The organism is Paenibacillus agaridevorans (genome assembly GCF_018604145.1).
GTDB lineage: Bacteria > Bacillota > Bacilli > Paenibacillales > Paenibacillaceae > Pristimantibacillus > Pristimantibacillus agaridevorans.
Genome location: NZ_CP075889.1, coordinates 2,456,859 through 2,572,201 on the forward strand (window position 1 = coordinate 2,456,859; position 115,343 = coordinate 2,572,201).

Here is a 115,343-nt window from a genome sequence, read left to right on the forward strand (position 1 = left end):
ACTAAAAGAATCTTCATGGAATAAAGAGCCACTATCGGCCACCTGATCCACGTTTTCCAATGGCGTAGTCACCCAATCGGTTTGACTATCCTCACTGAATACCTCAAAAAGCAATTCTCTCTGTTCCAAACTTTCGTCCAGCAGGGTCTTGACCTCTGCTATATAAGAACCGGGAGATAATGGTCTGCTTAGCTCGGCCCTATACTGAGCGACCGTGCCTGCATAGATTGGATCAACCGTTGAATGCCGTTCATACAAAAACATGCTGGAATCGTCCTGTCGTTTGACTCGCACCAATATCTCCGGTTCGGACAAGCTATCCCCTTCATTGACCAGCAAAACCGTCAGGTACGCCTCTCCATTTTCCACCATGTATGTGGCCGCGTGCGGGACAGCCTCGGGCTGCCTCGCTTGGTCCAGCTTGTAGTTAAGAACGACCTGTAACCCGACTTTTCTCCCCGCCGACTCCCGCGTTCTTTGATGCTCATCATAAACGCCGATTACGGATACGTATTGACCCGGCTTTACACTTTCCGGTATCTGCATTTCCATTGTAAAGCTTTGCGTCTCGCCAGCCTTAAGGGTAAAACTACGATCAGGTGTTGTGTACCATGCAGCCGAACCGGTATCGGGATCATCAGGCAGGGTGAAATCAAATTCTTTACCGCCGCCCAGCGCAGGCATAGCATCTGCCGCATAGAGCAAACCTGTTATTTCCCCATCAGTGGGATTCGTGACATGAACCGTGTACTGACGTTTGTCGCCGGGAACAATGTCCTCGACGTAAGCGCTGAGCTCAGGATTGATCCGGTCACTATTCCCGCTGATGAACAACTGCTGGTCTTCCACAGGTGTTGTAAATCCGGCAGCTATCAAAAAAACGATTACCGCCAACAGAAGACGAAACCAAATCATAGATGAACTCCTTTCCTTATATTCCGCTTACCCTCGCCCACATGAGCCTGCAAGCACGCGTCCCGGGTAGAGAGCCTAGCCGGGACAAGGCAGGGGCATATATCCCTTGCGCGCGGCTGCTTGCTCGCTGGCGAATGTTTCTTCGGCCGGATAGGTGTAACCGCATGAACTGCGATAATACACCTTCATGCTACCTTTCTTGGCCCCAATAATCGTTGGACGCTTCACAATGCGACTCCCGCCAAGGGCATAGCTGTTGTACATCTTCGTTCCCATCGGGATGCCTTGTACAAAAGCCAAAACGCCCACATCATCCACCGTATTACTCCAGTCCTCATCGGAAATCAGAGGCAAGGTGAACGTGTAGATCAGACCGTTTCGAGAGACAGTTTCGTTATACCGGTTGATCTGGTATGCCAGCTCGTCCTGTATGGCCCTCACAATCGTGCTTCGTCGCACCTGCTCGAACAACGCAGCATCCTGCAAAAGCGGAATTGTCGTTTGCAGCAAGATGTCCTGCCACAAGCCTTCATGCCAGCTTTGGCTGGCAGCATCGTAGGCCAGCACCTGCTGGTCGAGCGTAAAGGACAAACTGTTGCCAGCCGAATCGGAATAGGCATAGGGCTTCTTCGTTCCCCACGCCGGTTCCATGACGATTTTTCCATCAGTCCCCGTCCATTCTTGCTCGGAATAGACATAAAATCCGTCGTATCCGACAATCACGATAGCCGGAATGTAACGATGCAGGACTCCCTGCGTCACCGAATCATCCGCAATGCCAAAACCCGCGTCCAACGTCCGGTAGAAGGCTGCAATAGCTTCTTCCTTGTTCAGTACGATACGTTTAACCGAACCGTATTGCGCCTCCTGCTGCTGGCTCGCGTTTACAACGAGCATGCTTGCTGCATCGTCTACCGCCGCATCCAACGCAGCGTCATATTTCAGCTCCGTCAGCATTGTCCTCCGCAGCGTGTCCGTCTCGTATCGGTTGACCGTCGCGAAGGGCAGAAAAATCAACGCGCCGACGATAGCCCATTCAATCCATTTCATTGCGCACCACTCCCCCGTAAGGGATCACGATCTTTTCATTTGGGCTGATCGTGTTATTGAGAAAGTCAAAAAACAACGTGCCTGACGTCCGATTTGTATTGCGCACGATCACCGAGAAGCTGTCACCTGCGCGCATCCTGTAACGGCGGCTCGGGTCGTCCTTTGCTGCTTGATTGCCCGGAAACAGAACCACCAGGATCTGCGAATTGAAATACGCATCGTACTTTATCTCATAGCTGCCCTTAAAGGTTTCGGGCCGAGTCTGATCGTCATAAACCGGCACATACTTTTTACTGTCATGCTCCATTCGTACATCAAAGGTATTACCGGTTGCAGCGAGTGCGGCCAGAAAATCGTTGTACATCGTAGGCGTAATGCCGCCCTTATCCCGAACCGCATCGACGAAGGTTGTCGTCGCACGCAAGGCAACCAGTTCTGAAATATCGTCCTGCTGGTCAAAGGCAGCAGAGATCGGGTACAGGTAGAGCAGCAGTACAGCAATTAACACGGCGAAAATTTTGATAATACTGTTCATGGCAAGCTCCTTAACGTCAAGCGCTGCAAGTTGCCGTATGCATCCCGCTCATAGCTAGAAGAATAACACCCCTTCAAACGTATGCCTGCGGACGAGAGCTGCTCCCGATCCAGCGGCGGCGCGAAAGGAATACCGTCTACCACCATTTCCGCGTCTCCATCCTCTAAGCGAGCGATGGCTTGCAGCACTTCCGCTCCGGAGACCGTACCATCACCAGTGAGTTGTTCTTCGGTCTGCTGCAAATTGCGCTCCTGCGATTGACCGGTCACATAGGCGAGAGCATTAAGTGAAGCGCCGTTCTGAAACTGCATCAGACCGCTGCCTGCGGCCATGAGGAAAACGAGCAAGGCTACGCTCATCTCCAGCATTGTTCTTGGCGCATAGTCCATGCGATGCACCTCCTTCATGACGAAAGCGTCCAGCCTGGGCCGGACGCTTTCGCAACTTCATTTGGCCTTATTGTTGCCGGAAAACGATGCCGCGAATGGCATTGCTGCTGTCCAGCACCAGCATGCTGCGGACCTCCTTCATGACGAAAGCGTCCAGCCTGGGCCGGACGCTTTCGCAACTTCATTTGGCCTTATTGTTGCCGGAAAACGATGCCGCGAATGGCATTGCTGCTGTCCAGCACCAGCATGCTGCGGAACTTGCCGCTCGGATTGACATAGTTGATGTCTGCCTCATCCAGCGCTTGACTAAGTTGACCAGGTGCGATTCCGACGACCGTTCCATACGTGACGCTATCCAGCGGAACACCCGTATTAATGGTCTTGCCATACCATTGGCCGGCTGGATTTTTGCCGGTGACGATTTGAATACCGAATTGCTCCTCATCATGAAACTTACGCAGTGCATTGACGACTTGGCTACCTGAAAGTGTCGTATTGTCATACACCGTATACGCGGTCTGCGCCAGCTCCTGTGTCAGACTGCTATAACTGTTTTGCGCCGTCTTTGCAGAGTCCTGAGCGGAAATAAACAGTACGACTGACAACGTGATAAGTGCGATTGCAAGGAAAATACCAGCAGCCATTACGAGCGCCTTTTGTGCATTGGACATGTTCAATTCTCTCCTTTAATTTAGGGAATAAAAAAACGCTTTCCCATTGATAAGGGAAAACGTCTGTGCGGACTACTGGATACGATGAAGCTGATCATAGTAAGTGGTCATCTGGTGCAGGCTGACGATAACCAGGGGGATAACCAGATAGCCGAATATCAGCGTCATCAAGGGGGCAAACCCGATCCAGCGGCCCCAGCCTGCCTTTTGTTCAATCAACTGCTCATATTCCTGCTTGCGCTGCTCCCGCGCAAAAGCCTGCTCCGCTTCGAGATCGTCGAATGCCTGACGGATGGTCAAATGCTGCGATGCCATCTCCAGCTTTTCAACGATCCGAAGAAATGGAAGAAATGGCGCATCTTCTTTAAGTTGTGCAAGTGCCTGTTCTTCGCCCTGCTCATAATGAAGCAGGCAAGCTTGCAGCGGCTCCTTGAAGACATTCGCGAACTGTTCCATCCATAGCAGAAGCTGTTCAACCGACATTCGGTTCATCTCGGAGAGCATGGCAATAACAGCATGCAACTGATCCACCTCATGCTTCATCTCCATCTGCCGCATGCGACGATGGAACAGTCGTATGCCAACCGGCAATGCGTACCCGCCCCACCCCGAGGAGAAAGCCAGGAACGCTTCCCACCAAACCAGTAAAGGTTGGTTCAGCTTCTCCAGCTTGCCCAGAATTCGCCGCCCCGTAAGTCGAAGTTGATCCTCCTTGACCGCTACAGTCGGGTCTTTGCGCAGCAGGCTGATGATACTATTTTCGTTTCGCGGCCTCACCTCCTTTAATTGATCGAGTATTCTTCGATCCAGCGCGGCTGCTTCCCGCGCCTTCACTTCCTCCTCCGGCGATAACTGCCCGAACAGCGTTCCCGGCTTCACTGGCGCATACAGTACCTGGTGCCGCTCCGCTACATGCAGCGACACGAACAAGCCCAGTACCGCTAAAAATGCTGCAATCCCGGTGGCGATTCGCTGCACATAAAACCATTCAAGACGTAAGGGCGAAGCCGTATCCTTGAGCAGCCGGGTCATCCGCTGTGCCTCTCGCGAGCCGGGAATCGGACCTAACCGATGGGCCAGCCAGCGCACCCACGGCCAGCCATAGACCCGCTGCTCCCATCTTTTTCGGCTGGTGGGTCTTGCGGTCGCATCCAGCTCCGACAGGTTGCGCAGCAGCACGTAGCATAGCCACACGACGACAAGCAGACAGAGTTTAACCGCCCATCCGAATGCACTGGCGTAGAAGGTGTCCATTGCCGGAAAAAAGTGGCTGGCCCAGGCTTCAATCGGACGAGTAAACAACAGCGGCAACAGCGCAATAACAGTCAGCCCCTGTAATAAGTAACTAAGACGCTCGCGGCGCAGCAACTCCAGATTCAGTTCGACGGACAGCTTTTCCAGTCCCTTGAGGTAGACAGAGCCCGTTTCGGTTTGCTGGTCACCGTGTTCCTTGATGAGATAGGACAATCCAGCAAAGCCCTGCAAATAGCGATTCGGGGCAATCTCCACATATTGCGCCAGTTTCTCCTCAGCATCGCTGTCCGTCAGCATGTCGTACAACTCCTGCCCGTGCAGCGCCATTTCATATGGCGCACTGTCCGCCGATTCGTAGATAGCTTCCTCCACCATTCCGTGACGATGGTAGTGATGCCGTACATCGCCAAGAAAGAGACGGAGCTGACGCAACAGCCGCATTTCGAGCCGATGGACACCCATATCCGAGAGAATGCCGTGGCCGACCCAAAGACCAATGCCGAGCATGGCTAAGGTGAAGGGATCTCTCACTGCCCATACAAGCGGAATTGCAGCTATCAGCAAGACAAGCCACATGAGCAGCGCCGATTTCATCGTTTCCAACCGCAACTTCCATTCGTCCCCAAGTCGCAGGATGACCAGCCGCCTGCGAAGATGCTGCAAGTACGCACGTAAAACAGCAACTTGCTCGCAAACGCGGTATAGCTGCTGCATGAAGCTGTAAATCGCCTGCTTCCGAGGCGCTTGTCCCGGCTTGCGCAGTGCTTCATAGCGTCGAACTGCCGCCACCTCTGAATCACGCCGTGACAGCCACAGAAAAGCGGCGATAGTGACAAGGAATAACACCGTTGCAATCCCGAGTATGGGAGAAAGCCAGTCTCGAATCATGTCTCATCCCCCCAATGGGACGCCAGAAACGCATCAAACACAGCCTGATCGGGGCCGCTCAGGTATTCCGCAATCTCAAGGCGACTTTGCTCGGACAGTGGATGAACGGCAACGTAACGGCCGTCCCGGAACTCCACGAGATTTCGTGCGGCATACAGTGGGCGATCCGTCGTGCGGCGGAAATATTCGAGCGCCGTTTCCATAAAGGCCGCCACCCGTTCATCCTTTGTCATTTTCCCACGAAAGGCTTCGGGGTACGCTGTCTCCTCCGGCGCCGGTACGCATTCCGTAATGCGTTCGATATAGCGCCGTCCGTTCAAATCGCGGCGAAGGTGTATATCGAAGTTGACGACGCTGACGACTTGCTGTTCCGCCACACGCTCGTTCGTAAACACCTTTGTTTTTAATAAGGAATTGCGCAGGGACAGCACCAGGTCGCGGAAGGTTTTGGCGTGATGCGTGAACAAAGTGAATAATGACGCTACCTGTGCCATCTGAACCATCCAAGCTGCAACCGGATCGGTCGCCACCTCGCCCAAAATGTTGACGGAGCCGTCCGTCTTCTTCTGGATGTCCAGCCCCTGCTGACCGGAGATCGTCTCGGTTTCGCGCAAGCTGACGATGTTGCGTTCTGGATAAATTTTGCGCAGCTGAAGCTCAAAGCTCATTTCCTGTACCCGAATCGGCAACACTTCTGGAATATGATGGACCATCGCCATAAGCAGCGTTGTTTTGCCGCTGCCTTGCGCACCGGTAATGGCCGTGATCCGCGCACCCGACACCAAATAACGAATGAGACCAATCGGCAATTCCGCTCCGTCATCCTGAATCAACTGCTCCAACGTCGCGCTTTGCACATCAAATTTGCGCACAAAAAAAGCCCACGATTCACTAAATCGTGGGCGCAGCACGACGACGCGGGAGCCGTCCGCCATTTCGTTGACCTTAAACCCGTTCGCCTCAGACAACTGGCCGGGAAAATTGTGCTTGTAGATGATCTGACAAACTCGTCGCAGTTCCTGCTCGGAGCCGAAGGACAAGAAGCTCAGGTGAATAGACTTGCCTTTATAAAACAGCCATACACTATCATGCGAACGGGGCAGTGACTGAAATTGGTCATCCTCCTCCAGCGACCATTCTCCATCCCACATAAGCGGCGGCAAACCGGATACGCCTCCGGATACACCGTCCACACGCATGTCGCGCAACTCGTCCACAACGCTGAATCCTTTATATTGCTGATAAATCCGCTGGACGACAATCTGGAGCTTATCGTCCGTCGTCAAACGCGGCGCTTCATGGGCAAAGACACTACGAATATCCTCCGCCGTAATTCGATATGCTTTAAGCTGGCCTTCTTCATTTCGTCTTTCCTGATCCCAGTCATAGGTTTGAATGAGCCGATCGAGCGCATGAAGTCCGGCTTCCTTTTTATACATATGAAGCAGAATGTCAAACTGGTCTTGCTCGGAGAGAGACCCCTCCTGATGAAACGGCAGTAGGAGGTTCAAATGTGCATCGTCCAGTTCATATTGTTGCGTTAGCAGGTCGGCAATGATCTCCTTGACATATTCTTTGTCCCGTAGATCACCAGAAGTACAGCCCCGCAGCGCCTTTTTCAACTCCGCCCGTTTGCTTTTTCGACGGCGGTACTCTTCCTCTGACAATCCGAAGTCAGCCAAGCTGCTGCTGGTCAACTCGTGAAGCGCCGTTTTCACGAAAGTGGTCATTGCTTCTAACGTATATACCGACGTTTCGTCTGCCCGTTCGGGCAATCGTCGGCTCAGACGCAAGTAGAGGAAGAAGAGCGAAAGCAACAGGAGCGCAATCAGAATTAAAATATTGAGCATGGCCGTCATGGTGTGTCGTCCCCCTTTCCTCCGTAAAGGGACTGCCTTGCGCCCGCACTATCGATCACAGCCTGTGCCAATTGGCGCACTTGTTGCACAAAAAGATGATTTTCATGACCACTTGCTGCCTTCCAGTTGCGGAACCAAAAGGAATTCGATTCTCCGTGCTGTACCGCGTCCATCCAGCCCGTATTATGCGTCACAGAGTAAATAGAGGTTCCAATGTGGAATTGGCGCATGAGATTTTTAACGGTAAGCGTCGAGTAAGGATCGTATTGTCCACATACAAATAATGTTCTTCGGCTCTGCAACGTCGCTACTTCCGCCGATTGGAAAAATCGCTCTAACAGCAAACGGTTTTGCGGTAAGCAGACAACCCATACATCGGCTTGCTGCCGCACCAATTCGTACCAAGCCGATCCGTTGCCGCTCCCACCGTCCAGCAGCACCACATCGTAGGCACGGCGGGATACCTCCAGCAGCGGTGTGAGCCATTCCTTTGCCATTTCGATAAAGACATCGTCCGACTTGATGGAGCCGGGCAAAATATCCAGTCGATCGTGCAGCAACGGATGGGCATAGTCTCGCAGCATGATAGGCTCCAGCTTGCGGTTTTTCAGCAGACGGATGAGCGCATCAATTCCCGTATCCGGGGCATGAATGCCATTCCAAGCGGTAGGCCGGAAATAAGCCCGCTCGACAGCGGCATAGCTGTTTTGCAAATGTCCCAGCAGCAGCAGTCGCGCCGAATATTCCAGACCCATGCACGTTGCCGCAGCGAGCAGATTAGTTGTTGTCCCCGCCTGACCGGGAACGGGGCTCCAAAATACAACGGTAACTCCCATATGCATTCTCCTTTCTACCATACTCGCACTTTCTTCCGAGCTATCGACCAAGCCCGCCGCGCCGCCTTGCGGTCGCAATCTCCAAGTTGCTCAAGCATCATTAGCAGCGTATTGCGGTATGCTCCAGTCAGTCCTCGGAGGTCAATACGGCCGTGATGCTGGTTGTTCAAATCGGCGGCTACATCCCGCTCGTCCAAAGGAAAACGAAAAACGGTCTCCTCCCATTGGATATGCCGCATCCTCATTTCAGCTCGCCAAGCAGCCAGATGACCCGGTATGGCGGGGGCAAGCATTTCAAAAAACGTGACAGGCGATTCCGCATCCTGTAAGCCCAGTCGCAGCATCAGCTCCTCGTTTTTTTCCAGCGATAATCGCCTACCATCCCAACACCATACCCGCTTGTCACATTGGGACAAATTAAGACGGAACACAAATTCCGTATGGTCCGTATCCACCAGCATAATGTCGTATGATGGCAGCGTCCCTGCCTGGGCCAAGCCTCGCTCAAGCTGGTCGGGAGTGAGATAGCCGTAGGCCACATCCATACCTTCAAAGTCCAGAACGGCGCTAGTCGCATAAGCATGCGGCAAATAGCCCCGAATCGACTGCGCGATCGTGGAATCGACCAGCAGCACTTTATGTCCAAGCACTGTCAGCAAACGACCCAACACCAATAAGGCATGCGCCTTTTCCGAAATGCCCATAAAAACAATTTTTTTCATATTCGCACTCCTCATTGATTGAAGATGTCTTCCCACTTATCTCCGCTTTCCGGAGTAACTTCGGTTGCCGGGGGCGTCTCCGAAGGCAGCGATGGCGAATCGGAAGGAGAGAATGTCTGTTGGCTTCCCTCCGATGGTGAACCTGTTGTACCAGCAGAGTCGCCCGTTGTAGGTTGCGAACCACTCGTCGAAACCGATGATTCTTCCGGCTGTGGCGTACTAATTGGCTCCGTTCCGCTCATGGCATTGCCCAGCCGCGTCGTTGTCCGTTCGTTTTGCAACTGCTGCTGCACGGTTACGCTGCCGCTGGTAACACGGAGCTTGTCCGATTCGCTGACCGCTTTCAAATTGCCATCCAGCGTTTGACGCAATTTGCGAGCAAGCTCGATTTGTGCGGTTTCGAGCAGATTGGGATCGACCGTCATCAGGTCCAACACCTTCTGATTGGCGGGATAATTAACCACAGCAGCGTCCTGGAGGCCCGGCTCGATGTATGGGAGAGCATACAGCCGCGCTCCTTGCAAATAAGCATCAATAATAGCGCTGGACGTCTGGAGGATGTCCATCTCATTCAGTTCCAACCACACAACCGTCCCAGATAGCTCTTGTACCTTCTTTTTAGATAAGAGAACAAAGTCCTCTCCTGTTGGAAAGCCGATGCGAACGTCGATATATTGGTTAGGCCTCAGATTAGAGGGAAGCTGGATAACCTGAAATTCCTGCACTCGCAAATCCTTCGGAATGGGCTGTCCTTCGTACAATAGAGAAGATAACAACGGCGTTCCAGGCGCAAGCCCGATTTTCGAATTTTTGCCGACAATGCTCTCCCGGTCGGTAATGACGCCAGGTGGAACCAAACTGACCGGCATCGGAACGGACTCCAGGTCATCTGCTTTGATCGTAACACCCGCCGGTATCGTTTTTGCAGTCATCCACACATTTCGGCTATTTTGCTGTTCCTCATTTATCAACTGCTGAATCTGCCTCTCATACTCCTCTTTCATCTGTTGCTGCTTTTGCTGCTGGTCGGTGTGCTGCATCAGCATGTATAGGGCTGCTCCAATCAGTAGTGCTAAGCTGACAGTGATAGCTCCTATAACCAGCGCCTTACGGTGTCGATACGTCCATGACATTGTTCATGATCTCCTTTCATTTATATAGTGCTTCACTTAACGCGCTTCGCCTCGCGGACGCGGCTTCGATGGACCGTGCTCCGCTTGTCGTTGTGCCAGCTTTTCGGCTGCCCACGCCGGTGTATGCTCCGGCTTCAGAAAGCCCATCAGGTTTTCCCGGTTATAGCGGTATTCATCGCCGGAATAGAGTGTTTCCGCAAAGACAACACGCCCACGCGAATTCCCTGTGGCCCCGAAACCTCCCGTTACCCAAACAAGCTGGTTATCTGCTGTTCGAAACTCCGGCCGCAGCCATTCCGGGCGGATCACAACAATCCTGCCGCTGAGATCATCATCACTTTTAATCGGGATGCATTGAGCGGGTTGAACGGTAGGCATCGGCTCCGTAATCGCAGAGCGCTCGGTCTGGAGCTTCTCGATTTCCCACTGCAACAGCTTGGCAAATTCCTGCATGGCAACCAGATAATCCGCATATCCTTCTGCACCGTAATACTGATCGATACCGAACAAATTGTTCTGCGAACAGTAGCAAACCAGATAGGGCTTCTCAGTATTCGCCATGTCGATGCCTAAAATAACCTCGACCCTGCCAATGGGCAGTGCCTGATAAACCTTGTAATCATCAGCCATGCGTTTCTCCTGCTCCATCGTCAGCCCTCCCGATTTGATTTGCGCTCATGCTTCATTTGTTTGCCTTCGGCTTCTTGGGTCTGCTTGCGAAGCGCTTGTTTTTCCTGCTTGGATGGCCCGCTACGTACAAAGCTTGGCTTTTCTTTCATCATGCGTTCATACTGGCGCCGTTTGCCTCTCGTAAAGTCCATTGATTATCTCCTCCCCGAAAATGGGCATAAAAAAAAGCTCTCCGTCAGAGGAGAGGTCGCATGAACAGGGGCAGAAACGGATGAATTACCGCTCGTGCTCCCGTTGTCGTTTTCTATACCATCCTTCCAGCAATTGCACGATCAAGTCTTCTTTTTGCTTTTCGGAAAAATCTCGCGGAAAAAAGCGGTCGATCCGCTCACGCTGGATTTTCATCTGCTCTTTCTGGTTCGGCTTTTCCTCCGTAAGAATCGAAAAGATGACATCTACGTTAAGCCGTCCATCCTGACTCAGCTTTTTCATACGCTGCGCCTGTGCCAGCGAAGGTGTGCAATCCTCGGACTGCATGGTGTCGAACAAGGCTTGCTGTTCTTTCTCGGCCAAGTAAGATAGTTCAACGGCAGGATTAAAAGCAATCCGCTTGTCGTCTACCATTTCGAGAATGGGCGGAGTGAGTTCAGTTAGGCGAATAAAGCGCTGAATCTGATTTCGGCTCTCGCCTACTTGTTCACCTAAAATCTCAACCGAATATCTTCCCTTTAAATCCTGCCCAACTTGGGTAGGATTTTCTTTGCTTGGCCTGCCTGCTTGCCGTTTCATTGCTGCAAGTTTCAACTTATAGGCAAAGGCTTTTTCACTCGGAGAGATATATTCCCGTTGCAGGTTACTATCCACCATAATGATAGTTGCCTGATCGTCATCCAACTCGCGAACGAGACAAGGAATTGACTCCATACCAGCTAATTCGCTTGCCTTTTTGCGACGATGACCGGATACCATTTCGTAACCGCCGCCTGCCTTCGGACGAACCAAACCTGGTACAAGAACACCATACTGCTTAACGCTATCTGCCATTTCCAACATCGCCTCATCTGCTCTTACCTTAAAGGGATGGCCGGGAAAATCGCTAATGTCAGTCAATGGAATATCCATTACCTTTTCCCGCTGCGAATCGGTGCGACTTTCCTCTGTCGAGAACAAATCATCGACTTTGGTCAGCTTTATGCTGGCGAGTCGATCTTCTTTCGCTCCCAATATCCTGCACCTCCTTCGTTAATGAAGCGTAAGCTTTGGCGACTTGTCCGGTTGGGTCGTGGGCATAAATGCTTTTGCCTTTGGCGCTTGTTTCAGCCGCACGAATGGACAGGGGAATTTCAGTATGGAATACACACAGCTTGTCTCCGTAATCCCGGCGCAACACGAAAGAAATATCTTTGGCGAAATTGGTTCGGTTGTCTACCATCGTGAGCAGCACCCCATCCACAGCTAGCTTCGGATTAATTTGACGCCGGACGCGGGCAACCGTCTGCAAAAGCTGAGTCATTCCTTTAGCGGGCAGATAGTGTGCCTGTACCGGGATGATGACGCTATCCGCCGCTGCCAATGCGTTGATCGTCATCATACCCAAGCTTGGCATACAATCGATCAGCACGTAATCGTAATCTGCTTTTACGGAATCGATATACGAACGCATAATTGTTTCCCTGCTCATTGTATTCACGAGTGCCACTTCGACCGCCGATAATTCGATGTTTCCCGGCATTAGGTCGATACCTTCATAATGATGAAGAATGCCTTCCTTCGGTTCATATGGCTCCTCCGTCATGCCTTTCACCAACATCGTAGCCAGTGATACAGAAAGACTGTCCGGCTCGTGAAAGCCAAGAGAGTCCGTCAGGTTGCCTTGCGCATCTGCATCCAGCAACAAAACCTTCTTGCCTTCAGCCGCCAAGCCAATGCCAAGGTTAACTGCTGTTGTCGTTTTGCCCACGCCACCTTTCTGATTGGCGAGGGCGATTACTTTGGACATGTTAAAATCCCCTTTCTTACAAAAAAGCCGGTTACGCTGAATAATCAGGCAACCGGCTTTTTGAAATAATATCTATATAAAAAGAGAACGCCACAAAAAACATTCTCTTGAATATTCCTATTCAGAATTGTCACCGTCTCGTGAAGGTCATTTAACGTTACAAAGTGTTGAAATCGAACTTCTGCTGCTCACAACATTTCAATATTTATAATTCCAATTTGTTTTGGATGTATCAGCACAACAAAAATAATCTCGTCCGGCGGACAGTGGTTAACCGTCCTCATAGGCTAGCGCCTCTTCCAGGATTACTGCAAGCCGCCCCCATTGCGATAACTGTGGCTGGACGGATGTATCATTATCCCTCCGCATGGATTATCGCCTAAATGTTACCGTCATTTATTTTTGCATAGGTAGTGATCGCTAACATTCTATTGATGAAAGAATGATCGTGGCGTACCTGCAAAATGGCTTTCCCTATTGGGCATGCGGGGAACGTACCGGATGAGAAGATATGTTATTGTCAAAGAACGGTCGAGGGCGTGTCCCTCTACCATCCGTTTCATTTTTGAGGTCAAATCGGACCCTTCTTTCAAAAAAAATCGAAAATAAAAAAAACAGCACCAAACTCGAAATAGAGCTTGGTGCTGCGACAATTTATTAATGGGCAATTTAATTGTGTTGATGTTAGAACTAAATTAAGGTTAAGTCTACATTTTCAGCAGCTTTAGCTAAGGGTTAATGAGGGTTCACTTGCCATTGCAAGTGTTTGATGATCGTAGCCAAGAAAGCGAAAGACCACCTATCGAGGGTGGCCTTTCATGTAACAACTCATATGACTTAATGGGTTCGCTTTAAATTTTCAATATAATCCATAATTCGAGCATGTTTAACGAATGGCGGAATAATCGGCTTATCATCAGGAGTAATAGCGTAAGTAAGCCAGTCATCTTCTTCTAATTCCCATGCATTTTTTATTTTAATATGTTTTTTCAGGATATGATAGTCAAATAATAATTCTGGCCTCTGGTTCTTGGGATTAATATAAGCAGGAAGTATTATATATTTCCATGTTGACTCTACCTTTTTAAGGGCACTTTCGAAATTTCTAAGATTAAAATCATTGTCAACATCCATTGTACGAAACCTTGACAGAACAGTAATCAATCCCGCTTTTTGCGAATCAGATGAGTTCTCAAGATTTGCGGTTAATATCGCCTTATAAAAGAAGGGATTTTTATTATCAATTCCTTTTATTAATCCAACTCGTATTCTATCATTTTCATCAGCCTTGCCCACTAAGGTATGCCATTGTTTAAAAATCGAAATAGCTGCTTCTTTATTATTAAATGCTAAAGCTAATAAAGGAGGCTCATTATCAGGAGTCCAACCAAAGTAAATTCCTCTCCACTGCGCCCTGTTCCATAATGGTATATTAATTATTTTTGTAATTTCAATGTCTTTTTGACTTACTGATTCAGTATCAAGCTTCTCCTTATTATCCGACTTTCCACGTTTTATTTCTTGCTTATCTGTTTTGCCTACATCCAATTTATCTAACTGCAATCTAATTGTACTATCTCGTATTAACGGATAATTATTTTCCTCAGGATTTAGCCATTTATTTAAAGAGAGCCTATTCTTACCGAATAAATCAGCAATGATAAAAATACTGTTTGTAAAATTCAATGATCTATCGAAAGCTTGATCCTCAATGATCAGCTTTTCAAGTTGTTCTGTATTTCTAAACATTACTATTTGAGCAACAAATGCCGCAAAGAAATTAAGAATAAACTGTTTAGTTTGTTGCTGCGCTTCAAAAAATTCTTCCTCACCAAAATCGGAGCAAGTAATAGTGAATATAGGTTCAATATCACTGGGTTCATTTTTGAAGTCAAGATGATATTTTACCGTCTCAACATATTTCACTCTAATCGTTGCGCGGGGAATCGTACCTACCAATCCATCTAAAATAGCCGTTGCAAGGAAGCTTTCGATTGCAGCTAATATACTTTCGGCTAATTCGATACATGGAAATTTGGCATCTGATTCAATATTAATCAGACATCCCATTATTTTTGAAGAAAAGTACTGGATACCATCGATAAAAAGTATCGGATTATCCGGTATTTGCTCTTTTGCAGGTTGGTTATACCATTGCTGCATAAATTCTTCTATAGAGTTTTTATCATCGTTGTAAGATTTCTGAATCTCTTCATCTACATAACCTAGTGCATATTTCAATGCAATGGCAGCCATATGAAGACCTTCATGATCTAATACATCTGGTAATGATGCAAGTGAGTGGAGATCCTCTAAGGATGTTCTTAAAAGAAGCATTCCCAATATTGCATCGTATAAATTTATATCCTCGATTTCGTTTAGCCTCGTTGCATCGTAACCACTTGATATTAGGAGGCCTTTTACCAGTCGATCTAACTTATACCATTCTAGCGAATGAGGAATTCTCCCATGCCGAAGTTCAATCATCTTTAGTTCGGTAGAACAACCAACTAATAAGGGACTGACATTTCCAAACTTCATGTAATCAATAAAGGCGATATAGAAAGCATTAAGGTAATAACCGCGTCCCGCCCACAATAAGTCAGCTTTTTCACAAGCGTGAGCCATTAAAGTCATTGCCAATAGGTACTCATTTTTACTCTCATCTTTATATAACTTTTGGAGGGCACGACCAATATAACGTATAGCGCTATATGGTTTTGATTCAATTATTTGCTCTCCTCGTTTTAAGAGTAATTTTGCAGCAACTAATTCTTGTTTTCTGCTGCTTGAAGCTGAAATTATTGTATCAAATAAGGAATCATATTTGGGGCTATCCTTTAAATTTGGGCTAACATTCATAATCAATTCAGAAAGTGTATCAAGGCTAAAATCAAGTACCCCTTCACAATCATTAATGATCTGCGTTAGTTCATAAACTAACTCATCGACATTATCCCCCAGCATTAATTTTACAAAGACAAAGTTAGCCCTAGCTTCCAAAGCAGCATTAGGGCGTGTCTTATTGTCAATAAATTTTTTGTATTCTTCTATCAACGTTTTAGTGTGTGCTTCAAAATTACTTACTTCAAAGTTGCCTCCAGTAATAGTATATAGATTCATCCATAGATTTGTTAATCGTTCAAGTTCAAAGAAATTATTACCATTAAGAATAATACTTTCATAAATACAATACTTTTCATAGAACAGATCGAACTTTTCATACCACCAATACAAGGTCCATGCCCATTGATAAGCACATTCTTTTTGCTGAATGATCGTTCCGTATTTATCTGAAAGCGCAATAGCTCTCTCAAAACGTCCCTTTGTAATATCAAATGACAGTTCTAGTTCCCTACTTAACATTGCTGCTTGTGTTGCATTCTCTACAAGAGCAACACTGTTTATTCCTTCAACGATGTATTGACTTATCTCTCTTTCTATTTTCTCCAACTCTGACTGACGTTTATAATCTAATGGGCCTACTTTCCGTTCATCGGCAAATGAATCTGAAAGCCCAAAAGATTCAACCGCTATTTGTTCACGATGGTTTGAAAACAGTTTATCCAATAACCATGATCTATCAAGCACTCTAGTTTCAATCTTATATTGATTGGATAATTCGTCTTCTATAGCTGCTCGTTTTTTATCAGGAATGTATTGATTGCTTATAAAAAAGATTTTTTTGTATTCTCTTGACGTGGAAATGATATTCTTAACATCAGATTTGATTTTGGATCTCCAGTCTTTTTTTGCACTTATCGCAAATGCCCATCTTTCGGCGGATGCTTCTCTTCCTATTCCACTAAACCATAATAATGCTAAATCATCGGATATCGGATATGTTTCCGAATCAACCTTACTATCTCCTCCTCCGGTTGGTCCAGTCTGAGGTAGAAGGTTTGGACATATTTCATGTTCTGCCATGCGTCTGCAGAATACCTCAAAGTCCTTTTCTTGTCCTCTGCTTGTTAAGCTATCGAGATAAAAGTCAAATATTTCTCTATTTAAATTTGCTTTACGGATAATTGTAGAGTCGGAAAATTTTTCAGGTCTCTTAGCTTTTAAAAGCTCATATGGGGATATGGATTTTTTCATTACACCGCTCACCTCCAAAACATTTTCTTTTCGCTCGCACATTATTTCTTTATTTTGGACTTCATTGAAATTTAATCACTGGAAACTTTTCATCATAAGGGAATTCCGGATCAAAAACTTCATCTTGTCTTGCTTTAATAACTTATATTTCAGTAGAGAAGTAACCTAAATACACCTTACCATCAATTTTAACATGGCGAATCACAATTGGAAATATCAAACAAAAAGGAGGCTCAGAACCAAACTCGAAATAGAGCTTAGTGCTGCGACAATTAATTAAGGGACCATCTGTTAAGGATTATGTACGATGGCTTTACAATTCAGTCGGAATCTCGTCCAATCCCCCTATAATGCCTGTTTTTTGGTACGCGACTTTTCTGTTCAAACCCATGCTATGATAATATGAGAATTAATATGGAACAAGGAAGTGAACTATATGGCATTAACGGAAGATTTGATTTCTCTTTTTGAATTCAACCAGCAGAGGAATAAGTGGGATAATTGGCTTGACGATGAAGCAACCTGGAGGTTTATCAATGCGGTTGGTTCTGATCCTTCTTTTATAAACATTATGGACCCAGAACTGGCGGCTGACTTTTTGCCTACATTATTTAATAATTTTGAGTTTCCCTCAAAAGAAAGCATCAGGGCCCATGAGGCGAACAATTTTCTCCAGCTATTGAATAAAAATATGTTGATCAACTTGTCCGATTATTGGATCGTACTTCCTTTACTGAATGCGGAAGCTACGCAGAGCATCAAAATCAGTGATTATATTTCTATACTAGCAGGGGAACGAGAGAAAAAACTAGAGAAGTTAACCCAAATTATCGGTTTAGAACCGCATGAGGCAGAATCTCGATTTGTACATACGGAAAAATCGAGGTCGCCTAATTTTTTCAATGATCCCTTGCTTGTGATAAAAATTAATCATCAGCATAGAATTGTCCGCGAAAATGCAGTTGCGATTGCATATTATGCCGTCAACTTCATCAATGTCTTGTATTGGGGATATGTTACTCCAACCCATAGAGCAAAGAGTCATACACGCTTGCTCAGGGATAGGCGAGAGCACGTAAATCAGCATACCGTGATACAAAGCGTAAACAGTTCTAATTGGGGACATCAACCACTTAATTTTGAATATAACTGCAATTTTAATCTGGATTGGCTCAATGAAAAAGTTCACGGGAAGAGACTATCAGATTTAATGAATCTGATTAGTTTTAAATACGAACAAAACGGGTTATCTGATCGATTTTTGCGGGGAATCCGATTTTTTGCAAGAGGAATTAATGTTAAGAGCGGGAACCGCTTCTTCAATCCAGAGTCGGATGCAATACTGCTGTTGAATATAGCAAGTGAGTGCGTTCTTATAAAAAACCAGGAGGAAAGAAACAAATCACGGAAAATCAAGGGTAGGCTCTCTAAGTTGGGCAATATTGAGGAAGTAGGCATAGAATCTCGAAGGCTAATCATTGAGCGCATGAGCAATCTACGGGGGAGCTATGTGCACGAGGGTCTCTCTAATAGCAAAAATTCGTTCTTGGATGGCGAAGAGAACCTGACTAAGCTTGAGGTATATAAAAAAATTGTAGCGAGATTTCTCTGTAGCGCTTTCGAATTGACTGAAAACTGCCGCATACAAGCTGCTCTTGACGGTAAAGATGTCGAAGATATTTGGTTCGAATCATTTCAGGATTGAGAAATTTATTTCAGATCGCCCAATGAATTTTGCCAACTTATTTTGACTAAGTCATTCCGTTATAATCTAAATACTGAATCGAAACTGAAATTAGCGAAAGACATCGCTTGTAAAAATAATCATAGTGTCTATGATCCTCAATGTCTGTTTTTGTCGTTTCATGGTGTCGGATTCTAAAGTTATTCCCAATTTGTGTGAGTTCAAGAAACTCCTTCTCAAATAGTTCTTTATAATGGGCTTTTTGACCACTCATATGATTAATAATCCTGCTTGTAGATTTCTTCTTATCTAATGTAGGAGAATAATATGTTTTGAGCCTTTCAAAAGCATCCCACAGCTTTTCAACAGCAATTTTAAGGTTACCTTCGTCGTAATAAGTAGCTGCTTCTTGAAGTAACTCTTTGAGACCTGCTTCCTGAATTGGAACTAATGTATTAGCTTTTATTTGGGAATTAAATGTACTTTCAATTTTACCATTATTCAGCTTTAGGGCAATATCATTCAGTTTTAATATTGCATTAACTTGTGCCTCGAAATCAGTATTCTGGTTATACTTCTCAAAAAACTCTATTGCATCGATTACACAGTAGGGTGAAGTATGGCACAGAAAATCTTTTAGGCTATCTGTTTCCACATACTCTCTCTGTGTATTATAACATTTAGGTATGTAAAATTGCCGAATGTCATTGAACACCTCATCACTTGTCGTAACATTAAAATTCCAACCAGTTTCATCTGTTTTTTGAAAAACATCATTATGTCTTTCTAGAAATTGATACATTTGATTTCTTGTGCTTAGTTTGATCGAAAGTGACATTCTTTTTTCTTTAATTGCCTTTTGATTTCGTTGAGAAAAAGGGATAAATAGTTTGTTTTCTATCGAATCAAAAAATCTCCAACTATACAAATCACGATTGGATATTTTTTCTGCTGGATAAATTTCATATCCATCGTTTTGTAGCAATTTGTTAACCCCTTGATGAAACTCTTTCCAATATCCTTTTTCATCCCTTACTGTGGGGTGAAATATTTCACAGATAAATTTTAAATATATTTCATCACTTCCGTATTTTAATTGGAAGCGCTCGTCCTCAAATACCCAACAAAATGGATAATCATCATTATTTACTGTATGTTGCCAAATATCTTCCTCAGCATTGTGGTACCTTGTATCCAGACTTGGCATTCCCTTTAAATCATATATTCTCTGGAGAAACTCTCTTTCTTCTAACCGTCCAAAGTATTTATATTGCACTCTTCGCATTTCCCATAAATCAGGCACATCCATCCCGAATTTAAACAAATCGAAAATATCACGTTTGGTTATCTCACTTATGGAATTCATATATTTGAATGCTGCTCCTTTCTTACTCTTGTTGACAGAATAATCTAATCTTCATCATTTACAACTATTCGAGGGTTATATGAGCACAATTGCCAATTGTCATTTTCATATACGAAGAACAGTCCTGGAATATTGGCTATATTTGAAAATGGCAAATCATCTGTTGATTCAACTTTTTCATAGAAATAACCGTCACTTGAAGTAAGAAAATACTCCCCTTTGACCTCTCTAAGGTACAGTTTATCAGGAAGATTGTGTCTCTTCCATGTAAAATGAGGGAAAGATATTTTTTTAGGTGATTGTGATTTTGTAGTTTCTGAAAGTAACTCAATCCATACCTTCGAACTGTCCGAAAGAGCGTGATCCGATGTTGAAAAGTTCAATAGTGTTTGCTTAATTTCTGAAACACCCTTGTTTTTGAAAACATCAAAAGTGGACATCTCTAAAGCTGCGCTTCTCGAACGCACACCTGCCAAATATATGTTCGTGGCTATATTGTTAGGAAGGCCTAGTTCAACAAACATGGCAAGCGAAGCATACAACTGAACCATGTTCTCTTCTGTTTCATGATCAAATAATTGAGCAACAGCGTGTATAATCCACGGCAACGTAAAGCCATAGAAGTCTTTTGAAATTTCAGCCGAATCTTGTTCAATCGTAATTATTGTAGCGAGCGCATCTCCTCTTATCCAAGAGTGACGTATATTATCTAGAACCGCTTGCTCTGGTACAAAATTCATTAAATTATGTGCTTTTTGAATGCTCCAAATTTCCAGTTCACGAATAATATTATCTATTAATTCAATAACATCATGTTCGCCAACAGAAGATTGAATGAATGTCGTAGCAAGATTTCTAAAAAAATCAGTATCCTCTAACATAGCTTTAGACACTGACAACGGAACGCCAGAAGAAATTAATTTTTTTCTATCCGTCCTATTTGGTATTCTGCGCAGCAGGGCAGTGGTACGTGCTTTAAAAAGAGCTAGGTAAGATTCTTCGTTCTCGCTTTCTGCTTGAATAAGAGCCAGCGAGTTTCTAAAGACATCATCAATCCAGTTTATATGGGCATCATCTGTGCTAAAATCTTCATGCATTGCAAGAAGCTCATCATCTATGAAGTCAAAAATATAGTTTAACCACTTAGAAAAATCTTCACTAATATTCCCTTCAATAAAGTCATTTGCAATTGTTTCAACAAGCAATGTGAAATCCGTTCCCGTACGATTGGCATTCCTGCAAATAGCCATTAAAGCAGCGAGCAATCCACTTCGCACTTCTTCCATTTGCCGATTATCAAAATAATTTTGGGCAAGTCGTCTATCATTGTTAACTTGCCACTGTGCTTTTGTTGTATCAATCATATAGAGTATTTTTCCTTCGACATCGGAAAAAGCACGTCCTGCTCTTCCACAAATATTCCAAAAATCTCTATTGCTGATTACTTTGTCACTATAGTATGGAGTTGACACAATCACAGTTGAAATACCAACATTAACTCCTTGTCCGAGTGTTGAGGAAGCAATGATTATTCGTGGAGCTTTAGAACGCATGAGCCTTTCAATAGCAATGCGAACAAGTGTTGGCAATCGATTATTGTGACATATGACCCCTTTTCTTGCGGCTGTTAGAACAATATCGTTATTGCCCAGTTCTTCAAAACAGATACTTTCAAAGACTTTCCATAGGGAATCATCCCACAGAAAATCTTCTGGTCGCTCTCCTAGTGCTAGAAGTACGCTCCCAGCCAACCCATTAATTGAATTGGCTCTTGCGGAATATATCATAACTGTTCCGTTTTGCGCTAATCGAACTGCCGTGGAGGCTACTGCCTCGTTTTTATTATTTGGAAAATGATTCCTTCTAAGTCCAAATCCCAAAGGGCCTTTTTGGATAAAATTAGGGTTAAATGGCTCACCTTCACTTTTCCATTCCAACCTAACGCGCTTACCATCCCAAAGTAATAAGCCCAACCGCTCCAAAGCAGGCTTCCAATCTGACCTTGCTACCAAATCCGAGTCGCTTGTGATCCATTGAGCTAAATCATCTGCATTGGGCAATACAGCAGATAAAAGTAACATTCTTATTTGGTTTCTTGAGGCAAATTCCTTGATATGCGTAAGAAACATTTCGTTTTTGATATATCTTTCTTCTGCACCTAACAAGTGTCCTTCATCAACAACAATTAACTTGATTTCTTGTTCAAGTCCTGATCCACAACGAATAAGGGCTTTTGCCTTTTCAGGTGTGGCGATAATAACTTGTGATTTATTGATTAGTTCAAAGTCTGTAACATTTGCAGTTGAACCACCATATAACTGCGAAACCGTAATGCCTAGTGGTCCAAATGTTCTATTTAAACTTTGCTCAATTTCAAAAGCTAAGGAGCGGAATGGTGCGAGATACAAAACCTTTGATAATAGATGAGTAGATAAGGTTCTTAGGATAGCTATCTCTGCTACTCTTGTTTTTCCACCACTTGTACGTAGGTTAATAACTGCCCCACTATTATCACCAACAGCAAGCGGCAATGCCGCTGACTGAGATGGCCATATTTCTGTAACGGGAGATCTAAACCCGCTGAGTAAACGGATATATTTTTCAGTGATATACTTTGCTGGAAGAAACGGCGGCAAAATAGACCATAGGGATGAAGCTTGAAAAGTAGAAAAGATGATTCTTAACAATCGAATAATTAGCCAGTATAGTGTCAAAGCGCTTTCAGAAGAAATTGCCAATAGCTTTTCTAAAATATCTTTAATGAGTGTAAAATTCTCTTGATTGCCCGTCTGAATGAAATCCTCAACGATTAAAAAACAGCGCGCAATTTCGTGTGATATTACCCATTCATCAAAATCACGAAGATATAACTGTTCCGGCGCTTGCGTGAATAGAACATTACTTACAATTTGAAGCATAGATTCAAAGTCTTTCTTTATAAAATTAATGATTATTTGTCCGACAGTAAAATCGACATCAATATCATGGAGGACAATAAATGCGCGCGAATATTGCTTAGTTGCATATAACGACATCCCGGCAATCAAAAGATTATAGTTTTTCGTCTCAATTTCGTCAGAATTAAATTTAAATGCATCTGACAATATCTTTCCGGCCTTTTCTAGCACGACTAACCCTTCATGAGTCTCTGCATCTTCATTTTCTATCAATGAACAACCACAAGAAATCAAAGTATACGCAATATGTGTTGCTTTTTCTGTAAGTGCAGAATCAAAATTAGGGTAATTTTCAGGGAGTTCTCTAACTTCTTGTAAAATTCGTCGTGCATCAGCTTGAGCGACGAGGTTTTCTATTCTACTTTGTCCTAAACTGCGAAGCAAAGATATTGCATAATCTGTAGGGATACTCATATATTATTCTCCAATCGTGCAAATGCTTGTTGCACAATCGTCTCTGGCGATTCTAAATTTAGCGACATTATTAATAAATTATGAAGCTCACTCGAGGCATGGGTATTTACAATTCTTCTCGTATTGTGATTGCTCATCAGTAGACCAACATAATCTATTTGCAGTTGATTTGTTACAAATAATATAGCGCAATTCTGGACCCTTTTTGCCAACTCAGAATTACCCGCTTCAAACAAACGCTCAGCAACAAACATTAATGAAATAGGTAGCCCTGCTTTGTTTGAACGTACAAGCCCGTCAACTATATCTACCACTGCTTGCTTATCTGGAACTCCTCTGAACTTTGATTCCCCAACAATAATACGCACCGGATCAGAATCCAAATCAAAAAGCAAAACATCGTCGCCTTTCATTGATTGCTCTACATTTGGATTGTATCTTAATCTATAAATAGGGAGTTCAGCCTCAGTCGCCTCACACAAATACTCTGCCAGAAAAACTTCAGCAAAATTCCCTTTCTGGGTTGAAAGATTCCGTGGATGTGGAGCCAGAGGCATTGGTGCACCAATTATCCGTAAAGACTCAATTAAATCTCTACGGCGCTCCAGAGCCTCAGGACTAATGTGATGATTCTGTAATGCTAATGTCATGTAGTCAAGAAAAACATTATGGTGTCCATTTTCTATTAAGCATCTATGAGGAACACCGTTAGTAGCGTTTTCATCAGAACATGTGAGTGACATGGAAAATGGATGGTTTTCAGATGGATGATTATTTATGATTGGCATGACTCCCGTCAACTCCCTATCAGTGGTTCGTGATTAACCAATAGAATCCTCTTACTGTATGCCCTTCTCACGATAAACCTTCAATACTATAATCCAATTACAGATTCTAATATTCGGCAAAACTCGTGATTATTCCTTCTTTCACATCTACTTCGACAAAAAGAGCCGCTCTCAATGTCGGCATTCTCGGCATGCTTCTCAAGCATATGTAAACTGTTCAGTTGAGCATTCAGACGATTTCCATATACATTTGACTGATGAAATCCGATAAGCTACACTTTCATCATCAGCTTCGTATATCTCGAAAAAACAGGTGCGTATATCTCGTTTTTCGCTTATCTTTTCAGCGCCTGGTTCGTATATCTTAGCTGGGATAATTCAAGTTATGCGAAGACAAAGCGACAACAGCGAAGTGGGGAAAGCGGGAAAAGCCTTGCGGGGAAAGGGATTCGGGCATTTTAAAAGGGGCAAAAAAAGGTTCGCATAATATGGTGTTAGCTGAAGTCAATGTCTACTTGATTCACATTCAAGTCCCCTTCAGATTCACTTTTGAACTATAAAACCTATAACTACTGCTATTCCCATTAGCCCCATTAACACAAAAATTAATATAAAAACAATTCCCATTTGTTCGTTATTAATTGCTGCTCTATGTTCTTCACTTAAGTGGAAATTCTCCTGAATCCAGTTTTTATTATATTTAGAATTTGCTTTACTATAAGACCACTCCCATGATATTTCTCTATTAAGAGCAACAACCTCACCGATATCTGAATAATTCCAGTTATCAAAATAACCAACAAATAGTATTAAGATATCTTTAAACCTCGAAAAATCATCTAAAAGGAAAAGTTGGTATTGGTCTAGATTATTGTATCTCTTCAGACTCTTTTCAATTTGGCCGATCTGCTTGTCTTCATAAAAGATTAGTAAATGAACGAGACTTTTTTTAGTGACCTCATATATTTTTATGTTTTCATTCTTAAAATTGACTTCATAATAACTTAATGTAAATTCCTTTCTGATATGTTGAACTGCTCCAATGATGGAATCAGTTCTATCTTTCACAATACATGCTTCAGTTACTTTTTCACTCCAAAGCCATTTAAATGGAATGAAATTCTTAATTTCATTTAGTAGTTGAAAATGCGTACTATACAAAAGTTCACCATTTGAAGTCATTGTTGTAGAAGAGTACTTAGAGTTAAAAATTCATTTTCTTCAACTTCAATGACTTTACTTCTATTTGAACTTATCTGATTTAAGTTAATCATCATAGCTTCTACCTCTTATGTTTTGATCTCTGAATTACATTGATTTCAGCTAACGTTTCGTATATTCACGACGTCAGGCGAAGTCGGATGTGTCTGGCTGACCCCACTTCCCTGCCAATATCATCTGCCAGACCGAAGGCCGAATGGCTCGATGCGTGAATATGGTGTTATGTGATGCCTCCGCTTCTCCGAATTAACCAATCATGTTTTATCCCATATCAAATGTCTTCCAGCCATGTTCATTAATTATATCAACTAATTTTCTGAATTCTTTGTATGGATCTTTAAATAGCTTTTTCTTAAATTCAATCCTAATTGGTGGTTCTGAAAAAAATTCAATATACATCGGTTTAGTAAAAGCATCCCGTAATGCAATACAATTAGTTCTTTGTTCTAAATCTATTCTATCTTCTTCTGTAAGGTCATTTTCTTTCATCATAAATTTAGAAAAGTTTATTCTGTATTTATGAAAATCAATAAAATGAGTTTGTCCTTCATTATCTTGATAATTCAGTCCCGCATCTGTTATGGAAATGATCTGTTTAATGTCCAGACGATTCACCTCCGACAAAAATTTTGCATTTCAAAGTCTTTAGTATTCGGTGGTTTCACATAACGTTTCGTATATTCACGACGCTCGACGAATGTCGCATGTGTCCGGCTGCTTCAACTCCCCTGCCAATATCTCCTGCCGGACCGAGGGCGTCAGCCCGATGCGTGAATATGGTGATATACGATGTACCTAGGCTCAATGACTTCGCTAAATGTCTTTTTCGTTTTTTCTTTGTTCATCTCTCAACATCGCTTCTTTTACATAATCCTTTTTCGGTAGTTTACTATTAATTTCAAAAAGCAGTAATGCGATTATTATAAGTAAAAAAATAATTACGAATTCGATATTAAACACTCCTTTCATATTCAATTTAGTCTTTCATATTTGATTCTTCATATATATGGCACTAAAGTCGTAACGTTCCTTGTTTCTTGTTTCCATTAGTTTTAATCTATTTTTGATTTTTAGAAAAAGAGAAGCAAATGATAATTAATAGCTGAACTAAGTAAAAAACTACAAACTCATTTGGTTTTCTTCTTTCATCATTTAACGCCCTTCAGGTATGTCGTATAACGTTTCGTATATTCACGACGCTCGACAAAGTCGAATGTGTCCGGCTGCATCAGCTTCCCTACCAATTTCTTCTGCCGGATCGAGGGCGATTGCCCGATGCGTGAATATGGTGTTATAGGATGTCAGCGACTTCTTAGAAATCACTATCAAATGTTCTTAAATTAAATAATTTAGTCTTCGCCATTCCCTCGGTACATGTAACCATATCGCTGGATAAAAACAATCTTCAAATAAGTCATTCTTCTTAAAATCTTTAATATATCTCCTTACACTTTCATTCAGAATATTAATTTCTCCTTGAGTTACCATTTCCGCTTCAAATTGATCGTAAACTTCTTGTGTTGGATCAAAACTTTCATAATCGGGTCCCATTTCACTAAACCAACCGTTAAAGAAGATACTGGATGGTCCCCCGAGTCCATGAGGACAATTATAAAGCTTCTTATTATCTTCATTTGTATGACACCACCAAGTAACTCCATTAATTGCAACACCAATACTTGTAAGTTCATTTATCAAGTTTTCAATTTGATCAAAATGCGTAATAAGATCAATATAGCCGTACCCTACAGGCTGAGATTTATATTTCTCTAATATCTTTTCGATTTCATATTGATGATCACCACATTTTAAATAATCCAAGTATGTCATGCATAACACGCCCTTAAAAATATGGTTTAAAAGTTTAACGCTGATTTCCTATAACGTTTCGTGTATTCACGAACCTTCACTGGCTTAAGCAGCGAATCTGATCAAGCGAAGCGATCAGATGGCCGGGTCGAACACTAGCGATGCGTCAAACCTAACATGAATGTTCACAATAAAGTAGGAAAACAATCGAGACCTATTCAAAATTTGTCTTCCAAAACATAAAAAATTCTCCTAATGTAAGAGTGTGGTACACGTTATCCACCACTCTCACATAAGGAGAACACCCATGGATAACGTACCGAATTTATCGACCGTTTGTCAATGCCTAAATCAACTAGAACTCCAAAATTTCCGATCATTGTTGGGTGATCATAGGGCGAAAAAGCTATTCACTGGCAACGCCATTCAACTGCATGTGGCTGGGCAACTGCTCGGCGCCACGTCGTATGACATGATCACCGAGCAGCTGCAAGCCCATGAGCCCTTGCAAGCGATGACCGGTCTAACCTCCGTTAGTCCGTCAGGTTGTCTCGGAAAACGGCCGCGCTATGCACCGATACACTTCAAGCTTTGTTTGTGAGATTGGTTCTTGCGATTCAGCAACTCCATCCCGATCGACTAACTCAATTGCCTGGCGGGAAAAAGTTGCGCCTTCTGGACGCCACGGAGCTCACGTTCCCCTTGCAACGGGCCAGTTGGGCCACTTGTTCCAAAAGCAAGCACGGAGTTAAAATGCATACGCGCGTCGTGGTCGCGGATCCTGAAAAGCTAGTCTATCCCGATCGCATCATCGCTAGCACCATTGATGTGAACGAGACGGAATTGTCGCTTGAACTTGTGACCGACCCTGAGGCCATTCATGTCATGGATCGCGGGTTTCAAAAGCACGAGCATTTCGAACATTGGGACCAGCACAACATGAACTTCATCACACGGATTCGCGAGAATACGCAGTTCGAAGTGACAAGAGACTTCCGGGTTCCAAAGGCTGATCGAGGCTTCATCGTTTCGGATCGAAAGGTCATCCTCAACAAAAGCAGTCGTCGATTGCGACTTCTCATCTTTCGGGACGATGACGGGAAGGAGTATTACCTGATCACGAATTGCTTTGACGTTGCTGCAGCAGATATTGCTCAAATGTACAAGTACCGCTGGCTCATTGAACTGTTTTTCAAATGGATCAAACAGCATTTGCGGTTGGTGAAAGTGTTTAGCTACTCTCCACAAGGCATCTGGAATCAGTTGTACCTGGTGCTCATATCCTTTGCACTCTGTACATTCGTACTCCTTCAAACGGCAACGTCTAAATCGACATGGGAAATACTTAAATTGATACGCATCTATGCCTATCAACCATGGTCGGCGATGCAGAAGGCATTGGCGAGAAAACCGTCGCGTACTTCCAAAGGGCGACAACGCTCGCCGGACCCCTACGATATGCCGGTACAACGGAAAGTCATCGTTCGATAAGCCAGATTACATAGTTACCAGTAAAAGGTAACTATGTCACGATTTCAGGAGGCCTTCTCCTTTTTGATATAAAGGCCGAATTATGACTGTAAAATTATTCATTATTTCACTGATATATAGAGCTCTCAAAGGATTCAATTCTTTATGTTAGGTTGTTTGCATGGCTAGTGCGGGTCGAAGACTTAGCCTGTGCAAGGTTGTCCGGCTGATTCTACTTCCCTGCCAATTACCTCTAACCGGACTGAGGGGCGAATGCCCCGATGCGTGAATACGGTGTTATCCGATGCTTCCGGCATCTTCGTGTTACCCTCAAAATAGTATTGTCAATTCTTATTGATCTTGAACTTAAACCATATCGCCTTTGAACTTGATCTTAACCTATACCGCTCTTGATCTTGCTCTTAAATAAATTGTTCTTGAACTTGCTCTTAAACCGTTTCGCACTTGTCTTGACCTTTATCCAATTTGTACTTGACCTTCATCTTTCTCCTGTAAACACTTGAACTTCGATCTTGCAATATTCACTCTTGATCTCTGATCTTTAAAACCGTTCTTGTCTTGAACTAGGAAGTTTCGGATAACGTTTCGTATATTCACGACGCCCGGCGAATGCCGTGTGTGTCCACAGCAACTACTACCCTGAAACCTCTTCTGGGACCGTGGGCGTAAGCCCGATGCGCGAATATAGTGTTATCAGAAGTCATATGTCTACTTTGTCTAACCTAAACCATTATTCATATGTCAATTTCTTTTAGCAATGCACTCCCAGCATACTCTGCAGGTTTGTATTTAATATGAAATGCACTAACAGAAAACAACAATTTAATAGTTTTGGAATATTCCTTTCCAGATATATCTTTATACTGTAATATCAATGAGATCTCAGGTTGATACTCCAAGACCTTACCATTTGAACTATCACAAAGGCTTAATAATACTGATATTAAAGTTTGGAGACTTATTGGAACATCTAAATAGAGACATTCGTCATCATTCTTTCCTGTTCCCATAAAACCCAAGTATTCAGAAAGATCATTTTTTAAATTTATTCCTTGATCACCATTTTTTGATTTTATATTAAGCCATTTACTATCACTAACTTCTATCCTATATAGGTTATCATCATTATATTTATGTATAAGATCAATAAACTTGTTGATATCATATTGCCACTCAACAGTAAGATCTTTTGCTGTTTGTAAACCAATATTAATAATTCGTAATGTATATTTTTGTGTTGAATTTTTTGATCTAGCACTATCATTATTGTTATACCAGTTAATAGGTAGGTCCCCCTTGCCTTCTTCCTCCCAAAATAAATATATATATGATCTCTTAATTACAATCTCTGGTCTTAATGAGTTTCGTCTTTGAGCGCGCATTTCGAATAATGTTAGTAAAGCGATTAATGAGGAAAATAGTGCAGCTAAACTTGATGCTAAACTAATATAATCAATAGGTTTCATGTTCACTGGTCCTTTATAATATGATTTCTGATAACGTTTCGTATATTCACGACGCTCGACGAAGTCGAGTGTGTCCACAGCAGCTACTTCTCCGAAGCCACTTCTGGGACCGAGGGCGAAGCCCGATGCGTGAATATGATGTTATCTGATGGATACGCCTTCTTGATACACTTACAATACATCTCTTATAGGCATTTAATATTCTTTTAAGTTTTTATATTCTTTCATATTCATTTATTATATTTATTCTTTATTGCCAAGTTTTTTGAATATAGTTTATAATATCGAGCACTTTAATATTTATTTGATTTCTCATCAATGTAAATATCAAGAGCTTTTATTCCACGTAGAGCTAGTTTGATAAAAAGGATCAGACAAAAGATCCCCAGCCCAATCAAAATTAAATACAAGATGAGTAGAAATAATGGGAATGCAACAAAGCTCATGATTAATTTCCTCCTGTTTTTCATTCTTTTATTGCGGATCTTTCAGATAACGTTTCGTATGTTCACGACGCTCGACGAAGTCGAGTGTGTCTGGCTGATTCAACTGCCCTGCTAATTCCATCTGTCCGGACCGAGGGCGAATGCCCGATGCGTGAATATGGTGTTATGTGAAACCTGTGCAGATATTTAAAGGAGATCAATTTAATGAATCGATTAGCTACGTTATCAAGGCCAATTAAGAGGATATACAGATTAGTTCTTTCACAATTTAAAACAAAGTGGACGCTTAACGATTACCCCATTGAGTATAGGCAGCAAGAAATGCTAGATCTTTCTGATACGAATCTAACTATGTTTCCTTGGGAAGCTAGGATCATTAATTGGTATTGGATGAATGGTGATGGACATTCAAAAAAAGAGGCGTATATAAAACATAAAGAGAAATTTGATGTTTATAAATCAGAAGGTCATGAACTACCAAGACCAGGAACAAAAGTGAAAATTAAGTTTGCAAGTGTTGCCAGAATAGACAACTTTGATATAGAGGCGGTTCAATTCTTTAAAGATATCTTTGAGATGGATTACAATGGAATGTTTATCTCTGATGAATCATCGATGTATGATTTTTGCTGGACTGATGATTCAATATTGGATAAACAAGAAAGAATAAAAGAGATTTATAATATTGATATTAAAGAAATTGAAGGATTGAAAAATGTGGGAATTTTGGAGCGAATCAGGGAAGGCACAGGCATCACATAACACCATATTCCCGCATCGGGCATTCGCCCTCGGTCCCAGAAGCGGCTTCAATGCAGTGGTTGCTGTGGACACACCCGGCATTCGCCGGGCGTCGTGAATATACGAAACGTTATGTGAAGTACCTGACTTCCTGGAATATCAATCAAAAATCTTATTTAATTCTTTTACAAGTTCATTCAAATAGGTTTGATCTGATTTAATATTAAAAGTTAATTCATTGTCCTTATCATGTCTCTCTCTAAAAGTTCCCTTTACTTCTATATATCCTCTGGTTTTATACTCAATATTCAATTCTAATGTTCCTTCATAATTATTTAATTTAGCTAATCCCTTACATCTTTTATGTGCCTCTATTAATTCTATATAGAACAATCTAATATCTTCAATTGAAATCCAAAGAACACCTGAAACTGAATAATTACCACTTTTGATTTCAATTCCTGCAGCATCAATTGTCTCATAGAAGTTCTTCTTTTCTGTATTACTCATTTCAGAATAAAGTGTTAATGTTATCAGGCCCTCATCACTTTTAATGATTTGAATGGTTTTCATATTACTAACCTCTTTGTAAAGTAATTTATATGGATTTCAGGTATTTCACATAACGTTTCGTATATTCACGACGTCCGACGTAGTCGGATGTGTCCGGTTGATTCAACTTCACTGCCAAATTCATCTGTCCGGACCGAGGGCGTAGCCCGAAGCGTGAATATGGTGTTAGACGAGGTTAACGCTTCTTTGCGCTACTTACAAACGATTTGATCGCCCTTCAATATGCTTTTATTACGCCTTTAAATACGATTTGTTATTCCAGTTTTTTTATCGCCATTACTATGATTTTTAATTTTCTTAATCGCTTTTCTAGTTCACTTCTTTTTCCAATTGTGTTATCATACTTTGTAAAGAAGCCGAGTGCGGCTAACACTCGGCTTAACAATTGGCTTGGATGGTTATCCCTTCTGAGTTCAAAAGGACTAAAAACCCACCTCTGGCTCTAACCTTTGGGTGGGTTTTTACTTTCTCTTGTTGTTAGAGTTGATGTATGTTAAAAGTGCCAGAATAAACGATCCGAATAAAAACATGATCGTCATTGCATCCTTAACCTCCATGGCCTCACCTCCTTTCGAAGGGAAACCATGCCCACCCAAGATTCAATTGTCTTTCCTATTGTACCATCATCTACCAATAAGATGAAGAACAATTGTTCTATATTTCTTGAATCTTAAACCCGTTAATTTCGTCTAACGTTTCGTATATTCACGACGACCGGCGAATGCCGGGTGTGTCCACAGCAATTACATCTCCGAAGCTGCTTCTGGGACCGAGGGCGTAGCCCGATGTGTGAATATGGTGTTATCTGATGGATCCGACTTCTTCGACTTTACCTGCACCATAATGCTTTATAGTTTCCTTAAGTGTTTCGTTATTATTTCTATCCCAAATAAAACTTAATTCAAATGTTCCTTCTCTAAAAAATAGGGGAAATCTTCTCTTAAACCAATCCCGCATAGGAAGTTCCATGGCCTTATCAATATCTACCCAAAGAAGTTCTCCTTCTGGTGGGTTTTCTAGTAATTCTCCTTCAAAAGATGTTGCCAAATAATTAAAAACCATATATCTCAAGCCATCACTCGGTTCACAAAATTCATCTAGTCCTTTATAAATAATATCTTTAACAGTCAGTCCTGTTTCTTCTCGTACTTCTCTTATAGCTGCATCGACTATACTTTCAGGAAAATCCACTTTCCCACCAGGTGCAAGATATCCTGGAAACCCAAGCTTTTCAGGTCTGTTAATAAGAAGAACTCTTCCTCTGTCTTGAATCATACACATCGTGTAAATTTTGTATTTAACTGATTCTTTCAATTAAATCAACTCCGTGTCAGTTAATAGATTTCGAACGCTAACTCTTCGGATCTTTCAGATAACGTTTCGTATATTCACGACGCTCGATGAAATCGAGTGTGTCCACAGCAACTACTTCTCCGAATCTGCTTCTGGGACCGAGGGCGAATGCCCGATGCGTGAATATGGTGTTATGTGATGTTACTGTCTTCTTATGAACAACATACAAAAATGTTTGTTCTACTATCATGGTAAATTAACTGGTGATCCCGAATTATATTTAGTAATTACCCATTCGTTATTTAATTTCTCAAGTCTAATCTTATCCGTCTCAGTCATAGCACTTTCATATCCATATTCAACTTCCACAAAAACATATCGTTTATTTTTTCCAAGCCAAAGTATTGGTTTGTATTGAATGCCTTTAATATCACCATACCAATGTCGGTCATCTATTAAAGGTTGTACAATATATCCATGTTTTTCATTAAGATTTAAATCTGTCCTAAATTTTATATCAAAGTACTTATAGAGATTTGCATACTCTTTATTAATGAAATCCTTATAGAAACCATTTAAAGTATTTTCTACATTTTTCTTTTCCTTTAGGCATAGGAGAAAATATATAGTTGATAAGAGAACAAGTATTATTAATAATGTTATGATCGCTTTTTTCTTCATGTATTGCTCCTTAGCTCTATATTTTATTTAATACAGTAATTTCACATAACGTTTCGTATATTCACGACGCCCGGCGAATGCCGGGTGTGTCCACAGCATCCACTTCCCTGAAGTCACTTCTCGGACCGAGGGCGAATGCCCGATGCGTGAATGTGGTGTTATCCGATGCTGCCATGGCTTCCTGAAATACATTCAAAAATCTCATTCAGCTCTTAAATTTCTCTTGAACTGCCGGGCTCGCTTCGGATTCGAATATGCTTCGACAATACTCTTGTATGTATGACAAGCTTGCATATTATGTGCATACGCTCCGTTCACTAAAGGCAAACTTAGTTCACTTCTTTAAGATCCACAGATTCGGATAACGTTCTTGTATTCACAACGCCCCCACCTTAAGGTCTCAATGGGACCGGCCCCGATGCGGTTAGCTGGTGCGGGTGTGTCGAGCTGAATATGCTTCCCCGCTATTGAATTGCCTCTTCGATTCCACTTCAAACTTCTGCCGGACCGAAGACCGAATGACTCGAAGCGTGAATACGGTGTTATCAGATGATGCTGTCTTCTTCGATATTTCTTTCACTTTATTTTTCGCTGTTCTTTATAATAATCAATCCATTATGTTATCAAAATTATCGAACTAAAATTCGTCTAAAATCCAGCATGTTTTGAAATCAAGGAAATGTCATGAATCAAGCTCTCAAAGGAAGTTTTTTCCCAAAATCTTGAATGCATAATTCCATGAGCAACACTGTTACGATTATCACCCTTATCTATCGGCTGTGAGTGTTGATAATAGGTCTTCATTTTTTCTAACAATGAGACAAGTTCCGAATTTCGATCTTTGTTCTCATCAATAGCAAGCCTTATTAAAGCCATGCCTACTTTACGTTTTTTGGGGTTACCAAAATCATCGTAAATTTGAATGCCATATTCAGATGTTGTTGATCGAATAAGTTCTTCTAAATACGAAAATGCAAAAGGTGTTAATACAGAATAAGACTCAGGAAATGCATTATATATCTTTTGAACTACATCCCAATCAGGATGCCAATTCCATAAATGAGTGTGATTCATTATTTCTGTAAAATCATTATTAATATTAATTTTTAAAACCTCCAATGAAATAAGATTTTATATCTTGTAGGTCTTTAAATTTGTTTAGTGTTTTCAGCAGTTTCGGATAACATTTCGTATATTCACGACGTCCGACGTAGTCGGATGTGTCCACAGCAATAGCTTCCTGAAGTAGCTACTGGGACCAAGGGCGAATGTCCGATGCATGAATATGGTGTTATCGGATGTCCCCTCTTCTTGTGTTACTCAAAAATGATTTAATTGCTTTACTTTCAGATAATAATGGATTTATCTTTTGGAGTTCTTCAATAAAGCTGTTAGTTTTTCGAGTGACCTCAACTAATAATTCATTCAATGGAATACATGCAATTTTTTCTTTTTTAGATCTTTGAAAATATTCTTCTTCAAATGAAACATAACTATTGGGGCCACCATCTTCATGAAAAATCTCTGAAACAAATATTCTATCATTTACTCTTTTGTATTCAAGCCATACCCAGGGACTTTCAATGTACCGAATAGCCACATAATTTGTAACTTGTTCACCTAAAGACATACAGACTAAATTCATTTGATCGAAATGTGTAAGTAATAGTTCTGAAAAGATCTCTGGATGCTTCCCTATTGTCTCTTCTGTTGGATACGGAAGGTAATATTGACTTCCAAAAACAATATTAAACTCACCATAAATTTGATTATGCTCTTGTTCTAATTGAAGTAGATTTGCTGCCTTCAACTCTTCCTCATAATAGATCTTATAGATTATCTTCATAAAGTTCTCCAAATTTGATTTAGGGGGTTTCCGATAACGTTTCGTATATTCACGACGCCCGGCGAATGCCGGGTGTGTCCTCAGCAACCACTTCCTTGAAGCCGCTTCTGGGACCAAGGGCGACAGCCCGATGAGTGAATATGGTGTTATACGATGTACCTGGGCTTCATGACTTCGCTAAATGTCTTTTTCGTTTTTTCTTTGTTCATCTCTCAACATCGCTTCTTTTACATAATCCTTTTTCGGTAGTTTACTATTAATTTCAAAAAGCAGTAATGCGATTATTATAAGTAAAAAATAATTACGAATTCGATATTAAACACTCCTTTCAAATTCAATTTAGTCTTTCATATTTGATTCTTCATATAGATGGCACTAAATTCGTAACGTTCCTTGTTTCATGTTTCCATTAGTTTTAATCTTTTTTTGATTTTTAGAAAAAGAGCAGCAAATGATAATTAATAGCTGAACTAAGTAAAAAACTACAACTCATTTGATTTTCTTCTTTCATCATTTAACGCCCTTCAGGTATGTCGTATAACTTTTCGTATATTCACGACGCCCGGCGAATGCCGGGTGTGTCCACAGCAAACACTTCTCCGAAGTCGCTACTGGGACCGAGGGCGTAGCCCGATGCGCGAATATGGTGTTATAGGATGTCAGCGCCTTCTTCGATTTAACCCCTAAATGATTACTCTTCACGTAAATCAATTATCCAGGAATATTCTTTAGCAATTATGTTAGCTATTTTTACAATTTCATTTTCGGTTTCAAAGTCAAGTCGACTTGGCACATCTATTTCTATTAAATTAATATTCTCTACTCCATCAAGAGTATCAAAAGCGTAATTTCCATCGGAGTTCGCTTGAATTCCCGTAAGTCTAATCAACTCTCCACAAATTTCTTTATAAAATCTCAACTTCGTTTTGACTGCCCAAACTTCAAAGTCTCTATTACAAATCGTTCAAAATCAATTGCTTTTATAGAACTCTTGTACACCTCATCTGAATATATACTCAAATAGTCAAACAAAATAATCACCGTCGATTCGAGTTTATTGTCTCTAATAAATGATAAAATGTTTGTAATTTCACTTTAAGCGCTGATTTCCTATAACGTTTCGTATATTCACGACGCTCGACGAAGTCGAGTGTGTCCGGCTGCCCCAGCTTCCCTGCCAATTACTTCTGCCGGACCGAGGGGCGAACGCCCCGAAGAGTGAATATGGTGTTATGCGAAGTGATTGTCATCTATGACATGCCACTAAAAGTCTTATCAATTTGTTCTTTATCATAATTTAGTATCCATTGATTGAATTCACGGTATAAGTAAAAAATCGATTCTTTATTTGGCGATACTACGTCGAGACCGCGATTATCATAAATATGATAAACAATATTGCTTTTGGGCTCGATAAAGTAGACACGACCACTTATAAACATGCCATCTTCGTTAGAGAATCCACCTAGTACACCCAATATAGATTTATAATCTATGTCTTCTAATGTACATAGAACTCCATAACTCTTTGTGTAACCAAATAATTCATTGGTCTCTTCATCATATACTTCTTCTACTTTGAATTCCTCTACATCGCTTTTAGTACTTTCATAAAAAAATGTAGTGGAAAAATCCACTTCACCCTCTATGTATGCATCGAGGGGTTCAAGGGTTTCAAATGAAACATATAATACATACATTGAACTACTCTCTTTGAAAATTGCACTAAATAAAGATTGAGCCCGTTCTTTAACTATCTTAAAATATGTCTCATCATCTATCCAACTATACGGTAATCCTAATTCGAAATGAATACCAAACTTAGAGTTATAAAAAAGAGGAGGCTCAAATTGAATGTCGGACAAACACTCGTCAATATACTCTTGTATTGACATCTTTGAATTCACCCACTTAATTAAGTATTACAATCATTTCGCATAACGTTCTTGTATTCACGAACCCTCACTGGCTTAAGCTGCCGGCCGATCTGCGCAGCGATCGGTCCGCCGAGTCGGAGACTTAGCCAGTGCAGGGTTGTCCGCTGAATCCACATCTTTGAAAATACTCCACGTGGACCGAGGGCGAATGCCCGATGCGTGAATGCGGTGTTAAGCGAAGTTACCAACTTCTTTGTCTACTCTTTCAAATCACTTTTGCCTCTTTTTATTGCCCTCAGTTTGGTGATTATTTCATCGCCATACGGAGTTAGCGACCAATAAGTACCTGTATCTCTTAGGCTTCGCTGACGATTATTTTTAATTATTAAGGCAAGAGCTCTAAATTGAATAATTATGGTCTGAAAATCAGACTCGTCCACCCATATTTTTTCAATAGTTTTACCTTTCATTTTTTCGCCATTCATTATCTCATTCTTTTCAAGTTCCACAATGAAATCATTTATTGCGGATTCTAAACGTACTTCATTTGCCTCGTCAATCATAAACGGTGCCAATCGGAAGAAAATAACATTCCAATTGGTTTGTAAATAAGATGCTCATTTAACACGTTTATATGTTTTTGAATCTCTCGAAATGTAGTAATAATTAATTTTTACATTATCTTCACCTTGAGCCAACTCTTCAGAACCAATTGTAACTTTTGATTTATATTCTGCTAACTGATTCTCAAGCTCTTCTATGTGCCTACGCAACTTCAGTAGTTCTTTTGTCGAGCTTTCGTCTGGAACTTGATCCGCTCTAACCCAACCGACTGCCGGTGAAGTTTTGATTAGTCTGATCAAGCTCCTAGATACCATAGAGCCAAGGTCGGAAGGTGAATTCCACTACTTCACAAGCTTCTTTTCGGCCAACATTCTAAATTGCTCCAGTTTGACAATATTCTCTTGAGTTCTTTCCGTTCTATTGGCTGGTAATTCACCAGGACTTTTATGTAAGAAAGCAATAACTGGTTTTCCGCAACTAACAGCATAGTGATACTCCATTTCTGTATAACTTATCCCTTCGGGACCAATTGATCCATATCGCCCTCCGATAATAACCATGTAATAATCGCTATCTTCAATTACCTTTTTAATTAGACTCCACTGATCATCATTAGCTGCTGGGAAAAGCTCCATCCCTGAGGGGATACAGTCCAATTCTAGTAGCGCTTGCATGACTTCTTGCCTTTCCTCTATTAGATCTTGGTAAGTAGAACTTATGAATACTTGATATCGCTTCTCCATTTTATTCCTCCGGGTTAATGAATTGATTTTTGGTAATTTCGCTTAACGTTTTGTATGTTCACGACGCTCGACGAAGTCGAGTGTGTCTGGCTGATTCAACTTCCCTGCTAATTCCATCTGTCCGGACCGAGGGCGAATGCCCGATGCGGGAATATGGTGTTATGTGAAGTACCTGACTTCTTGGAATATCAATCAAAAATCTTATTTAATTCTTTTACAAGTTCATTCAAATAGGTTTGATCTGATTCAATATTAAAAGTTAATTCATTGTCCTTATCATGTCTCTCTCTAAAAGTTCCCTTTACTTCTATATATCCTCTGGTTTTATACTCAATATTCAATTCTAATGTTCCTTCATAATTATTTAATTTAGCTACTCCCTTACATCTTTTATGTGCCTCTATTAATTCTATATAGAACAATCTAATATCTTCAATTGAAATCCAAAGAACACCTGAAACTGAATAATTACCACTTTTGATTTCTATTCCTGCAGCATCAATTGTCTCATAGAAGTTCTTCTTTTCTGTATTACTCATTTCACAGTAAAGTGTTAATGTTATCAGGCCCTCATCACTTTTAATGATTTGAATGGTTTTCATATTACTAACCTCTTTGTAAAGTAATTTATATGGATTTCAGGTATTTCACATAACGTTTCGTATATTCACGACGCCCGGCGAATGCCGGGTGCGTCCACAGCAACCACTGCCTTGAAGCCGCTTCTGGGACCGAGGGCGAATGCCCGATGCGGGAATATGGTGTTATGTGATGCCTGTGCCTTCCCTGATTCGCTCCAAAATTCCCACAATTTTCAATCCTTCAATTTCTTTAATATCAATATTATAAATCTCTTTTATTCTTTCTTGTTTTTCCAATATTGAATCATCAGTCCAGCAAAAATCATACATCGATGATTCATCGGAGATAAACACTCCATTGTAATCCATCTCAAAGATATCTTTAAAGAATTGAACCGCCTCTATATCAAAGTTGTCTATTCTGGCAACACTTGCAAACTTAATTTTCACTTTTGTTCCTGGTCTTGGTAGTTCATGACCTTCTGATTTATAAACATCAAATTTCTCTTTAAGTTTTATATACGCCTCTTTTTTTGAATGTCCATCACCATTCATCCAATACCAATTAATGATCCTAGCTTCCCAAGGAAACATAGTTAGATTCGTATCAGAAAGATCTAGCATTTCTTGCTGCCTATACTCAATGGGGTAATCGTTAAGCGTCCACTTTGTTTTAAATTGTGAAAGAACTAATCTGTATATCCTCTTAATTGGCCTTGATAACGTAGCTAATCGATTCATTAAATTGATCTCCTTTAAATATCTGCACAGGTTTCACATAACATTTCTTGTGTTCACGACGCCTGACGAAGTCAGGTGTGTCCACAGCAACGCCTTCCTTGAAGCCGCTTCTGGGACCAAGGGCGAAAGCCCGATGCGTGAATATGGTGTTAGCTGATGCCCTCTCATCATTGAATATCCTTTCAAATATTAATTAATTATTATACTTCTTTCATTTATCGTTCTTTGTTTTAGAGTCTTTTTTTGATTCAATTCTTTTAATTAGTCTTTCAAACAATACTGCGAGAATTGACGCTAAAAAAACAATAATGATAGATTCCTTAATATTTTTTTGGTCATAATCTTTCCAATTAGTAATTAAGTTATACAAACCATATACTATGATTATGGGAGTTAAAACTCTAAATAATATTGTAAGAATTTTTGAAATTAAGTTATTGAATCTTTCGAATTTTTCTATTGTTTTTAATGTAATTAATAATGTGGGAATAAGAATTAATATTATTAAAATCATATTCCACCTTCCAATTCCTTTTTTTTAAGAGGGTTTCAGCTAACGTTTCGTATATTCGCAACGTCCGACGAAGTCGGATGTGTCCGGCTGATTCAACTTCCCTGCCAATATCTCCTGCCGGACCGAGGGCGTCAGCCCGATGCGTGAATATGGTGTTATATGTTGCCGGCGACTTCCTCGAAAAACTTACAAGCGAATTTCTAAATATCTTTTAAATTTCAGTTATGATTAAAGCTACTATTAAAAAGAAAAGTGAAAACAACATATATTTCAATATTCTAAACTTCATTTCTAATATATTTCTAATTCCTTCTGCTCTTGAATAATAAAATAAGTTCCCCATAAGTAAAGTGAACAATACTAGTACAGAAACCAACAGTCCTATATTTCTTTCTCTCATATTAAAGTACAGGTACATAATCAAAATTAGTGACAAGAAAAAGCCTGTAAAATAGTACTTTATTCTAGCTGCTAATTTGAATCTTTCCCTATTCTTGAATCCTTCTACAACACTCCATAAAGATAACAGAAAAATCCCACTAAGGATGATCCATACTATTATTATGTTTCAAGCACTCCTTCTTTAATTTTCATATTTTTTTGCCGGTTACATATAACGTTTCGTATATTCAGGACGCCCGGCGAATGCCGGGTGTGTCCACAGCAACCACTGCCTTGAAGCCGCTTCTGGGACCGAGGGCGAACGCCCGATGCGTGAATATGGTGTTATATGAAGTAACCAACTTCTCGAACATCTTTCACAATTGTATTCGTTCTTAAATATGCTTTATTAATATCTTTCCTTTTGTGTTTAGCGCTTGCTCTTCGGAAAGGTCAACAAGTATTCCTATAATATCTTTTCTAATGTTCTTTATGTTGCTTCCATAATTAAGAATTTCGATGCCTTTAATAGCAATTTTCGTTTTTTCATTTGATTGATATCTTAAAGTATCTCCGATCTTTAAAGAGACATCAGAATCATTGAGAATAAGTGTGAGAACGTAACCTCTACCAGTAATTTTGAATACCTCTTCGACCTTACATTCTAAAGAAGACAAACAACATCACCGCTCTTTTAGGTTTGAAATCTGGTTATTTCATATAACGTTTGTGTATTTACGAATCTTCACTGCCTTAAGAGACCAGGGAACGGACGCGACGCGGTTAGGCTGTGCAAGGTTGTCCGGTTGACTATGCTTCCCTGCTACTGATACAGCTACTTTGAATACCCTTCTTCCTACTTCCGCCGGACCAAGGAGCGATAGCGACGCAGCGTGAATACGATGTTATGAGATGTTGGGGGCTTCCAGAGGTTACTTATAAAATCCCTATATATCTTATTATTCTTTATCAATCTTTCAATCAGGCACTTCAATATATTCAGATACTCTTGATTTCAATATTTCTATTAACTCTTCATCCATAAATTTGTAGTCATCAGGTATATCCAGACATACTAATTGTTTATTCATTAATTTATTTAAAAATTTATCTTTGAGTCTTCTAACATGTTTTTTCTCCATTACAAATATAATTTCTGCCCAGCCAATTAATCCTTCGTTCACTTTTATTCTTGCATTTTCTTCTGTTCCAGCAGATCGGACATCATATTCGTCATAAATTTCAAAGATCTTTTCTGCAGTTAAACTACGCCATTTATTTCGGCTACAAATAAATAGTATTTTGATTTGTTGTCACCTGCTCTTATTGTTTTCTTTTTTTGATCTTTATAGTGTTACCCCGATTTCTCATAACGTTTCGTATATTCACGACGTCCGACGAAGTCGGATGTGTCCGGCTGATTCAGCGTCTCTGCCAATATCATCTGTCCGGACCGAGGGCCGAATGGCCCGAAGCGCGAATATGGTGTTAGCTGTAGTTGACAACTTCTTGAATCCACTTTCAAAAAATACTTGTTTTATATATTTATCTAATCCCAGTTGTAAATCACATAAACTGATTGGCACAATATAATGATCAAATAACTTATATTTATTGCGAACTTATATTTATATTTCCTTATATCAGTTATAAAATCATCTGTGTTTAATCCTTCACAATATAGCTTGTTTTTTGCATTCTTATAGGCTTTTAATAGCATTCTGAATTCAAGTATTCCCATTAGACCCCACAACAAAGTAAAGACTAATAGTAAGGCATTAGCAAGAGATAAAAGCATCCCCACTCCTAAATCTGTTATTTTTATAAATCTATAGGACAGGTGCACTCCAACAGTTATCATACAAAGAAGTATTCCTATCAAACTTAATATTGGTTGGGGATTTTTAATTTGTTTCTCCTACCTTTCGGTCAATTTCAGCTAACGTTTCGTATATTCACGACGCTCGACGAAGTCGAGTGTGTCAACAGCAACCGCTTCTTTGAAGCCGCTTCTGGGACCGAGGGCGAACGCCCGATGCGTGAATATGGTGTTATATGAAGTAACCAACTTCTCGAACATCTTTCACAATTATATTCGTTCTTAAATATGCTTTATTAATATCTTTCCTTTTGTGTTAAGCGCTTGCTCTTCGGAAAGGTCAACAAGTATTCCTATAATATCTTTTCTAATGTTCTTTATGTTGCTTCCATAATTAAGAATTTCGATGCCTTTAATAGCAATTTTCGTTTTTTCATTTGATTGATATCTTAAAGTATCTCCGATCTTTAAAGAGACATCAGAATCATTGAGAATAAGTGTGAGAACGTAACCTCTACCAGTAATTTTGAATACCTCTTCGACCTTACATTCTAAAGAAGACAAACAACATCACCGCTCTTTTAAGTTTGAAATCTGGTTATTTCATATAACTCCTTATTTCTGTATTACAATAAAATGCTGAATACAGTGGTGTTTGCGTATGGTGTGAATAAAACATCTGAAAGCCCATCATTATTTTTCCCATTACAAGTCCAAAGGGCTTTTAATTCGGCTGATGTTTTTCGTGCTGACATGCGTATATCGCTCCGTCGTTCTGCTGCTCTGATGTCCCAGAAGTTCCTGAATATACCGAAAATCGATGCCTCCCTCAAGCAGATGAGTAGCGAATGAATGCCGCAGAGAATGTATCCCTGCTTGTTTAACGATTCCTGAACTGGCTAAGGCTTGCTCGAAGATCTTCTGAGCGGTTCGTTCCGTTAACGGCTTGCCCGCGTATTGACCAGGGAATAACCATGGCTCTGTATCTCCATGCTGTATTAGGTAAGAATGGAGCACGGCAAGCGCGTGGTCCGACAATGAGGTCAGTCGATCTTTTCGCCCTTTCCCCTGTCGTACTCGCAAAGTCTTGCGTTCAACGTCAATGTCTTCATGTCTTAGTTTTACAACCTCGCTTACCCGCAGACCAGACGAATACGAAAGCATAAGCAGCGCCTTGTGTTTCTGATTCTCCAATGCTTCGAATAAACGTTTGACCTCTCCCAAGGACAACACTTGAGGAAGTCTCGCTTCTTTCTTCGGCCTTACATAAGAAGTATCATCCTGAATCGACATCACCCGCATTCGAAAAAATTTGATCGCACTGATCGCTTGATTGACATAGGAATGGGATCGTTCATTCTCCAGAAGTCGCAAGGAATAGGATTGAACGGCCTTTGTATCCCAATACTGCCGCCGGATTCCCGAAGGAAAAGATAATATCGTTCCATAAGTTTCAGATAAGCACGGATTGTCGTAGCCGAAAATCCCCTTATTCGCATCGCTTCCGTCATTTTCTGTCTGCTTTCGGGATCTCATATCTTTTGTATGCGTTTGTCTGTACGCTGATTGCATGAATCCAAATCATCATGATGAAACAAATAACATTCTTCCATTAAAGCCGAGTCAGCACGCAAATGTTCATAGCCGGCTATTTCAATGAGTTGCTCCAGCAGATGTAGCGTGTAAGGGAATTCCCATACCTTTAATTCCGGCTTCCATCTGCTCCCTTTCAGAGCTTTCATATACTTGACATAATCGGTATTAAATTCTTTCCAAGAAGCTCGGATCTTATATTCGTCTACTTTTACTAACGTTATTGTCATCAGAATTCCCCCCCATTATATCATCCATGCAAAATACTGGAAACAAAAAAGGAACCAAGTCCTAAGACTTTAGTTCCTCTGGTTCTTCCAGCGAAATTCAATTTATAGTTATATTCTAACTCATGTTGACTATCGGTTTAAATCCTTCTCCAAGTTTTGAGTCAAACCTCTTAACTGGCGTATCTCTTCGTCTACCTGCACAGCGGACTCGGTCTGAGACTGGCTGGCAGCTGTCAATTGTTCCAAAGCTAGCCAGTTATGATGAACGGCGGTCATGATGTCTTTCATACCATCTGTAATAACTGCAGAACCTTTAGACATGCCTACCATCTGCTCATTCATAAGCCTGACGAACCTGATTGTCTGAATGATAAGATTCTGCACATGCTCGAAGCGATCTTGGAATTGGGCAAGATGAAGCGTCGAATTTTTCACCAAATCGCGACCTTGCTCCATATTCCGATAGTTATCCACCGTTTCCCGATGTATATCCGCAATCATCAACTTCATCTCATCCGACACGGTGCGGCTTTGCTGCGCTAGCTTTCGGATTTCCGACGTAACAATGGCAAATCCCCGGCCTTGTTCCCCAGCGCGTGCTGCTTCAATTGAAGCATTAAGGGATAACAATGCGGTCTGATCGGCAATAGTCTCAATGGCCGCCAGACGCTCCTGAGCTTCGGAAGCGGATTTACGGGTTGTCGCCATCGATTCGCTTAATGCCTGAATCGCTTTTTCAATTTCTTGTTGCTTCAAACCAATCTCTTGTACAAGCAGATCGCTTTCCCCCATGATGTGTTCGGTTTGTTCCGCATTTTCCTTCAAGGAGCCAGATGCCTCCATCCCCTGATAAACGATTGATCCCATTTCGTTCAGCTTTATTTCCGCCATTCCGACAGAACGATGTTGCAAATCCAGCCGAGTAGTCACTTCGTCAAAGGACTTTCGCATCTCTGCATTGGCGGCAATATGCATTTGGGACTTTTCCGCAACGATGTCGGTTGATAGTTGAATGGATGTTGACAGTTCTCTGACCCTACTGATCAAGTCGACTAGCCGTTCCTCTTTGGCAGCCTTATCTTGTTCAAGCTTTTGCGTAATACGATGTTTCGATCGGATTTGAAGGATGGTTGCGCCGGATGTAAGCAGCAAGAACAGAGCATGAATGATCAACATAAGTACTGGATAAGAATTCGTACCGAAGATGATCTGGGGGAACCAAACAAATCCGACCAAGTGCTGAATCGCAAATAATACTGTCATTAACGTTATTAACATGACGTTCTCATAATAGGCTAATGCTGCTATGACCATAAAAATCGAGAAATGAAATTCGACGCCACCGCCGCTTCCGCTTATGATAGCAATGCTTGACAAGGTTAGCGTCAAAGTATTTAACCATGGTAACATTTGATGGTTTCTATTGGCAATAAACGTATAAATAGCTGCTGCGAGTGTAACAAAGGGTAATATTGCTAATAGAAGAATTGAACTGGATACCCATCCGGCTGTGGGTACATGACTTGCCATGTCTCCATGACCGTGGCCTTCCGATCCTCCGATTACATGAAAAACTTGCGCTAGTCCGTATATTAACGCCGATAAAGCTGCAGCTGCAGCGGCAAGCAGCAACATTAACCGATTTTTTTGATCGAACATGATTTTAATAACTTCCTCTCCGAAAATCCGATTGTTTTCGCATTGCAACAATACATTTTATACTTTAAAACTGAACATTTTCTGAAATCTTATCTACATAGTTACTTACCACAAAAAAACCTGCTTCCTTGGGTAATAAGGAAACAGGTTTGATCAACCACTCTTATTCTATTGCGATTAAAAAACTTTTGTCGTCCAGGACTCGCAGTTCCAAGTCTCAGTCACGACGTCGCGATAAAATTCCGGTTCGTGGGAAATAAGCAGAATGCTCCCCTTGTAAGCCTTGAGCGCGCGCTTAAGCTCATCCTTCGCGTCAACGTCCAAATGGTTTGTTGGCTCGTCGAGTACGAGCAAGTTGGATTCGCGGTTGATCAGCTTGCAGAGGCGAACCTTTGCTTTCTCGCCGCCGCTCAGAACCGTGATTTTGCTCTCGATATGCTTGGTGGTCAGGCCGCATTTTGCCAACGCCGCACGTACTTCGAATTGGGTGAAGGAAGGGAACTCGTTCCAGATCTCCTCGATACAAGTGTTGTAGTTCGCATCCTTGGCTTCCTGAACGAAATAGCCGATCTCCAAATTTTCGCCGAGCTGGACATGGCCGGAGACAGCTGGTATTTCGCCCAAAATGCTGCGCAGCAATGTCGTCTTGCCAATGCCGTTAGCGCCGACAAGCGCAATTTTCTGTCCGCGCTCCATGCGGAGGTCAAGCGGACGGGAAAGCGGCTCGGAGTAACCGATGACGAGATCTTTGGCTTCGAAGATAACGCGGCCTGCGGTTCTGCCTTCTTTAAAATTAAACGTCGGCTTCGGTTTCTCCTTGGCCAGCTCGATGACGTCCATCTTATCCAGCTTCTTCTGACGGGACATCGCCATATTCCGGGTAGCTACGCTCGCCTTGTTCCGCGCCACAAAGTCCTTCAGATCTGCAATTTCTTGCTGTTGGCGCTTAAAAGCGGATTCCAGCTGCTGCTTCCGCATCTCGTGCACTTCCATGAAGTGGTCATAGTCGCCGACATAACGGTTCAGCTGCTGATTCTCCATATGATAAATCAGGTTAATGACGCTGTTGAGGAATGGAATATCATGCGAGATCAAGATGAACGCATTCTCGTATTCCTGCAAATAACGCCTTAGCCACTCGATATGCACTTCGTCAAGATAGTTTGTAGGCTCATCGAGGAGCAAGATATCCGGTTTCTCGAGCAACAGCTTGGCCAGCAAAACCTTCGTCCGTTGACCGCCGCTCAGATCGTTAACGTCCTTGTCGAGACCGATATCCGTCAGCCCGAGTCCGCGAGCGGTCTCTTCGACCTTCGCGTCGATCATATAGAAGTCTTGATTCGTCAACGTATCTTGGATCGTCCCAACATCCTCCAATAACTTCTCGAGCTCCTCTGGCGATACGTCGCCCATTCGGCCGTACATGTCGTTCATCTCGTTTTCCATGTCGAACAAATATTGAAAGGCGCTCTTTAGAACGTCGCGAATCGTCATGCCTTTGGTTAATGCCGCATGCTGATCCAGATAGCCGACGCGCATACGCTTGGACCATTCCACCTTGCCGTCATCCGGCTGCAGCTTGCCAGTAATGATGTTCATAAAGGTCGACTTGCCTTCGCCGTTCGCGCCAATCAAGCCGATATGCTCGCCTTTCAACAGACGGAACGATACATCGTTAAAGATCGCACGGTCTCCGAAGCCGTGGCTGAGACGTTCTACATTTAATATGCTCATGAATGACACCTTTTCTGTAAGAATTTCATACTCCGCTATATTATAATCGTTATCGCCCCGTCAACTCAACACCAATCGGCAGAAAAGACAAAGAATCGCCCCATATCCCGTATATCATGAATGATATAAGGATATGGGGCGGTAAATTCTTTAGGTTAGACGGCTTCAGCTTGAGGCTCTTGCTCCGGCATTTTGTTGGAGGTGCGAAGCGGTATCTCCCTCAGGAAGAAGGAAAGAATCATCGCAACGACGACTAGCGAAGCTCCTGCCAGGAATACGACCGTCAGCGAATGGCTAAGCGCATCTCTCAGCATGTCGATCATTTGAGTAATCAATGGCTGAACGTCTGCAGGAAGCGTCTGCTGAAGTTGCTCCAACTTCGGTTGATCCAGCAACATCTCCGGATTCTGGAAGGCCGACAGCTCTTTGGCCAGCTCCGGGTCCAGTTCGTCGAAGTGAAAGCCCGTACTCGACGACGACGCTTCCTTCATGTTGCGTACAAGCGCCGACTGCATGATCGTTCCCATAATGGCAATACCGATTGTGCCGCCCAGGTTACGGAATAGCTGAGACGAGGATGTAGCGACACCGAGCTCAGTCGGCTTAACGGCATTTTGTACCGTTAGGGAGAAGACCGGCATGCCTACGCCTAGTCCGATACCGAATACGATCATCGCGATGACCGCAACCCATACGCTGTTCATGAATGCCATGATCAGCAATCCTGCAACCATAATCGGCATTCCGATTATGGCATAACGTTTGTATTTGCCCGTCTTCGTAATTTGACGTCCGATAATGGTACTCATAATGACCATCCCGATGGACATTGGCATTGTAACGTAACCCGAATAGGTTGGCGAAATGCCTTCTACCCCCTGCACGAAGAATGGCAAGTAGATCAGGGCACCCATCATGCCGGCGTTCATCAAGAAACCAATGACGTTAGAGATCGTTACGATATCATTTCGGAACAAGGACAACGGAAGTACAGGGCTTTTGGCATGGCGTTCGACCAAAATAAAGAGTATAAGCGAAATAATCGCTGCGCCGAACAGTCCGAGAATTTCGAAAGAAGCCCATTCGTATTTGCTGCCTGCCCAAGTAAAACCCAACAGCAAGGCAATGATGGTGATGCTGAGGAAAAACGAACCCGCATAGTCGATGCTCTCGGATGGTTTGCGTTCAACCTTGGGGAACAGGAACAGAATCATAAAGAAAGCAACGACGCCAAGAGGCAGGAAGATCCAGAACAGCCACTTCCACTCCATGTTGTCTACCAGCCATCCCCCGAGAGTTGGTCCGATGACGCTGGAAAATCCGAAAACGGCCATCATGACGCCGGTCCACTTGCCCCGCTCGCGCGGCGAAAACAGATCCCCGACTGCCGTAAAGACGGTAGCCATAATAATGCCGGCGCCAACACCCTGCACACCGCGGTAAATAATCAGTTGAAAGATATCCTTGGAGAAGCCCGTTAATAATGCGCCGATCATAAATATAACGATACCTGTCAAGATAAATGGTTTCCGGCCATAAATATCGGACAGCTTGCCGACAAGTACGGTCGCAAGCGTTGATGTTAACATATAGATCGTAATGACCCAGCTATAATACTCCATTCCGCTTAGTACGGCGATAATACGCGGCATAGCTGTGCTTACGATTGTCTGATTGATCGCCGAGAAGAACATAGCCGCAATAATCGCGAACATGATACTCATCTTGCGTTTATGTGTTAGATGTTCCATGTTGATTTCTCCCTCATTCTCTTCAAAAATAGGATGCCGGTTTTCTGTCTTAGTTGTATACCTTACATGCCTTTAGTTTGCCTCATTCGATAAAGTTTGAGCCGAAGCCACCAGCTTCTCCATAAGAACGGTCACTGTTTCAACTTCGGCCGAACTCAGACTCTCCATATATTTCGCCACGATCTCCTTCCGAAGTTCATGCGATTTCTTGATAATATCTTCACCCGCTTCCGTTAGACGAACCCTAATAACTCTCCGGTCCTTGGCATCGTTCTCCCGAGTGACATAACCCGATTTACCCAAACGATCAATCATCGCGGTCACTGCGCCAGGCTGTACGTCCAGTTTCTCCGCCAGCGCTGTCAGCCGGCAGCTCCCGCTCTCCCTGATAAAATGCAGCATGAACATTTGAGTGCTTGTCACTTGCACGTCCATCTGCTTCATCATCTCAGCGGAAAAAATTCGATTTAAGTAGATCAGGGATCGTTGGAATCTCATCACGAACGTTTCCATCTCATCACCTCGAATCATTTACTTCACCGCTATATATTTCAACTATTGAAATATTAACTTCTAAAATACTTTTTGTCAACGTCCTTTCTTTACCGCATCCGCAGGAGACAAAAAAGAAACCCAACCTCATTACTGAAGTTAGGTTTCTCTTCATTATTATTTTTCCAACAGCTTCGTCCAAAAACCTCCGCGAAAGTGACGAGGTTCATGCGAGATGACAAAGGCTTTGGGGGCCATTTGCTCGATCCGCTCTAACAGCTTTCTTTCATTGCTGCGCTTCACAAGCACTTGCATGATAAGTCGAGGACCTGAGCGACCTTCGCCTTGCCATGCGGTCACTCCGTAACCAAAGCTCCTCAGTTGATCCTGCAAACCTGTGTTCACGGTATCCGTAATAACTTGAATGACGGAATACCCAAGCGCCAACGCTTCCTCGATCCGGCTCCCCAGATAGACGCCGATTCCGAAGCCCAAGCAATACGCTGCTATGTACAGGGGGCTGGACAAATTGTTTAATACAATCTGCAAACCGACGATATAGACAAAAACTTCCACCATGGCTAATAGGGATGCCGCATTCCGTTTTCCTTTTATCACCAGAATTAGACGAAGAGTGAACAGTGTTACGTAACAAATATTGATTCCCATGATTAATGCAATGATCATTAGCGCGTTCATAGAGTTTCACGCTTAGTTGCGGCAAGCGATATAATCCGGACGTGGCTGTTGACCCGAGAAAGGATCGACCAGGCGATTGTTTATGCTGTTATAGACCATGAACACGTTGCTCCGGGGGTACGGGGAAATATTGCTGCTGGAGCCGTGCATCAGATTGCAATCGAATAACAGCACGGAGCCGGCTTTGCCGACCGGCATTTCGATGCCTCCCGCGTCAGCCATCTTCGTCAGACTATCGGGATCCGGCACGCCGTATTCCTGTTTGCGCAGTGATTCTTTGAAGTGGTTCTCGGGCGTCCGTCCCACGCAAGAAACGAATTGCTTATGCGAGCCGGGGATAACCATCAACGGTCCATTGAAGGGATGATTGTCGCTTAGCGCGACAGAGCAGCTCAGCGCCCGCATGGCGGGCATGCCGTCCTCGACATGCCACGTTTCGAAGTCGGAATGCCAATAAAATTCCTTGCCCGTGAAACCCGGCTTGAAGTTGATTCTTGATTGATGAATGTAAGTCTCCGAGCCGAGCAAGTAGTTCATGATCGCTTTGAGCCTCGGGTGCAGGGACAGGTCACGGAAGACGCCGTTATTCTCGTGAACGGAGAAGACGGAACGAACCTCTTTGCTTTGCGGCTCGCGAATGACATGAGCCTCATCGCGGTCGCTGTAGCTCTCCTGCAGCCTCGCTAGCTCCTTACGCCATGCTTCGACTTCATGCTCGGTGAAAAACTCTTCCAGGAACAGATAGCCGTTGTTCTCGTAGAAGGCCGATTGCTCCTTGGATAACGGACTAGCGTCAGACCACTTCGTATACACGACGGGATCGAGTCGCTCCGTGAGCTGTGGTTGATCGGCAATGCGGGAAGGGTAACGGTCGACATGAGGATTGGCAGTAGAATTGGACATAGAGAACATCTCCTTCTTGGGAATGAATATAGAATCACTTTTCTCTAAGGCAACTAAAGCAACGACACAAATTCACGGGGTTTCGACTGCTTCCGCTTCGAGCGGATAGACGCCATCTTTGTCGTGTACTTCGGCTCCAGTAAGCGGTGGATTGAATACACAAACCATGCGCAACTGCTTGCTGGCACGGAGCAGATGTTTTTCATGACCATCCAGCGCATACAAAACTCCTGGCGTAATGGGGTAGGTTTGGCCTCCGATTACTTCTATCTCTCCTTCGCCTTCGATGCAATAGACGGCTTCGACATGGTTCCTGTACCAGATCAGCGTCTCCGTTCCCGCTTTTATAATCGTATCGTGCATGGAGAAACCCATTCCGTCCTTCTTAAGCAGCAATCTTCTCGAATTCCAGGTTTCGGCATCAATATCGTCCTTCGTGTCCACAACGTCATTCAGTTGTTTGACGATCATAAGCATTGCCTCCAGTTCTTCATCATTTATCGGCGAATGCCGACCGGTTCCTTTTGTTCTGCAAAGTCAAATTCATACATTTCGCTCAACGATTCTTCGATTTTTGCAATACCTTCAGCGAGCAGCTCCTTTTCGATCGTCAAAGGAGGCATCAGCTTCGCTACTTCGTCACGTGAGCCAGAGGTTTCCATAATCACTCCCCGTTCGAACGCATTCCGGCATAATCGACCGGCATCATCCGGATTGTTGAAAACCAGCCCCTGGATCATTCCCTTCCCGCGCACTTCTATAATCTTGCCGACGTATCTGGCCGCAGCGCGCTCGAGGAACTTGCGAATCGAAAGGGAGTGTTCTTTGATCCGCTGCTCCAGCGTGCCATCCTCCCAGAAAGCAATCGCCTCCGTCGCTGCCACGAACCCGAGATTATTGCCACGGAACGTTCCGTTGTGCTCGCCAGGATTCCAGATGTCATACTCCGGCTTAATAAGCGTAAGCGCCATTGGCAGTCCGTATCCGCCAATAGACTTCGACAAGCAGACAATGTCTGGCCGTATCCCCGCTTCTTCGAAGCTGAAAAACGTGCCCGTGCGGCCGCAGCCCATCTGCACATCGTCAACAATAAGAAGCATCTCATGTTCGCGGCAAAGGCTCTCGAGTCTTTGAAGCCACTTTGCGCTGGCCTCGTTCAACCCGCCTTCACCCTGCATGGTCTCAACGATTACAGCCGCCGGTTTATCGACTCCGCTTCCCGAATCGTTAAGCATTTTCTCCATCAGAAGCGATGTATCGAATAGCGGCCCCATATACCCGTCATACGGGAGGAACGTCGTGCCCGAAAGACTAACTCCCGCTCCGCCCCTTTTATAGGCATTGCCTGTTGCAGCCAGCGATCCTAGCGACATCCCGTGAAATGCATTTGTAAAGGCAATGACATTCGTCCTTCCCGTAACCTTCCTGGCGATCTTAAGCGCGCTCTCGACGGAATTCGTTCCGGTAGGACCGGGGAACATGAGCTTGTACGACATTCCTCTGGGCTTCAAAATCTTATGCTGAAATGTCAGCAGAAAACGTTCTTTCGCTTCCGTTGCCATGTCAAGACTGTGCGTTATGCCGTCGTTCATCATATAGTCAACGATTCGTGATCGAATCTTTTCGTTGTTATGTCCATAGTTCAACGCGCCGGCGCCGGCGAAAAAATCAATGTATTCGCGCCCTTTCTTGTCCCAGAGCCTGGCTCCCTTCGCTTTGGCGAATACCGTATCAAAGCTTCTGCAGTAGCTGCGAACTTCCGATTCCAATTGTTTGAACACATCCTGATCTATTGAACCGATACGATTTGGTATGGCTGTCATCTATGAATCTCCTCCGTTCGTTGTGATTTGATGTTTAGCAACCCTTCTCGGTCGAACGGACCGATTCGGAACAGCAACTCGTCATCATGACCTTCCGGATTTGGGAATAGACCTGATTCATATTTGCTCGCCATCGTACTTTCCGCATTCAGCGACTGAGCCATCCCCAGGAATAAGCTTCTGGACGGAATGTTGTTCGGTCCAATGGTCGCCTCCAGATAACGAATGCCTTCATTTTCTTTTCTGTCTATCAATTCTCGCAATAATCGTCTTCCAACTCCTTGGCCTCGAAATCCGCCATCTACTGCGATCTGCCATACAAATAACGTTTGCTCATCCGCAGGCTTCCGGAACGCGGACACAAAGCCGACAATACGATCCTCGGACTGTGCGATACAGCAAGTGTCGCGGAACATATCGCATAACATCAAGTAGCTATAGGCAGAATTCAAGTCGAGGCCTCCCGAATCCCGGACTAGCCTCCATACTTCGCTCCCGTCCTTCGACTCGGGTCTGCGATACAGAATGGCAGGCGGTTCTCTTCTATTCATTTTAATCTCCTCCTTTACGATGACAATTTCTAATGCTGCTTTAACGGAACCGGCCAAGGAAGGTCTGAAGCCGCTCGCTTCGGGGACAATCGAATATCTCCTCCGGCGTTCCTTGTTCAACAATGAGTCCGTCAGCCCCGAAGACGACGCGGTCGGCCACCTCTCTGGCGAATTCCATCTCATGCGTTATGAGCATCATAGCCGTCTCCCGATCCTCCGCGATCTCCTTAATAACGTCTAGTACTTCGCCAACAAGCTCGGGATCCAAGGCCGAGGTAACCTCATCGAAGACGATGACTTTAGGCCGAAGGACTAACGCGCGCGCTATAGCGACACGCTGCTTTTGCCCGCCGGACAGCCTTGAAGGGTATTCGTCCAATTTGGCCGCGAGCCCCACCTTCCCCAGCATCTCGGCGGCGCGTTCCCGCGCTTCGTCCTTGGGTACCTTAAGAACGGAAATGAGTGCCAGCGTGACGTTGCGAAGCGCCGTAAGATGCGGGAACAGGTTGAAATGCTGGAACACCATGCCGATCTTTTCTCGCATCCGATGAAGATGTTTCTCGTTGGCGCGTACAAGCTGCCCCCGTTTGTCTTTCATTTGCCAGAGCGTCTCTCCTTCGATCGTAATCTTTCCGCTCGTAGGTTCTTCCAGCGTCATCAGCATGCGTCCAAGTGTAGTCTTGCCAGAGCCGCTTGGGCCGATAATGGCTAACTTTTCGCCCGCATGTAGCGAGAGATCAATGCCTTTGATTACCTTGAGATCTCCGAATGACTTCGTGACGCCTTCATACAGAATAATCGGCTGTTCCTGAGTTGCTGCGGCAGCCGTATCCTGCTTTGGCATATATAACGCATTCATCTTGCACTAACACCTCCTTTCACGGCTATCCAGCCGGTTTGTCGCGAAACCGCTTCTCCAGCCTGCTAACGCCAAGGGAAAGTAGCAGACTGACGACGATGAATATTAAGCCGGTTATGGTATAAGGCTCGAATGCGCGATAGGAGATGGAAGTCTCGTTCTTCGTTCGCATGAGCAGCTCGACGAATGTAATCGCCGACAAGATTGGCGTTTCCTTGAAGATGACAATCAGATAATTGCCCATTATGGGGATGACGGGCGGAATCGCCTGCGGCAGGATGACCGCGAACCACGTTCTGAATTTCGAGAGATTCAATGCCGTAGCAGCCTCCCATTGGCCTTTCGGCAGCGCGTCAATGCTTGATCGGAACACCTCCGAGAGGTAACAGGCGTAATGCAAACCCAGACCGATCACCCCGGTCGCGAACGCTGACATGGCAAGCGGTGTCAGCATCGGCAAGCTGTAGTACAGGAAGAACAGCTGTACGAGCAGCGGCGTGCTTCGAATGAAGTCGACGACTCCCGTCGTCGCCCTCTTCACGAATTTGTTAGGGGATCTGGACGCCATGGCGAGGAGTATCCCGAGAAGAACCGCCATGATGAACCCGCCAAATGCGGCGGCTAATGTTGCCGGCAACGCTCGCAACAGCTTCGGCAGCAATTCATAAACATATTCCCATTCCCACATATTACATCGTCACCTCCAGCCAGCCAGCTTGCGTTCAAGCAGCCGAACCGACCAAGACACGCAAGAGGACATCAGATAATAAATAAGGAGAAGCAATCCGAATATGATCGGGGTATGGGGATAATAATTGTTTCTCAAAATCATGGCTTCGTAAGTCAAATCGGCCATTGTAATACAATAGACAAGAGAAGTCGACTTCAGCATCTCGATAGACAGATTCCCCATTGGAGGAAGCATCCGCACAAAAGCTTGAGGAAGCACGACACGGATAAATGTAGTGTACGGACGCAAATTAAGCGCGATGGATGCTTCATATTGTCCCTTTGGAACTGCAAGTACGGAGCTTCTGACTATCTCTCCTCCGTAAGCGCCGATGTTAAGTCCAATCGCAAGCACGGCAGACCATGTCTTGCTGAGCTCCAGTCCGGCGACCGGAAGCGCGAAGTATACCCAGAACAGCAGGACAAGCAGCGACGAAGCTCGAAACAGCTCAATATAACAGCCCGAGATCCAACGAATTGGAGTAAGGGCAGACAATCGCCCCATGCCCGATAATGCGGATAAGGAAAATGCCAGAAGTCCTGCAAGAACCGTTATTCTCAAAGTGACGACTGCTCCGTCCATCAAAAAGGGCAGCCACTGTCCGATGGGAACATTCATGAGTTAAGCTTGCGGAGAGCAAAGCTGCGGCGCTGTAACGTCTCCTGGCAACTCCTGTTCGGTAAATCCGAATTGCTGCAAAATTTGCAACAGCTCTCCATTCTCTTTCATAGAGTCAAGCTCCGTGTTAAACGCTTCTTGCAAGGAAACATCATCCAATCGGAATGCGGATGCCCCGTAGCCCCTCACGCTGTTGCCGTCAACCGTCGGTTGTTCGAAATCCATGACTCGCTCCAGGCCCTCGTCTCCCGCTTGATCCAATCTGGACTGCAGCGCGGGTCCCGTCATTGTCATGGCATCGGCACGACCGGATTGCAACGCGCTTATTGCTGCATTCTGATCCGGCACGATTACCATCTGCGCCTCCGTTACGCCGCTTGCCTCGAGATATCCAATCTCGACCGCTCCCGACATGACTGCTACTTTGGCATCCTTGTTCTCTGCAATTGCTTTGTAGCTTGTTAAATTCAGCGGGTTGCCGGCTTTGACCGCCAGACCTTCCCCGATACTGTATTCCGGATTGGCGAACAATACCGCTTCGCAACGTTCCGGGTTAATGAACATGCCCGCGGCGATCATATCGAATCGTTTAGCCTGCAGACCGGCAATCAAGCCTGAAAATTCCGTCAATTCAGCCCTCATCTCTTCAATGCCAAGCCGCTTCAAAATCGTTCGCGCAATTTCGACCGCTTCTCCCGTCAGCTCGCCGTTTTCATCTTTGAAAGCGTACGGGTTCTCTCCTGCGAATCCAATCGTTATGTACCCTTGTTCCTTGACTTTCTCCAAGGTGCTTGCCGCATTTCCGTTACCTGATTGACCTCCATCGTTTTTGCCACTGTTCCCGTTTTCGGAACATGCGGTTAAGAGCACCATTGTCGCCAGGATCAGCATCATCCACTTTTTACGCACGTTGCGTTCCACCAGCCTTTCGCTACGTTTTTTTCGAACACTTAAAAGGCTAACATGAATCCGGCTGGAGGTCATTTCCATTAATTCGGCATATCCTCTCCTATTTAAAGCTCTCCTAGGTTGAGCGTCGCTGACCCCATGTGTCCTCCCAATTGCTCCCATATCCTGCCCGATCATCCTTAATTCGAACGTTTACTGACATCTTCATCTATGTTATATAATATAAGCTTATAATCAGAGGAACTGATTTTCAGATTATAAATAATCATTTTTGTTTATAAATTTAAAATTGACGATGGCCCATAAAATTCCTGGAAAAAGGATCGGTCTTTGTCGATATCTATTTCAAACGGAAGTCAAGTTGCGACAAACATTTCGCCTGCGATCTGTTAGCATAGTTGATATGTCGCCTGAGTCGCCTAATCATTACAGAGGAGAGTTGCAAATGAAGTTAATTATGAATCAACATTTCCAAAATGAAACGATCGCTTTCGACGGATTTTCGTTTAGTAATTGCACGTTTTCCAATTGTGTTATTCTTATCACGACGCTGGATTTTCACTTCGAATCTTGTTCTTTCTTCGGCTCTACCCTGCATGTGAATCCGGATTTGCCCATATTCGACGTATCCCACCGATTATCTCAATCGGATTACGACTCCGAGACGCGCTGCTATCGGGATGATTATAAATATCCAAGAACGAAGGTAGCCCTTCCTTCAGCAACGACTTCATCCGTGTAAGCATACAAAAGAACCTCCGTTCCCGGCATCTGGCGACAGATAAGGGAATCGGAGGTTCTTTAATTATGGATATGATGCGATTGTTCATCTCATTAACGGGCTTTCACGATGATCTTGCGAATGCTTTCGCTGGACAGATGATACTTCCGTTCCAGCTCCGCGACGGTTGCGCCGTTGACATAACATTGCACGATCTCCTTATTGCGTTCCGCAAGCAGCTTGCGGGTGCCGCTAACCTCTCCCCAGCTCGCGCGCTGATTCGCCGGCTTCGGGATATAGATGAGGTCGCCCTGAATATATTTTTGGAGCTCTAATAATAGGCTAGGGGGAAGCACGTCTCTTCCATTTTTGTAGTTCACGTTCAAAATCCTCCTCGAACTGGTCTATACGATTGTAATGCGCCGCTTGGGACGCAGATGGCTGAGCGGCAATACTTGTTTGATTCATGATGCGGAAATCAATCATTGTAATCATCCTCCCTTTCTTCGAATTTGGGTTTTTGCTGATTCCGTTAAAAGGAACCGCCTTTCCATTATAAAGAAAAACATTCCATCGCACAATGCGAATCGTTTCCAGAAATTAAGAAGAGGCCTTGGCGGCCTCTTCTGTATCGATGATTCTCTCCGATTACTCGGAGATCACCTCTACGTTGTGATTCAATTGGATCATCTCCTTTCGCGCGTATTTCGTCGGCCCCGACACCCTTATTATAATTCCAAAGAATGGGCATAGGGTAGCGAAAGAACTTTTTATAAAGAAACTTTACCAGATTACCCCTTAGCGCCAACAGCTCTTAGCCAGGCATCCGCGATTAACCCATGCCCTGCCGGCGAAGGATGTACGCCATCTCCTGCCCAATACGAGGCGCCCGTGGACATGCTGGCTGCAGCAAATAACCCGTCCAGCGGGACGTATAACGTCTTGAATTCCTCCGCCAAGGAACGGACAGCCGTAATCTTTGGATCGAGATCCTCTCTCCAGCCCCTACGGTCCTCCGGCACCGGCAATACAAACGGTTCAATTAGAATAAGCGAAGCATCCAATGATTCCTTTGTGTTTATAATGAGACGGCGGTACCCTTCGTAATAGCTCTCTGCGGATGTCGGATTGTTGCTGTCATACTTGCGCCATGTATCGTTGATTCCGATGTAGATGGAAACCATGGTTGGCTTTAAATCCAGACAATCCTCCTGCCAACGCCCTTCCAGATCAACGACGCGATTGCCGCTAATGCCGCGATTCAAGAACGTAACATTCTTTTCCGGATATTTAAATCCGAATTCCGACGCGATCAGATTGGCATATCCAGTTCCCAGACTGCTCCCTACTTCACGATTTCTGCCGCAATCCGTAATGCTGTCCCCCTGGAACAACACGACGGCTTTATTGCCGATAACTGTCATCCTAACTCCCCCAGTCCAATTGATGAATTCATGACAAGCAAATTGTCAAATCCAACAAAATTGTACGCCTGGGGAAGTTCGTTGTCAATGATTGACAACAGTCACGCGCCTAAGGCGCTTTAGCCATTCCGGTAAAGCCACGCCCGCGAGGACGATGGCGACTCCGATCCACTGCAAGAAGCTGACTTCTTCGTGCAAAACAACCGCCGACAACATAACGGCAACCGGAAGCTCCGCTGCGCCGAGAATCCCGGCCAAGCCTTCGCCGATATGAGGAATGCCGTAAGCGAACAACAGCGGCGGAATGAATGCCCCGAAAGCGCCAAGGCGCAACCCGAACAACAGCAATGGGCTTAATAAATCGCCATTCCACAGAAATTGCGGCGGGAACAGCACAAATACTAGCAGCATGGCTCCAAGCATCATCCATTTGCTGCGATCTGCAGGCTCTGCATCCGGCACTGCTTTTCCATTAAACAACATAAAGAGCGTATAACTGACGGCAGCCATCAGTCCCAGAACGATACCGCCAAGATGAAAGGCTCCAGCGCCAGGCTCGGCCAGACCGGCCGCAAGCAACGTACCGCCAAGCAGAATCGCCAAGGTCAAATAAACTTTGCGCTCCGGCAGTTTGCGAATGCGTACCGCTTGAATAAGCACGCCCATCCAGGTGAATTGAAACAGCAGCAGGATTGCGACGGAAGCCGGAATATACCGCAACGATTCATAATATAACAAGCCCGTTATAGCCGTAGGCAATCCCGCAAGCATCAGCAGCAGTTTTTGTTTGAGCGTTAAAACAGCTTTGGTCCGCATGTTTGTTTGAGGCCCGTTTGCTTGATGGCTTGCCATGTTCGTTTGCCGTTTAACGGCTTGCTTCTTTCGCATGTGCAGCCCAGCCGACAACGCCCATGTAAGCAGAAAGCCGATCATCATTTGACTGCCAACAACCTCTCCCAGCGTATAACCATGGCCATAAGCCAGGACAACGAATGTGGACAAAATGCCGTAGCTGGCCGCACCGAGAAACACGGCTACCATATGTTTCATGTTTGTTCCCTCACTTCTCTCCTATTTAATCGACAGAGCGGCAATATGACGCGCGATAATATTCACTTGTCCCGATCGTACTGTAGGACAACACGCAAAAAAGCTACGCGCAACGACCGCTGCGCGAACATCGTTTACGCAGCTGTGTCGTTATTCGTAGCAAGGAAGTTAGGCTTCCCGTAGAACCCCCGCCCTGTGTCTCAACCGTTATGCGGAGTTATACGAATGAATCATTGCACTCTCACGTTAGCCCATCAGCCGAAGCCGATGACCAAAGCCATTGTCGCATTTTCATGCTTGTCCTGTCAATAGCAGCAGGTTTTAGTCCATCTGGTGGATACGGATCAGATTCGTCGCGCCTGCCTTGCCGCTTGGCACGCCGGCCGAGATAACAACGAAGTCGCCGGATTGCAGAAGCTGCGTGCGAGCCGCTCCTCGGATGGAAGCCTTAAACAGCTCGTCCGTCGAAGGCATCGATTCGCCTTTTACTGGGATAACGCCGCGAACAAGCGTCATCCTTTTCAATACATGATCATGCGCCGTAATGGCGATAATAGGCGATTCGGGACGATACTTGGAGACCATGCGCGCCGTAAATCCGCTCTCGGTCGGCGTTAAAATCGCTTTGGCGTTTAGTTGCAGAGACGAGCTGACGACCGCTTGGCTGATGACTTCGGTTATAGATCCGGTAGGCGTCTTTATCCTTGACTTGAATTGCTCCGCGTAATCGATGGTCGATTCCGCGCGTTCCGCGATCATCGCCATCATGCGTACCGATTCCAGCGGGTATTTGCCGGCGGCGGACTCCCCGGATAACATGATCGCGTCCGCTCCCTGTAGAACCGCGTTCGCCACGTCGCTCACTTCCGCGCGCGTCGGTCGAGGATTTACTTGCATGGAATCCAGCATTTGCGTAGCCACGATGACTGGCTTGCCAGCCAAGTTGCACTTCTCGATCATCGTCTTCTGAATCATCGGCACGTCTTCCGCCGGGATTTCGACGCCAAGGTCGCCGCGCGCGACCATAATGCCGTCCGACACTTCGATGATCGCGTCCAAATTATCGACGCCTTCCTCGTTTTCGATTTTCGAAATAATCTGGATGTGGGCCGCTCCGGCATCCTCCAAAAGCTGACGAACTTGCAGCACATCCTCGGCCTTGCGAACGAACGACATCGCGATCATGTCGATGCCTTGCTCGATGCCGAACGCGATATGCCTGATGTCGCGATCCGTCACGCCGGGAAGCGTCGTGCTGATGCCAGGCAGGTTAACGCCTTTGCGGGGCTTAAGCGGACCGCCGTTCATGACGGTACATACGATTTCTGTACCTTTAACTTCTTGAACGATCAGCTCGATTAATCCATCATCGATCAGAATGCGATTGCCGGTCTGGATGACGCTCGGCATATCCGGATAATTGACGGCAACGCGCGCTCCATTACCCGTAATAGGTTCGCTTGTTAGTGTAAGCGTATCTCCCGCTTTCAGCTCGTAGCCGCCCTCTTCCAGCGTACCGATACGAATTTCCGGTCCTTTGATATCCATCATAATAGCCACGATGGCGGATGCTTCGGATGCCGCTTCACGGATCAGTTCAATTCGGCTGCTATGGTCATCCAGCTCCCCGTGGGCCATGTTAAGCCTCGCTACGGTCATGCCGGACTTCATCATTTCCTTCAGGATCGATATGGAGTTGCTGGACGGACCCATCGTGCATACAATCTTCGTCTGACTCATCTTATTCATCCCTCCGTTATTCACTTTCATTATTGTAGAGGATGTAGCGGACATCGTACATGAATTATAGTATGATTAATGGATTATAGTACGACGAGGTGTGTCATGATTGAGATAATCGACTACGAACTGAACAAAGGGCTTGGCTGGTACACCGAAAGCGACGGATCCGATGGTTTCGCCAGATTGGCGGTTATCACATATGGAAAGTGTCTCTATTGGGTGGACGGCGAGAAGTATATGGCGCAGCGCGGCGATTTTGTCTGGCTTCCCCCAGGGGTAACGTTCTACGGCAAAAGCGTTCCGACGGTGTTCCACGAAAAGCTTGTCTTCACTCTCGCCCTTGCGGCCAAGGAAAGCGGCAGCTCGCTGCCCCTTTTCCAAACGAGGCAGGTTGTAGCTGCTCAGGCCGGCTGCTACGAGCTCTGCGTGGAGCGGCTCCGTGCCTCATGCGCCGAGTGGGAGGATGACTTTCCTTACGCGCGGGTGCGGATGACCGCTGCCGTGATCGAAACGCTCGCTTTATGGTGCAGGGAATTGGATCGCGGCAAGGAATCCGACCTCTCCTTGCAGCATGCCGATAAGATGAAATCGTACATCCAGGATCATTACCGCGAACGAATCACAAAGGAGACGCTCGGCGACGTGATAGACCGAAGTTCCAATCATGCCGCCTCCCTCTTCCGCCGAGTGACGGGACAGACGATCAGCGATTATGTCCACGGAGTTCGGATGAGAACCGCTGCTTATATGCTCCGGGAATCGTTGCTTACAATCGCCGAAATAAGCGACTATCTGGGTTACGCCGATGTCTCCTACTTCCAGCGCATTTTCAAAAGAACCTGGGGCTGTCCTCCATCGCAGTATTTCTCTGAGCGGCGAGTACAGGTATAATAGAGATTCATATTAATATGGTTAGGGAGAGATGATTAATGACGTTAAACATAAATATTGATCGTGACAGCTTTCGCGACGGCATTGTTCGCTCCGTCTGTCCCTTCGACTGCCCGGATACATGCGGCTTGCATATTACGATTGAGAACGGCGAGGTCAAGAAAGTAACCGGGGATCCTCTTCACCCCGTCACGAAAGGCGCCATCTGCAACAAGGTCCGGCAGCTGCCTGATCGCGTCCACCACCCGGATCGCCTGCTGCACCCCATGCGGCGTGTAGGTCCCAAGGGCACGTTGGACTTTGAGCCGATCACCTGGGAGGAAGCCTATGACGAGATTATCGGCCGAATGCAGCTATTGATTCGCGACTTCGGCGCTCAGTCTATCCTGCCTTATAGCTTCTATGGCAATATGGGCGTACTGAACGCGGAGGGAATGGATCGCCGTTTCTTCCACCGGCTTGGCGCCACAAAACTGGACCGTACCATCTGCAACGTTGCGGGAGCAACCGGCTACAAATACACAATGGGGGGCTCCGTCGGCATCGATCCGGAAGCAACCGTTCATACGAAGCTGTTCCTCCTCTGGGGCTGCAATCTGGTATCAACCAATATGCATCAGACGATGCTTGCCACGGAAGCGCGCAAGCATGGCGCAATCATCGTGCATATCGACGTCCATCGCAATCGGACTTCGACCTGGGCCGACGAATTTGTCCATCTCCGTCCCGGTACCGATGGCGCGCTTGCCATGGGTTTGATGCATATTCTTATCCGTGACGAATTGGTGGACGAGAGCTTCCTTCAAGAGTTTACCATTGGTTACGGGGAGCTTAAGCAAGAAGCGCAGATATACACGCCTCAGTATGTTTCCGAGATTACTGGCGTCCCACCCGAGCGGATTGAGTGGCTGGCCCGAATGTACGGGACGACGACCCCGTCGTTTATCCGGATCGGCAACGGGCTCCAGCATCATGACAACGGCGGCATGATCGTGCGCGCAATCTCCTGTCTTCCTGCCTTGACCGGACAGTGGAAACATCCGGGGGGCGGCGCGATGAAAGGGAACGGCTGGTATTCGAGGATCAACAACGATCGTCTGGAACGGCCCGACTTGTTGCCTGATCCCGATGTCCGCACGGTAAATATGAACCAGCTTGGCGATGTCCTGACAAGGCTAGAGCCGCCTGTTCGCATGTTGTTCGTCTATAACAGCAATCCTGCAATCGTCGCCCCGGATCAATCCAAGGTTAGGGAAGGACTGCTTCGCGAGGATTTATTTACGATTACACATGATTTGTTTTTGACCGACACGTGCAAATACGCGGATCTCGTCCTTCCGGCTACCTCGCATCTGGAGAACTTGGATTTGTACACCTCTTACTGGCATCTCTATCTGCAAATTGGCGAGCCTGTTCTTGCCCCTTCCGGGTTAAGCAAATCGAATTTCACCTTGTTCAAGGAGCTGGCGCTTCGCATGGGCTTCGAGCGGGAACTGTTTGATCTGACAGAAGAAGAGATGATTGCGGAGGCGTTAGACGCGGAGTTGAATCCGCTGCTGGAAGGAATCACGGTGGAGGCTTTGAGGGAACATGGATGGATGAAGGCTGGCGGCGGACGCGAGCTCCCCTTGCAAGAGCGCATCCCGACGCCGTCAGGGAAAATCGAGCTCTATTCTGACGCGATGCTTAAGAACGGTTTGACTCCCGTTCCAACCTATACCCCCATTCTCGAGGAGACGGACTTTCCGTTCTTGCTGATAACGGGTCCGAATCACAGCTATATCAATTCTACATTCGGCAATCAATCCAAGCTTCAGAAGCTGGAGAAAGCCCCTTTCCTTAATATGAACGAGCAAGATGCGGGATCACTCGGCTTGCTGGACGGCGACCATGTGTTGGTACGCAACCATAGAGGCGAAGCCAAGCTAACTCTGAGGATTGGACAAGATGTGCTGCCTGGCGTTCTGGTCACGCAAGGCCTATGGTGGGATGACGCTGAGAAGGGCCTCAGCTCGGTAAACGCTCTTACGCCGCAGCGTCTGGCTGATATGGGCGGCGGAGCTACGTTTTTCTCCAATCGGGTGGAAGTATTGAAGATCTAATAGCTTTGCAATGGACAAATAAAAAGCTGTACAACAGATTTCCATCGAAATCTTGCCGTACAGCCTCTTCTTATTCACAGCTAATCGCTACGAACGAAATTCCGGGACCAGGTATGGCGGAGTTTCGCCTTTCAAAGCCGCAACCAAATTTTCCGCAGCTGCTCGAGCCATGACGATTCGGGTCTTTGTCGTTGCCGAGCCAAGATGCGGCAGAACGAGAACATTCGATAGTCTCAACAGCGGATGTCCGCCATCGAGAGGCTCCTGCTTAAACACGTCTAGTCCAGCTCCGCGGATCTTGCCCTTCTCGAGCGCTTCATACAATGCGTCTTCATCGACAGTCGCACCCCTGGATACATTAATGAAAATCGCCGATGATTTCATGCGCGAGAATTGCTCTTGACCCATCATATCCCTGGTCTCTTCTGTTAACGGCGCCAGCATGACGACAAAGTCGGAGGTGGAGAGAAGCGTATTCAGATCGACATATGCGGCTTCGTAACGTTCTTCCGCTTCCGGCTTGCGAGTCCGATTATAATACTGCACATTCATGTCAAAGCCGAACCGGGCGCGTTTCGCCACGGCCTCGCCGATCCGTCCCATGCCAATGATGCCTATTGTCGCATGGTGTACGTCGACACCGAACAGATTCTCGCCGTCTCCGCGCTTCCAGTTGCCATCGCGAACGTAACGATCCAGCTCCGCCACTCGCCTCGCCGATCCAAGCATTAACGCAAATGCCAGATCCGCTACCGTATCGTCAAGCACGTAAGGAGTATGCGTGCCAATTACTCCCCGTTGCTGCATCGCCTCGATATCAAAATGATTGTAGCCAACCGAAATAGAACTGACAACCTTAAGCTTAGGCGCGGCATTTAATAGCTCCTCGTCGATTCGGCGTCCGGATGTAATAAAGCCGTCCGCGTTCGAAAGACGTTGCTGAAGCGCGTCTCTTGTGATGGTATCCCCTTCTGTCCACATATCCAGCTCGCAGTGCTGCGATAACCATTGCACGACTTCAGGAGCCAGCTGCCGATCTACAAATACTTGAGGTTTCATTCCTTCTCCACTCCCCTATACAAGTTAACATTCATTAACGATTGCAGAACAGTTTAGCTTAGAAAAGATACTTGGTTGAAACTTCCCTCAATAGAACGATGTCGATTAGGACAGGCTAGAAATGTCCCATTGTGAAATCAATGAACATTATGGATGGAGGTCACCTTGACATGAGTCGTCATCGACATCAATCAGTGACAAGCAGGAACTATGCATATGCAGTCAACTCCAAACATGCAGAGAACCAAACTGTTGCATCCGTTTCAAAGAATCGCAATCAGAAGGGACATACGCCGAACAGCCCATCTACAGGCTAACGGCGAACAGATGGAGGCTGCCGGTTGGAACGTCCCCCGTTCTTGGGCAGCCTTCGTTTTTCACCCCCTCATTTCTATTTAGTCTCCAGCAGCTTGACCAGCGCTTCGCTGGCCACCTCAGGTCCACCGTTAATCCGCTTTAGCGCAAACAAACTGCGCTTGTCCCCTTGTCGGATCACGCTAATGCCAGGTGTTGTCGATAATGTGGAGCGATAGCCCTTATCCATCAAAATTTGTTCGGACAGATGCGAGTAATAGCCGAACGGATAAGTAAATATGTTAACCTCATGATTCGGAATTTCCTCTTCGATAAGGCTGGCCAAATACGAGACATCTTTGGCAAAGGCTTCGCTATAGGCGCCATTGCTCTCGCCCTCCATCTGGAGCACGCCGCTGCGTACGGATGGATCATCCGGCGTTGATTCATGAAGATCGAAGCTATGATTTTGAATATCGATTACCCCGGACTCCTGCATTTCCCTGGCTTGTTCCCAAGTGAAGTGTGGGTAAAATTGTTTGCCTGGGATCCGGTGCTCGTTACGTCCCACCGACCAGCCGATAATGGAGATCGTGGCATTCATGCCCAGCTCCTTGAGAACAGGATAGGCGTATTCGTAATTGCTAAGATATCCGTCATCGAACGTAATGGCTACAGGATTGTCAGGTAGCGTTTTCTTTCCGTCCACGTAGTCGATTAAGTCCTGTATCAGCACCGTGTTGTAGCCTGCAGCTTTTACCGCTTCCATGTCGCTTCGGAACTTCGCAGGCGACGTAATCAACGAATTCGGCTCGTATGGGTCGTCGTCGATATGATGATAGATGAGAATCGGTATGGCTACAGATTGTCCGTTCAAGCTAGGGGGACGAGTAAAAGCTTCCTCTGCCCTCTCACGAACATTATCCTTTGTCGTATAGTGGCCGAAGTTCGCGGGAACGTACACGTCCGGGTCCTCAAAAATATAACCCAGCATCATGGCGCCTAACGTATTCCTGTAATGCATCGTATCGTAGAAGTAGCGCGGATCGCCGCTGACGCCCGAATAACCGCTAAAGTCCCAGAAATCGGTGACTTCCGCGATCTTGGTCCAATACGTCTTGAGCGCCTCCATATCATAGCTTAACAGCTCCTGATCCGCCGTCGCGCCTGTTATAAGCCTAAAGGTGGCTCCGTGCTCCTCCGTATAAGCCTTCATTCTTTTTAACGATTCGACGTTTTTGTCCAGCGCCACTGCATCCAGCTTGCCGAAAGGCGCAAACGCCGCGGCGTTTGCGGTCATATACGTCTCGAGATTGTCGACGGGCTCCGCGTCTCGTTTTATTTTGTTATAGACGCCCGTCTCGGGAATGAACTGCGAGTACTGGAACGGATCGACCGACCGCTGAGCATACCCCTCCAGCTTTGAATAGCCGTACGTAGGATTGAGCTTCAAGTAGTCCCAGTAAAACTTAAACTTGGACTCGCCTGACACCTTCGCATGCAGCGATTGCTTGAAGTCCGTCGGCGTTTCGTTAAAGTGGCTGATCTCCTGCAAGCTCATGTGGAGCACGATATTTTTGGGCTTGTACTCGTCGATTAGATAATAGAGCGTCTTCTCGTAATCGTTGAAGTCGCCGCCGTACATCAACATGCTGTAAAAGCTGGCCCCGTTGCCGTAATAGTCGTTCAGGAGCTCCGGAGAGATCGAGCTGGATTTGGACCCTCCGATAATATAAGAATCGTAGCGGTCGTGATATTGATCCAGATAGCCGATCTTGGCGACCCTGGGATTATTGACCATGTTGTAGGAGTGCCAGCCCAGCACCTTGTCCCCGAACACGCCGAACGGATCCACGATCATGTTGAACCCTCCGAGTGCAGCAGCCGCAAGCAGCAGCGACGCAAGGAACGCAGTTATCCATCTGCGGAACGTCATGAGGAACACCCCTCTTCTAAAATTGGAAATATAAGAAATTAGATACCGACGTCATCTGCGCCAGCGAAATGCCAAGCATGAACGCGGCTGCGACGGCATGCCTGATCTTCGGTTTGAAGTCGTCCGTCAACTGCTTCGAATTCGGAGCAAAAAACGTGATCGCCATTCCGATAAACAGCAGCGCGAGAATATAGGCATTATTGGCCGCGTAGATGACGAGCTGGTCGGCGAAGCCGCTAAAGCCAAGGCCTGAATAATCTTTGAGGCTGAACATTTTGCGGAAGACCGCCGTCGCTTCCTTCATATCGTCGGATACGAACAGGATGCGCGTGCCGACAACGCCCGCGAACGTAAGCGCCCACGCCAGGAAAAAGGGCAGCTGCCACTTGTTCCGATACATCATGTGGGACATGCAGACGAACACTCCGTTGACGAGACCCCAGATAATAAACTGCCAGCCTGCTCCGTGCCAAAAACCCGAAACAAAAAACGTCATCATGACGGAGAAGTAGAAGTTAAAGCTGCCGCTTCCCTTTCGGTAGAAGCTTCTGAATATGTAATCGGACAAAAACTTCGACAAGGTCATATGCCATCGCTGCCAATATTCGCGGAAATTCCTTGATTTATAGGGCGAATTAAAGTTATGGGGCAGACGGATATTGAACATAAAAGCAAGTCCCAGCGCCATGTCAGCATAACCGGAAAGATCGAAATAATAGGAGATGGTATAGCCAAAGGACGCTCCCCATGCCGCAAACGTATCTCCTGCTCCGACATCTCCAAAAAATGTTGCAGCATAACTCGTAAGCGGATCGGCCAACATAATTTTTTTGGCGCAGCCCATGGCGAACAGAAAAATGCCGAGCATCATATTTGCCTTGTTGAATCGCAGGAATCCCTTTTCCTTGTATTGCGGAATTATATCTTCGTGATGGACGATCGGTCCAACGATCAGCTGCGGGAAAAAGGTTATGAACAACAGGAAGTCGATAACAGGCGTTTCCTTCGTTCTCTCTTTGTAACAGTCGACCAGGTACGCGATAAATTGGAACGTATAGAACGAGATTCCAAGCGGCAGCACAATCTCCAGCAGCGGGAAAGAACCGCCGCTTAGCAGGTTTAAATTCTCGATGGCGAAGTTCGCATACTTGTAGTATCCCAGGAAAGCGACGTTTAGCACAAGACCCGCCGTGAGCAGCAATCTTTTTGTCCACCTTGCGTTTGCTTTGGCCGCTCTCACGATCAAGCTGCCGATCATGAAATTCAGCATTATATCCGCGATGAACAGGAGGACGAAGGTGCCGCTTCCTTTTGCATAAAAAGCCAACGAAGCCAGCACAAGCCACAGCTTGGCCACATTCTTCCAGCCCAGGCTCGCCAAAACGCGATAGACGAGGAACGTAACCGGTAGAAAGATGAAGATGAACGTATAGGTAGAGAATATCACGCAAAACCCTTCTTTCGCCGCGTGTTATTGGATAAATGGATTGCCTCTATAATGGTTTGATCATTCTCACGTGGGGGATGTTCTCCTCCATAAATAGATCCGAATCGATTGTATATCCTGATTTCTCATAAAAATCCGCTGCTTGCGTCTGTGAATGAAGCTTGGCCTTCGTCAACCCCTGTTCACGCGCGATCGCTTCCAGCTCTTTCATAATGGCTGCGCCAATTCCGGCTTTACGGAACTTCTCCCTTACGCAGATCCGCTCCAGCTTGGCCACTCTGTCCAGACTTCGAACACGCCCCGTACCGGCCGGCTCTCCGTCGTATCGAACGAGCACATGGCTCGACTCTCCTTCATATTCGTCGATTTCCGCTTCAAGGGGAACGCCTTGTTCTTTGACAAAAACCTCCGTCCGGATGGCAAATGCCTGCTCAAGCTGTTCCTTATGTACCGCTCTCTCGGTTGTTATCATAACAGCGACTCCTTTCGTGATACCTTTATCATTATATAAGGTTTATCGACAATTGCCAAAAGTAAAGTGTCGAATGACGGAGCTCGTTAAATGCATATTAGACTTTACATTGAAGAAATAATCGAAAAGGCATATAATTACATGTAAATTTACGGTATATGGAGGAGTAATCGTAGCATGCGCAATTTGATCGCATTAATTAAGAAAGGCAACACCTCGTCAGGCATCGCGGCTCTTGGCAATACGGGCCTCGCGGTGATCAAGGCCATCGCCGCGTCCATCAGCGGCAGCGGCACCATGTTCGCTTCCGCCATGCATTCGATCGCGGATGCGGTTAACCAGGGCTTCGTCTTTGCCGGCAGCGTCCTGGCGGAGAAGAAACCGACAAAGCGGTTTCCCACGGGATTCGGTCGCGTTGTCAATCTCTTCTGCATGGTTGCCGTCATCGTGGTTACGATTATGGCGTACGAAACCTTTCACAAAGGCGTTAAGCTGCTAGAGCACCCGGAGGAATCCACCAACTTCTGGCTTAATTTCATTGTCTTGCTGATCGCAATCGGCATTGACGGAGCCATATTGATCAAAGCAATGAAAGAAATCGTCAAAGAAACCCGCTCCGGAGCGAAAGGCTTTGGCATTATCTCTTCCGCTGTCCGCAATGCGGGAAGAGCTGCTCCTCCCACCCGCCTTGTATTCTATGAGGATGTCGTCGCTACGCTTGGACAGGCGCTCGCTCTCATAGCGGTTATTCTTGCCGAATTTACGGACTTCAAGCTGCTGGACGGTATCGCCACCATTCTGATCTCGTTCCTGATGATCGGCGTCGCCTTTAAGGTTGGTTACGACAATATGGTCGGCTTAATCGGGGTTGCAGCTCCCAAGGACGTGGAAGATCGAATCAGCCGCAATATTTTGTCTCAAACGGACGTGACGGATATCGGCAGAATGCGGATCGTTCAGGAAGGCCGCGCTTATCATGTGGAAGCCTATATCGAGTTAAGCAAAGGTTTAAGTCTCGCACAAGCGACCACAATCAAACACAAGGTCATCGACAACCTGCTTCGTGATCCTGATATTTCGGATGTTACGATCGGAATCATGGACGACGATGGCGTCATTAGTTGGACGCGGCCCGCAACTGTTGTAGAATAGTAAACAATAAGTCTGCCGCCGAACGAGACGAACGCAGGAAGCTCGTGTTCGTCGAAGTCCAATCATAAGCGAAGCCGACATCCCTCTGCGACGGGTGTCGGCTTTTCGTTTGAGGAGTTGTCTACAGAAGTGAATGCTCGTTGGTTCTCTTTTTTTCGCTTGTGCAGTCTCGCGATTGCCGCAGGTATTGCGGCAGGCACCGCCTCCGCACTCTTTCTCCTCATGCTGGAGGAAGCGACTGCGCAGCAGTTCGCCAATCCTTGGTTATTGTGGCTCCTGCCTGCAGGCGGGGCGCTGGTCAGCATCCTCTATATTAAGGTCGGAGGGCAATCGATCAGAGGCAACAACCTCTTGTTCGAACAAGTACATGCGGGCAACGGCGAGGTTCCGTTCCGAATGGCGCCGCTAGTGCTGTTAGGCACGGTTGTAACCCATCTGTTTGGCGGTTCCGCCGGACGCGAAGGAACGGCCGTTCAGATGGGCGGAAGTCTTGCCGGAGCCATCGGCAAGCGGCTTTCGCTTCCCGTAGAGGATAGACGATTGCTGCTCATTTGCGGGATTAGCGCCGGCTTTGGCTCCGTGTTCGGCACTCCGCTCGCCGGTACTGTCTTCAGTATCGAAGTAGCTGCGCCGCAACGCATGCGGTTCCGAGCCTTGATTCCCGCTTTGCTTGCCGGATTTACAGGTCATTATGTTACGCTTGCCTGGGGAGCGCATCATAGCCATTACAAGATTGGCCCGCTGCCCGAGCTCGATTGGCTCGTAACGGCGCAGGTGGCGGCGGCCGCGATTCTGTTCGGTATCGCCGCCAGGCTGTTCATACGGCTTACTTCGTCGCTGAAAGGGCTGTTTGCCCGGTATGTTCCTCATCCCGCGGTTCGCCCTATTGTCGGCGGTCTTATTATTATTGCACTTGTATATAGTCTAGGAACGCGCGACTACTTAGGTTTGGGACTTCCGTTGTTAGCGGATTCGTTTGATGGAACGGCAGCCCCTCAAGACTTTGCTTGGAAGATTCTTTTTACATCTCTTACATTAGGAGCCGGCTTCTTTGGAGGCGAGGTCACGCCTCTCTTTGTCATTGGCGGCACGCTCGGCAGCGCATTGGCGCCGCTGTTATCGCTGCCCTCGCCGTTCCTGGCCGCATTGGGTCTTATCGCAGTCTTTGGAGCCGCATCAAGAGCTCCCCTCGCTTGTTTGTTGCTTGGAGTGGAGCTGTTTGGTCCATCAGGCATTGCCTACTTCGCCATGGCATGCGGGATCAGCTACTATGCCGCCTATGGACGAGGCATCTACGAATCCCATATCCGTCACTACGTCCCGAAGCGTTGACGGTACCCGCACTTCCGGCAAAGCTCTTCGACGGCTTCCCTGCGCGAGAAGCCGTCGTACAGCTTGACAGCCCGCTCTCCCTCCACAATATCCGCGAACGGACTATTGTGAATATTGCCCAGGTTAATGACTCCCTCCCCATCGAGGCAGCACGGAATGACCGTTCCGTCGATCAGCACGCCAGCCTGATTGCGAAGCGCATGACAGAAACCTTTGCCGTCATCCTCCGGCTCCTTCAGATCAGGCCACTTGAATTCCGGATCCTGATTAAGGTAGATCCTATCCTGGATCTTTACCCCCGTACCCGGCTTAAATTTCTCTTCAATGTGATAGTCGAGACCGTACGCTTCTTCGATCATGGAGAGCAGCTCTCTGTTTTTGTCCCGCTGCTGGTTAACTTCGTTATCCATATCCAGATTCCATAGCCTGTACGATACGATGAGATCGCTCTGGGCTGTCGCCTCGCGTACGAAGTCCAAGATGGCCGCCAGATAGCCGGCTTTATCCTTGGAGCCCGCATGACCATCGAAGCTGTGAAGCGAGAAATTCATTTGTCGGAGGGCGGGTTTGCCCAGCAGCTTGGAACGATTTTTGGAAATCAGCGTCCCGTTCGTCGTAATATTGACCTTGAAGCCCTTCTCGTGGCTAATATCCAGCAGCTCGTCCAGCTTGGGATGCAGCAGCGGCTCCCCTTTGACATGGAAGTAAATATAGTCGGTATAGGGTTTTATTTGATCCAGCGTTTTAATAAAATCCTCCACCGAAATAAACCCTTTCGCCCGCTGCGTAGGCGGACAGAAGTGGCAGGATAAATTACATATACTCGTTGTTTCGATATAGAACTTCTTGAATCGTTTCATGAACTGAGCCCCATCTATTTAGAATTAGAAACCTTCCGGCAGAAATCGTTCCCTAACTTCCTTGGTTGGCAGCAAACATTGTTCCGACTTGCCGAACCAGCGGTATCTGTTGCGTGCGATAAACCGATAGACGGCATCCCGGATTGGCGCGGGTATGACGATCAGCGCGTAAGCAAGCGAACGCCAGCCGCCAAGTCCCTTCCATACCCGGAGAGCCGCTCCCGACCGGTTGTAGTAACGGCCGTTAACGGCAAGGATGAAAGAATCGAAATCATCCGTGTCCCCGCCATCATTCATTGCCTTAAGAATCGACCGGCCAGCGGGAGATTGCAACGCAGCGAATCGGAAGCGGGCGCGGGAATCGCGCTTTACCAAATAACGAACAATATCTTGACACAGGTAGCAGTGACCGTCAATCAAGATGACAGGCTGTTCGATCCGCCGCTCCTTATTATTTTGTTCATCATTCTCCAATTCTCTCGCCTACTTTCCTCCAACAGCTTCCCTCATCCTATCATAGATTCGCCATTCTTGCACTTGACCTTGCCGGGCATCCTGTACTATAATCAAACGAACCGAATATGGCAAAGGGATTCTAGGGTTCCGCGGCGCTCGCGCCGGACTGGTCCGAGGGAATCCGCGCGATAGCCGTTCTATTGCGAATGACACGGAGGGACAAAAGCCCGGGAGATATCGATACGATATTTCTCGGGCTTTTTTTGTTGTGATGCCCGTCACGGATTGTTTGCGCCCGCAAATGCCATGCTAGGTTTAACAAAAGCGGAGAGGAGCAGATCTACATGTCTTCATCTAACAACAAATATTGGTTTATCGTCGTCATCGCTGCTTGTTTCGAGGTTATTTGGGTCATCGGCTTAAAACACGCGGACAGCGTATGGGAGTGGATTGTAACCGGGGTGGCTATCGTAGTCAGCTTTGGCTTGCTCATTTACTCCTCCAGGATTTTGCCGACAAGCACCGTCTATGCGGTCTTCGTGGGATTAGGAACAGCCGGCAGCGTCATCGCGGAAATGACCGTATTCGGCGTGCCGTTTAATTGGGGCAAGATCGCCTTTATTGCCTTGTTGTTAACCGGCGTAATCGGACTCAAGCTGGTTACGCATGAACCCGAAGGAGGAACATCGTCATGAGCTGGTTGTTCGTCATTTTAGCGGGAATGCTTGAAGTCATCGGAGTCGTTGGCATCTCGGAGCTGAACAAGCGTGTATCTGCCCGAAGTATCCTCATGATGGGAGGAGGCTTCCTAGCGAGCTTCATATTTATGTCGCTTGCCATGAAGGACCTGCCCATGGGCACGGTATATGCGGTTTGGACCGGCATCGGAACGGTGGGAAGCGCGTTAGTCGGCATTCTGTTCTACAAGGAGCCCCGAACGCCGCTCAGGCTCTTTTTTATGGCCCTCGTGCTTGCCAGCGTAATCGGACTCAAATTAATCGGCTAGGCTGTTCTTGAACAGACAACACCCCTTTCTAATGAGTAAGCCTCGGAGAAAGGGGTGTTATCTGTTTCCTTATTGAGCTGTTAGAAATCGTTTTTTGGCTTGCGCGGCTGCGACTTCGCCTTGTTCTGAACCGGAGGAAGATGTCTCATGCTGCGAAGCATCGGCCCTTTGCAGATGGGACATTGCTGCTCTGTCGCTGCCGCGAATTCATCGCGTACCCACGCTTTGCATTCGGTGTTTTTACATTTCCATATTTTAGTAGGTTTTAAGTTCGGTTTGGTACCGTCGCTTGTTGTCGTCACGTGAGTATCTAGTTCCTTTCTTTCGCCAAAAAATGCATGATGCTGTGATTGATTAAGATAAGTATACTGGAATGACGCACACAGGCTTGGAGGCCTTCGTGGAATGTCCCGTCCAAGTAAGCGTTCCTTGCTCCTTGTCCACCAGATAGGTGACGAGATTATTGCCGTCGCGGTTGGCCGCGATCAAATAATTGCCGTTCGGAGTTAAAGCAAAATGACGCGGATGGCCGCCTTCCGTCGAGATATGCTGAACAACTTTCAGCTCGCCGCTGCCTTCCTGTACTTGGTAGACGACGATACTGTCATGGCCGCGGTTTGAGCCATACACATACCTGCCATCGCTCGAAATCGTAATTTCCGCGCAGCCGTTCTCTCCGTCAAACTCTTTAGGCAATGTGCTGATTGTCTGAATCTCGTTTAACACGCCGTTCTCCGCGTCATATCGAAATGCCGTTACCGTTGAATCCAGTTCATTAATGACATAGGCGAATTCGCCGCCGGGATGGAACACGAAGTGCCGTGGACCTCCCCCGGTACGAATGACCGTTTCATTGTGGTAGATCAACTTGCCTTGCTCGTCATCCAGGCGATAAGCAACAATGCGATCGAGCCCCAGATCCTGCACGAACAGGTAACGTCCATCGGGACTATAGAAGCTGGAATGCGGGTGAGGCTTGTCCTGCGGATCTACGCCCGTGCTCGCTCCGGCGTGCTGGGCAGTGTCCAAAACAGCGCCGATCGTTCCGCCTTCTCCGATTGCGGACAATCCAATCATGCCGCCGTGATAGCTGGTTACAGTCAGAAAGCGGCTATCGCGGTCACGCTGAATATGACATGTCGTATTGGCTGCCATCTCGGCGCGATTAAGCTCCGTAAGCTCGCCCGTTTCCTTATCGATAGCAAACGAGACGCCAATCCCGACTTTATTGCCCGATTCCTTCGTAATGTCCGCTATCGCATAGAGACGGACGCGAGCGGCATCCACGTTTAAAAAGGTCGGATTGCGCAGACCCGCGTATTCGTGCTTCAGCGTCAAGCTGCCGCTCTTTTCGTCCAGCGTATATACTTTGACGCCGTTATCCTCCTGGTTAGCGTAAGAACCGACAAAAACGTACAATGGGCTCTCTTGCGTAGACATGTCCGTATCCTCTCCCTGCTGCCGTGATCTATTTTGTGCAAGCGGCCCCGGTTCCATACCGCAGGCTTGATTGCTCCTTCAGGACTTCTCCGCCCAAGCTTTTTTTAGCGTCTCCAGGAAAACTTCCGGCGGCTGGGCGCCGGACACCGCATATTTGCGATCGATGACAAAAAATGGCACGCCGCGAATGCCAAGCCGGCTGCCTTCCTGCTCTTGCGCCCGGACGGAATCCGCATAGCTGTCGGATTGAAGCACTGCCAGCGCCGCGTCCTTGTCAAGTCCGACCTCGTCTGCAAGCGCAGCGAGCTGTTCTGGATTATCGATGTTCAAGTTGTCCGTAAAATAAGCTTTAAGCAGGCGCTCGGACATGGCAGCTCCCTTGCCTTGCTCCTCGGCGTAATGCGCCAGCCTGTGCGCGTTAAACGTATTAAGCGACAAAGCGCCATCCAGGCGGAACGTCAGTCCGACGGCTGCCGCTTGTTGAACGACGCCATCGCCAGTCGACTTCGCTTGTTCCAGGCTCATCCCGTATTTGCGCGACAGCATTTCATGGGTAGTCATGCCGAGGGAAGAATCCGTACTTGGATCCAGCTCGAAGCTTCGCAGCTCTGTTACGACGCTGTCCTTATGCTCGAAGCTGGCAAGCGCGCTTTCGAACTTTCTTTTGCCAATATAGCAGAACGGACATACATAATCCGACCATATTTCGACCTTCATCTTGCACCTCCCCGTTATGTACCGATCTATTATAGCATGTCTTCACAAAAAAAAGCATGTCGATGGAAGCAGCAACATGCTGCTCCACGATCATGCTTTATCTATTAGACAGCAAAGATGTGACGGCCGATCTTGCCAATCTGCTTGCGGGACCAGATCCAGGATGATGTTGCCGTATCCGGGTTAAAATAATACAAAGCTCCGCCAGACGGATCGTAGCCGCGTACGGCGTCCAGCGCCGCCTTATATGCTGTCGTATCCGGCTTCATGTAATATTGACCGTCGTCCACTGCGGTAAATGCGCTAGGCTGCTCGATTACGTCTTTTACCGAATCCGGGAAGCTGGCATGAGCCAATCGGTTCATGACGACCGCTCCGACTGCTACCTGTCCCACGTACGGTTCTCCTCTCGCTTCGCCGTATATAATACGCGCAAGCATGTCAAGTTCGTGTCTGTTGACCGATACCTTCTTAAGCATCTCCCATGTCGCAGGTCCAGCGATTCCGTCCGCTTTCAAACCGTAATCCCTCTGGAACAGCAGCACGGAATGGCGGGTAACGCCGCCGTAGTAAGATGTGAGTCCTTCATTGAAGTAACCTAACGTCTTGAGTCTATATTGGAGATCCGGCACATCCGCGCCAGTGGATCCATATTGTAATGTGGCCGGTGCCGCCGCCGAAGCCGGCTGCAACACAGTCCCTAACGTCAATGCAAGCAGGACGGCGACCATGGCGCCGATTCTAAGTTTGTTTATCATCTTGGCATCATGCCTCCTCTTCCGATTATCGCCGGCCAATGCTGGCAAGCGACTCGTAAGAGTGTAACATAGCCCCGGCTGGAATGTAACCGATCTGCAGAAATTACATATAATTGCTATTTTCAATAAATACTCGTCCATGTAAGTCTCCGAGCCTGTTGTCCCCGGCTGTTGCCGTTGTTACAATAAGAACATAGAGTCGGGATATAAGCCGACCAGGCTGTGGTACAGGAGGCGTTAGTGCATGAACCTGCTTAAGCAGAAGGACCGTGAGGAGCTTGATGCCAAGCTTCCATCTATGCCTTGGTATATCGAACAATTTATCGCTTATAAGCTTCCCGATTTGTCCCCATCCTCTCTCCTCGAGTATGTTAGGGATTACGAAACATTTATGAAGTGGCTGATGGCGGAAGGATTGACGGAGGCATCTTCTTACCGCGAGGTCAAGCTGACTGAGCTGGAGGTGCTTAAGATGGAGAGCATCGACAACTACCGAATGTTTCTTTCGACGCACAAGCCGGAGCGCAATAATCGAACGACGATCTCGCGCAAGCTCTCGTCCCTTCGTTCTCTCTTTCATTATTTAAGCCAAATTGCGGAGGATGACGACTTCTATCCCTTGTTAAAGCGTAATGTTATGGCCAAAGTTACGATCAAACGGACGCATAAGCCCAAGGACACGGCGGCCAAGCTGGAGGGCAAGCTGCTTCAAGAGGAAGAGATATCGGAATTTATGGCTTACGTTAAGGTCCATTACGGCACGGACGTAGCTGACAATAAACAAGCCTCCCATTCGTTTCAGCTAAATAGCGTTCGCGATGCTTGCATCATTAGTTTTATCCTTCATTCCGGACTGCGCGTATCCGAGGTCGTCAACTTGAACGTGGACGATATCGACTTAAAAAAGAAGCTTTGTTATGTTTTTCGCAAGGGCAAGAACGACGATACCTTTAAGACGCCCGTATACTTCCGTCAGGAAGCCGTCGAAGACCTGACTGCGTATATGGCCATTAGGGAAACCAGATACAAGTCGCCGCGCAAGGAGAAAGCGCTGTTCCTCGCCATCGCTAACGGCAAAAATGAAGGCTCCCGCATGACGAAACGCGCGATTCAGGCCATGGTGATCAAGTATGCCAAGCGATTCGGCAAGCCCTATCTCTCCGTACATAAACTCAGACATTCGTTCGCGACGGACTATTATTTGCAAAACGATATCTACAAGACGCAGGAGCAGCTCGGACATGCTTCTCCCGAGACGACGCAAATCTATGCGCATCTGACGGATAAAACAATGGCGGAAGCCATCGACAGAAGACAAAAAGAGGGCAAGCCGGATTGACGCCTCCCAGCGTCTCCCGCTTGCCCTTTATGTTGGATCTCCCTTTTTATCCGCTGACGGCTTTAATGTCCGGCTGCGAACTATAGCTCCATATCGACAGGCGTAATGCCTTCTTCAACGGCGAATTCGAAATCCTCGATGTCGTATACCTGTACCGGCACTTCCGCATCGATAAGCTTATCTTGAAATTCGAATTGATCGGACAACAGCGGAACGTTAAGCTTGAGGCTGGAAAGCAGCAATTCCGTCTCGACGGGGTCGAAAATCTCCCCATATTGCGCGTTGTCCACGGCATTGACGATTGTAAATTGGATACTGTCGTTCAGCAGCAACGGAGCGCTTTCTCTCCACGGCACCTGCAAAGCCTTCTCGATCTTCTTCCGATTCAGGGAATCCTCGAAGAATGCAATAAGTTCATTAATTTTGGCTTTGACGTGCGCATCATCATCCGGGTCATCCATGACGGGCTCCTGGCTATCTCTCATATCGTAAAGCTCCGCAATCGATGTATATGGAATGACATAATCAACGGGACGACTCGGGACGAGCAGATGGCCATACGTAGCTACCATTACTGCTTCTATTACAAACCGTCGTTGCATGGCTTCTCCCCCTGTAAGATCTTGTTGGTGGTTTACTTGAGCGTTTCCTCCTATTATACAATATTCCGTAGGCTGTACAAGACAGACATTCGCCAAATTTGCCATTGCCGAAGCTTCGGGAGTAATATAGAGGAATATGTTCATCATTCAGGAGGATCGGCATCATGTCATTGGAATCAGCCATAATAATCGGAGCGGGGCCTTGCGGACTGGCGGCTGCCATCGAGCTGCAGCAAGCAGGCCTGAACCCGCTTGTCATTGAAAAACGTAATATCGCATACTCCATCTCCCAATACCCTACGTACATGAATTTCTTCAGCACGGCGGACAGGCTGGAGATCGGCAATATTCCGTTTACGTCCGCCAACGAGAAACCATCGCGGATCGAAGCTCTGCACTACTATCGAACTGCCGCACAGCGTCATGGGCTGCGTATCCGGCCTTACGAAACGATCACTTCCATCGAACGCAGGGAAGACGGCAGCTTCGTACTGGGAGGACATGACCGCCACGGTGATGCATTGTCCTACGAAAGCAAAAACGTCATCATTGCGACCGGCTACTTCGATCATCCCAATATGATAGGCATTCCCGGCGAGACATCGGAAAAAGTGAGCCATTTTTTCCGCGAAGCGCATCCCTATATCGGCATGGAGGTTGCGATCATCGGCGGACGCAACTCTGCCATCGATGCCGCGCTTGAACTGGAGCGGGTCGGTGCCAGAGTCACGATCGTGTACCGCGGCGAGGACTATTCTCGAAGCATCAAGCCCTGGGTACGGCCTACCATCGAGAACAAAGTAAACAATGGCGCCATTGTTATGAAATTTAATTCTCGAGTCGTCGAGATTACTCCACGAGCGGTTATCATCGAATCTCCCGAAGGCGTAACGGAGCTTCCTAACGATTTCGTGCTTGCTCTCACAGGCTTCCATCCGGACCGTCAATTTCTGACCGCTTCAGGAGTAACGATGGAAGACGAAAGTTACCCGACGTTTAACGAAGACACAATGGAGAGCAATGTACCTGGAATCTACCTTGCCGGTGTAGTGGCCTCCAGACATGAGGCGAACGAAATTTTTATCGAATCGGGACGTTTCCACGGACAAAAGATCGTTGAGGATATAAGAAGCAAATTATAAGCTGGCTTATAGTGGATATTCACTCACTTATAATCACTGCTTTGCTGCCAAAGTTGCAAAAGGACCTCGCATTCCACCATAGCGTGGAGTGCAAGGTCCTTTTCATTGAGCACCTTTAATCCCGGGATTTTCTTCGTCTGTTTCCCGAAGCACGTTCGGCGGAAATTTGTTCCTCCACCCAACGACGATGCCCTTCGAGCTGTTCCTCGCCTGGTTGAGTTTCTCCATATCTCACTGATGCATAACCTCGGACAAACTCCTCGCCTCCCGGCCTTTCGCCGTCGCCGCCTCTCCACTGCGCCAAGTCCTGCGCAACCTCTTGCGGCGTGAGATAAGGCTGCGGCTCGTAGCCTTGGCGCATACTCCCTCGCAGCCATCTTCGATACAACCAACGCATCCGCTCTTTCCCCTCCGAAATCTCATCCCAGCCAGGCTCGGAATCGCCTTTCGCGCCACGGCGAGACTTCAGCTTGTCGGCCATCCGGTCTCTCCATTTGGTTAATGACATTAAGCTTTCGATCTCATCCGTATAGGCTCCTTCGTCTTGGCTTATAGAAGACTGTCTCTGAAGCAGCCTGTCAAGCCAATTCCTGCCTATAACAGCTAACCGCTTAACCAGCCAATATAACAAGAATAGAGCTGCGGCTATGATCAAAATCGTGACGACAATCTTGACGATTTGCTCCAGCCATACCAGCCATTGAGCGGGCTCGCCTCCCTCCATCGGCGGCATCTCAGGCTGTTGCTGCGGCGGCTGATCCGGAGGGGCCTGCGGCGGCTCCTCTCCGTTGCCCAGCCTGGCAAACAAGCTTCTTAGCCCTGCCAATACAGTGTCCTCAATCCATTGCTGGATTTGCCGAAAAGCCGCAAGCACAAGCATAAAAACGGATAAGGCTACTAGCAGCCACCTATTGCGCCGACGCGCCTCGACCAGCGTCTTGGACTTGGAACCGTCCACGGACTCCTTCGACAGATGACGGTCATTCAGGATGTACAACCCCAAAAGGACAGCTATGATGCCGCATAACGCCAAGACGATTCGCAGATCCGCCAGTTCATGAAGGAACCAATACGAGAAAGGGATACACAATATATAAGCCAGTAATCCGACGCCCATCTTCACCGTATGGAACGACTCCGCCCAGCCCTTTCGGATCATGGCGGCTCCTTGCTCAGCCATGCCGATGCCGCAAACGATGGCCGCGATCCATAACTTGTAATCGCTAAAGCCCCCGCCAAGTCCGCCAATTACAAGGCCCGTACTAGCGGCTAAAACAAGCGAGATTAACCAACGCGACGCAATACGCATGACGGGACGGCGATCCGCAATCGCAGCAGCGACAACGTATACAGCGAGCAACAACAGGCACCAAAGGATGATGAACTCTGTAGGGATGAGATACAGCCCAGCCGTCAGCCAGATCGGCATAAAAAACAATAGCTCGGCCAGCCCCTTGGCTACTTTATTAAGAAGGAATTTTGATGATCGCCATTCGTTCATGCGCCAGCCCTTCCTTCCTGCAACGAGTCGCCATCTGCCAACGCCTTGGCGGATGGCAAAGTCCATACGGAGACGGCATGTCCAAGTCCGCGCAGACGTTCCGACTCACGCTCCAGCTCGTCATTCCAATAGGCGGATATAATTAGAAGGTCGAGGCCATTATAGCCGACTCCCGTTTCCTGCGCGAGCAGCGTACGGAAGGGCTCTGTCCGCTCCAGCTTCAGCCTTGCCATCGTATCCAGCAGAATGTTCATCTGCTCATGCCCGCTTCTGGGGAGTACGCGAACGGAGTCTATCTCGCCCTCCTTGGCCATATTCGCCGCGAAACCGACTTCCATGCCTTCATTAATTACCGCCAGCGCCGCTCCTGCCGCCCATTCGATGCCCTGCTCGATTAGGGCCTCGTTCGTCACCGTCCGCCACATGGATTCTCCGTCTTCCACATTCACGTAGATCATCAGCGTCCGGCTCGCCGTGTAGGCATATTGATGGACTTGCAGACTGCCCGAGCGGGCCGTTGCCTTCCAGTTGACCTGACGATAGGAATCGCCGGGCTGGTAGGCCCGGGCTCCCGCTACGACAAATGGATCAGGGACGATATATCGTCTAACCTCCGTCTCGCCTTGCCAGCTATGATGCGGCAGCTCATGCACGGGAACGTCAGCGGCTTTGGGATATACGAGAAGCTCCCCTTGCAATTGGATCTGCTGGGAGACGCCAATGCTCCCGAACAGATCTCCGCCAGTCATCGTAATCGAACTGAGGGTATATACACCTCTGCGGACAGGCGTCAAGCGATGCGTGCGCTTCAGCTTCGTATAGGGCGCAAGACTGAAGAAGCTGCGATGATTCTGGTAATGCTGGCCGCTGCTGACGGCGAAGTTGTCTCCGCCCCGGAACTTCAGATGAGCCGACAATTGCGATTCCGCCCTCAGCCATGGGACGGGGAGCCACTTCTCATTCGACAATTCCTCGATCAGCTCGATCTCGTCGCCGCGCACGCATGTGTTCTTCTGGAACCGTCTTGTATACTTCAAGTTTCTAAGCGAATAACGGCGGAATAACACGCCCTGCACGTATATAATAAGAGCGGCAGTCAACAGGAACCAGAAAAAAATCATGCCGTTAACCTGCGGTCAGCCCGGCTTCCGCCGGCACTTCCGTTCCCTTGATGATATCTTCGATAATCCGCTCGGCTTCTCCTTGAGCCCCTCTTGCCATTCCGCGCAGCGATAATCGATGGCACATCACCGGCTTAGCCATTGCTTTTACATCATCAGGCGCGACGAAGTCCCTGCCTTTGAGAACGGCATGCACCTGAGCAGCGCGCAGAAGCGCTTGACTGCCGCGCGGACTGACTCCGATCGCCACATCCTCCCGTCCCCGTGTACGCTCAACCAGCTGCAGCAAGTATCGGAGCACGTCATCGTGAATCGGAACTGTCGCATATGCGCGCTGTGCCGCTTCAATCTCGGCTGAGCCTGCAATGGCTTCCAATCGGGCAAGCGGATCCTCCGACTTGAATCGCTTAAGCAACGCCATGCCTTCGTCCTGACTCGGATAGCCCATCCTCACCTTGAACAAGAAGCGGTCGAGCTGCGCCTCGGGCAGCGGGAACGTGCCTTGATGCTCGACGGGATTCTGCGTTGCGATGACCATAAACGGACGATCAAGCGTCTTCGTCTCTCCGTCAATGCTCACCTGCCTCTCTTCCATACATTCCAACAAGCTGGACTGCGTGCGCGGCGTTGCGCGGTTAATCTCGTCCGCCAGCAGCAAATTCGTAAAAAGCGGGCCGGCTCGGAAGACGAAGTCGTTCCGCTTCTGATCATAGAAGTGAATGCCGCTGAGATCGGATGGCAGCAAATCCGGCGTAAATTGTATCCGTTTGAAGTCGAGCGACAACGATTTTGCGAACGACTTGGCCAGCATGGTTTTGCCGGTGCCCGGCACGTCCTCCAGCAGTACATGACCGGAGGTGATCAATCCGATCAGCAGCAGATCAATCACATCCTCCTTGCCTACGATTACCTTCCCGATATTCGTCTTCACATCTTGCGTCAGCGTCCTGATGAAATCATATGACATCCATTCCACAGTCCCTTCTTGTTATTGACCTTGCCCTGCCCGCTCCTGCTGAAGCTTGCGGAGATCGCTCCAACGGATCATAATAACCCCTTCGTCCTTCAGATGCCGCTTGATCTCCTCATCCCGGAAAATATCGTACTCCATCACCCGCTTCGCAGGCTCCAGATGGAAGACGTTCAATTCTTCGTTAGCAACGGAAGGATGGATGATCAGCTCGGTTACGCCCGGCTGCAATCCCGACAATAATGCTTTCATGGACGACTTGAAGCCGTCGTAGGTTTCATTCTCCTCCAGGCGGAAAGGCAGTCCAACCAAATAATCGAGAATGACCACGCCTTTGGAATCCGCGAGCGCGGCTACTTGCCTGGCCTGTTCCTCCACATGCGGCGGAGCGACTTGTCCAGGCTCCGTCGTCACAAATCTCGGGAGGCGGAACGGCAGGCCGTACGCCGCGCATACGTCCAGCACTTGCGACATAAAGTGTTTGCCTGTCTGCAGGCCGTACAGACTGCCCATGTGATTGTCCGCATGGGAAGGCTGCATGCCCAGAGCTATCGCGCGTTCGACTTGATTGATCAACTCGATTTTTACTTGCTCGCCATCGGCATGCTCCTCGAACGACTTGGAATCGGCATGGAAATATCCTTCCTTCGTTACGAGCGAGGATACATCCGCATTAGTCGTAACAGGTCCCCACTTATAAGGCCCCCACTCGCTAGTGAAGGTAAAGTGGATGCCAACATCCAGATGCGGACGTTCGGCACTCCATAACGCAGCCTCTCGCGCCCAGGCGCACGGGGTCATCAATGTAGCCGAACTGATATCGCCCGATTCCAACAAAGCCTGAGCCGCTATGTTCACAGAATGGTTTAGACCGTAATCGTCTGCATTTACTAACAGCAATCGGTCAGATTCCTTATATCCTAACGCTTGTGCAAGACTCATTCCTAATTCCTCCTAAGTAGTGTGAGTTCAAAAATCAAGAGGGTTAAACGCAAGCCATTCGCAACCAAAAGCGCAGTTGTCCACTATGTCCGCCAATACTTCCGGACCGTCCAGACCATCGCGGTAACGAACGGCGAAGTGAAGCGCTACGTCGAGCAAACGCAGCTTCATTAGCGTCGGAAGCAGATTCCTCTCTTCGGAGCTAAGAGGGACCGCGGTCTGGAAGGCCCGCGCGGCGAGCTCCAACCGTTCCTTGCTTCCTATCGCCAACTCCGGCTTCAGCAGATCAACTAGAAGGACAGCAAGCTCCATGGCACGGCAATCCATCGTGACGAATTCGAAGTCGAGAATGCCTGAGATGGCGTCCCCGATGCTCAGTGCGTTTCCGAAGCAAATGTCGCCATGAATCCATTGCTGCGGCAATTGGGCCACGTTTTTGCAAGCTTGAAGCACGCGTTCTCGTTCATTTTGCAAATACTCCAGCTTCGGGATCCGTTCGGCAATGCCGGCATCGCTGTCAGCAAGTCCGAGGAGCGAAGCCTTGTCCATGGAGGCATATGTCTCTGCCAAATCATAATAGGGGCTGTACCCGGAAGCTGCTTTGAATTTAATGCCGCTAAGGATTCGGCTCAGCTCGCCGCATGCCGCTCCAAGCGCCTTCACGTGGGCACTCTTCTCTGGCGAGGGACGTTCTCCTTCTATGTAGGTGAACAGGCAAGCAAGCTTGCCGTCCGGTAGTTCCGTTATTGTACTTCCATCCAGATTGTAGACAGGACTCGGGATCCGGAACGTTAAATACTTGTTCGAAAGCGCCTTCAACATGTCATGCTCCAGACGAACGGTATCGGCGTCGCCATGGTTGTTATAGAGCCTGAGCACGTATTTGTCCTTGCCGCAGCTGATGATTCGTGTCGTATTGTTCATGCCGCTGACTGCGGCAGCTTCCGTGCGAAATGGACCTTGCCAGCCATATCGCGACGCTGCGTCTGCCGCTTGTTGTTCAATGTCGGACACCATGCTTCTCCTCTCCGCTCGGGTAACGTTATGCTCCGCCGCGAAGCTTGTCCAGCCGCTTGCCCAGCTGCTCTTGCCAGCTGGCAGCCAGCTCTTTCACGCTCAGCAGCTTCAGGATAGCGGACTCGTTATCCTTTTGATGATACATGATGAAATTCGCCTCCATGACGGTAATTCCGGCAGGATGGCGCTCTGCGATCCTAAGCTTCTCTCCGGCAGCCAAATATCCTTCCTTCAGCACTCGGAAATAAAAGCCGGAGTACCCCGTCTGCTGTACTCGTACAGGCAGCTCCTGTAGCTCATTGCGAAGTCCCAGCTTGTAACAAGGCTGCCTCGGCTGGCTAACCTGCAGCAGAACTTCGCCTGCCGCTACGATATCGCCAATGCAGAGCTCCTGTTCCGTCCAGGGTTCGATCGTCAGATTTTCTCCGAAGGCTCCTGGCAGAAATGGCCGTCCGAATTCGGACTCCCAGTAAGGATATCGGGCCGCGCTATATACGCATATCGCTTTGTCCGGTCCTCCATGGTTGATCAAGTCGCCTTGACCATCCCCCTCCAGGCCATTTGCACCTGCAAATACCGCATCCGTTGTTGATGTCTTGAAGATGCCGCTGAGCACCTCCTTGGCGCCATGGGCAATAAGGACGGGTTTCCCGACCTGCAGCGATAAGATGGCAGGCGTGACCGCCGTATGTACCATGCAACTGCCCCTCCTCGTAACTGTTCTATCCTTCTTATTATACGCCCAGGAGGGAGATCATGGCAAAAACTCGTTTATTTCCCGACCAAACCTGCCACCTTTCATAACTTCTCCCTTTTCGACACATACTCCTCCCATTATTGGACGGCGCTGTCGAAACAATCTTCATTCTGTAAAAACTTGCGCTTCCCCGGGAAATGATTATTATAAACAGACCTTCATTTCCCAACCTTCCCCTTCCATTTCCCGTTTCTCTCTTCCCTGTCATAATTGTCTGAACATTCTCAAGATTCTTATGTCGACGTGATCATAATCCCGGCTAACCGTCTCAATGGCTTGACGGCTGCTTAACCGCGATTAGGCCGGCTCCCCGCAGTCCCGGCAAGCATAACGATTGCAGCAACGATACCTCCGAACGAATGAACGATACCCGCTGTCATAATAGCGCTGAATACAAGCCAGACCAACGCCACCAGGCGGATGGCTTGCCCCCAATTCCCCAAATGCCAAGGAGGCGGCGGATCGCTGGTTCCATGTCGCGATTTAAATGCCTCTTTCGTCATCCGGCGCTTGGCCGCCCCAGCCTTTCGATCCGCTTGCCATCTGAGGCCGATCGGGATTGCGGCTGCTAGATGCAATAAGACAATCGAAGCCGAGACAAGGGCAATAAAGCTCTCGTTCGCTTGCCATACAACTGTACTGACAAGCAGCAAGATGGTCGCCGTTGCGGCAAACCAAATCGCGTTCAGTGGAGCGTTTCGTCGATAGGAGAACATCGACAGCCTGCTGCTGAACGGAATCGCTCCATCCCTCGCCAAGCTAAACGCGACTCTGGAGCAAGACGTCATTGTTTGCAGACCGCTCTGCCACAAAGAGAGGAGAATTAGCGCCGGGAGCAGGTAAGAGCCTCCCCAGGCAGCGGCGGCATATTCCGTAAAACTCGTAAGTCCCGTCGTTTGAAGTACACCGTAAGCTTCCCCAAGCACCCCGCTTCCAGGCAGGGTGATAAGCGTCATAAGCAGCAAAACGATCAACAAGCCTATATAGGTGTAGGAGCTGGACAAAAAAATTCCCCACGGGACGCGTATACGCGGCTCCACGATCTCCTCTGCTCCATGCCCGGCCCCATCCATGCCCGTAAACAAGGCAGACAGCAACAACAAACCGATGACGAACGGCAGCAGCCCGACAGGATCCGTTAAACCGCTATCCAGTCCTTGATACAAAACAACGGGAGAATAATCCCCTGGCCAGAACAACCATGTGAGCCCGGCAAGCGCCAACAACATGATGATTAATTGAAGCCATGTGCCCCCTGCTTCTATTTTCTCCGAGAATCCGGATGTATATTGCCCTATTAACGCTTGAGTCAAAACAGCTGTTGCGGCAACGATAAACAACGAAATCGCCGAGCTTTCATACCCCAATCGCGAGGCCAGCAGACCATCAGCCAAATATGCAAAGCCTCCTATAAACAGTGCAAGCTTGACCATATTTCCCGCAAGCTGAAGCCAACCCGCCCTCATCCCCCACTTGCGTCCTCCGAGCTGATAAGCGGCATGGTAGACGCCTCCCGCAGTCGGAACTCCGGAAGCCAGCTCGGCGATTGCCGCGCTGACGCAGAGTGATAACAGCGCGACCAGCGGCAAGCCGAACCCAATGACAGACGGGCCGCCGGATGCGAGAGCCGGACCAAATAATAAGGCGGCGCCGCCGACCATGCCTATAGCATTAAACGACTTCGCGGCGGCGGACAGGCCTCCCCCCTTACGGGGCAGAACCTGCGGCAGACCGAACCGCTGGAGCTCGCTTTTATCCTGTGCGGCTTGCATGTCCTTGCCATATGGAATCAAACTTTGGTATGTGCCGGCACGCAAGCCTCGCTGAGCCTTCCGGGCGACCAGTACACTGAACAAGCACGGAATGGCGGCAAGCAGCACGCCTAATATTGCAACGACCATCGTATCGCCTCCTACGATAATGTATGATCGCGCTTCATACTGCATGACCCTTATTGCCGGCAAATACCGCCAAGCACGCCAAGAAGCGCCCCGCCAACAGGCAGGACGCTTTAATAATTACGATATTTTATTTATGGAATCTACTATAAGTCGTTTCTAACCTTCCAGCATTGGAGCTAGCGGTCCATCCTCCGCAATGATAGCTTGCAACTCGTAAACCGGGATAGGGAAATAAATAAAGCCGTATACGTAAGCAGCCAATTCATACAATTGGAAGTAGATCACAAGCGAACGGTCGGCAACGTAGAACGATTGCTCCGGCGAGATTGCCTTGAAAGGCTCTAGCGTTTCGATTCCCCTTGCCTTGATTCCAGCCGCCACAATCTTGCTGATTACTCCAACATAATCGCTTCCGGGCTTAAAGAGCTGTTCAAGCTCATAAGTATGGCCCGTCGAAGATCGGAACGTCAGGGAGACCTGAAGCGTCATGCCATGAGCTCCTCCCGTGTAGGCATAGTTGATCAACGACAAGCTGAATACGTCCTTTTCGTTCGTCTTGAGCTCAAAGTAGCCGATCATCTCCGCTTTGGGATCTTCCAAGCTTCCCTGCTCGTGAACAAGCTGGCGGACATGGGCCATAATCGTTTCGTTCATAAGCAAGTCGGCGCCTGGATGAGAGCTCCCCGATACTTGCGGTATTTTAATGCTGGCCTTCGGAAATGTAGCTACTATCGTCCGCACGACGAGCGGATTGGGAGTAGGCATAGAAGAACACACCTTCCTGTCTTGAAAGATGCTCTATTCTATGCTCCGTTCTGCCTATTCCATTCGAGATCCATCCAAAAATGCAATTTTCCCGAATAAGTTAATCCAACTGTCGTTTCTCACGTTCGGTCAACCTGCGGCCGTACACATCCAGCACCAGCTGCCCTCCGTTAAGGCCGAGAATCCGGTCCGCGTACCTTTCCGCCCAGTCGCCTTGATGCAGGACGGCTATGACGATAATGCCTTCATCCTTGCATAGCGCTTTCAACTCGCCAAGCACGGCATCCGCCGCATGCGGATCAAGTCCGGATACCGGCTCGTCCGCCACGATGACTTTAGCACCGTGCACAAGCGCCCTGGCAATCGCCATTCGCTGACGTTCGCCGCCGCTGAGATGCTTCGCTTTCATATGGGCCTTGTCGATCAAACCGCGCTTCTCGATCATGTCCATGGCGCCCATGTAATCGTCATTGCGCATCATGCCTGTCCATCGTCTCCACGCTGGCGTCTGACTGACGGAACCGATAATGACGTTTTTGAGACCTGTTTTGTCCGGATTCAAGTAAGGCTTCTCTTCCAGATAGGCTACCTGGCGTTTGACCTTCATCTTGGCAGACCAGCCGCCCCCGAGCACGTCCTTGCCGTCGAACTGATAACTTCCGCTCGACCATGCTTCCTGCAAGGCAAGACATTTCAGCAGCATCGACTTGCCGCTGCCGCTGCTTCCTTTCACCGCGATAAAATCCCCTTCGTAAGCATCGAAGCTGATGTCGCTGAGTACTTTCGGTCCTCCGGGAATACGTTTCGTCAATCCTTTTATCCGTAGCATCTTCCGCTCCCTTTCTGTCGTTGCAAAAGCTTCTATAAATCTAGTTTACGTGAAATAAAAAACACTTTCCACCCGAACAAATGTTTGGTATAATAAAAATAGGAACAAACGTTCTAAAACTTCATAAACCCTATAAGGAGGCTAGATCACCATGAAGACCAACTGTGAGAATTTCCGCTATGTCGAGAAAGCACGTCCACACCGAGATTTGACTTTCAAGTTTTACAATGACGGGAAACTTGTTATCATCGATAACAACACGGAGGAGGTGATACGCCCCAAGGATTTAAGGGGAGATAGCCGTGACTTCTACGTTCGCAAGCGCATCGCATTCATTAAAAATGTCGTGGCTGCTTCGCAATTGAAATACGCTTAATTCCGACTGGATTTATTATATAGGAATAAGGGGCTGTTCAAGTCAATGCGACTTTGACAGCCCCTTTGTTGTAGCGCTTAAGCAACATGGCGATCTGGCGATTCCCGTTATGGGAATGGCTTCCCTTGGCTAACTCTGCTGCTTGTTTATGCCATTTAAGCTTGGCGGGCGTTTAGCCCCCTTCTCCGCTTTGACCGTCACTTCCGGTTCGTTGATGCTGGATTCGTTGTAAAGGTTGTTCTTTTTGTTGCTTTTGTTATGCGGCATGTCCTCACCTCCACTACCATTATGCGAAGGTGAGGGCCAATCTATGTAGCTCCTCTGGATTGACTCTGCAATGGCTTTACGGTAGATTGATCATACACGGCTATACCCTTGCCAAAGGAGACTGCACATATGAAACAACAGATCCTGTTCGATCTCGACGACACGCTTATCTATTGCAACAAATACTTTTTCTTCGTAGTGGACCAATTCGTTGACTCCATGACCACCTGGTTTCAAGGGTACGAGGTCGTAACAGCTGACTCCGTAAGGGAGATGCAGCACGAAATCGATGTTGCTCTTATTGGGAACAGCGGCTTCAAGAGCGAACATTTCCCACAATCCTTTATAGATACCTACGCGTATTACAGCGATCTGACCGGACGCAAGCGCTCAGCCGTGGAAGTCGATTTCCTGTGGAAGCTGGGTCTTGGCGTCTACGAACATCAGACAGAGCCTTATCCCCATATGGAGCAGACGCTTGACGCGCTGGCCGCGGCGGGACATGAGCTTCATCTCTATACAGGCGGAGAGCTGCTTATCCAACGCCGCAAGATCGAGCAGATGAATCTGGAGCGTTACTTCGGCTCGCGCATCTACATTCGCCAACTGAAAAACAACGATGCCTTGGAGCAAATCCTGAAGAACAGCGATTTTGATCGGAAACACACCTGGATGATCGGCAACTCCATCCGTACGGATGTCGTACCGGCGTTAACAGCCGGCATCCACGCCATTCATATGCGGACATTGGAGGAATGGCAGTACAACGTCATTGGCATTAACGTGCAGCCTAAGGGCGCGTTCCTGACGCTGGATCATCTGCAAGATGTTCCTCCGGCGATTCACCGCTTTATTGGCAAATAATAAATAAAGGTACACAAACTAATTCTCAACAGCCAGCTCGCCGTTTGCGGCGTTTCGAACGACAATGCGGCCTTCGATGCTGCTGCCGTCATCCAGGACCAGCTTCAGTTTGGCAGTCTTGCCTTTCTCCGCAAGCGCCTTGACCTGCGCCTCCGTCAAGTTTCGGCCGAAGCTTTCCTTCCAGATGACGAACTTGCAGCCGCTGCGATAATTGGAGCAGCCATAGCCTTTGCGTCCCATAAAGAGGCGCCCGCCGCAGCCCGGTCTTGGACACGCCGCTATAGTCCGGGGCTCTCCGTCCTGGACCTGCTCCGAAGATATCCTCGTTGTTTTTGAGGCGCCGGTCTCGCTTCTCCCTGCGGCTCCAGCTCTCCCTCTTGTAGATGAGCGTGGTCCACGAGCCGCCCCTTTTCCTCTGCCGCGGTCCGCCGACTGCTCAGATCCAAATGCCGCTACATCCGCACGCGACTGCAGTCTGACCTTCTCCACAATCATAGTGGCGAACTTCTTCACGTTGTCCATGAACTGCAGATTGGATGCTCCTCCGCGCGCAATTTCGGTCAGTCGTTTCTCCCACATCCCCGTCATTTCGGGTGAAGTAAGCAGCTCTACGCCAGCCGCACGGATGAGCTCGATGGCCGTCCTTCCCTTCTGCGTGACCAAAATCCTTTTGCCTTGCATCTCGATGTAACCCACATTTTTAAGCCGTTCTATCGTGGCCGCGCGCGTCGCAGGCGTTCCGAGCCCGGAATCCTTCATGGCATCTCGAACTTCCTCATCCTCGATCTGCTTGCCTGCGCTTTCCATCGCTTTAAGCAGCGTTCCTTCTGTATAAGCTTTGGGAGGCTGAGTGTCCTTCTCCTTCATCGCCGCATTCCGGCACAACACGGGACGATCGCGCTCAAGATGAAAGGGCTCGTTCACTTCGTCTTCTTGCTCGGCTTCCTCTTCTTTGCCCTTCTTCGTGCTTTTCTCATTGCCTTTGCTTTGGTCCGCATAAATCGCCTTCCAGCCCAAACTGAGCAATTCCTTTACGTTCGTTTTGAAGTTTTCTCCCTCTACCTCCGTCACAACGGTATGCGTTTTATATTCCGCTGCCGGATAGAAGTGGGACAGGAATCTTCGGACGATCAGATCGTACAACTTCTGCTCATCGGGGGACAATCCTCCGGCTTTGCGATTGGTGGGCAAAATCGCATGGTGATCCTCGACCTTGGCGGGATTGCATACGAACTTATTCCCCTTATGAACCAGGGAACGGTTCGCGCCTTCGGCCCATTCGTTATAAGTCGTCCCTTTTAACGATTGCAAGGTTTTATGCATCTCAGGGATGTTCTGTTCCGTCACATAGTTGGAGTTGGTTCTCGGATAAGAAATGACCTTGTGCTTCTCGTACAAGGATTGGGCAGTGTCTAACGTCTTTTTGGCCGAGAAGCCGTACTTGCCGTTCGCTTCCCTCTGCAGCAAGGTCAGGTCATACAGCTTGAACGGGTATTCCTTGACATCCTTGATCTCGTAAGATGCAATCCTCCCCGATTTGCCCTTTACCTTGGCCGCAATCGCCTCCGCTTTTTCCTTCTCCGTCATCCGTTCGCCTTGCCACATCCCCCGATACGTCGTATCGTCCTGGATGAAGGTCGCCTCCACCTCAAAATATTTCAGGGACGTGAACGCCTCGATCGTTTTCTGCCGATCGTAAATTAGGGCCAGCACGGGAGTCTGCACGCGTCCTACGGAAAGCAGGACGTTATGCTTCGTCGTAAACGCGCGCGAGCCGTTCATGCCGATCAGCCAGTCCGCTTCGCTGCGCGCGGTGGCGGCCTTGGTCAGATTGTCATACTCGCTGCCTTCCTTTAGCTCCGCGAATCCTTTGCGAATTGTCTCCGGCGTCAAATCGGAGATCCAGAGCCGCTTAACGGGCTGCTTCAGCTTCAAGTGACGTTGAATAAGCGAGAAGATGTATTGCCCTTCCCGCCCTGCATCGCAGCCATTTACAAGCGATCCGCATTTCTTGGCCAGCTCGCCGATGACTTTAAGCTGGTCGATCGTTTTGCGATTGGGCACTAGCTTGAATTGATCAGGAATAATGGGCAAATGCTGAATATTCCACTTCTTGTATTTCTCATCATAAGCGTCGGGCTCAGCGAGTCCGATTAAATGACCGATCGCCCATGTAATGATATACTGTTCGCCTTCGATATAAGTTCGATGATTTTTCGCCTTCGGTTCAATAGCGGAAGCGATGTTGCGTCCCATATCCGGCTTTTCTGCAATGACCAGCGTCTTCATCATGAGCTCCGCTCCCTCTCTTGCTTCATTCCAGGCTGCTAGGATCCATCCAATGACATTTCAATGTCACGCATGATCAAGCTGACGCCTTTCGACCAGTTTGGATCCTCCGCGTATTCTCTGTTAATCCAGACAATAGGATCCACATCCGACGGCCTGTCCTTGCTGAGACGATTAATCGTCCGAGCGGCTATAGCCGATGATTGTTCGATATTCGTATTAAACTCTTCCCAGCTGTGGAAGACGTTAAATGGATTATTCGCAATTTGTTTGGCCTTCTTGTGAGTGACTGGCACGAACCCCTGCTCTTGCCCTGTAATCGCGAACAGCAATGCAGGATGAATGTCGAATTGCTCCGCGGTGTTTAGAATCGCATCCAGATAGTGCTTTTCCGCCAATAACGAATTCCGTTCACTTAAATAAGCCATTAACCGTTCCCGATCGACTTCAGCATACCGCAATCCGGCAGGCAATTCGTTAAGAGCGGTCGGTGGAGCCTCGACATGCTGCTGCTGGGGCACCGGTATAACGACGGAAGGACGCCCTCCTTGCAGGATGGGGGTTGCTGACTGCCACGTATATAAGGTAATAGATGCAACGATTAGCAGACATAGAAGGCCATACGTTAGCACTCGCCGACGCATGCGTTTGTTATGACTGTCTGGCATTGCAACCGCGTTAATCGGAGACTCGCTTGACCAATCCCTTATTCCGAACTCCCCAGTACTTAATTCTGCAGTTGATTGCAGTTTGCGCTCCTGCTCCCGGACCCACTGATCAAGAGGCCGGCGTATCGCTTCATCATTGTGATCAAGCTCCATACATAGTTGGAAAATATCATCGCTGCGGACAGATCGGTTCTCCTCTAATACGATCGTTCGGATCAGTTGGCTTGTTAATGCATGTTTAACAGCCCCGTCGAAATCGGGAAGCTGTCTGTAAATGATTCGCGACACCGCATCGGCAACGATCTCGGCGCGCTTGCGGCTTGGCATCCCGGCGTATTTGTTCAATACGTAATTTCGTATCTGGCGTACGTCCCGAGGTGTAAGCACATAAGCTTGATCGGCTGTCATCCGCAGTTCCCCTCCTACGAATCTATTACACCGATTCTACCATAACTTCCCTGCTTACGGCGAAGTTAGATTGGCGATTTCGCTTTGAACCGCTTCGCTGGCAATAAAAGCGGCAATTTGCTCCTTCTCCCCCACTGTGAAGCCGTATTCGCAGTCGCAATCCTCATCTTGCGGCAGCATTTGTACGACGGTCCCGTCATGCGTGCAGATGACCCATATCGTAAAGGCGATCATATCGCTTGGGACCGGTGTCTCTTCCTCAAGCCCAGGCTGCAAGTAAATATCGACCCATTGTTCATCCCTGCGCTCGATACGGAATTCGAAGGAGCTGAATTTGAGCTCGGCGACCGTATCCAATCCGTATTTGATCATCGTTCATTCCTCGCTTTCTATACGATAATACCATAAAAGCAAGAAAAAGCGCCCGAGGGCGCTTTTACCTTCTCTTGACTCTTCCATGTCCTATGGAAGACGTTCCTCGGCTGCGTTAAGGCAGCATTGAGGAACCCATCAAATATTTATCAACTTCGCGAGCTACCTCGCGACCTTCGTTAATCGCCCATACGACAAGGCTTTGTCCGCGGCGCATATCGCCTGCAGCGAATACTTTATCAACGTTGGTGCTGTATTCGCCGTATTTCGCTTTGACGTTGGAACGGCGATCTTGCTCTAGACCGAGCTGGTCGATCAGCGTCGACTCCGGTCCTTCGAAGCCTACCGCGATGAAAACCAGATCTGCCGGCCATACTTTTTCCGTACCCGGGATGTCCTTGTAGATTCTGCGCCCCGTCTCATCGACCGTACGTTCGATTTGAACGGTGTGCAGTTCCTTTAAATTGCCGTTCTCGTCGCCTACGAACTTCTTCGTAAGTACGGAGAAAGCACGGGGATCATCGCCGTACAACGCTTTGGCTTCTTCTTGTGCGTAATCCAGCGTATACACATTCGGGAATTGCGGCCAAGGATTTTTGATCGGATCGCGCGTAAGCGGCGCCTTGCCGACCGTGCCAAATTGCGTAATCGACTTGCAGCCATGGCGCAATGCCGTTGCGACACAGTCTGTTCCTGTATCGCCGCCGCCGATCACGATCACGTTTTTGTCCTTGGCGGAGAGGTATTTGCCATCCTCCAGATTGGAATCCAGATAACTTTTGATCGTACCGTTCAAGTAATCCATCGCCATATGAACGCCGATTAGATCGCGGCCTTCGATCTCTACGTCGCGCGCCTTCGTAGCGCCTCCGCATAGAACGACCGCGTCGAATTGCGCAAGAAGCTCGCTTGCTGCAATATCCTTGCCGATCTCGGTATTCGTCACGAACTCGATGCCTTCTTCGATCATCAGATCAACACGTCTTTGTACGACATGTTTTTCCAGCTTCATTGTCGGGATGCCGTAAGTGAGCAAGCCGCCGATACGGTCAGCGCGCTCGTACACCGTTACTGTATGCCCGGCTTTGTTGAGCTGTGCCGCCGCAGCCATCCCGGCAGGACCGGATCCCACGACGGCAACTCGTTTGCCTGTACGCATTTTGGGCGGTTGCGGAACAACCCAACCTTCTTCGAAACCACGATCGATGATCGCTTGCTCGATCGTCTTGATTGTAACGGCATCGCCGATCAGGCCTACCGTGCAAGAACCTTCGCATGGAGCAGGACAAACCCGGCCGGTAAATTCCGGGAAATTATTTGTTTTGTGCAGGCGTTCCAGCGCTTCGCGCCATAACCCTCTATAGATCAAGTTATTCCATTCTGGTATGAGATTGTTGACCGGACAGCCGGAGACGGATCCAGACAGCTCTATGCCCGTATGGCAGTAAGGAGTGCCGCAGTCCATGCAGCGCGCGCCTTGCGTGCGAAGCTGCTCGTCTGACAGATGCTTGTGGAACTCGTTCCAATCTTTAATGCGCTCAATCGGGTCGCGATCGGCTGGCAGTTCGCGCTGATATTCCATAAATCCCGTTGGTGTAGACATGATCGCTATTCCTCCATCCGTATTCCCGTTTGCTGCATCTCCTGCTCTCTCTAAAAATATATCGGGAATCCATTCATTTTTCAACCGTTTCAACCCGTTGTAAATTTCGGTAACTATAATATAATATCCTAGCATTCCGGTGACGGGATGGTTAATGGATTATCCGTACAATCATTTGCACTAATTGACAAATCGTTCGTCAAATCATGTCTACACCGCAGGAAGCAGTCAAATTCATCTATAGTCGCTCATGGGTTACGAAAGTGAAGGCGTAGGCATTGCGTTCATCCGGCTCCTTGCGATCGCCGACGATACGCCGCCATTCCTTTGGATTGAATTCGGGGAAAGCTGCGTCTCCACCTATGATCTCTGTCTCAACTTCCGTCAGCAATATTTTGTTTGCGTAAGGAAGGAACTGCGCGTAAATGTCGGAGCCTCCGATAATCATCAGCTCTTCGTCCTCCGGGATCAATCGAAGCGCTTCTTCAACGGAATGAACAATCTCGCTGCCCGGAAGCTCGAGGTCTGTCTGACGGGTCAATACAATATTGCGTCGATTGGGAAGCGGCTTGCCGCCTAGCGATTCGAATGTTTTGCGTCCCATCAATACGGTCTTTCCCAAAGTGTTCGCTTTGAAAAAAGCCATCTCCGCCGGAAGTTTCCATGGCATGGCATTGCCCTTGCCGATTGTACGATTGCGGTCCATCGCCGCGATTAATGTTATGGTCAATGTTCTAACCTCTCTTCCGGGGCATCAGACCGCTACCGGCGCTTTGATCGCCGGATGCGGATCATAACCTTCCAACAACAAGTCCGAAAGCTCGAACTGGAATACAGAACGCTTGTCCGGATTTATGCGCAAGACCGGCAACGCTTTTGGCTCGCGGCTCAACTGAGCTTCGATTTGCTCCAAATGATTGCTATAAATATGTGCGTCTCCCAGCGTATGGACAAAGTCACCGACTTCCAAGCCGCATTCGTGCGCCACTAGATGCGTCAGGAGCGCGTAGCTTGCTATGTTAAACGGGATGCCCAAAAAGATGTCGCCGCTGCGCTGATACAGCTGACAGGACAGCTTGCCTTCCGCCACGTAGAATTGGAACATCGTGTGGCACGGCGGCAAAGCCATGGTCGGCACATCCTCCGGATTCCAGGCCGATACGATTAATCTCCGCGAATCCGGATTGCTCTTGATCGTGCGGATGACATCGCCAAGCTGATCGATCGTCTCCCCCCGCGCGGTCTTCCATGCCCGCCATTGTTTCCCGTAGACATCCCCTAGCTCGCCATAACGCTCGGCAAACGACTCGTCTTCCAGAATTTTGGACTTGAAGGCAGCCATCTCCAGCTTGTACGCCTCCGCGAACGTTTCATCCCGTTGGGAGCGCAGGCCGAAGTTGGTCATATCTGGACCCGAATATTCGCTGCTTTCCACCCAACGCTTAAACGCCCATTCATTCCATATATTGTTGTTGTTTTGCAACAAATATCGGATGTTTGTATCGCCTCGCATGAACCAGAACAGCTCGCTCGCAATCATTTTAAAGGATACGCGTTTTGTTGTTAGTAATGGAAAACCTTCCGACAGCGGGAATCTCATCTGATAGCCGAACGTCGAAATCGTGCCCGTACCCGTTCGGTCTTCCTTGCGGACGCCATTGCCCAGCACGTCTCGCAGCAACTGCAAATATTGGTTTTCGCTGCTCATAACCCTATCGCTCCTTGCTTATTTATCCCAGTATTATATCACGCCTTTGACGTTCTGTCGCTCTTGCGAGCCTTCCGAAGCTCATGTCTCGCCGGAGCGCTGGCATGAAGCTGACGTTCCAATTCCGACTCCGGGAACACTTTGGATATCTCGGCAGGCTTGCCGTTCTCATCGAGTGCCACGAAGGTAAAGAAAGCAGTAACTGTCGTTTTGCGTGAGCCTGTGTACAAATTTTCGGAGTTCACGGACACATAAATTTCCATGGAGCTGCGTCTGGTCCACGTCACGAATGCTTCCACTTCAATAACCTCGCCTACATGGATAGGAGCGAGAAAATCAAGGCTGTCTGTCGACGCAGTCACAACCCGCATGCGAGCGTGCCTCATGGCGGATATGGCCGCAACTTTGTCCATGTATTCCATAAGCTTGCCGCCGAACATTGTATCATGATGATTGGTATCCAGGGGGAAGATGAGCTGTGTCATCAACGTTCTGGAGTCTTTGGACGGTTTGGCTGGAAGCTGAACCTTTTCGTTGCTTTCAGACATCATGTTATCCATCTCCTTACGATCATTAACGTCATTAACGAAAAGATTGTCAATGAGCAAAAGAGGCCGCGCCGCATCCGATGCGGCGAGACCTCTTGTCGATTATGGGATAATACTCAATTATTTGATGAAAGTGTGGATCGGATGTCCGAGCGCAACCTCGGCAGCGTCCAGCACGATCTCTCCCAGCGTTGGGTGAGCGTGAATCGTCAGAGCGATATCTTCAAGCGTAGCGCCCATCTCGATAGCGAGAGCAAGCTCGGCGATCATGTTGGATGCTTCCAGACCGATGATTTGCGCGCCAAGTACAAGACCGGAGTCAGCGTCGGATACCAGTTTCACGAAACCTTCGTTGGCGTTAAGCGACATGGCGCGGCCGTTGATCGCGAACGGGAATTTGCCCACTTTTACATTATGGCCTTGCTCCTTCGCTTCCTTCTCGCTCAGGCCGACGCTTGCGCATTCGGGATCGGAGAAGCAAACGGCAGGCACGCATTTATAGTCGACAACGCTTGGCTGACCAGCAATCGCTTCTGCGGCAATGCGACCTTCGTACATCGCTTTGTGCGCAAGAGCAGGACCTGCAATAATGTCGCCGATAGCGAAGATATGCGGGATGCTCGTGCGGCATTGCTGGTCGACTTCGACCAGACCGCGGTCCGTCATTTTGACGCCGATCAGGTCCAGACCAAGCTCGCCGTCCGTATTAGGACGACGGCCGACCGTTACGAGCAAGTACTCAGCCGTTACTTTCTCTTCTTTGTCGCCTACCGTGTAAGTGACCGTAACGTCTTTGTCCGTTTGCTCCGCGCTTTTCGCTTGCGCGCCGGTAACGATATCGACATTCGTGCCTTTCAGCTTCTTCGCGACGATCGAGGACATGTCTTTGTCGAAGCCAGGCAGGATGGAATCGGAACCTTCGATTACCGTTACTTTCGTGCCGAACTTGGAGTACATTTGGCCAAGCTCGATGCCGATGTAGCCGCCGCCGATCACGACAAGGCTCTTCGGAACTTCAGGCAGGCTCAGCGCGCCTGTCGAAGAAACGATGCGGCCGCCGTAAGGGAATGCTTTCAGCTCGATCGGACGGGAACCCGTAGCGATAATGCAGTTCTTGAAACGGTAGCGCGGCGCTTCTTGATCGTTGAAGACGCGTGCTTCGTTCTCGTTGATGAACATGACTTCGCCATGGAAATATTGGATTTTGTTCGCCTTCAGCAGGGAAGCAACGCCGCCCGTAAGCTTCTTGACGATGCCGTTTTTAAACTCTTGCACTTTGTCAAAATTAACCTTCGCTTCGCCCACTTCAATGCCGAATGCGGAAGCGTGGCTGATGGACTCGTATTGATGAGCTGCGCTGATCAGAGCTTTGGAAGGGATACAGCCAACGTTAAGACAAACGCCGCCGACATGTTCCTTCTCTACGACCAATACGTTTTGGCCGAGCTGAGCCGCGCGGATGGCGGCTACGTAACCGCCGGGGCCTGCGCCGATGACTAGAGTGTCAATATCCAGGGAAGCATCTCCAACTACCATATGTTAAACCTCCATAATGAACAGTTCAGGCTGCGCCAGAAGCTGTTTAATGTAGTTCATAAAGTTCTGAGCCGTTGCGCCGTCGATGAGACGATGGTCGAAGCTGAGAGACAGAGCCATTACAGGAGCGGCAACGATCTCGCCGTTGCGAACAACCGGCTTTTCCGAAATCCGGCCGGTACCTAGAATCGCGACTTCAGGGAAGTTGATGACCGGCGTAAAGAACATGCCGCCAGCGGAACCGATATTCGAGATCGAGATCGTGCTGCCTCTCAGTTCATTCGCCGTCAGTTTGCCGTCGCGGCCGCGAGCTGCAAGGTCGCGGATGGAATCGGCAACCATAAACAGGTTTTTGCGATCTGCGTCTTCGATAACCGGAACGATCAAGCCGTTGTCCGTATCCGTTGCGATACCGATATTGTAATACTTGCGATAGACGATCTCTTGATTTGCTTCGTCCAGCGTCGAGTTCATGATCGGGAACTGGCGGCAAGCGGCCACGAGCGCCTTAACGATGAACGGCAAGTAAGTCAGCTTGGAGCCTTTTTTCTCTGCGTATGGCTTGTATTTCGCGCGAAGGGCAACCAGCTCGGTAACGTCCACTTCGTCCATAATGGTCACATGCGGAGCCGTATATACCGATTTGACCATCGCGTTTGCGATTGCTTTGCGGATACCCTTAAACGGTACGCGCTCTTCTGGACGGTATGCTGTTCCGGAAGCTGCCGGAGCCGCGGATTTCGTTTCGCTTGCAGCTGGAGCCTCTTGTGCCGCGCTGGCTGCAGGAGCTTCAGTCGAAGCTGCAGGAGCGCCGCCAAAGCCGTTTACGTCTTCGCGAGTTATGCGGCCGTTTTTGCCCGTGCCGGACACTTGCGCTAAATCTACGCCCTTTTCGCGAGCGAACTTTCGCACGCTTGGCGTTGCAAGCACTTGAGAGTTTGCCTGTTTCGCTTCGGATTGAGCCGGAGCGGATGGTGCTGCAGCTGCCTCGGGAGCAGGAGCCGCTTCTTCCTTTTTCTCTTCGGATGGTGCTGGCTGCGCGCTCTCCGGAATGTCGCCTTCCGCGTCGATTACCGCGACAAGCTCTCCGACATGGCATACCTGACCGTCTTTAACCAATACTTCTAGCACCGTGCCATTAACAGGACAAGGGACTTCTACGATTGCCTTGTCATTCTGTACTTCCATAATAATATCATCGTCCGTTACTTTAGCGCCCGGCTTGATGAGCACTTTGACGATTTCGCCTTCATGCAGGCCTTCGCCTAGCTCGGGGAATCGATATTCGAATTTAGCCACCAATGACAACCTCCTTTAAGTGGTTGTTCAAAAAGTCCGATTCCCATTACGAAGTATGCCAAGAAGCATAGTCGACATCGAATATTGAATGCAGGCGAAACTTCCGGTGCTCACATAGCTCTGCTATGCTCCGCTCCTCATTATCTACCTGCCTTCAATCTTCTCGGTACTGATAACCGAACTTTTTGAACTCGATCTTTAAAAACTTCTTAATAACCGTATTCCAATCGGAATGAAACATTAAATTTAGAAATTAATGACTTTCTGTGCAGCGGCGACGATACGAGCCGGAGTAGGCAGCCAAGTGTCTTCGATCTGAGCGAACGGATATACCGTGTCAGGGCCGGCTACGCGAAGCACCGGAGCCTCCAGATGCAGAATCGCTTTTTCGTTAATTTGGGCAATAACCTCAGCCGCTACGCCGGAAGTTTTCTGAGCTTCTTGCACGACGATCGCACGGTTCGTCTTTTGTATAGAAGCGACAAGGGTGTCGATATCGAGCGGCACCAGGGAACGAAGGTCGATGACTTCGGCTTTGATGCCTTGTTTCTCAAGCTCGTCTGCTGCTTTAACCGCAGTATGCACCATCATGCCATATGCAATGATCGTCACGTCGCTGCCTTCGCGAACAACGTTCGCTTTGCCGATCTCGATCGTGTACTCGCCTTCCGGAACGTCAGCTTTAAACGCGCGGTACAAATTCAGATGCTCCATAAAGAAAACCGGATCGTTATCGCGGATCGCGGAGATCATGAGACCTTTTGCATCGTATGGATTGGACGGAATAACAACCTTGATGCCCGGCGTTTGAACAGCCAGACCTTCCAGGGAATCCGTATGCAGCTCGGCTGCCTTAACGCCGCCGCCGAAAGGCGTGCGGAATACGATCGGCGAGTTATAGCGGCCGCCGGAGCGGTAACGCATGCGGGCAGCTTGAATGAACATTTGATCAAGTGCTTCGTAGATGAAACCAACGAATTGGATCTCGGCGATGGGACGGAAGCCTTGAAGCCCCATGCCGACAGCCATGCCCGCAATCGCGGATTCCGCAAGCGGAGTATCGAACACGCGGTCTTCCCCGAATTCTTCCTGCAAACCTTCCGTTACGCGGAATACACCGCCGACCTTACCTGCGTCCTCGCCAAAGATCAGCACGTTCTCATCCCGTTTCAATTCTACGCGCATCGCATCGCGAATCGCTTCAAGCATATTCATTTGTGCCATGTTGGTTTACTCCTCCCCTATTATTGGAAATCCGCTTTTTGTTCTTCCAGGTACTTAGGCGTTGTTTCGAACATCGTATCGATCAGGCCGGCGACTGTCATTTTTTCCACGGCTTCGGCTTTTTTGATGTTTTCGTTTACGGTCGCTTTCGCTTCTTCTTTAACACGGTTCGTATCTTCCTCGGACCACAGTCCTTTTTTCTCGAGATACTTGCCGAATCGGATCAACGGATCCTTTAACGACCATTCTGCTTCTTCGTCCTTCGTCCGGTACTTCGTTGTATCGTCAGCCATGGAGTGCGGACGGAAACGGTACGTCAGAAGTTCGATCAGCGTAGCGCCTTCGCCATTGCGGCCGCGCTCTGCCGCGTCACGCACGGCTTTGATGACGGCCAGAACGTCCATGCCGTCCACTTGCACGCCTTTGATGCCGGCGGCAACCGCTTTGTGAGCGACGGACAATGCAGCCGTCTGCTTCGAATACGGAGTCGTGATGGCGTAACCGTTGTTCTGAACCACGTAGATCGCAGGCAGCTTGTATACGCCGGCGAAGTTAAGACCTTCGTAGAAATCGCCTTCGGAGGATCCGCCGTCACCCGTGTACGTAATGGCAACGCGTTTTTCGCCTTTTTTCTTAAATGCCATGGCAACGCCAGTCGCGTGCAGGACTTGCGCGCCGATGATGATTTGCGGCATCAGAACGTGTACGTCCTCCGGAATTTGACCTCCGGCTTGATGGCCGCGCGAGTATAGGAATGCCTGGTACATTGGAAGACCGTGCCACACAAGCTGTGGCATGTCGCGGTAGCCCGGGCAGATAAAATCGTCTTTGTTAAGGGCGTATTCGCTGCCGATCATGGAAGCTTCCTGGCCGGATACGGGCGCGTAGAAGCCGAGACGTCCTTGACGGCCGAGGTTAACGGCACGCTCGTCCCATGTGCGGGTAAATACCATGCGGTACATAACTTCTTTCAGTTGCTCGTCAGTTAATTCCGGCAGCAGGTCCGGATTTACCACTTCTCCATCGAGCGACAATACGGACATTGGTGTAACCGGTTCCGTCTGAACTTCGTATGGCAGTTTGCTCATTTTGAACGCTCACCTCAATCAAAATATTTGAAAAACGGGTATCTCTGTTATAGAATTATTATAAACCTGTTTAACAAAAATGGTCAAAGCAAAAAACAAAAAAACCGTTGTTTTTTCGCTGATTCAGGCTGTTCTGTTAAGAAATTGTATATGCTACAGAATCCAATTCCCACTATAACAGCATAATACAACTGTTTCCCTTCGGACGTATGTTGCACTTTACCTTACTATTGTTTGCCCACATCTGCCGTATTCCATTCCAAATATAAAGGAGATTTCTCGCATGACGGACGATCGTTATTTAAAGAGAACCATACTGAAGGAAACCGTACCCAGCCGCTATCTTGCGGAGGGAGAACGCCAATTGCGCATTTTCCTTCCTCCAGGATATAACGAGCTGTTAAGTTATCCTGTCGTATATTGTCAGGATGGCGAAGATTTTTTTAATTTCGGCAGAGTTGCTACATCCGCAACAAAGCTCATCCTCGATGAAGGTCTGGAACCTTTCATCATCGTCGGCGTCGATGTCGACAAGAAACACCGCACCGACGAATACGCCGCCGATGGCAGCCGTCATGGAGCATATCTTCGCTTCTTTGCAGAGGAGCTGCTGCCGTTCGTAGAGGAACGGTATCCCGTTCGCAAAGAGCCGGAGGAACGACTGCTCGCAGGAGATTCATTAGGCGGTACGGTTTCGCTTCACTTGGCGCTTGAATATCCCCAGCTGTTTACGAGAGTCATAACCATGTCCGGCGCCTTCTTTGCCAGCTCGCATGCGGTCATAGATCGAAACTACGATCTGGAATGGCTGGACATCTATATGATCGTCGGGCTTCAGGAAACGGAATACGAAACGACGGACCGCGGCGTACACGATTTTCTCGCGCTCAACCGTAATGCCAAAGCTCTGCTGGAGCACAAAGGCGCCCGCATCTTCTACGAAGAGAAGGACGGTAAACATCAATGGGGCTTCTGGCAGAAGGAGATTCCGGCTGCTCTCGCTTATTTCATCGATGTGGAATAATACCTCTCAAATCGAACAAAAAGACTGCATGCAGGAAAAGCCCGACATGCAGTCTTTTTTTGTTGTTTAGGGGATTATGAATGAAGGCGGCTTCCTTCTTGAAATCTAAAGAATGGATTTTTGCTTCCTCACAGGTTCTTCTCCGCCCGGATCCGGCCCAACAACGCCTTGCAACCCGCTTCCACCAGCTCATAAACTTCTTCGAAATTGCCAGTATAATAAGGGTCTGGCACATCCGAGATGCCGTGACCAGGCAGCAATTCCATGAATGTAAAGACGGCTGGGTCCCCTTCCGCTCCATTGCGGCCGGAAGCGGCTTGGAAGACAGCCTTGGCGTCTTTCAAGTTTTTGGCGTCCATACAGACGATATAGTCGAACCCCTTATAATCGCCGCCATTTACTTGTCTTGCAGTCATGCCTTCATACGTAATACCGTGATGATCCAGCAGCTTGCGCGTGCCTTCATGCGGCGGATGGCCGAGATGCCAGTCGCCCGTTCCCGCCGAATCGACCTTGATAGCCTCCTCCAACCCCTCCTGCTTCACCAGATGACGCATAACGGCCTCCGCCATCGGCGAACGGCAAATATTGCCGAGACATACGAACAGTACATTGCTAGTTGCGCTCATGACTTATCCAACTCTTTCTTTTTCATTTTAATTTTCCGTTCCGCCGCAACCGCAGACGCAGCGAATGCGCCCCTTAGCGATCGGCGAGGCAGCCGCCACTTGTAATAGACGGACATCATGCGGAACATAATGATGATACCGAACAACACCAGCAGTTCAATCGACGATTTGGCCCATCCGAGTCCAATGCATAGTCCGCCAAGCATCGCCCACACCGCGTAGATTTCGTCCTTGAGCACGAGCGGCTTGCGTCCCGCAAGCACGTCGCGGATAATTCCCCCGCCAATTCCCGTCAACATGGCTGCCACAAGCACTGCGCTTATAGGATGCCCCATTTGGGTGGCATATAAGGCGCCTTGAATGGCGAACGCCGATAACCCGATGGCATCAAAGAAGGCCTCGCTCCTTCTCCATCGCAAGATCCAACGCACGGGCAGAACAAAGGCAATTGTCATGGCGATAAGCGCCACCTTGAACAGATATCCCTGACTCCACAGCATCGTGACCGGCATGCCGATAAGCAGGTTTCGAATAACACCCCCGCCGAATGCCGTAACGAGCCCAAGCACGTATACGCCCAAAATGTCGTATTCTTCCTCCATCGCGACAACCGCTCCGCTGACCGCGAACGCAATCGTGCCGATCAAGCTGAAGACGTTAAAAATATCCATACCCACCGCCCCGATCAATGTAGCGAATGATCGCCTTATGTCCTTTCCCATTTTAGCGCCGCCCCGCAACTTCCGCAACGACAATTTTCGTCCAGATTTGCATTGCCCAATATACGCTGCTGGCGCTATACTGTACACAGCTTTAACCTGCATGGAAAGGATGTTGAATGGCATGCTCGACAGCTATACAATCGTCATTACCTCGGGAGGATCTTTAGGAGACTGGGCAATCCCCTATGTGCGAGAGGGCAAGGTGCTCATCGGCGCGGACAGCGGAGCACTATTCCTGATCGAACAAGGTTATCATCCTGATATCGCGATCGGCGACTTCGATTCTGTGACGGCTGAAGAGCTGGAACGGATTAAGGACAACAGCGGCAAGACGATTCAGTGCGATCCCATCGACAAAAACTTTACCGACACCGAGATGGCCTTCCGTCTTGCGCTGGACATGAAGCCAACAAATATTGTGCTGCTGGGCGCGCTCGGCACACGTTTCGATCACTCTCTGGCGAACGTTCATCTGCTTGCGCTCGCGGACGAGAATGGCGTCGCCGCCTCCATCGCGGATGCGACGAATCGGATCAGCTTGATCTCGCAAGATGCATACGTGGATCGACTGGAGCATCCGCAAGTGTCTCTGCTTCCGTTGTCGCATGCCGTGACCGGCATTACGCTGGAGGGGTTCCAGTATCCGCTTGGCGACGCCACGCTTACAATCGGACAATCATTGGGAATTAGCAACGTCCTCCTTCAAGAAAGAGGCATGATCCGCCTCAAGCAAGGGCGTCTTCTCGTTATCCAAAGCCGGGACTAGGATCGTTCGTCCGGTTTGATGATGATTTCGACGCCTTCTGCATGCTTGCGGTTCATCAGATGGCGGGCCTTGCGGTTCTCCTTCGACTCGAATACGATATCGAGGTCATACGATTCGCCAGGGTACAGCTTCTCCTTGGCGATATACGGCTTCACTCGCTTGTGATTGAATTTCAGCTTCTGCCCCTGTACTTGAACGATTAAATTGCCGCGTTCATCCGTCTCCTTAAATACGACTCCGGCGCGCTTTAGCGGGTAGATCCATACGACGTCGCCTTTGGCGTAAGCTCGCGTTTTGCCCCCTGGAGAATCAGCAGGTAAATCAGCCTTGCCGGTCGTTTCGCGGCTTTCCTGCCTGGCGCCATCATTGTCCGTAATCTGGCTGTTGATATCGCCGTTGTTCGCCGCAGGAATTTCCAAGTACGTTTCGCTCCCTCCTTTAAAACTGAGCAATTCCTCCGCCCTGGCCATAACGGTCTCGGGAATTCCAAATCGTCTCGCGATCGCGAAAGCATGACTGTCGCCCGCTTCCCCAATCTCCAAACGATAGAGCGGCCTGAGCGTATCGGGATCGAACGCCATTCTCCCGTTCTGACAGCCTTCGGTACGAGATGCGAACGTCTTGATTTCGTTAAAATGGGTCGTTGCGGCCAGCTTGGCGCCTTGGCGCTTCAACTGCTCCAGAACGGCGATCGACAACGCGATCCCTTCGGAGGGGTCCGTTCCGGCTGCAAGTTCGTCAAGCAAAAGCAGGGACTTGCCCGCAGCCAAGCGGAGCATATCTTTTAAGACGGATATATGAGACGAGAATGTGCTGAGCGACTGCTCAAGACTTTGCCCATCGCCGACATCCGCTTCGACGTGCGCATACATGCCCAGCACGCTTTCCGGCGCCGCCGGCACAAGCAATCCGCATTGGTTCATGATGACCAGCAGTCCCATCGTCTTTAACGTGACCGTCTTGCCGCCGGTATTGGGTCCCGTGATCATAAGCTGATTCCACTTCAGTCCCAGCTCGACGTTTAGAGGCACGCAGCTTTCTCCAAGGAGAGGATGCCTTGCTTCTACAAGCGACACGATCGGTTTCTCGGACAAACCGACGCGAACGCCGCCGCAGCTTCTTGCATACTTTCCTCTCGCAATGATGAAGTCGAATATCGCCATCGCCTGCACGTTCGTTTTCAACTCGGAGGAATATTTTTCAGCTTCGTCCGACAAACGCGACAACACGATCGTTCGTTCTCTCTCTTCGGCCGCTTTCCATTGATGCAGCTCCAGCTGCATCTCCGCCACTTCCACGGGTTCGATAAACAAAGTCTGACCGCTGGCCGATTCGTCCAGTACAGTACCGGGCACATTTTTGCGGAGCTCCCGCTTGACAGACAACACAAATCTTCCGCTTCTTTTGCTAATGACGGCTTCTTGCAGACTGCTCTTGTATTTCCCCATCGCTCCAGCCATACGTTTCCCGATTTGATCCTCCACGATATGGGTCTGACGCCGAATATAACTTAAATCAGGACTTGCCTCATCTGTCAGCATCCCGAATCGAATACATGTGTTCAACTGCTCGCGCAGATCAGGGCAGTCGTTCATGGAGTCCGCATATCCGGCTATCGTTGGGGCTTGCTGTCGCTTGGCGTTCATATACCTTTTCATTTGGTACACAGACGACAACCATACGCCAAGCTGCTCCAGCTCCTGCTCGTTATATATTCTGCCCTTGCCTAAAAGAGAAAGGAAAGGATCAATGCCTTCCATGGCTGACAACGGGATGCTGGCACCTCCCGCAAGCAGATTTGCAGCCTCCTCCGTCTCGCGGAGCCATGCGGCTACACGAGTGTAGTCTCCGCTTGGCCGCATGGCTTCCGCCAATTGGAGTCCCGCCGGGGAAAGAGTAAAATGCGCCACTTGTTCTTTCACTTTATGAAATTCCAGTTTTCTTAACGTTTGTTCGTTCACTTATCAACAGCTCCTTTTTTGAGAAAAAAAATAGACAGGAACAGAACGCGGGCGCGTTCCGTTCCTGTCCAGTTAAGGGCATGGCAGTCCAAACTTCTGCATGCTTACGTTCCGTTCTCCCTGGAGGCCGACGAAAAGGGTAACGGAAAATAGACGCAAAAAAACCGTGCTGCAAAGAGCACGGTGATCAGACTGTCAGCCCGAAGGTAAACAGACGGAAATCCACATGTTCCCAACTCTAGGATTCGAATTACAAAATACACCCTGCGTAAGCCGTTCTGCGAACAGACCTATAGCGGGAGAACTTCATAATTCCAATATGATCCTTTTTTAAGAGTTAAGAACACCGACAGTCATTAAAATTTCCCCTTCCGAATACCAAAAACTATCCCCATCATACAAAATGAAGTCGCCTTCGTCAAGCGTTAATGGTTCCGTTAAACTTCGAAGCTCTTTTCAGTCAGGAACGGGATACCTCGATTTGCATGCCTGTATGCGCAAAAGTCATTCCTGCCGGAAGTTCATCCCCTCTCGCGACATCGATGTCGTGAGACATATGCGTCAGAATGGTCCTTCCAGGCTTCCACTTCGGCGCCAGTCCGATCGCCTCCTCGACATCATAAACGGATCGTGTCTCCATGGGATATGGCTCTCGGAAGAAGCTTGTTCCCAGAATAATCAGATCCGCCATTGCCATCGGCTTCTGCTGTTCCTCCGTCAGTTCAATCGCATCCGGGCAATAGATCCAGCGATACCCCGTATGAGCGTGTTGGAACGAAAAAGCATAAGCGTATCCGTTCTTTCCATGATTGACCCTCCAGCTGCTAGCCTTCCAAGCCCCGATCATCATCGAAGCGTCGAACGGCTTGAACTCGATTCGGCTGGCGATCCACGGGAATCTCTGAAGAATTTCCTCAATAACCTCGGTCGGGGCGTGAGCCGCTCCTGTCTTCCCCGTCCAGCGGCAAACATCATACCACTCGGGTAGGCCGCCAATATGATCGTAATGGGCATGCGTAATAAGCATACGGTCTATATCCCGCAGATGGGCCGCTTCCATTTGCCGGCCGAAGTCCGGGCCGCAATCGATCCAGGTTGTTCCTGCATCGGCATCCTCCCATTGCAAGGATGGCCGCAAGCGCAGGTTTTCGCCTGTCCCTCTCGCTTCCATGCACACCTCGCATTCGCAATAGATGCGAGGCACTCCCTGAGAATCTCCCGTCCCCCGAAAGATCAATGTACTCATAGAGCGAGTAGACGTACTTCTTCCCGGGATCTCAGCTGCTGGATCATGTCCAGCCATGCTTGAGGCTTATTCGGCAGCGCGGAATAATAAGTCGTCAGGAACTCTACGACGAGCGCGGCAGGAATGGCATCAAGCTCCTCGCTGCGGGGTAGAAAACAGAGATCCAGCTCGGACACCGCTTCACCCGTATGCTCCCAGGAAGGATGAACGTAAGTCAGGTCCAGACGCCGGTATCCGATATGCGACAATACCTCACGACGCACAATGGGATTCATTGGAGATACGCCGCCGAATTCATGGGAGACCGCCCGATAGGGATCGTATACCTCCGCAAACATGCCGATAGGCTCCGTACCTGATTGCTCCGCAAGCCGCTTCAAATCCTTCTCCCTGTTCGTAAGCAGGAATCGGCCGATTCCGAGTGCAGGCTTGCCAATGATGGTGAAATCCGTCATCGCTACGCGCATGTCCGGATAATAGCGATATTCGGTCGCGCCTACCACAGCTTCCTCCTTGAGCGCAACATAAACATGGATGCCGGGATCTTGCAGCGGCTCAGCCCAAAGATCATAAGCCAACACTTCCTCAGGCGGGAATATCGTGCCAAGCAGCTCATGGAGGGAGCGGAAATACGGATCTTGAATAGATTGGATACGATGATAAGTCAACATGGATATTCCTCCTGCGTGTCATATATGTAATGAAGTAGTTAACTTTTGAACGGATTACGCCATTCCATCAGAACGGCATAGTTAAGCGACTGCTCATCCTCCAGATAGCCGTCCGCGATGCCCACCGGCATGCGGCCGCAGCGCAGCAGGAACGAAATGACGGGATCGTTCCACTCGCCGGACAACACTTTGGCTACGTATTGTTCGGGAGTCGCCGTGCCGACTCGTTCTCCGTACCCCGGCATGCGACCTCCTCCAAGCAGTCTGTCCAGTCCAAGATGGACGACTGTCTCGTACAAGGTTTGCATCATCCACTTGCCCAGACCCGATTGACGGTAAGTAGGAACGACTCCGATATCAACCACATACAACGTTTGGCCTCGCGGGTTATGATTCCGGATATAACCGTCACCGGTTACCGCCGACCAGCTGTGATCATGGCCGTAATCCGCCATATCGACGATGAGTCCGGTCATGGAGCCTACAATAACGCCATCGATCTCGGCGCATATTGCGCCCTCGGGAAATGTCTCTACATGGCAAGCAAGCTGCTCCTCGTTCCATAGCAGATCTTCCGGGAAAGGCGGCGGGAAACAAGCCTTCTGAACATCGATCAGACCAGCGAAGTCGTCTCTGCCGTAATTACGGATGACAGCTTTGACGAGCCGGCCTTCCGATCGAACATACAGCTCCTTCCTCATCGCGGGCTCCAGTCCGTATACAGATCGACTCTACGGTCTCTCCATGTCATGACCGATCCATCCTTCCTAACCTGCTCCAGCAAGGTTAGATCCAGATCGCCAACGACGAGCATATCATCGTTCACGACTCCTTCCGCGATAATGCCGCCTGGCGGGAACGGAATATCGTTCGGCGCTATAATGGCGGCCTGTCCGAAGTTGGCGCGCATAAAGTCAACGGTACGGAGCGAGCCGACCGTTCCTGTCGTCACGACGTAGACCTGATTTTCGATTGTTCTGGCATGACAGCAGTATCTTACCCGGTAGAACCCATGCCTGTCATCCGTGCAGGAAGGACAGAAAATGACATCCGCGCCCTTGGCTCTAGCCATTCGAACAATTTCCGGAAACTCGATATCGTAGCAGGTTAACATCGCGATCGTACCGAATTCCGTCTGGAACACCTCGACGCCTTCGCCCTTGGACATATCCCACTCCGTCACTTCAGTTGGCGTGAGGTGGATTTTGTCCTGGGTATCGATCTTCCCGTCCGGATGGAACAGGAAGGCTCGATTACGGCGTTTGCCGCCCTCAGTAGCGACTACATGCGTTCCGCCTATGATATACATGCCGTATTCGGCAGCAAGCGACCGGAACAACTCCACATAAGCATCCGTAAAGGTTGGCAGGAGCTCGATCGGAAGTGCTTGGCCCTGCTCATCTCCGATCGACAGCAATTGAGTTGTCATAAACTCCGGGAATAACAAGAACTGAACTCCGTACTCCGACGCGTTGCGTACGTAATGAGTTACTTGAGCACGGAATTGCTCGAAGCCGTTAATATCCGTCAGCCGATATTGCACGGCAGCCGTACGAAATTTCATGATGCACCTCCGGTATTAGTTCGTGTTCGACCTCTATTAAGATTTCCGCTGCTTGAATTGCAGGGTGATCGTCGTGCCGAGATTCGGCAGGCTGAATACGTCGATCTTGCCTTCGTGCATATCGACGATCCGTTTCGCGATGGACAATCCTAATCCTACGCCTCCCGTCGTGCGGCTTCTTGCGCTGTCCACACGGTAGAATCGCTCAAAGAGATGCGGGATTTCATTTTCCGGAATGCCCATGCCTTTATCTTTCACTTCAATTTTGACGATGTTTTTGGATTGGGAAACAGAGATGTCGATCGGCTCCTTGGAGTATTTGATCGCATTGTCCAATAGGGTAACGAGCAGCTGACGAATTTTATCTTTGTCGCCAGACATTCGAATGACTCGGGAGAACGTCTTGACCCGAATCTGCCGCTGGAACGTCGTTTGCAGCATCGTGGACAGCTCGTCTACGACCTGCACCACGTCGAACATCTCCAGCGTGAGCCAATCCTCCTGCTCCGCTTCTGCCAGCATCAGCATCGACTTGGTCAAATTCTGCAGTCTCGTCGCTTCCTTCGCGATCGCATCGATCGCTTCGTCCCGCACGCTTTCGTCATCGCGGCCCCAGCGCTTGAGCAGACCCGCGTAGCTGCTGATGACCGTTAGCGGCGTCTTGAGCTCATGCGAAGCGTCGGCGACGAATTGCTTCTGCCGCTCGAAGGTCCGGTCCAGCCGTTCGATCATCTGATTGAATGCCCGCACGAGCTGTTGCAGCTCCGCGGAGTCTTCGCGGCCCGTGACATCGATCTGTCGCAGCTTGCCGCTGCGATCGATTTCCCGCATCGTATTGACCATCTGCTGGATGGGTGCGGTTAACCTTGAAGTGAACCAATAGGTTCCGAATATCGCAAACAGGATCGCTCCGGCGCTCGTGACGCTTAACGCTCCAACAAGCACTTGCAGATAATTGTCGAGCTCATCCAAAATCCGGTTGATCTCCAACATCCCGATAACCTGGCCATCAGAATATAGCGGGACACGCATGTAGATAATACGTTCCCCGCTCTTGGTCAACATGCCGGTATGATGATAAGGTTCGAACGTAGCGGGCAGCTCCAGCAAACTGGCGTTAGTACCCGTAATATTCAGCACCCTGTTATTCGGACCGATGATCCTGATCATCTCGTTCGCGTTATGATATTCCTTGAGCAGATCCGGAGAGGAGAGTCCGCGCCCGCTCTGAATGCGAG

General features: G+C 47.7%; 113 protein-coding genes and 1 riboswitch (2 of these 114 cut by a window edge). Of the genes, 16 read left to right on the top strand and 97 right to left on the bottom strand.

The annotated features are described in order from the left end of the window. The 15 genes from KJW29_RS10090 to KJW29_RS10160 form a co-directional block, all read right to left on the bottom strand. Nucleotides 1-915, bottom strand: partial view of a COG1470 family protein gene (locus KJW29_RS10090; protein ID WP_214629695.1) — the 5' portion only. 90 nt of this gene lie to the left of the window's left edge; 915 of the gene's 1,005 nt are visible here — the first part of the coding sequence; it begins with the start codon at nucleotides 913-915; its stop codon lies beyond the left edge, outside the window. Between the two features lie 75 nt (nucleotides 916-990). Beyond that, the gene (locus tag KJW29_RS10095; RefSeq protein ID WP_214629696.1) at nucleotides 991-1,965 is read right to left on the bottom strand and encodes a hypothetical protein; all 975 of its coding nucleotides are present in this window, start codon (nucleotides 1,963-1,965) and stop codon (nucleotides 991-993) included. After that, nucleotides 1,952-2,500 (bottom strand): hypothetical protein, encoded by a 549-nt coding sequence (locus tag KJW29_RS10100; RefSeq protein WP_214629697.1) that lies wholly within the window; start codon nucleotides 2,498-2,500, stop codon nucleotides 1,952-1,954. The genes KJW29_RS10095 and KJW29_RS10100 overlap by 14 nt, the downstream gene beginning before the upstream one ends. Beyond that, nucleotides 2,497-2,889, bottom strand: coding sequence for a hypothetical protein (locus tag KJW29_RS10105; RefSeq protein ID WP_214629698.1), 393 nt, complete (start codon nucleotides 2,887-2,889; stop codon nucleotides 2,497-2,499). Before KJW29_RS10105 ends, KJW29_RS10100 begins: the two co-directional genes overlap by 4 nt. 191 nt (nucleotides 2,890-3,080) lie before the next feature. After that, entirely contained in the window at nucleotides 3,081-3,560 is a 480-nt protein-coding gene (locus KJW29_RS10110; RefSeq protein WP_214629699.1) for an ABC transporter permease, read from the bottom strand. A gap of 72 nt (nucleotides 3,561-3,632) precedes the next feature. After that, a complete protein-coding gene (locus tag KJW29_RS10115; RefSeq protein ID WP_214629700.1) occupies nucleotides 3,633-5,702 on the bottom strand; it encodes a hypothetical protein in 2,070 nt (689 codons plus the stop codon). After that, nucleotides 5,699-7,561: a Flp pilus assembly complex ATPase component TadA gene (locus KJW29_RS10120; protein ID WP_214629701.1), complete on the bottom strand. Its 1,863-nt coding sequence runs from the start codon at nucleotides 7,559-7,561 to the stop codon at nucleotides 5,699-5,701. The genes KJW29_RS10115 and KJW29_RS10120 overlap by 4 nt, the downstream gene beginning before the upstream one ends. Next, nucleotides 7,558-8,397, bottom strand: coding sequence for a hypothetical protein (locus tag KJW29_RS10125; RefSeq protein WP_214629702.1), 840 nt, complete (start codon nucleotides 8,395-8,397; stop codon nucleotides 7,558-7,560). The genes KJW29_RS10120 and KJW29_RS10125 overlap by 4 nt, the downstream gene beginning before the upstream one ends. A gap of 14 nt (nucleotides 8,398-8,411) precedes the next feature. After that, nucleotides 8,412-9,119 (bottom strand): hypothetical protein, encoded by a 708-nt coding sequence (locus KJW29_RS10130; protein ID WP_214629703.1) that lies wholly within the window; start codon nucleotides 9,117-9,119, stop codon nucleotides 8,412-8,414. Between the two features lie 11 nt (nucleotides 9,120-9,130). Further along, nucleotides 9,131-10,252 carry an SAF domain-containing protein gene (locus KJW29_RS10135; RefSeq protein ID WP_214629704.1) on the bottom strand — a complete coding sequence of 374 codons (1,122 nt, stop codon included), beginning with the start codon at nucleotides 10,250-10,252 and terminating at the stop codon, nucleotides 9,131-9,133. Between the two features lie 36 nt (nucleotides 10,253-10,288). Then, nucleotides 10,289-10,900 (bottom strand): hypothetical protein, encoded by a 612-nt coding sequence (locus KJW29_RS10140; RefSeq protein ID WP_214629705.1) that lies wholly within the window; start codon nucleotides 10,898-10,900, stop codon nucleotides 10,289-10,291. 2 nt (nucleotides 10,901-10,902) lie between these two features. Then, nucleotides 10,903-11,073, bottom strand: a complete 171-nt coding sequence (locus KJW29_RS10145; RefSeq protein ID WP_214629706.1) for a hypothetical protein — start codon at nucleotides 11,071-11,073, stop codon at nucleotides 10,903-10,905. Nucleotides 11,074-11,158: 85 nt separating this feature from the next. Then, on the bottom strand, nucleotides 11,159-12,106 hold the full coding sequence (locus tag KJW29_RS10150) for a ParB/RepB/Spo0J family partition protein (protein ID WP_214629707.1): 948 nt from the start codon (nucleotides 12,104-12,106) through the stop codon (nucleotides 11,159-11,161). Next, on the bottom strand, nucleotides 12,054-12,881 hold the full coding sequence (locus tag KJW29_RS10155) for a ParA family protein (protein ID WP_214629708.1): 828 nt from the start codon (nucleotides 12,879-12,881) through the stop codon (nucleotides 12,054-12,056). Before KJW29_RS10155 ends, KJW29_RS10150 begins: the two co-directional genes overlap by 53 nt. An 837-nt stretch (nucleotides 12,882-13,718) precedes the next feature. Then, a complete protein-coding gene (locus tag KJW29_RS10160) occupies nucleotides 13,719-16,979 on the bottom strand; it encodes a hypothetical protein (protein ID WP_214629709.1) in 3,261 nt (1,086 codons plus the stop codon). 436 nt (nucleotides 16,980-17,415) lie between these two features. Here KJW29_RS10160 and KJW29_RS10165 point away from each other — a divergent pair, with 436 nt between their 5' ends. Then, nucleotides 17,416-18,684: a HEPN domain-containing protein gene (locus tag KJW29_RS10165; protein WP_214629710.1), complete on the top strand. Its 1,269-nt coding sequence runs from the start codon at nucleotides 17,416-17,418 to the stop codon at nucleotides 18,682-18,684. Nucleotides 18,685-18,730: 46 nt separating this feature from the next. Here the strand turns inward: KJW29_RS10165 and KJW29_RS10170 are convergent, their stop codons facing one another. The 6 genes from KJW29_RS10170 to KJW29_RS10195 form a co-directional block, all read right to left on the bottom strand. Then, complete coding sequence (locus KJW29_RS10170) at nucleotides 18,731-20,029, bottom strand: AbiJ-related protein (RefSeq protein WP_214629711.1); 1,299 nt, start codon at nucleotides 20,027-20,029, stop codon at nucleotides 18,731-18,733. A 44-nt stretch (nucleotides 20,030-20,073) separates the two neighbouring features. Next, nucleotides 20,074-23,400 carry a DEAD/DEAH box helicase gene (locus tag KJW29_RS10175; RefSeq protein WP_214629712.1) on the bottom strand — a complete coding sequence of 1,109 codons (3,327 nt, stop codon included), beginning with the start codon at nucleotides 23,398-23,400 and terminating at the stop codon, nucleotides 20,074-20,076. Next, nucleotides 23,397-24,188: a Hachiman antiphage defense system protein HamA gene (locus KJW29_RS10180; protein WP_214629713.1), complete on the bottom strand. Its 792-nt coding sequence runs from the start codon at nucleotides 24,186-24,188 to the stop codon at nucleotides 23,397-23,399. The genes KJW29_RS10175 and KJW29_RS10180 overlap by 4 nt, the downstream gene beginning before the upstream one ends. Before the next feature lie 543 nt (nucleotides 24,189-24,731). After that, entirely contained in the window at nucleotides 24,732-25,256 is a 525-nt protein-coding gene (locus KJW29_RS10185; RefSeq protein WP_214629714.1) for a hypothetical protein, read from the bottom strand. Nucleotides 25,257-25,670: 414 nt separating this feature from the next. Beyond that, on the bottom strand, nucleotides 25,671-26,024 hold the full coding sequence (locus KJW29_RS10190) for a hypothetical protein (RefSeq protein ID WP_214629715.1): 354 nt from the start codon (nucleotides 26,022-26,024) through the stop codon (nucleotides 25,671-25,673). 720 nt (nucleotides 26,025-26,744) lie between these two features. Next, the gene (locus KJW29_RS10195; protein WP_214629716.1) at nucleotides 26,745-27,239 is read right to left on the bottom strand and encodes a hypothetical protein; all 495 of its coding nucleotides are present in this window, start codon (nucleotides 27,237-27,239) and stop codon (nucleotides 26,745-26,747) included. A gap of 525 nt (nucleotides 27,240-27,764) precedes the next feature. Between KJW29_RS10195 and KJW29_RS10200 the strand changes: the two genes are divergently transcribed. Continuing rightward, a complete protein-coding gene (locus KJW29_RS10200) occupies nucleotides 27,765-28,709 on the top strand; it encodes an IS4 family transposase (protein WP_214629717.1) in 945 nt (314 codons plus the stop codon). A gap of 734 nt (nucleotides 28,710-29,443) precedes the next feature. Here the strand turns inward: KJW29_RS10200 and KJW29_RS10205 are convergent. After that, entirely contained in the window at nucleotides 29,444-30,175 is a 732-nt protein-coding gene (locus tag KJW29_RS10205; RefSeq protein ID WP_214629718.1) for a COG1361 family protein, read from the bottom strand. Nucleotides 30,176-30,825: 650 nt separating this feature from the next. Here KJW29_RS10205 and KJW29_RS10210 point away from each other — a divergent pair. Next, nucleotides 30,826-31,383 (top strand): hypothetical protein, encoded by a 558-nt coding sequence (locus KJW29_RS10210; RefSeq protein WP_214629719.1) that lies wholly within the window; start codon nucleotides 30,826-30,828, stop codon nucleotides 31,381-31,383. Nucleotides 31,384-31,521: 138 nt separating this feature from the next. Here the strand turns inward: KJW29_RS10210 and KJW29_RS10215 are convergent, their stop codons facing one another. The 31 genes from KJW29_RS10215 to ehuB all read right to left on the bottom strand — a co-directional run bounded on the left by KJW29_RS10215 (nucleotide 31,522) and on the right by ehuB (nucleotide 57,511). Beyond that, nucleotides 31,522-31,935 (bottom strand): WapI family immunity protein, encoded by a 414-nt coding sequence (locus KJW29_RS10215; protein ID WP_214629720.1) that lies wholly within the window; start codon nucleotides 31,933-31,935, stop codon nucleotides 31,522-31,524. Nucleotides 31,936-32,396: 461 nt separating this feature from the next. Next, nucleotides 32,397-32,492 carry a competence inhibitor ComI gene (gene comI, locus KJW29_RS36080; RefSeq protein WP_246608680.1) on the bottom strand — a complete coding sequence of 32 codons (96 nt, stop codon included), beginning with the start codon at nucleotides 32,490-32,492 and terminating at the stop codon, nucleotides 32,397-32,399. A gap of 244 nt (nucleotides 32,493-32,736) precedes the next feature. Continuing rightward, complete coding sequence (locus tag KJW29_RS10220; protein WP_214631077.1) at nucleotides 32,737-33,216, bottom strand: 8-oxo-dGTP diphosphatase; 480 nt, start codon at nucleotides 33,214-33,216, stop codon at nucleotides 32,737-32,739. 258 nt (nucleotides 33,217-33,474) lie between these two features. Then, on the bottom strand, nucleotides 33,475-33,909 hold the full coding sequence (locus KJW29_RS10225; protein WP_214629721.1) for a hypothetical protein: 435 nt from the start codon (nucleotides 33,907-33,909) through the stop codon (nucleotides 33,475-33,477). A gap of 648 nt (nucleotides 33,910-34,557) precedes the next feature. Then, nucleotides 34,558-35,028, bottom strand: a complete 471-nt coding sequence (locus KJW29_RS10230) for a hypothetical protein (protein ID WP_214629722.1) — start codon at nucleotides 35,026-35,028, stop codon at nucleotides 34,558-34,560. 172 nt (nucleotides 35,029-35,200) lie between these two features. Beyond that, nucleotides 35,201-35,755, bottom strand: a complete 555-nt coding sequence (locus tag KJW29_RS10235; protein ID WP_214629723.1) for a hypothetical protein — start codon at nucleotides 35,753-35,755, stop codon at nucleotides 35,201-35,203. Nucleotides 35,756-36,446: 691 nt separating this feature from the next. Next, entirely contained in the window at nucleotides 36,447-36,674 is a 228-nt protein-coding gene (locus tag KJW29_RS10240; protein ID WP_214629724.1) for a hypothetical protein, read from the bottom strand. A gap of 331 nt (nucleotides 36,675-37,005) precedes the next feature. After that, a complete protein-coding gene (locus tag KJW29_RS10245) occupies nucleotides 37,006-37,650 on the bottom strand; it encodes a DUF3885 domain-containing protein (protein WP_214629725.1) in 645 nt (214 codons plus the stop codon). A 239-nt stretch (nucleotides 37,651-37,889) separates the two neighbouring features. Further along, nucleotides 37,890-38,195, bottom strand: a complete 306-nt coding sequence (locus KJW29_RS10250) for a hypothetical protein (protein ID WP_214629726.1) — start codon at nucleotides 38,193-38,195, stop codon at nucleotides 37,890-37,892. 54 nt (nucleotides 38,196-38,249) lie between these two features. Further along, nucleotides 38,250-38,495: a hypothetical protein gene (locus tag KJW29_RS10255; protein WP_214629727.1), complete on the bottom strand. Its 246-nt coding sequence runs from the start codon at nucleotides 38,493-38,495 to the stop codon at nucleotides 38,250-38,252. Between the two features lie 42 nt (nucleotides 38,496-38,537). After that, nucleotides 38,538-38,939, bottom strand: coding sequence for a DUF4062 domain-containing protein (locus KJW29_RS10260; protein ID WP_214629728.1), 402 nt, complete (start codon nucleotides 38,937-38,939; stop codon nucleotides 38,538-38,540). Nucleotides 38,940-39,127: 188 nt separating this feature from the next. Beyond that, nucleotides 39,128-39,541, bottom strand: a complete 414-nt coding sequence (locus KJW29_RS10265) for a WapI family immunity protein (RefSeq protein WP_214629729.1) — start codon at nucleotides 39,539-39,541, stop codon at nucleotides 39,128-39,130. A 162-nt stretch (nucleotides 39,542-39,703) separates the two neighbouring features. Then, entirely contained in the window at nucleotides 39,704-40,261 is a 558-nt protein-coding gene (locus KJW29_RS10270; RefSeq protein WP_214629730.1) for a hypothetical protein, read from the bottom strand. 1,290 nt (nucleotides 40,262-41,551) lie between these two features. Beyond that, nucleotides 41,552-41,833 carry a hypothetical protein gene (locus KJW29_RS10275; RefSeq protein ID WP_214628993.1) on the bottom strand — a complete coding sequence of 94 codons (282 nt, stop codon included), beginning with the start codon at nucleotides 41,831-41,833 and terminating at the stop codon, nucleotides 41,552-41,554. Nucleotides 41,834-42,133: 300 nt separating this feature from the next. Then, on the bottom strand, nucleotides 42,134-42,463 hold the full coding sequence (locus tag KJW29_RS10280; RefSeq protein ID WP_214631078.1) for a low molecular weight protein tyrosine phosphatase family protein: 330 nt from the start codon (nucleotides 42,461-42,463) through the stop codon (nucleotides 42,134-42,136). Between the two features lie 794 nt (nucleotides 42,464-43,257). Continuing rightward, a complete protein-coding gene (locus tag KJW29_RS10285) occupies nucleotides 43,258-43,539 on the bottom strand; it encodes a hypothetical protein (RefSeq protein ID WP_214628993.1) in 282 nt (93 codons plus the stop codon). 141 nt (nucleotides 43,540-43,680) lie between these two features. Beyond that, nucleotides 43,681-44,511: a tyrosine-type recombinase/integrase gene (locus KJW29_RS10290; protein ID WP_246608681.1), complete on the bottom strand. Its 831-nt coding sequence runs from the start codon at nucleotides 44,509-44,511 to the stop codon at nucleotides 43,681-43,683. Then, the gene (locus KJW29_RS10295; RefSeq protein WP_214629731.1) at nucleotides 44,508-44,798 is read right to left on the bottom strand and encodes a hypothetical protein; all 291 of its coding nucleotides are present in this window, start codon (nucleotides 44,796-44,798) and stop codon (nucleotides 44,508-44,510) included. Before KJW29_RS10295 ends, KJW29_RS10290 begins: the two co-directional genes overlap by 4 nt. A gap of 129 nt (nucleotides 44,799-44,927) precedes the next feature. Then, a complete protein-coding gene (locus KJW29_RS10300; protein WP_214629732.1) occupies nucleotides 44,928-46,457 on the bottom strand; it encodes a methyl-accepting chemotaxis protein in 1,530 nt (509 codons plus the stop codon). A 177-nt stretch (nucleotides 46,458-46,634) separates the two neighbouring features. Beyond that, nucleotides 46,635-48,191, bottom strand: coding sequence for an ABC-F family ATP-binding cassette domain-containing protein (locus KJW29_RS10305; RefSeq protein WP_108992915.1), 1,557 nt, complete (start codon nucleotides 48,189-48,191; stop codon nucleotides 46,635-46,637). Between the two features lie 155 nt (nucleotides 48,192-48,346). Continuing rightward, entirely contained in the window at nucleotides 48,347-49,942 is a 1,596-nt protein-coding gene (locus KJW29_RS10310) for an MDR family MFS transporter (RefSeq protein ID WP_214629733.1), read from the bottom strand. A 72-nt stretch (nucleotides 49,943-50,014) separates the two neighbouring features. Beyond that, entirely contained in the window at nucleotides 50,015-50,473 is a 459-nt protein-coding gene (locus KJW29_RS10315) for a MarR family winged helix-turn-helix transcriptional regulator (protein ID WP_087569224.1), read from the bottom strand. A 138-nt stretch (nucleotides 50,474-50,611) separates the two neighbouring features. Next, complete coding sequence (locus KJW29_RS10320; RefSeq protein WP_214629734.1) at nucleotides 50,612-51,133, bottom strand: DUF2179 domain-containing protein; 522 nt, start codon at nucleotides 51,131-51,133, stop codon at nucleotides 50,612-50,614. A gap of 12 nt (nucleotides 51,134-51,145) precedes the next feature. Then, nucleotides 51,146-52,036 carry an ectoine hydroxylase gene (gene thpD / locus KJW29_RS10325; protein WP_214629735.1) on the bottom strand — a complete coding sequence of 297 codons (891 nt, stop codon included), beginning with the start codon at nucleotides 52,034-52,036 and terminating at the stop codon, nucleotides 51,146-51,148. Nucleotides 52,037-52,108: 72 nt separating this feature from the next. Continuing rightward, a complete protein-coding gene (locus tag KJW29_RS10330; RefSeq protein WP_214629736.1) occupies nucleotides 52,109-52,507 on the bottom strand; it encodes an ectoine synthase in 399 nt (132 codons plus the stop codon). Between the two features lie 26 nt (nucleotides 52,508-52,533). Continuing rightward, nucleotides 52,534-53,859: a diaminobutyrate--2-oxoglutarate transaminase gene (gene ectB / locus KJW29_RS10335; protein WP_214629737.1), complete on the bottom strand. Its 1,326-nt coding sequence runs from the start codon at nucleotides 53,857-53,859 to the stop codon at nucleotides 52,534-52,536. Continuing rightward, nucleotides 53,856-54,410: a diaminobutyrate acetyltransferase gene (ectA, locus tag KJW29_RS10340; RefSeq protein ID WP_214629738.1), complete on the bottom strand. Its 555-nt coding sequence runs from the start codon at nucleotides 54,408-54,410 to the stop codon at nucleotides 53,856-53,858. Before ectA ends, ectB begins: the two co-directional genes overlap by 4 nt. A 40-nt stretch (nucleotides 54,411-54,450) precedes the next feature. Then, nucleotides 54,451-55,269 carry an ectoine/hydroxyectoine ABC transporter ATP-binding protein EhuA gene (gene ehuA / locus KJW29_RS10345; RefSeq protein ID WP_281426348.1) on the bottom strand — a complete coding sequence of 273 codons (819 nt, stop codon included), beginning with the start codon at nucleotides 55,267-55,269 and terminating at the stop codon, nucleotides 54,451-54,453. Nucleotides 55,270-55,294: 25 nt separating this feature from the next. Next, complete coding sequence (gene ehuD, locus KJW29_RS10350; RefSeq protein ID WP_214629739.1) at nucleotides 55,295-55,957, bottom strand: ectoine/hydroxyectoine ABC transporter permease subunit EhuD; 663 nt, start codon at nucleotides 55,955-55,957, stop codon at nucleotides 55,295-55,297. Between the two features lie 9 nt (nucleotides 55,958-55,966). After that, nucleotides 55,967-56,617 (bottom strand): ectoine/hydroxyectoine ABC transporter permease subunit EhuC, encoded by a 651-nt coding sequence (gene ehuC / locus KJW29_RS10355; protein WP_214629740.1) that lies wholly within the window; start codon nucleotides 56,615-56,617, stop codon nucleotides 55,967-55,969. 3 nt (nucleotides 56,618-56,620) lie between these two features. Continuing rightward, entirely contained in the window at nucleotides 56,621-57,511 is an 891-nt protein-coding gene (ehuB, locus tag KJW29_RS10360; protein ID WP_214631081.1) for an ectoine/hydroxyectoine ABC transporter substrate-binding protein EhuB, read from the bottom strand. A gap of 460 nt (nucleotides 57,512-57,971) precedes the next feature. Here ehuB and KJW29_RS10365 point away from each other — a divergent pair, with 460 nt between their 5' ends. Next, a complete protein-coding gene (locus KJW29_RS10365) occupies nucleotides 57,972-58,268 on the top strand; it encodes a hypothetical protein (RefSeq protein ID WP_214629741.1) in 297 nt (98 codons plus the stop codon). A 92-nt stretch (nucleotides 58,269-58,360) separates the two neighbouring features. Here the strand turns inward: KJW29_RS10365 and KJW29_RS10370 are convergent, their stop codons facing one another. The 4 genes from KJW29_RS10370 to pyk form a co-directional block, all read right to left on the bottom strand. Continuing rightward, the gene (locus KJW29_RS10370; protein WP_087569232.1) at nucleotides 58,361-58,627 is read right to left on the bottom strand and encodes a CD3324 family protein; all 267 of its coding nucleotides are present in this window, start codon (nucleotides 58,625-58,627) and stop codon (nucleotides 58,361-58,363) included. Between the two features lie 411 nt (nucleotides 58,628-59,038). Further along, on the bottom strand, nucleotides 59,039-59,671 hold the full coding sequence (locus tag KJW29_RS10375) for an SGNH/GDSL hydrolase family protein (RefSeq protein ID WP_187100460.1): 633 nt from the start codon (nucleotides 59,669-59,671) through the stop codon (nucleotides 59,039-59,041). Nucleotides 59,672-59,755: 84 nt separating this feature from the next. Further along, the gene (locus tag KJW29_RS10380) at nucleotides 59,756-60,721 is read right to left on the bottom strand and encodes an EamA family transporter (RefSeq protein ID WP_214629742.1); all 966 of its coding nucleotides are present in this window, start codon (nucleotides 60,719-60,721) and stop codon (nucleotides 59,756-59,758) included. Between the two features lie 321 nt (nucleotides 60,722-61,042). Continuing rightward, nucleotides 61,043-62,461, bottom strand: a complete 1,419-nt coding sequence (gene pyk, locus KJW29_RS10385) for a pyruvate kinase (RefSeq protein WP_214629743.1) — start codon at nucleotides 62,459-62,461, stop codon at nucleotides 61,043-61,045. Between the two features lie 105 nt (nucleotides 62,462-62,566). Between pyk and KJW29_RS10390 the strand changes: the two genes are divergently transcribed. Together KJW29_RS10390 and KJW29_RS10395 are read left to right on the top strand one after the other, a co-directional pair. Next, nucleotides 62,567-63,355, top strand: coding sequence for an AraC family transcriptional regulator (locus KJW29_RS10390; protein ID WP_214629744.1), 789 nt, complete (start codon nucleotides 62,567-62,569; stop codon nucleotides 63,353-63,355). 38 nt (nucleotides 63,356-63,393) lie between these two features. Beyond that, on the top strand, nucleotides 63,394-65,457 hold the full coding sequence (locus KJW29_RS10395) for a molybdopterin oxidoreductase family protein (protein WP_214629745.1): 2,064 nt from the start codon (nucleotides 63,394-63,396) through the stop codon (nucleotides 65,455-65,457). Between the two features lie 87 nt (nucleotides 65,458-65,544). Here the strand turns inward: KJW29_RS10395 and KJW29_RS10400 are convergent, their stop codons facing one another. The 4 genes from KJW29_RS10400 to KJW29_RS10415 form a co-directional block, all read right to left on the bottom strand. After that, nucleotides 65,545-66,516, bottom strand: a complete 972-nt coding sequence (locus tag KJW29_RS10400) for a 2-hydroxyacid dehydrogenase (RefSeq protein WP_214629746.1) — start codon at nucleotides 66,514-66,516, stop codon at nucleotides 65,545-65,547. 391 nt (nucleotides 66,517-66,907) lie between these two features. Then, nucleotides 66,908-68,746, bottom strand: a complete 1,839-nt coding sequence (locus KJW29_RS10405; RefSeq protein WP_214629747.1) for a polysaccharide deacetylase family protein — start codon at nucleotides 68,744-68,746, stop codon at nucleotides 66,908-66,910. Nucleotides 68,747-68,762: 16 nt separating this feature from the next. Next, nucleotides 68,763-70,193: an MBOAT family O-acyltransferase gene (locus KJW29_RS10410; RefSeq protein WP_214629748.1), complete on the bottom strand. Its 1,431-nt coding sequence runs from the start codon at nucleotides 70,191-70,193 to the stop codon at nucleotides 68,763-68,765. A gap of 46 nt (nucleotides 70,194-70,239) precedes the next feature. Continuing rightward, entirely contained in the window at nucleotides 70,240-70,665 is a 426-nt protein-coding gene (locus tag KJW29_RS10415; RefSeq protein WP_214629749.1) for a GNAT family N-acetyltransferase, read from the bottom strand. Nucleotides 70,666-70,842: 177 nt separating this feature from the next. On the opposite strand from KJW29_RS10415, the gene KJW29_RS10420 reads away from it, so the two are divergent. Next, nucleotides 70,843-71,817, top strand: coding sequence for a cation diffusion facilitator family transporter (locus tag KJW29_RS10420; RefSeq protein ID WP_214629750.1), 975 nt, complete (start codon nucleotides 70,843-70,845; stop codon nucleotides 71,815-71,817). A gap of 129 nt (nucleotides 71,818-71,946) precedes the next feature. Beyond that, the gene (locus KJW29_RS10425; RefSeq protein WP_246608682.1) at nucleotides 71,947-73,149 is read left to right on the top strand and encodes a chloride channel protein; all 1,203 of its coding nucleotides are present in this window, start codon (nucleotides 71,947-71,949) and stop codon (nucleotides 73,147-73,149) included. Here KJW29_RS10425 and KJW29_RS10430 read toward each other — a convergent pair. Then, on the bottom strand, nucleotides 73,131-74,009 hold the full coding sequence (locus tag KJW29_RS10430) for a radical SAM/SPASM domain-containing protein (RefSeq protein ID WP_214629751.1): 879 nt from the start codon (nucleotides 74,007-74,009) through the stop codon (nucleotides 73,131-73,133). The two genes, KJW29_RS10425 and KJW29_RS10430, sit on opposite strands and share 19 nt — an antisense overlap. Before the next feature lie 24 nt (nucleotides 74,010-74,033). After that, on the bottom strand, nucleotides 74,034-74,483 hold the full coding sequence (locus KJW29_RS10435; protein ID WP_246608683.1) for a thiol-disulfide oxidoreductase DCC family protein: 450 nt from the start codon (nucleotides 74,481-74,483) through the stop codon (nucleotides 74,034-74,036). 110 nt (nucleotides 74,484-74,593) lie between these two features. Then, nucleotides 74,594-74,701: riboswitch (guanidine-I (ykkC/yxkD leader) on the top strand. Nucleotides 74,702-74,809: 108 nt separating this feature from the next. Between KJW29_RS10435 and KJW29_RS10440 the strand changes: the two genes are divergently transcribed. Together KJW29_RS10440 and KJW29_RS10445 are read left to right on the top strand one after the other, a co-directional pair. Beyond that, the gene (locus tag KJW29_RS10440; protein ID WP_214629752.1) at nucleotides 74,810-75,160 is read left to right on the top strand and encodes a DMT family transporter; all 351 of its coding nucleotides are present in this window, start codon (nucleotides 74,810-74,812) and stop codon (nucleotides 75,158-75,160) included. Beyond that, on the top strand, nucleotides 75,157-75,471 hold the full coding sequence (locus KJW29_RS10445) for a DMT family transporter (protein ID WP_214629753.1): 315 nt from the start codon (nucleotides 75,157-75,159) through the stop codon (nucleotides 75,469-75,471). The genes KJW29_RS10440 and KJW29_RS10445 overlap by 4 nt, the downstream gene beginning before the upstream one ends. Before the next feature lie 80 nt (nucleotides 75,472-75,551). Here KJW29_RS10445 and KJW29_RS10450 read toward each other — a convergent pair whose 3' ends face one another. From KJW29_RS10450 to sleB, 4 genes are all read right to left on the bottom strand, one after another. Then, nucleotides 75,552-75,773: a cold-inducible protein YdjO-related protein gene (locus KJW29_RS10450; protein ID WP_087569245.1), complete on the bottom strand. Its 222-nt coding sequence runs from the start codon at nucleotides 75,771-75,773 to the stop codon at nucleotides 75,552-75,554. A 52-nt stretch (nucleotides 75,774-75,825) separates the two neighbouring features. Continuing rightward, nucleotides 75,826-76,911 (bottom strand): lactonase family protein, encoded by a 1,086-nt coding sequence (locus tag KJW29_RS10455; RefSeq protein ID WP_214629754.1) that lies wholly within the window; start codon nucleotides 76,909-76,911, stop codon nucleotides 75,826-75,828. Between the two features lie 78 nt (nucleotides 76,912-76,989). After that, complete coding sequence (locus KJW29_RS10460) at nucleotides 76,990-77,628, bottom strand: DsbA family oxidoreductase (RefSeq protein ID WP_087569247.1); 639 nt, start codon at nucleotides 77,626-77,628, stop codon at nucleotides 76,990-76,992. Nucleotides 77,629-77,732: 104 nt separating this feature from the next. Beyond that, the gene (gene sleB, locus KJW29_RS10465; RefSeq protein WP_214629755.1) at nucleotides 77,733-78,386 is read right to left on the bottom strand and encodes a spore cortex-lytic enzyme; all 654 of its coding nucleotides are present in this window, start codon (nucleotides 78,384-78,386) and stop codon (nucleotides 77,733-77,735) included. A gap of 244 nt (nucleotides 78,387-78,630) precedes the next feature. Between sleB and xerS the strand changes: the two genes are divergently transcribed. After that, nucleotides 78,631-79,725, top strand: coding sequence for a tyrosine recombinase XerS (gene xerS, locus KJW29_RS10470; RefSeq protein ID WP_214629756.1), 1,095 nt, complete (start codon nucleotides 78,631-78,633; stop codon nucleotides 79,723-79,725). A gap of 80 nt (nucleotides 79,726-79,805) precedes the next feature. Here the strand turns inward: xerS and KJW29_RS10475 are convergent, their stop codons facing one another. After that, a complete protein-coding gene (locus KJW29_RS10475; protein ID WP_087569250.1) occupies nucleotides 79,806-80,327 on the bottom strand; it encodes an ADP-heptose synthase in 522 nt (173 codons plus the stop codon). A 164-nt stretch (nucleotides 80,328-80,491) separates the two neighbouring features. Between KJW29_RS10475 and KJW29_RS10480 the strand changes: the two genes are divergently transcribed. Next, on the top strand, nucleotides 80,492-81,469 hold the full coding sequence (locus KJW29_RS10480) for a YpdA family putative bacillithiol disulfide reductase (protein WP_214629757.1): 978 nt from the start codon (nucleotides 80,492-80,494) through the stop codon (nucleotides 81,467-81,469). A gap of 115 nt (nucleotides 81,470-81,584) precedes the next feature. On the opposite strand, the gene KJW29_RS10485 is transcribed toward KJW29_RS10480, so the two are convergent. The 9 genes from KJW29_RS10485 to KJW29_RS10525 all read right to left on the bottom strand — a co-directional run bounded on the left by KJW29_RS10485 (nucleotide 81,585) and on the right by KJW29_RS10525 (nucleotide 91,272). Continuing rightward, nucleotides 81,585-82,970 (bottom strand): DUF4129 domain-containing protein, encoded by a 1,386-nt coding sequence (locus tag KJW29_RS10485; RefSeq protein WP_214629758.1) that lies wholly within the window; start codon nucleotides 82,968-82,970, stop codon nucleotides 81,585-81,587. Continuing rightward, nucleotides 82,967-84,091, bottom strand: coding sequence for a DUF58 domain-containing protein (locus KJW29_RS10490; RefSeq protein ID WP_214629759.1), 1,125 nt, complete (start codon nucleotides 84,089-84,091; stop codon nucleotides 82,967-82,969). Before KJW29_RS10490 ends, KJW29_RS10485 begins: the two co-directional genes overlap by 4 nt. Before the next feature lie 4 nt (nucleotides 84,092-84,095). Beyond that, complete coding sequence (locus tag KJW29_RS10495) at nucleotides 84,096-85,058, bottom strand: AAA family ATPase (protein WP_214629760.1); 963 nt, start codon at nucleotides 85,056-85,058, stop codon at nucleotides 84,096-84,098. A gap of 21 nt (nucleotides 85,059-85,079) precedes the next feature. Then, nucleotides 85,080-86,003: a polysaccharide deacetylase family protein gene (locus KJW29_RS10500; RefSeq protein ID WP_214629761.1), complete on the bottom strand. Its 924-nt coding sequence runs from the start codon at nucleotides 86,001-86,003 to the stop codon at nucleotides 85,080-85,082. Nucleotides 86,004-86,030: 27 nt separating this feature from the next. Continuing rightward, nucleotides 86,031-87,020, bottom strand: a complete 990-nt coding sequence (locus tag KJW29_RS10505; RefSeq protein ID WP_214629762.1) for a phosphotransferase — start codon at nucleotides 87,018-87,020, stop codon at nucleotides 86,031-86,033. Between the two features lie 25 nt (nucleotides 87,021-87,045). Further along, on the bottom strand, nucleotides 87,046-87,717 hold the full coding sequence (locus KJW29_RS10510) for an MOSC domain-containing protein (protein ID WP_214629763.1): 672 nt from the start codon (nucleotides 87,715-87,717) through the stop codon (nucleotides 87,046-87,048). Nucleotides 87,718-88,064: 347 nt separating this feature from the next. After that, on the bottom strand, nucleotides 88,065-89,678 hold the full coding sequence (locus KJW29_RS10515) for an amino acid permease (protein ID WP_214629764.1): 1,614 nt from the start codon (nucleotides 89,676-89,678) through the stop codon (nucleotides 88,065-88,067). A 156-nt stretch (nucleotides 89,679-89,834) separates the two neighbouring features. Then, on the bottom strand, nucleotides 89,835-90,443 hold the full coding sequence (locus KJW29_RS10520; RefSeq protein WP_214629765.1) for a DUF3298 and DUF4163 domain-containing protein: 609 nt from the start codon (nucleotides 90,441-90,443) through the stop codon (nucleotides 89,835-89,837). 100 nt (nucleotides 90,444-90,543) lie between these two features. After that, complete coding sequence (locus KJW29_RS10525; protein ID WP_087569259.1) at nucleotides 90,544-91,272, bottom strand: phosphonate ABC transporter ATP-binding protein; 729 nt, start codon at nucleotides 91,270-91,272, stop codon at nucleotides 90,544-90,546. Between the two features lie 151 nt (nucleotides 91,273-91,423). On the opposite strand from KJW29_RS10525, the gene KJW29_RS10530 reads away from it, so the two are divergent. Beyond that, nucleotides 91,424-91,648 carry a hypothetical protein gene (locus KJW29_RS10530; protein WP_108992887.1) on the top strand — a complete coding sequence of 75 codons (225 nt, stop codon included), beginning with the start codon at nucleotides 91,424-91,426 and terminating at the stop codon, nucleotides 91,646-91,648. A 129-nt stretch (nucleotides 91,649-91,777) separates the two neighbouring features. On the opposite strand, the gene KJW29_RS10535 is transcribed toward KJW29_RS10530, so the two are convergent. Then, on the bottom strand, nucleotides 91,778-91,915 hold the full coding sequence (locus KJW29_RS10535) for a hypothetical protein (RefSeq protein WP_187100488.1): 138 nt from the start codon (nucleotides 91,913-91,915) through the stop codon (nucleotides 91,778-91,780). Nucleotides 91,916-92,044: 129 nt separating this feature from the next. Between KJW29_RS10535 and KJW29_RS10540 the strand changes: the two genes are divergently transcribed. Next, a complete protein-coding gene (locus KJW29_RS10540) occupies nucleotides 92,045-92,779 on the top strand; it encodes an HAD family hydrolase (protein ID WP_214629766.1) in 735 nt (244 codons plus the stop codon). Between the two features lie 18 nt (nucleotides 92,780-92,797). On the opposite strand, the gene KJW29_RS10545 is transcribed toward KJW29_RS10540, so the two are convergent. The 11 genes from KJW29_RS10545 to pdhA form a co-directional block, all read right to left on the bottom strand. Further along, entirely contained in the window at nucleotides 92,798-95,068 is a 2,271-nt protein-coding gene (locus KJW29_RS10545) for a type IA DNA topoisomerase (RefSeq protein ID WP_214631084.1), read from the bottom strand. 38 nt (nucleotides 95,069-95,106) lie between these two features. After that, nucleotides 95,107-96,144 (bottom strand): glucosaminidase domain-containing protein, encoded by a 1,038-nt coding sequence (locus KJW29_RS10550; protein ID WP_214629767.1) that lies wholly within the window; start codon nucleotides 96,142-96,144, stop codon nucleotides 95,107-95,109. 54 nt (nucleotides 96,145-96,198) lie between these two features. Next, nucleotides 96,199-96,516: a hypothetical protein gene (locus KJW29_RS10555; RefSeq protein WP_214629768.1), complete on the bottom strand. Its 318-nt coding sequence runs from the start codon at nucleotides 96,514-96,516 to the stop codon at nucleotides 96,199-96,201. Nucleotides 96,517-96,631: 115 nt separating this feature from the next. Further along, nucleotides 96,632-98,119: a glutamate synthase subunit beta gene (locus tag KJW29_RS10560; RefSeq protein ID WP_214629769.1), complete on the bottom strand. Its 1,488-nt coding sequence runs from the start codon at nucleotides 98,117-98,119 to the stop codon at nucleotides 96,632-96,634. Between the two features lie 238 nt (nucleotides 98,120-98,357). Beyond that, the gene (locus tag KJW29_RS10565) at nucleotides 98,358-98,849 is read right to left on the bottom strand and encodes a dihydrofolate reductase (protein ID WP_108992884.1); all 492 of its coding nucleotides are present in this window, start codon (nucleotides 98,847-98,849) and stop codon (nucleotides 98,358-98,360) included. A 24-nt stretch (nucleotides 98,850-98,873) separates the two neighbouring features. Next, entirely contained in the window at nucleotides 98,874-99,827 is a 954-nt protein-coding gene (locus tag KJW29_RS10570; RefSeq protein WP_214629770.1) for a thymidylate synthase, read from the bottom strand. Between the two features lie 38 nt (nucleotides 99,828-99,865). Beyond that, the gene (locus KJW29_RS10575) at nucleotides 99,866-100,378 is read right to left on the bottom strand and encodes an acyl-CoA thioesterase (protein WP_087569362.1); all 513 of its coding nucleotides are present in this window, start codon (nucleotides 100,376-100,378) and stop codon (nucleotides 99,866-99,868) included. A 117-nt stretch (nucleotides 100,379-100,495) separates the two neighbouring features. After that, nucleotides 100,496-101,911: a dihydrolipoyl dehydrogenase gene (gene lpdA, locus KJW29_RS10580; RefSeq protein WP_214629771.1), complete on the bottom strand. Its 1,416-nt coding sequence runs from the start codon at nucleotides 101,909-101,911 to the stop codon at nucleotides 100,496-100,498. 3 nt (nucleotides 101,912-101,914) lie between these two features. Next, a complete protein-coding gene (locus tag KJW29_RS10585) occupies nucleotides 101,915-103,210 on the bottom strand; it encodes a dihydrolipoamide acetyltransferase family protein (RefSeq protein WP_214629772.1) in 1,296 nt (431 codons plus the stop codon). A 246-nt stretch (nucleotides 103,211-103,456) separates the two neighbouring features. Continuing rightward, nucleotides 103,457-104,434 (bottom strand): alpha-ketoacid dehydrogenase subunit beta, encoded by a 978-nt coding sequence (locus KJW29_RS10590; RefSeq protein ID WP_087569270.1) that lies wholly within the window; start codon nucleotides 104,432-104,434, stop codon nucleotides 103,457-103,459. Between the two features lie 20 nt (nucleotides 104,435-104,454). Further along, on the bottom strand, nucleotides 104,455-105,522 hold the full coding sequence (gene pdhA / locus KJW29_RS10595) for a pyruvate dehydrogenase (acetyl-transferring) E1 component subunit alpha (RefSeq protein WP_087569271.1): 1,068 nt from the start codon (nucleotides 105,520-105,522) through the stop codon (nucleotides 104,455-104,457). Between the two features lie 283 nt (nucleotides 105,523-105,805). On the opposite strand from pdhA, the gene KJW29_RS10600 reads away from it, so the two are divergent. Beyond that, on the top strand, nucleotides 105,806-106,546 hold the full coding sequence (locus tag KJW29_RS10600; RefSeq protein ID WP_214629773.1) for an alpha/beta hydrolase: 741 nt from the start codon (nucleotides 105,806-105,808) through the stop codon (nucleotides 106,544-106,546). 128 nt (nucleotides 106,547-106,674) lie between these two features. Here the strand turns inward: KJW29_RS10600 and KJW29_RS10605 are convergent, their stop codons facing one another. Continuing rightward, nucleotides 106,675-107,175 (bottom strand): low molecular weight protein-tyrosine-phosphatase, encoded by a 501-nt coding sequence (locus KJW29_RS10605; RefSeq protein WP_214629774.1) that lies wholly within the window; start codon nucleotides 107,173-107,175, stop codon nucleotides 106,675-106,677. Further along, the gene (locus KJW29_RS10610; protein ID WP_214631085.1) at nucleotides 107,172-107,846 is read right to left on the bottom strand and encodes a trimeric intracellular cation channel family protein; all 675 of its coding nucleotides are present in this window, start codon (nucleotides 107,844-107,846) and stop codon (nucleotides 107,172-107,174) included. Before KJW29_RS10610 ends, KJW29_RS10605 begins: the two co-directional genes overlap by 4 nt. A 172-nt stretch (nucleotides 107,847-108,018) precedes the next feature. On the opposite strand from KJW29_RS10610, the gene KJW29_RS10615 reads away from it, so the two are divergent. Continuing rightward, the gene (locus KJW29_RS10615; RefSeq protein ID WP_214629775.1) at nucleotides 108,019-108,663 is read left to right on the top strand and encodes a thiamine diphosphokinase; all 645 of its coding nucleotides are present in this window, start codon (nucleotides 108,019-108,021) and stop codon (nucleotides 108,661-108,663) included. Here the strand turns inward: KJW29_RS10615 and KJW29_RS10620 are convergent. The 6 genes from KJW29_RS10620 to KJW29_RS10645 all read right to left on the bottom strand — a co-directional run. Further along, nucleotides 108,660-110,624 carry an endonuclease MutS2 gene (locus tag KJW29_RS10620; RefSeq protein WP_214629776.1) on the bottom strand — a complete coding sequence of 655 codons (1,965 nt, stop codon included), beginning with the start codon at nucleotides 110,622-110,624 and terminating at the stop codon, nucleotides 108,660-108,662. The genes KJW29_RS10615 and KJW29_RS10620 overlap by 4 nt on opposite strands. A 460-nt stretch (nucleotides 110,625-111,084) precedes the next feature. Further along, on the bottom strand, nucleotides 111,085-111,828 hold the full coding sequence (locus KJW29_RS10625) for an MBL fold metallo-hydrolase (RefSeq protein ID WP_343222779.1): 744 nt from the start codon (nucleotides 111,826-111,828) through the stop codon (nucleotides 111,085-111,087). Between the two features lie 38 nt (nucleotides 111,829-111,866). Beyond that, nucleotides 111,867-112,538, bottom strand: a complete 672-nt coding sequence (locus KJW29_RS10630; RefSeq protein ID WP_214631086.1) for a GNAT family N-acetyltransferase — start codon at nucleotides 112,536-112,538, stop codon at nucleotides 111,867-111,869. Between the two features lie 41 nt (nucleotides 112,539-112,579). Next, complete coding sequence (locus KJW29_RS10635; RefSeq protein ID WP_214629778.1) at nucleotides 112,580-113,242, bottom strand: GNAT family N-acetyltransferase; 663 nt, start codon at nucleotides 113,240-113,242, stop codon at nucleotides 112,580-112,582. Further along, nucleotides 113,239-114,105, bottom strand: coding sequence for a carbon-nitrogen hydrolase family protein (locus KJW29_RS10640; protein WP_214629779.1), 867 nt, complete (start codon nucleotides 114,103-114,105; stop codon nucleotides 113,239-113,241). The genes KJW29_RS10635 and KJW29_RS10640 overlap by 4 nt, the downstream gene beginning before the upstream one ends. A gap of 36 nt (nucleotides 114,106-114,141) precedes the next feature. Then, nucleotides 114,142-115,343: the 3' portion of a HAMP domain-containing sensor histidine kinase gene (locus KJW29_RS10645; RefSeq protein WP_187100506.1), read on the bottom strand. Its footprint extends 157 nt past the window's final position; 1,202 of the gene's 1,359 nt are visible here — the last part of the coding sequence; its start codon lies off the right edge, out of view — the gene reads right to left on this strand; it ends in the stop codon at nucleotides 114,142-114,144.

What these genes read in the sequence shown, in the direction of transcription:
- KJW29_RS10225 (WP_214629721.1), bottom strand. Translation starts at nt 33,909, where the DNA reads ATGAAGAAAAAAGCGATCATAACATTATTAATAATACTTGTTCTCTTA.
- KJW29_RS10420 (WP_214629750.1), top strand. Translation starts at nt 70,843, where the DNA reads ATGCGCAATTTGATCGCATTAATTAAGAAAGGCAACACCTCGTCAGGC.
- KJW29_RS10610 (WP_214631085.1), bottom strand. Translation starts at nt 107,846, where the DNA reads ATGGATATTTTTAACGTCTTCAGCTTGATCGGCACGATTGCGTTCGCG.
- KJW29_RS10395 (WP_214629745.1), top strand. Translation starts at nt 63,394, where the DNA reads ATGACGTTAAACATAAATATTGATCGTGACAGCTTTCGCGACGGCATT.
- KJW29_RS10270 (WP_214629730.1), bottom strand. Translation starts at nt 40,261, where the DNA reads ATGAATCGATTAGCTACGTTATCAAGGCCAATTAAGAGGATATACAGA.
- KJW29_RS10515 (WP_214629764.1), bottom strand. Translation starts at nt 89,678, where the DNA reads ATGGTCGTTGCAATATTAGGCGTGCTGCTTGCCGCCATTCCGTGCTTG.
- ehuA (WP_281426348.1), bottom strand. Translation starts at nt 55,269, where the DNA reads ATGAATGCGTTATATATGCCAAAGCAGGATACGGCTGCCGCAGCAACT.
- sleB (WP_214629755.1), bottom strand. Translation starts at nt 78,386, where the DNA reads ATGATAAACAAACTTAGAATCGGCGCCATGGTCGCCGTCCTGCTTGCA.
- KJW29_RS10115 (WP_214629700.1), bottom strand. Translation starts at nt 5,702, where the DNA reads ATGATTCGAGACTGGCTTTCTCCCATACTCGGGATTGCAACGGTGTTA.
- KJW29_RS10475 (WP_087569250.1), bottom strand. Translation starts at nt 80,327, where the DNA reads ATGCAACGACGGTTTGTAATAGAAGCAGTAATGGTAGCTACGTATGGC.
- KJW29_RS10315 (WP_087569224.1), bottom strand. Translation starts at nt 50,473, where the DNA reads ATGATTCGAGGTGATGAGATGGAAACGTTCGTGATGAGATTCCAACGA.
- comI (WP_246608680.1), bottom strand. Translation starts at nt 32,492, where the DNA reads ATGGAGGTTAAGGATGCAATGACGATCATGTTTTTATTCGGATCGTTT.
- KJW29_RS10400 (WP_214629746.1), bottom strand. Translation starts at nt 66,516, where the DNA reads ATGAAACCTCAAGTATTTGTAGATCGGCAGCTGGCTCCTGAAGTCGTG.
- KJW29_RS10495 (WP_214629760.1), bottom strand. Translation starts at nt 85,058, where the DNA reads ATGTCATATGATTTCATCAGGACGCTGACGCAAGATGTGAAGACGAAT.
- KJW29_RS10480 (WP_214629757.1), top strand. Translation starts at nt 80,492, where the DNA reads ATGTCATTGGAATCAGCCATAATAATCGGAGCGGGGCCTTGCGGACTG.
- KJW29_RS10135 (WP_214629704.1), bottom strand. Translation starts at nt 10,252, where the DNA reads ATGTCATGGACGTATCGACACCGTAAGGCGCTGGTTATAGGAGCTATC.
- KJW29_RS10570 (WP_214629770.1), bottom strand. Translation starts at nt 99,827, where the DNA reads ATGAGCAGCGAAAACCAATATTTGCAGTTGCTGCGAGACGTGCTGGGC.
- KJW29_RS10550 (WP_214629767.1), bottom strand. Translation starts at nt 96,144, where the DNA reads ATGACAGCCGATCAAGCTTATGTGCTTACACCTCGGGACGTACGCCAG.
- KJW29_RS10160 (WP_214629709.1), bottom strand. Translation starts at nt 16,979, where the DNA reads ATGAAAAAATCCATATCCCCATATGAGCTTTTAAAAGCTAAGAGACCT.
- KJW29_RS10520 (WP_214629765.1), bottom strand. Translation starts at nt 90,443, where the DNA reads ATGCCTACTCCCAATCCGCTCGTCGTGCGGACGATAGTAGCTACATTT.
- KJW29_RS10100 (WP_214629697.1), bottom strand. Translation starts at nt 2,500, where the DNA reads ATGAACAGTATTATCAAAATTTTCGCCGTGTTAATTGCTGTACTGCTG.
- KJW29_RS10505 (WP_214629762.1), bottom strand. Translation starts at nt 87,020, where the DNA reads ATGGTGTCCGACATTGAACAACAAGCGGCAGACGCAGCGTCGCGATAT.
- KJW29_RS10510 (WP_214629763.1), bottom strand. Translation starts at nt 87,717, where the DNA reads ATGGTACATACGGCGGTCACGCCTGCCATCTTATCGCTGCAGGTCGGG.
- KJW29_RS10120 (WP_214629701.1), bottom strand. Translation starts at nt 7,561, where the DNA reads ATGACGGCCATGCTCAATATTTTAATTCTGATTGCGCTCCTGTTGCTT.
- lpdA (WP_214629771.1), bottom strand. Translation starts at nt 101,911, where the DNA reads ATGGTAGTTGGAGATGCTTCCCTGGATATTGACACTCTAGTCATCGGC.
- KJW29_RS10205 (WP_214629718.1), bottom strand. Translation starts at nt 30,175, where the DNA reads ATGAAACCTATTGATTATATTAGTTTAGCATCAAGTTTAGCTGCACTA.
- ehuC (WP_214629740.1), bottom strand. Translation starts at nt 56,617, where the DNA reads ATGAATGTTCCCATCGGACAGTGGCTGCCCTTTTTGATGGACGGAGCA.
- KJW29_RS10265 (WP_214629729.1), bottom strand. Translation starts at nt 39,541, where the DNA reads ATGAAAACCATTCAAATCATTAAAAGTGATGAGGGCCTGATAACATTA.
- KJW29_RS10095 (WP_214629696.1), bottom strand. Translation starts at nt 1,965, where the DNA reads ATGAAATGGATTGAATGGGCTATCGTCGGCGCGTTGATTTTTCTGCCC.
- KJW29_RS10250 (WP_214629726.1), bottom strand. Translation starts at nt 38,195, where the DNA reads ATGATTGACGAGGCAAATGAAGTACGTTTAGAATCCGCAATAAATGAT.
- KJW29_RS10405 (WP_214629747.1), bottom strand. Translation starts at nt 68,746, where the DNA reads ATGACGTTCCGCAGATGGATAACTGCGTTCCTTGCGTCGCTGCTGCTT.
- KJW29_RS10530 (WP_108992887.1), top strand. Translation starts at nt 91,424, where the DNA reads ATGAAGACCAACTGTGAGAATTTCCGCTATGTCGAGAAAGCACGTCCA.
- KJW29_RS10365 (WP_214629741.1), top strand. Translation starts at nt 57,972, where the DNA reads ATGAAGTTAATTATGAATCAACATTTCCAAAATGAAACGATCGCTTTC.
- KJW29_RS10640 (WP_214629779.1), bottom strand. Translation starts at nt 114,105, where the DNA reads ATGAAATTTCGTACGGCTGCCGTGCAATATCGGCTGACGGATATTAAC.
- KJW29_RS10320 (WP_214629734.1), bottom strand. Translation starts at nt 51,133, where the DNA reads ATGAACGCGCTAATGATCATTGCATTAATCATGGGAATCAATATTTGT.
- KJW29_RS10500 (WP_214629761.1), bottom strand. Translation starts at nt 86,003, where the DNA reads ATGAGTCTTGCACAAGCGTTAGGATATAAGGAATCTGACCGATTGCTG.
- ehuD (WP_214629739.1), bottom strand. Translation starts at nt 55,957, where the DNA reads ATGTGGGAATGGGAATATGTTTATGAATTGCTGCCGAAGCTGTTGCGA.
- KJW29_RS10460 (WP_087569247.1), bottom strand. Translation starts at nt 77,628, where the DNA reads ATGAAGGTCGAAATATGGTCGGATTATGTATGTCCGTTCTGCTATATT.
- KJW29_RS10485 (WP_214629758.1), bottom strand. Translation starts at nt 82,970, where the DNA reads ATGAACGAATGGCGATCATCAAAATTCCTTCTTAATAAAGTAGCCAAG.
- KJW29_RS10525 (WP_087569259.1), bottom strand. Translation starts at nt 91,272, where the DNA reads ATGCTACGGATAAAAGGATTGACGAAACGTATTCCCGGAGGACCGAAA.
- pyk (WP_214629743.1), bottom strand. Translation starts at nt 62,461, where the DNA reads ATGAGTCAGACGAAGATTGTATGCACGATGGGTCCGTCCAGCAACTCC.
- KJW29_RS10430 (WP_214629751.1), bottom strand. Translation starts at nt 74,009, where the DNA reads ATGAAACGATTCAAGAAGTTCTATATCGAAACAACGAGTATATGTAAT.
- KJW29_RS10535 (WP_187100488.1), bottom strand. Translation starts at nt 91,915, where the DNA reads ATGCCGCATAACAAAAGCAACAAAAAGAACAACCTTTACAACGAATCC.
- KJW29_RS10295 (WP_214629731.1), bottom strand. Translation starts at nt 44,798, where the DNA reads ATGACAATAACGTTAGTAAAAGTAGACGAATATAAGATCCGAGCTTCT.
- KJW29_RS10490 (WP_214629759.1), bottom strand. Translation starts at nt 84,091, where the DNA reads ATGATTTTTTTCTGGTTCCTGTTGACTGCCGCTCTTATTATATACGTG.
- ectA (WP_214629738.1), bottom strand. Translation starts at nt 54,410, where the DNA reads ATGAATAGAAGAGAACCGCCTGCCATTCTGTATCGCAGACCCGAGTCG.
- KJW29_RS10560 (WP_214629769.1), bottom strand. Translation starts at nt 98,119, where the DNA reads ATGTCTACACCAACGGGATTTATGGAATATCAGCGCGAACTGCCAGCC.
- KJW29_RS10195 (WP_214629716.1), bottom strand. Translation starts at nt 27,239, where the DNA reads ATGACATACTTGGATTATTTAAAATGTGGTGATCATCAATATGAAATC.
- KJW29_RS10305 (WP_108992915.1), bottom strand. Translation starts at nt 48,191, where the DNA reads ATGAGCATATTAAATGTAGAACGTCTCAGCCACGGCTTCGGAGACCGT.
- KJW29_RS10290 (WP_246608681.1), bottom strand. Translation starts at nt 44,511, where the DNA reads ATGAGATCCCGAAAGCAGACAGAAAATGACGGAAGCGATGCGAATAAG.
- KJW29_RS10310 (WP_214629733.1), bottom strand. Translation starts at nt 49,942, where the DNA reads ATGGAACATCTAACACATAAACGCAAGATGAGTATCATGTTCGCGATT.
- KJW29_RS10210 (WP_214629719.1), top strand. Translation starts at nt 30,826, where the DNA reads ATGAATCGATTAGCTACGTTATCAAGGCCAATTAAGAGGATATACAGA.
- KJW29_RS10170 (WP_214629711.1), bottom strand. Translation starts at nt 20,029, where the DNA reads ATGAATTCCATAAGTGAGATAACCAAACGTGATATTTTCGATTTGTTT.
- KJW29_RS10130 (WP_214629703.1), bottom strand. Translation starts at nt 9,119, where the DNA reads ATGAAAAAAATTGTTTTTATGGGCATTTCGGAAAAGGCGCATGCCTTA.
- KJW29_RS10590 (WP_087569270.1), bottom strand. Translation starts at nt 104,434, where the DNA reads ATGGCACAAATGAATATGCTTGAAGCGATTCGCGATGCGATGCGCGTA.
- KJW29_RS10155 (WP_214629708.1), bottom strand. Translation starts at nt 12,881, where the DNA reads ATGTCCAAAGTAATCGCCCTCGCCAATCAGAAAGGTGGCGTGGGCAAA.
- KJW29_RS10545 (WP_214631084.1), bottom strand. Translation starts at nt 95,068, where the DNA reads ATGAAGACGCTGGTCATTGCAGAAAAGCCGGATATGGGACGCAACATC.
- KJW29_RS10105 (WP_214629698.1), bottom strand. Translation starts at nt 2,889, where the DNA reads ATGGACTATGCGCCAAGAACAATGCTGGAGATGAGCGTAGCCTTGCTC.
- KJW29_RS10375 (WP_187100460.1), bottom strand. Translation starts at nt 59,671, where the DNA reads ATGACAGTTATCGGCAATAAAGCCGTCGTGTTGTTCCAGGGGGACAGC.
- KJW29_RS10300 (WP_214629732.1), bottom strand. Translation starts at nt 46,457, where the DNA reads ATGTTCGATCAAAAAAATCGGTTAATGTTGCTGCTTGCCGCTGCAGCT.
- KJW29_RS10635 (WP_214629778.1), bottom strand. Translation starts at nt 113,242, where the DNA reads ATGAGGAAGGAGCTGTATGTTCGATCGGAAGGCCGGCTCGTCAAAGCT.
- KJW29_RS10600 (WP_214629773.1), top strand. Translation starts at nt 105,806, where the DNA reads ATGACGGACGATCGTTATTTAAAGAGAACCATACTGAAGGAAACCGTA.
- KJW29_RS10615 (WP_214629775.1), top strand. Translation starts at nt 108,019, where the DNA reads ATGCTCGACAGCTATACAATCGTCATTACCTCGGGAGGATCTTTAGGA.
- KJW29_RS10330 (WP_214629736.1), bottom strand. Translation starts at nt 52,507, where the DNA reads ATGATCGTCAAACAACTGAATGACGTTGTGGACACGAAGGACGATATT.
- KJW29_RS10605 (WP_214629774.1), bottom strand. Translation starts at nt 107,175, where the DNA reads ATGAGCGCAACTAGCAATGTACTGTTCGTATGTCTCGGCAATATTTGC.
- KJW29_RS10260 (WP_214629728.1), bottom strand. Translation starts at nt 38,939, where the DNA reads ATGGAGAAGCGATATCAAGTATTCATAAGTTCTACTTACCAAGATCTA.
- KJW29_RS10175 (WP_214629712.1), bottom strand. Translation starts at nt 23,400, where the DNA reads ATGAGTATCCCTACAGATTATGCAATATCTTTGCTTCGCAGTTTAGGA.
- KJW29_RS10455 (WP_214629754.1), bottom strand. Translation starts at nt 76,911, where the DNA reads ATGTCTACGCAAGAGAGCCCATTGTACGTTTTTGTCGGTTCTTACGCT.
- KJW29_RS10125 (WP_214629702.1), bottom strand. Translation starts at nt 8,397, where the DNA reads ATGGGAGTTACCGTTGTATTTTGGAGCCCCGTTCCCGGTCAGGCGGGG.
- KJW29_RS10555 (WP_214629768.1), bottom strand. Translation starts at nt 96,516, where the DNA reads ATGATCAAATACGGATTGGATACGGTCGCCGAGCTCAAATTCAGCTCC.
- ectB (WP_214629737.1), bottom strand. Translation starts at nt 53,859, where the DNA reads ATGACAGCCATACCAAATCGTATCGGTTCAATAGATCAGGATGTGTTC.
- ehuB (WP_214631081.1), bottom strand. Translation starts at nt 57,511, where the DNA reads ATGATGCTGATCCTGGCGACAATGGTGCTCTTAACCGCATGTTCCGAA.
- KJW29_RS10445 (WP_214629753.1), top strand. Translation starts at nt 75,157, where the DNA reads ATGAGCTGGTTGTTCGTCATTTTAGCGGGAATGCTTGAAGTCATCGGA.
- KJW29_RS10575 (WP_087569362.1), bottom strand. Translation starts at nt 100,378, where the DNA reads ATGATGTCTGAAAGCAACGAAAAGGTTCAGCTTCCAGCCAAACCGTCC.
- KJW29_RS10215 (WP_214629720.1), bottom strand. Translation starts at nt 31,935, where the DNA reads ATGAAAACCATTCAAATCATTAAAAGTGATGAGGGCCTGATAACATTA.
- KJW29_RS10440 (WP_214629752.1), top strand. Translation starts at nt 74,810, where the DNA reads ATGTCTTCATCTAACAACAAATATTGGTTTATCGTCGTCATCGCTGCT.
- KJW29_RS10180 (WP_214629713.1), bottom strand. Translation starts at nt 24,188, where the DNA reads ATGCCAATCATAAATAATCATCCATCTGAAAACCATCCATTTTCCATG.
- pdhA (WP_087569271.1), bottom strand. Translation starts at nt 105,522, where the DNA reads ATGAGCAAACTGCCATACGAAGTTCAGACGGAACCGGTTACACCAATG.
- KJW29_RS10380 (WP_214629742.1), bottom strand. Translation starts at nt 60,721, where the DNA reads ATGAAACATATGGTAGCCGTGTTTCTCGGTGCGGCCAGCTACGGCATT.
- KJW29_RS10540 (WP_214629766.1), top strand. Translation starts at nt 92,045, where the DNA reads ATGAAACAACAGATCCTGTTCGATCTCGACGACACGCTTATCTATTGC.
- KJW29_RS10165 (WP_214629710.1), top strand. Translation starts at nt 17,416, where the DNA reads ATGGCATTAACGGAAGATTTGATTTCTCTTTTTGAATTCAACCAGCAG.
- KJW29_RS10145 (WP_214629706.1), bottom strand. Translation starts at nt 11,073, where the DNA reads ATGGACTTTACGAGAGGCAAACGGCGCCAGTATGAACGCATGATGAAA.
- xerS (WP_214629756.1), top strand. Translation starts at nt 78,631, where the DNA reads ATGAACCTGCTTAAGCAGAAGGACCGTGAGGAGCTTGATGCCAAGCTT.
- KJW29_RS10390 (WP_214629744.1), top strand. Translation starts at nt 62,567, where the DNA reads ATGATTGAGATAATCGACTACGAACTGAACAAAGGGCTTGGCTGGTAC.
- thpD (WP_214629735.1), bottom strand. Translation starts at nt 52,036, where the DNA reads ATGTCCAATTCTACTGCCAATCCTCATGTCGACCGTTACCCTTCCCGC.
- KJW29_RS10415 (WP_214629749.1), bottom strand. Translation starts at nt 70,665, where the DNA reads ATGATAACAACCGAGAGAGCGGTACATAAGGAACAGCTTGAGCAGGCA.
- KJW29_RS10245 (WP_214629725.1), bottom strand. Translation starts at nt 37,650, where the DNA reads ATGTCAATACAAGAGTATATTGACGAGTGTTTGTCCGACATTCAATTT.
- KJW29_RS10140 (WP_214629705.1), bottom strand. Translation starts at nt 10,900, where the DNA reads ATGGAGCAGGAGAAACGCATGGCTGATGATTACAAGGTTTATCAGGCA.
- KJW29_RS10235 (WP_214629723.1), bottom strand. Translation starts at nt 35,755, where the DNA reads ATGAAGATAATCTATAAGATCTATTATGAGGAAGAGTTGAAGGCAGCA.
- KJW29_RS10220 (WP_214631077.1), bottom strand. Translation starts at nt 33,216, where the DNA reads ATGTGTATGATTCAAGACAGAGGAAGAGTTCTTCTTATTAACAGACCT.
- KJW29_RS10110 (WP_214629699.1), bottom strand. Translation starts at nt 3,560, where the DNA reads ATGTCCAATGCACAAAAGGCGCTCGTAATGGCTGCTGGTATTTTCCTT.